At 60.9% G+C, this 106,058-nt stretch carries 72 protein-coding genes and 2 tRNA genes (1 of these 74 only partly in view); 39 read left to right on the top strand and 35 right to left on the bottom strand.

Annotated features, from left to right (window positions below; translation table 11 throughout):
* Positions 1 to 128 precede the first annotated feature (128 nt).
* Positions 129 to 998: a DMT family transporter gene (locus tag ACOYNB_RS04395; protein WP_422837905.1), complete on the bottom strand. Its 870-nt coding sequence runs from the start codon at positions 996 to 998 to the stop codon at positions 129 to 131.
* Between the two features lie 213 nt (positions 999 to 1,211).
* Between ACOYNB_RS04395 and ACOYNB_RS04390 the strand changes: the two genes are divergently transcribed.
* On the top strand, positions 1,212 to 2,603 hold the full coding sequence (locus ACOYNB_RS04390; RefSeq protein ID WP_422837904.1) for a phosphomannomutase/phosphoglucomutase: 1,392 nt from the start codon (positions 1,212 to 1,214) through the stop codon (positions 2,601 to 2,603).
* A 12-nt stretch (positions 2,604 to 2,615) separates the two neighbouring features.
* The gene (locus tag ACOYNB_RS04385; RefSeq protein WP_422837903.1) at positions 2,616 to 3,953 is read left to right on the top strand and encodes a 3-deoxy-D-manno-octulosonic acid transferase; all 1,338 of its coding nucleotides are present in this window, start codon (positions 2,616 to 2,618) and stop codon (positions 3,951 to 3,953) included.
* Positions 3,954 to 3,964: 11 nt separating this feature from the next.
* Here ACOYNB_RS04385 and ACOYNB_RS04380 read toward each other — a convergent pair whose 3' ends face one another.
* Genes ACOYNB_RS04380 through ACOYNB_RS04360 form a run of 5 tightly spaced genes read right to left on the bottom strand, consistent with a single transcriptional unit; the run spans position 3,965 to position 9,553 of the window.
* Complete coding sequence (locus ACOYNB_RS04380) at positions 3,965 to 4,249, bottom strand: GNAT family N-acetyltransferase (RefSeq protein WP_422837901.1); 285 nt, start codon at positions 4,247 to 4,249, stop codon at positions 3,965 to 3,967.
* A gap of 25 nt (positions 4,250 to 4,274) precedes the next feature.
* Positions 4,275 to 4,829: a chromate transporter gene (locus ACOYNB_RS04375; protein WP_422837900.1), complete on the bottom strand. Its 555-nt coding sequence runs from the start codon at positions 4,827 to 4,829 to the stop codon at positions 4,275 to 4,277.
* A complete protein-coding gene (locus ACOYNB_RS04370; RefSeq protein ID WP_422837899.1) occupies positions 4,826 to 5,434 on the bottom strand; it encodes a chromate transporter in 609 nt (202 codons plus the stop codon). The genes ACOYNB_RS04375 and ACOYNB_RS04370 overlap by 4 nt, the downstream gene beginning before the upstream one ends.
* Positions 5,427 to 6,260: an acyl-CoA thioesterase gene (locus ACOYNB_RS04365; RefSeq protein WP_422837898.1), complete on the bottom strand. Its 834-nt coding sequence runs from the start codon at positions 6,258 to 6,260 to the stop codon at positions 5,427 to 5,429. The genes ACOYNB_RS04370 and ACOYNB_RS04365 overlap by 8 nt, the downstream gene beginning before the upstream one ends.
* Before the next feature lie 32 nt (positions 6,261 to 6,292).
* Positions 6,293 to 9,553, bottom strand: a complete 3,261-nt coding sequence (locus ACOYNB_RS04360; protein ID WP_422837897.1) for an EAL domain-containing protein — start codon at positions 9,551 to 9,553, stop codon at positions 6,293 to 6,295.
* 157 nt (positions 9,554 to 9,710) lie between these two features.
* Between ACOYNB_RS04360 and ACOYNB_RS04355 the strand changes: the two genes are divergently transcribed.
* The 7 genes from ACOYNB_RS04355 to ACOYNB_RS04325 all read left to right on the top strand — a co-directional run bounded on the left by ACOYNB_RS04355 (position 9,711) and on the right by ACOYNB_RS04325 (position 18,633).
* Positions 9,711 to 10,655 carry an alpha/beta fold hydrolase gene (locus tag ACOYNB_RS04355; protein ID WP_422837896.1) on the top strand — a complete coding sequence of 315 codons (945 nt, stop codon included), beginning with the start codon at positions 9,711 to 9,713 and terminating at the stop codon, positions 10,653 to 10,655.
* Between the two features lie 116 nt (positions 10,656 to 10,771).
* A protein-coding gene (gene prfB, locus ACOYNB_RS04350; protein WP_374259063.1) for a peptide chain release factor 2 occupies positions 10,772 to 11,876 on the top strand; the annotation gives its coding sequence in 2 pieces (ribosomal slippage) (positions 10,772 to 10,852 and positions 10,854 to 11,876; 1,104 coding nt in all).
* Between the two features lie 39 nt (positions 11,877 to 11,915).
* On the top strand, positions 11,916 to 14,588 hold the full coding sequence (gene pepN, locus ACOYNB_RS04345) for an aminopeptidase N (protein ID WP_422837895.1): 2,673 nt from the start codon (positions 11,916 to 11,918) through the stop codon (positions 14,586 to 14,588).
* A gap of 45 nt (positions 14,589 to 14,633) precedes the next feature.
* Positions 14,634 to 15,638, top strand: a complete 1,005-nt coding sequence (locus ACOYNB_RS04340) for a class 1 fructose-bisphosphatase (protein ID WP_422837894.1) — start codon at positions 14,634 to 14,636, stop codon at positions 15,636 to 15,638.
* A 50-nt stretch (positions 15,639 to 15,688) separates the two neighbouring features.
* A tRNA-Thr gene (locus tag ACOYNB_RS04335) sits at positions 15,689 to 15,764 on the top strand.
* An 821-nt stretch (positions 15,765 to 16,585) separates the two neighbouring features.
* The gene (locus ACOYNB_RS04330; RefSeq protein WP_422837893.1) at positions 16,586 to 17,581 is read left to right on the top strand and encodes a hypothetical protein; all 996 of its coding nucleotides are present in this window, start codon (positions 16,586 to 16,588) and stop codon (positions 17,579 to 17,581) included.
* A 14-nt stretch (positions 17,582 to 17,595) separates the two neighbouring features.
* Positions 17,596 to 18,633, top strand: a complete 1,038-nt coding sequence (locus tag ACOYNB_RS04325) for a hypothetical protein (RefSeq protein ID WP_422837892.1) — start codon at positions 17,596 to 17,598, stop codon at positions 18,631 to 18,633.
* 289 nt (positions 18,634 to 18,922) lie between these two features.
* Here the strand turns inward: ACOYNB_RS04325 and ACOYNB_RS04320 are convergent, their stop codons facing one another.
* Complete coding sequence (locus tag ACOYNB_RS04320) at positions 18,923 to 19,423, bottom strand: flavodoxin family protein (protein ID WP_422837891.1); 501 nt, start codon at positions 19,421 to 19,423, stop codon at positions 18,923 to 18,925.
* Positions 19,424 to 19,662: 239 nt separating this feature from the next.
* Here ACOYNB_RS04320 and ACOYNB_RS04315 point away from each other — a divergent pair, with 239 nt between their 5' ends.
* Genes ACOYNB_RS04315 through ACOYNB_RS04295 form a run of 5 tightly spaced genes read left to right on the top strand, consistent with a single transcriptional unit; the run spans position 19,663 to position 28,029 of the window.
* Positions 19,663 to 20,604 carry a DHH family phosphoesterase gene (locus tag ACOYNB_RS04315; RefSeq protein WP_422837889.1) on the top strand — a complete coding sequence of 314 codons (942 nt, stop codon included), beginning with the start codon at positions 19,663 to 19,665 and terminating at the stop codon, positions 20,602 to 20,604.
* Between the two features lie 2 nt (positions 20,605 to 20,606).
* Positions 20,607 to 21,833: a response regulator gene (locus ACOYNB_RS04310; protein ID WP_422837888.1), complete on the top strand. Its 1,227-nt coding sequence runs from the start codon at positions 20,607 to 20,609 to the stop codon at positions 21,831 to 21,833.
* A gap of 1 nt (position 21,834) precedes the next feature.
* Positions 21,835 to 25,818 carry a response regulator gene (locus ACOYNB_RS04305; RefSeq protein ID WP_422837886.1) on the top strand — a complete coding sequence of 1,328 codons (3,984 nt, stop codon included), beginning with the start codon at positions 21,835 to 21,837 and terminating at the stop codon, positions 25,816 to 25,818.
* A 13-nt stretch (positions 25,819 to 25,831) separates the two neighbouring features.
* Positions 25,832 to 27,241, top strand: a complete 1,410-nt coding sequence (locus tag ACOYNB_RS04300) for an exonuclease domain-containing protein (protein WP_422837885.1) — start codon at positions 25,832 to 25,834, stop codon at positions 27,239 to 27,241.
* 11 nt (positions 27,242 to 27,252) lie between these two features.
* Positions 27,253 to 28,029, top strand: coding sequence for an alpha/beta hydrolase (locus ACOYNB_RS04295; RefSeq protein ID WP_422837884.1), 777 nt, complete (start codon positions 27,253 to 27,255; stop codon positions 28,027 to 28,029).
* Between the two features lie 27 nt (positions 28,030 to 28,056).
* On the opposite strand, the gene ACOYNB_RS04290 is transcribed toward ACOYNB_RS04295, so the two are convergent.
* From ACOYNB_RS04290 to ACOYNB_RS04250, 9 genes are read right to left on the bottom strand one after another with little or no spacing between them, the layout of a single operon-like run.
* A complete protein-coding gene (locus ACOYNB_RS04290) occupies positions 28,057 to 28,935 on the bottom strand; it encodes an alpha/beta fold hydrolase (protein WP_422837883.1) in 879 nt (292 codons plus the stop codon).
* A gap of 53 nt (positions 28,936 to 28,988) precedes the next feature.
* The gene (locus ACOYNB_RS04285; RefSeq protein ID WP_422837882.1) at positions 28,989 to 29,414 is read right to left on the bottom strand and encodes a nuclear transport factor 2 family protein; all 426 of its coding nucleotides are present in this window, start codon (positions 29,412 to 29,414) and stop codon (positions 28,989 to 28,991) included.
* Positions 29,415 to 29,433: 19 nt separating this feature from the next.
* A complete protein-coding gene (locus ACOYNB_RS04280; RefSeq protein ID WP_422837881.1) occupies positions 29,434 to 30,207 on the bottom strand; it encodes an SDR family NAD(P)-dependent oxidoreductase in 774 nt (257 codons plus the stop codon).
* Between the two features lie 16 nt (positions 30,208 to 30,223).
* Entirely contained in the window at positions 30,224 to 30,730 is a 507-nt protein-coding gene (locus tag ACOYNB_RS04275; RefSeq protein ID WP_422837910.1) for a DUF3833 domain-containing protein, read from the bottom strand.
* A 44-nt stretch (positions 30,731 to 30,774) separates the two neighbouring features.
* Positions 30,775 to 32,031 (bottom strand): MFS transporter, encoded by a 1,257-nt coding sequence (locus ACOYNB_RS04270; protein WP_422837880.1) that lies wholly within the window; start codon positions 32,029 to 32,031, stop codon positions 30,775 to 30,777.
* Positions 32,032 to 32,035: 4 nt separating this feature from the next.
* Positions 32,036 to 32,608 carry a chalcone isomerase family protein gene (locus ACOYNB_RS04265; RefSeq protein ID WP_422837879.1) on the bottom strand — a complete coding sequence of 191 codons (573 nt, stop codon included), beginning with the start codon at positions 32,606 to 32,608 and terminating at the stop codon, positions 32,036 to 32,038.
* An 18-nt stretch (positions 32,609 to 32,626) separates the two neighbouring features.
* Positions 32,627 to 33,898 carry a class I SAM-dependent methyltransferase gene (locus tag ACOYNB_RS04260; RefSeq protein WP_422837878.1) on the bottom strand — a complete coding sequence of 424 codons (1,272 nt, stop codon included), beginning with the start codon at positions 33,896 to 33,898 and terminating at the stop codon, positions 32,627 to 32,629.
* Positions 33,895 to 34,671 (bottom strand): DUF1365 domain-containing protein, encoded by a 777-nt coding sequence (locus tag ACOYNB_RS04255; protein WP_422837877.1) that lies wholly within the window; start codon positions 34,669 to 34,671, stop codon positions 33,895 to 33,897. The genes ACOYNB_RS04260 and ACOYNB_RS04255 overlap by 4 nt, the downstream gene beginning before the upstream one ends.
* 20 nt (positions 34,672 to 34,691) lie before the next feature.
* Positions 34,692 to 36,002 (bottom strand): NAD(P)/FAD-dependent oxidoreductase, encoded by a 1,311-nt coding sequence (locus tag ACOYNB_RS04250; protein ID WP_422837876.1) that lies wholly within the window; start codon positions 36,000 to 36,002, stop codon positions 34,692 to 34,694.
* A gap of 112 nt (positions 36,003 to 36,114) precedes the next feature.
* On the opposite strand from ACOYNB_RS04250, the gene ACOYNB_RS04245 reads away from it, so the two are divergent.
* The 5 genes from ACOYNB_RS04245 (at position 36,115) to ACOYNB_RS04225 (ending at position 40,424) form a co-directional block, all read left to right on the top strand.
* Complete coding sequence (locus ACOYNB_RS04245) at positions 36,115 to 36,735, top strand: TetR/AcrR family transcriptional regulator (protein ID WP_422837875.1); 621 nt, start codon at positions 36,115 to 36,117, stop codon at positions 36,733 to 36,735.
* Between the two features lie 45 nt (positions 36,736 to 36,780).
* Positions 36,781 to 37,161 carry a hypothetical protein gene (locus ACOYNB_RS04240; protein WP_422837874.1) on the top strand — a complete coding sequence of 127 codons (381 nt, stop codon included), beginning with the start codon at positions 36,781 to 36,783 and terminating at the stop codon, positions 37,159 to 37,161.
* Positions 37,162 to 37,261: 100 nt separating this feature from the next.
* On the top strand, positions 37,262 to 38,680 hold the full coding sequence (locus ACOYNB_RS04235; protein ID WP_422837873.1) for a TolC family protein: 1,419 nt from the start codon (positions 37,262 to 37,264) through the stop codon (positions 38,678 to 38,680).
* Positions 38,681 to 38,690: 10 nt separating this feature from the next.
* Positions 38,691 to 40,067 carry a multicopper oxidase family protein gene (locus ACOYNB_RS04230; protein ID WP_422837872.1) on the top strand — a complete coding sequence of 459 codons (1,377 nt, stop codon included), beginning with the start codon at positions 38,691 to 38,693 and terminating at the stop codon, positions 40,065 to 40,067.
* Positions 40,068 to 40,082: 15 nt separating this feature from the next.
* Positions 40,083 to 40,424 carry a copper-binding protein gene (locus tag ACOYNB_RS04225; protein WP_422837871.1) on the top strand — a complete coding sequence of 114 codons (342 nt, stop codon included), beginning with the start codon at positions 40,083 to 40,085 and terminating at the stop codon, positions 40,422 to 40,424.
* A gap of 75 nt (positions 40,425 to 40,499) precedes the next feature.
* On the opposite strand, the gene ACOYNB_RS04220 is transcribed toward ACOYNB_RS04225, so the two are convergent.
* The 3 genes from ACOYNB_RS04220 to edd form a co-directional block, all read right to left on the bottom strand.
* The gene (locus ACOYNB_RS04220) at positions 40,500 to 41,684 is read right to left on the bottom strand and encodes an acetyl-CoA C-acyltransferase family protein (RefSeq protein WP_422837870.1); all 1,185 of its coding nucleotides are present in this window, start codon (positions 41,682 to 41,684) and stop codon (positions 40,500 to 40,502) included.
* Between the two features lie 102 nt (positions 41,685 to 41,786).
* Positions 41,787 to 42,440 (bottom strand): bifunctional 4-hydroxy-2-oxoglutarate aldolase/2-dehydro-3-deoxy-phosphogluconate aldolase, encoded by a 654-nt coding sequence (locus ACOYNB_RS04215; RefSeq protein ID WP_422837869.1) that lies wholly within the window; start codon positions 42,438 to 42,440, stop codon positions 41,787 to 41,789.
* 2 nt (positions 42,441 to 42,442) lie between these two features.
* Positions 42,443 to 44,296, bottom strand: coding sequence for a phosphogluconate dehydratase (edd, locus tag ACOYNB_RS04210; RefSeq protein ID WP_422837868.1), 1,854 nt, complete (start codon positions 44,294 to 44,296; stop codon positions 42,443 to 42,445).
* Positions 44,297 to 44,315: 19 nt separating this feature from the next.
* Here edd and pgl point away from each other — a divergent pair, with 19 nt between their 5' ends.
* Complete coding sequence (gene pgl / locus ACOYNB_RS04205) at positions 44,316 to 45,059, top strand: 6-phosphogluconolactonase (RefSeq protein ID WP_422837867.1); 744 nt, start codon at positions 44,316 to 44,318, stop codon at positions 45,057 to 45,059.
* A 51-nt stretch (positions 45,060 to 45,110) separates the two neighbouring features.
* On the opposite strand, the gene ACOYNB_RS04200 is transcribed toward pgl, so the two are convergent.
* Positions 45,111 to 46,226, bottom strand: a complete 1,116-nt coding sequence (locus ACOYNB_RS04200) for a fatty acid desaturase family protein (protein ID WP_422837866.1) — start codon at positions 46,224 to 46,226, stop codon at positions 45,111 to 45,113.
* Positions 46,227 to 46,239: 13 nt separating this feature from the next.
* A complete protein-coding gene (locus ACOYNB_RS04195; protein WP_422837865.1) occupies positions 46,240 to 47,346 on the bottom strand; it encodes a ferredoxin reductase in 1,107 nt (368 codons plus the stop codon).
* Between the two features lie 125 nt (positions 47,347 to 47,471).
* Here ACOYNB_RS04195 and fabR point away from each other — a divergent pair, with 125 nt between their 5' ends.
* Both fabR and ACOYNB_RS04185 read left to right on the top strand, forming a co-directional pair.
* Entirely contained in the window at positions 47,472 to 48,152 is a 681-nt protein-coding gene (fabR, locus tag ACOYNB_RS04190; protein WP_374258857.1) for an HTH-type transcriptional repressor FabR, read from the top strand.
* Positions 48,153 to 48,236: 84 nt separating this feature from the next.
* Positions 48,237 to 48,770: a hypothetical protein gene (locus ACOYNB_RS04185; protein WP_422837864.1), complete on the top strand. Its 534-nt coding sequence runs from the start codon at positions 48,237 to 48,239 to the stop codon at positions 48,768 to 48,770.
* A 9-nt stretch (positions 48,771 to 48,779) separates the two neighbouring features.
* On the opposite strand, the gene ACOYNB_RS04180 is transcribed toward ACOYNB_RS04185, so the two are convergent.
* Genes ACOYNB_RS04180 through leuA form a run of 5 tightly spaced genes read right to left on the bottom strand, consistent with a single transcriptional unit; the run spans position 48,780 to position 52,516 of the window.
* Positions 48,780 to 49,211, bottom strand: coding sequence for a hypothetical protein (locus ACOYNB_RS04180; protein WP_422837863.1), 432 nt, complete (start codon positions 49,209 to 49,211; stop codon positions 48,780 to 48,782).
* Positions 49,212 to 49,245: 34 nt separating this feature from the next.
* A complete protein-coding gene (locus ACOYNB_RS04175) occupies positions 49,246 to 49,896 on the bottom strand; it encodes a DsbA family oxidoreductase (RefSeq protein WP_422837862.1) in 651 nt (216 codons plus the stop codon).
* A 33-nt stretch (positions 49,897 to 49,929) separates the two neighbouring features.
* Positions 49,930 to 50,523, bottom strand: coding sequence for an IMPACT family protein (locus ACOYNB_RS04170; RefSeq protein WP_422837861.1), 594 nt, complete (start codon positions 50,521 to 50,523; stop codon positions 49,930 to 49,932).
* Positions 50,524 to 50,531: 8 nt separating this feature from the next.
* Positions 50,532 to 50,810: a hypothetical protein gene (locus ACOYNB_RS04165; RefSeq protein ID WP_422837860.1), complete on the bottom strand. Its 279-nt coding sequence runs from the start codon at positions 50,808 to 50,810 to the stop codon at positions 50,532 to 50,534.
* 8 nt (positions 50,811 to 50,818) lie between these two features.
* Positions 50,819 to 52,516 (bottom strand): 2-isopropylmalate synthase, encoded by a 1,698-nt coding sequence (gene leuA, locus ACOYNB_RS04160; protein ID WP_422837859.1) that lies wholly within the window; start codon positions 52,514 to 52,516, stop codon positions 50,819 to 50,821.
* 164 nt (positions 52,517 to 52,680) lie between these two features.
* Here leuA and ACOYNB_RS04155 point away from each other — a divergent pair, with 164 nt between their 5' ends.
* The 6 genes from ACOYNB_RS04155 (at position 52,681) to ACOYNB_RS04130 (ending at position 59,209) form a co-directional block, all read left to right on the top strand.
* Entirely contained in the window at positions 52,681 to 53,142 is a 462-nt protein-coding gene (locus ACOYNB_RS04155; protein ID WP_422837858.1) for an Lrp/AsnC family transcriptional regulator, read from the top strand.
* A gap of 103 nt (positions 53,143 to 53,245) precedes the next feature.
* The gene (locus ACOYNB_RS04150) at positions 53,246 to 53,704 is read left to right on the top strand and encodes a BLUF domain-containing protein (RefSeq protein ID WP_422837857.1); all 459 of its coding nucleotides are present in this window, start codon (positions 53,246 to 53,248) and stop codon (positions 53,702 to 53,704) included.
* A 132-nt stretch (positions 53,705 to 53,836) separates the two neighbouring features.
* Positions 53,837 to 54,523: a hypothetical protein gene (locus ACOYNB_RS04145; protein ID WP_422837856.1), complete on the top strand. Its 687-nt coding sequence runs from the start codon at positions 53,837 to 53,839 to the stop codon at positions 54,521 to 54,523.
* Positions 54,520 to 54,879: a CidA/LrgA family protein gene (locus ACOYNB_RS04140; protein WP_422837855.1), complete on the top strand. Its 360-nt coding sequence runs from the start codon at positions 54,520 to 54,522 to the stop codon at positions 54,877 to 54,879. Before ACOYNB_RS04145 ends, ACOYNB_RS04140 begins: the two co-directional genes overlap by 4 nt.
* Positions 54,872 to 55,594 (top strand): LrgB family protein, encoded by a 723-nt coding sequence (locus ACOYNB_RS04135; RefSeq protein ID WP_422837853.1) that lies wholly within the window; start codon positions 54,872 to 54,874, stop codon positions 55,592 to 55,594. Before ACOYNB_RS04140 ends, ACOYNB_RS04135 begins: the two co-directional genes overlap by 8 nt.
* Before the next feature lie 99 nt (positions 55,595 to 55,693).
* The gene (locus ACOYNB_RS04130) at positions 55,694 to 59,209 is read left to right on the top strand and encodes a DUF2126 domain-containing protein (protein WP_422837852.1); all 3,516 of its coding nucleotides are present in this window, start codon (positions 55,694 to 55,696) and stop codon (positions 59,207 to 59,209) included.
* A 70-nt stretch (positions 59,210 to 59,279) separates the two neighbouring features.
* Here ACOYNB_RS04130 and ACOYNB_RS04125 read toward each other — a convergent pair whose 3' ends face one another.
* Positions 59,280 to 60,842 carry a methyl-accepting chemotaxis protein gene (locus ACOYNB_RS04125; RefSeq protein WP_422837851.1) on the bottom strand — a complete coding sequence of 521 codons (1,563 nt, stop codon included), beginning with the start codon at positions 60,840 to 60,842 and terminating at the stop codon, positions 59,280 to 59,282.
* Between the two features lie 174 nt (positions 60,843 to 61,016).
* On the opposite strand from ACOYNB_RS04125, the gene ACOYNB_RS04120 reads away from it, so the two are divergent.
* The 4 genes from ACOYNB_RS04120 (at position 61,017) to ACOYNB_RS04105 (ending at position 67,151) form a co-directional block, all read left to right on the top strand.
* Positions 61,017 to 63,602, top strand: coding sequence for a circularly permuted type 2 ATP-grasp protein (locus ACOYNB_RS04120; RefSeq protein ID WP_422837850.1), 2,586 nt, complete (start codon positions 61,017 to 61,019; stop codon positions 63,600 to 63,602).
* Positions 63,599 to 64,558: a transglutaminase family protein gene (locus ACOYNB_RS04115; protein WP_422837849.1), complete on the top strand. Its 960-nt coding sequence runs from the start codon at positions 63,599 to 63,601 to the stop codon at positions 64,556 to 64,558. Before ACOYNB_RS04120 ends, ACOYNB_RS04115 begins: the two co-directional genes overlap by 4 nt.
* Positions 64,559 to 64,656: 98 nt before the next feature.
* Positions 64,657 to 66,090, top strand: coding sequence for a circularly permuted type 2 ATP-grasp protein (locus tag ACOYNB_RS04110; RefSeq protein WP_374257772.1), 1,434 nt, complete (start codon positions 64,657 to 64,659; stop codon positions 66,088 to 66,090).
* A gap of 104 nt (positions 66,091 to 66,194) precedes the next feature.
* Positions 66,195 to 67,151, top strand: coding sequence for an alpha-E domain-containing protein (locus ACOYNB_RS04105; protein WP_374257782.1), 957 nt, complete (start codon positions 66,195 to 66,197; stop codon positions 67,149 to 67,151).
* 66 nt (positions 67,152 to 67,217) lie between these two features.
* Here the strand turns inward: ACOYNB_RS04105 and ACOYNB_RS04100 are convergent, their stop codons facing one another.
* The 4 genes from ACOYNB_RS04100 to ACOYNB_RS04085 form a co-directional block, all read right to left on the bottom strand.
* On the bottom strand, positions 67,218 to 67,490 hold the full coding sequence (locus ACOYNB_RS04100; protein WP_374257770.1) for an oxidative damage protection protein: 273 nt from the start codon (positions 67,488 to 67,490) through the stop codon (positions 67,218 to 67,220).
* Positions 67,491 to 67,524: 34 nt separating this feature from the next.
* On the bottom strand, positions 67,525 to 68,910 hold the full coding sequence (gene argA, locus ACOYNB_RS04095) for an amino-acid N-acetyltransferase (RefSeq protein ID WP_422837848.1): 1,386 nt from the start codon (positions 68,908 to 68,910) through the stop codon (positions 67,525 to 67,527).
* A 27-nt stretch (positions 68,911 to 68,937) separates the two neighbouring features.
* A complete protein-coding gene (locus tag ACOYNB_RS04090) occupies positions 68,938 to 70,056 on the bottom strand; it encodes a diguanylate cyclase (RefSeq protein WP_422837847.1) in 1,119 nt (372 codons plus the stop codon).
* 111 nt (positions 70,057 to 70,167) lie between these two features.
* Complete coding sequence (locus tag ACOYNB_RS04085; RefSeq protein WP_422837846.1) at positions 70,168 to 71,655, bottom strand: amidase; 1,488 nt, start codon at positions 71,653 to 71,655, stop codon at positions 70,168 to 70,170.
* 49 nt (positions 71,656 to 71,704) lie between these two features.
* Here ACOYNB_RS04085 and hrpA point away from each other — a divergent pair, with 49 nt between their 5' ends.
* Positions 71,705 to 75,589, top strand: a complete 3,885-nt coding sequence (hrpA, locus tag ACOYNB_RS04080) for an ATP-dependent RNA helicase HrpA (protein WP_422837845.1) — start codon at positions 71,705 to 71,707, stop codon at positions 75,587 to 75,589.
* A 16-nt stretch (positions 75,590 to 75,605) separates the two neighbouring features.
* Here the strand turns inward: hrpA and ACOYNB_RS04075 are convergent, their stop codons facing one another.
* From ACOYNB_RS04075 to ACOYNB_RS04060, 4 genes are read right to left on the bottom strand one after another with little or no spacing between them, the layout of a single operon-like run.
* Complete coding sequence (locus tag ACOYNB_RS04075; protein ID WP_422837844.1) at positions 75,606 to 76,208, bottom strand: PqiC family protein; 603 nt, start codon at positions 76,206 to 76,208, stop codon at positions 75,606 to 75,608.
* Positions 76,205 to 77,179, bottom strand: coding sequence for an MlaD family protein (locus ACOYNB_RS04070; RefSeq protein ID WP_422837843.1), 975 nt, complete (start codon positions 77,177 to 77,179; stop codon positions 76,205 to 76,207). Before ACOYNB_RS04070 ends, ACOYNB_RS04075 begins: the two co-directional genes overlap by 4 nt.
* A complete protein-coding gene (locus ACOYNB_RS04065; protein WP_422837842.1) occupies positions 77,176 to 77,928 on the bottom strand; it encodes an ABC transporter ATP-binding protein in 753 nt (250 codons plus the stop codon). Before ACOYNB_RS04065 ends, ACOYNB_RS04070 begins: the two co-directional genes overlap by 4 nt.
* Before the next feature lies 1 nt (position 77,929).
* Positions 77,930 to 78,679 carry an MlaE family ABC transporter permease gene (locus ACOYNB_RS04060; RefSeq protein ID WP_422837841.1) on the bottom strand — a complete coding sequence of 250 codons (750 nt, stop codon included), beginning with the start codon at positions 78,677 to 78,679 and terminating at the stop codon, positions 77,930 to 77,932.
* A gap of 112 nt (positions 78,680 to 78,791) precedes the next feature.
* Here ACOYNB_RS04060 and ACOYNB_RS04055 point away from each other — a divergent pair.
* The 6 genes from ACOYNB_RS04055 to ACOYNB_RS04030 all read left to right on the top strand — a co-directional run.
* Positions 78,792 to 78,868 (top strand) — tRNA-Pro (locus tag ACOYNB_RS04055).
* Positions 78,869 to 79,081: 213 nt separating this feature from the next.
* Positions 79,082 to 79,822: a SapC family protein gene (locus tag ACOYNB_RS04050; protein WP_422837840.1), complete on the top strand. Its 741-nt coding sequence runs from the start codon at positions 79,082 to 79,084 to the stop codon at positions 79,820 to 79,822.
* A gap of 280 nt (positions 79,823 to 80,102) precedes the next feature.
* Positions 80,103 to 82,355 (top strand): TolC family outer membrane protein, encoded by a 2,253-nt coding sequence (locus ACOYNB_RS04045; protein WP_422837839.1) that lies wholly within the window; start codon positions 80,103 to 80,105, stop codon positions 82,353 to 82,355.
* Positions 82,356 to 82,447: 92 nt separating this feature from the next.
* Positions 82,448 to 105,553: a VCBS domain-containing protein gene (locus ACOYNB_RS04040; RefSeq protein WP_422837837.1), complete on the top strand. Its 23,106-nt coding sequence runs from the start codon at positions 82,448 to 82,450 to the stop codon at positions 105,551 to 105,553.
* A gap of 23 nt (positions 105,554 to 105,576) precedes the next feature.
* A complete protein-coding gene (locus tag ACOYNB_RS04035; protein WP_422837836.1) occupies positions 105,577 to 105,867 on the top strand; it encodes a DUF3467 domain-containing protein in 291 nt (96 codons plus the stop codon).
* A 15-nt stretch (positions 105,868 to 105,882) separates the two neighbouring features.
* Positions 105,883 to 106,058, top strand: partial view of an efflux RND transporter periplasmic adaptor subunit gene (locus ACOYNB_RS04030; protein ID WP_422837835.1) — the 5' end (the start) only. Its footprint extends 1,678 nt past the window's final position; 176 of the gene's 1,854 nt are visible here — the first part of the coding sequence; it begins with the start codon at positions 105,883 to 105,885; its stop codon lies beyond the right edge, outside the window.

The following is a 106,058-nucleotide window of genomic DNA, read 5'->3' as shown; positions in this document are numbered from 1 at the left end:
TACCGGCCTGTCACGCCGGGGGTCGCGGGTTCGAGTCCCGTCCACTCCGCCAAATATGCAAAGCCTTGTGATCTGATGATCACAAGGCTTTTTGCTTTGCTGGTTGTTTGTCTTGGGCGGGGCGATGCTTAAGCTGGGCGATTGGCCAGCCATGTGCCTGCGGCAATCACGGTCGCACAGGCAACCATGCGAGCCGTGACCTGCTCGCCAAGCAGCAGGGCGCCCCACAGCATGCCGAAAACGGGGATCAAAAAGGTGACGGTCAGTGCGCGTGTTGGCCCGATTTTGTCCAGCAGGCGATAGAACACCATGTAAGCCAGGCCTGTGCAGACGAAACTGAGTGCGCTGAGTGCCAGCCAAGTGACGTGGGGCACCTCGCTCCAGTGGCTCACCTGAACACTGTGTGTCGTGCCCTGCGGCCCCCAATACAGTGCGGGCAGCAGCATGACCAGTCCTGACAAGCCGAGCGTGCCGACGGTGTTGCTGATGGGGCTCAGTGCTTGAAGGTAGGTGCGGGCGTAATGTGCAAAGAATGCGTAGGACATGGTCGAGGCCAGCATGAGTGCCCACGCGCCCAGCGGAAAGCTGTCGCTGGAAGCTGTGCTCGCACCACTGGCCAGTAGCACGACACCGGCAAGGCCCACGCCCAGTCCTGCCATGCGGGCAAGATGTAGTCGTTCACCATGCCATGCCCAGCCAATCAAGGCGCCCCACATGGGGGTGGTTGCGTTGAGGATGGACATGAGACCGGCGGGCAACTGCTTGGCAGCCAAGCTCAAGCCGATGAACGGTAAGCCGGACGACAACATCCCTCCGAGCAGCAGGGCGCCACGGTGACGAAGAATGCTGGCCAAGTCACCCCGGTAGATGACAAGGGGCAACAGCAGTAGTGCAGCGCCACACAGACGTGATGCTGCGACGACCAAGGGGCCGACCACGGGGGCTGCCATCCTCAAAAACAGGAAGGACCCACCCCAGATCGCGGCCAAGCTGATCATCGTCAGCGCATTTCTTATATCCATTCCGGGATGGTAGCGGTAAGCCCAAATTGAATCGGATCTGCTCGCAGAGCCCTTGATTTACGGGGGCAAGCCGGAAACATCGCCAAATGGGGTGCTTCGGGGAACGATTCACGTCCCTACAATCACGGCTATTCGCTGCAGCCCACAAGGCCTGCAGCCTCTTCCCGTGTTCATCAGAAAAGGATTCTCATGCAAGTCGCTGCGTCCATCTTCAAGGCCTATGACATCCGAGGCATCGTCGGACAAACCTTGAACGAAGCGGTGGCCGAGCATCTTGGGCGTGCATTTGGCACCGAAGCGCTCAAGTTGGGTGAGAAGGCAGTCGCCATTGGTCGTGATGGCCGTTTGTCTGGCCCTTCATTGGTGGCTGCGCTGATCAAAGGCTTGCGTTCAACCGGCATCGATGTGATCGATTTAGGTGCGGTCACAACGCCCATGCTGTACTACGTTGCGGCGACACGTGGTGACGTGGGTTGCCACAGTGGCATTCAGGTCACTGGGAGTCACAACCCCAAGGACTACAACGGTTTCAAGATGGTGTTGGCTGGCCGCGCCATTTATGGCGACGACATTCAAGGCCTGCGTCAGCGGATTGAGAGCCAAGACTACGCGACGGGGCAAGGTGGTCTGACCGAGCTGAACATTTTGAGTGAATACACGCAGCGCATTGTGGGCGACTGCAAGTTGGCGCGCCCCATGAAGATCGTGGTGGATTCGGGCAATGGCATCCCGGGTGCGTCGGCCCCGGGCATCCTGCGCGCACTGGGTTGCGAGGTCCTCGAGTTGTACTCGGAGGTGGACGGCGATTTTCCGAATCACCACCCCGATCCCTCCAAGCCTGAGAACTTGAAGGATCTGATTGAAGCCGTGCAGCAGCATGGCGCGGACTTGGGGTTGGCGTTTGATGGCGACGGTGACCGCCTGGGTGTGGTGACCAAAGAAGGCAACAACATTTTCCCGGACCGTCAGATCATGCTGTTCGCTCGCGACATCCTGTCGCGTGTACCGGGCGGCCAGATTATTTTTGACGTGAAGTGCAGCCAGCGTCTGGCCGATGCCATTCGCGACGCAGGTGGTGTGCCGGTCATGTACAAGACCGGGCACTCCTTGGTGAAGGCCAAGCTCAAGGAAACCGGCGCCCCGTTTGCCGGTGAAATGAGCGGACACATTTTCTTTGCCGAGCGCTGGTACGGTTTTGATGACGCCACCTACACCGCCGGGCGTTTGCTGGAGATTTTGAGCAAAGCGGCTGACCCGAGTGCGGTGCTGAATGCGCTCCCGACCAGCCACAGTACGCCTGAACTGAATGTGCCTTGTGCGGAAGGTGAGCACCACGAGGTGGTCGAGAAGCTGCGCCAGACGGCGACCTTTGGAGGTGCGCGTGAAGTCACCACCATTGACGGTCTGCGTGCTGATTACGCGGATGGCTTTGGTTTGGTGCGCGCATCGAACACGACACCCGTGTTGGTGCTGCGGTTTGAAGGTCAGACGCCGGAGGCCCTGGAGCGTATCCGTGCCCACTTCATGAAGGTGATTTTGGCTGTGAAGCCCGATGCGCATGTTGGCGCTTCGGCACACTGAGCGGATTCGGTTTTGAGCAGTACCCCTTTGAAGTCCTGGCTGGCACGGCAGGCATACAGCCTGGTGTTGCGGTTGGGGACGCCGGCATACCTGTGGCGGGTGTGGGCGCGAGGCAAGGAGGAGCCCGATTACCGCGCGAATTGGCCGCAGCGATTGGGGTTCTACGGCCCAGCGTATCGCGCCTTGTTGGCAAAGCATGATGCACGACCCGTTTGGTGGGTGCATGCCGTGTCTTTGGGCGAGGCGCGGGCTGCCACGCCGCTGATTCAGGCCATGCGCGCGCAATGCCCGCAAATGCGTCTGCTGTTGACGCACACGACCGCAACCGGGCGTGAAGCAGGCAAGGCGCTACTGCGAGAGGGGGATCTTCAAACTTGGTTGCCCTACGACACGCCGGGTGCGGTGCGGCGTTTTCTGCGTTTGCATCGGCCACAAGTGGGCGTCCTGATGGAGACCGAGGTCTGGCCCAATGTGCAACATGAAGCGGCCAGACTGGGCGTGCCAATGGTGTTGGCCAATGCGCGCTTGAGCGAAAAGAGTCTCAAGCAAGGGATGCGTTTGGCTGCTTTGATGCAGCCAGCAGCCCGTTTGCTCACCCTGGCTTTGGCGCAGACTGAAGACGATGCGCGTCGTGTGCGCACGATGGGTGCCAATGAAGTGGAGGTGTGCGGCAACGTCAAGTTCGACATGACGCCCTCACCGCAGTCGTTGGCTCTGGGGCAGCGTTGGCGTGAGGCGTCCATGCGCCCTGTGGTGCTCGCGGCCAGTACGCGCGAGGGGGAAGAAGTCGGGTTGCTGGATGCGTGGCAGTCGATGCGGGCTTCTACATTGGCGGGTACGCCGTCACCCCGTCTGATGCTGGTACCACGTCACCCGCAGCGCTTTGATGAAGTGGCTGCGCTCGTTGCGGCGCGGGGCTTCACGTTGTCTCGCCGTAGCACTTGGGCGGACGGGCAGCCTGATCAAGCAGCTCTGGGAGCCGAGGTGTGGCTGGGCGATTCGATGGGGGAAATGCCGGCCTACTACGCGGCTGCACGTGTGGCGTTGTTGGGCGGGAGTTTTGCGCCCCTAGGGGGGCAGAACCTGATCGAGGCAGCCGCTTGTGGCTGCCCGATCGTCATGGGGCCTTCCACGTTCAACTTTGCCGAGGCGGCTGAATTGAGTGAGCACGCCGGCGCCGCCGTGCGCGTGTCAGATTGGACGCAGGGCGTCCGTGTGGCGTGCGATTTGTTGTCCTCAGGCCAGCATGCGGGCATGAGCGAACGCGCTTTGACCTTTGCGGCTTCTCATCGGGGGGCTGCCGCGCGCATGGCGCAGTGGATCAGCCAATGCGCACAAGGCTCGCGCTGAACGGGTCCTGATCAGGCTACCAGGTCTTGCCACTCTGGGTGGCGACGGATGTAAACAGCCACGTAGCTGCAAACCGGTTGCACTTTCAGCCCTTGTTCGCGTGCCCAGGTGAGGGCCGTTTGCACCAGTTGCGCGGCAATGCCTCGGCCTTCGAGCGCGCGAGGCACGCCGGTGTGCGTCATGTGCATGACGCCGTTGAGCAGGCGATAGTCGGCTTCGCACGTGAGTCCATCAACCTCGCAGGCAAAGCGACCCATGTCGGGGTGGTGGGTGATGTGCAGTGTGGGGTTGTTCATGTCCATGCCTTGTTAATCTTGGGATTCAAACCCATCCGAGTGCCCCCAGAATGGCGCCGGTCATCACGAGCCAGATGAGGCGGACTTTGGTCCGCCAGACCAGTCCGGCCACCACGATGCTCAGGAGCAGGGCCCTCGGTTGCGTGCTCACCGGCGGGGTCAGCAACCACCCTGTGGCCAGCAGCAGTCCCACCGTCACGGGCATCATGCCTGCCTGAAAAGCGCGAACACTGAGCCAATCTTTGCGAGATTCGATCCAGCGCGATGCCGCCAAGGTCAGTGTGGACGATGGCAGCATGATGCCCAGCGTGCTGGCCAATGCGCCGCCCAAACCGGCGCTGTACCAGCCCAGCAGAGAGACAAACAGCACGTTGGGGCCAGGGGCTGCCTGGGCCAACGCGATGGCCGCAGTGAAGTCGGTGTCGCTCAGCAGACCATCGTCGGTGACCAGTCGCCGGTGCATGTCTGGCACCAGTGTGATGGCGCCGCCAATGGCCAGCAGGGACAAGGTGAGGAAGTGCTGAAACAGGGTCCACCATTGCTCTGGTGACCAAGAGAAGGGCATCATGGCGGTGGTCATGCGCTGTGTTCGGCGGTCGATTGCCGCTTCAGAACGAGGTAGGTCCACAGGCATGTCAGCCCGCCCAGTCCCATCAGCACCCAAAGCAGTGGCCATTGAAGCCATGCCATCATGCCGAAGGCCAGTGCGCACAATACAAGGCAGACGGGCCAGCCGAGTTCATGCTCTTTGAGTGAGGCAGACAGCTTGAGCACCGTGCCCACAATCTGCCCGGCAGCCACGGCTGCAATGCCAGTGAGCGCGCCTTTGATCAGGCCTTGTGCGTGGGGCAGTTGACTGGCTTCACCCAGCAGCCAGGCAAGCGTCAGCATCACGGTCAGCGGCAGTGTGACCATGCCGCCTAGTGCGGCCACAGCACCTCGCCAACCGAAAAACCGGTCACCAATCATCAGGGACAGGTTGCAAACATTGGGGCCGGGTAGCACTTGCGCGCTGGACAGCAATTCGACGAAGTCACGGTTGCTGAGCCATTGGCGCCGATCGACCAATTCCCGTTGAGCCACGGCGATCACGCCCCCGAATCCTTGCATGGCCAAGCTGGTAAAGGCCCAGAAGACTTCAGCGGCGGATTGCGGGCGTGACGCGCCGTGAAGGGTGTCAGGCATACACGGCCACGACTTGGTAGCCCAGTGCGGCGAGCTGTCCGCAGGGGGTCCACAGCGTGGTCTTCTCGTTGACGTAGCCTTCGCCGGTAGCGAGTGCCTGCTTGTCCATGAGCCAGAAGCCGTCGGTCAGACCGATCGTGACGGGGCGCAACTCCAGCGCCCAGGACACCGATGAGGCCGGGGCAAAACCCTTCAGCTGAGCCAGGGCCGGTGTAGGGCCCGAGTCGGCCAGGAGCACGGCTTGCAGTTCGGCGTCGACGCCAGCGCTTTCGTTGAGTCGGACGAAGGTGTGGTTGTGCCAGTCGTGCGTCCCCATGAAGGGAACGCCGCCCGAGGCTTGCCGAAAGTCCAGATGCTGCGTGAATGCCGGTGTCATGCCGGGCACATAAGGCCACTTGAACGCCGTCTCGGGGGTCTTGCTGACGGCAACCTTTTCGGGGCGCAGTTCAGGCAGGGCAGATTCGCGGTTGGTGCCAAACACACCCAGCAACACGCCGCCAACTTGCTCGACACCCTGTGCGTCGGCCTGCATGACCTGCGCTTTGACCTGACGGATGTTCTTGCCCTGACGCAGCAGGGTCACGTCCACGTGGGCCAAACCAGGGGCCACGGGGCCGACGAAGTTGGTTTGAAGTGCACGCAAAGGCCAGTCTGCGCCACAGACATCCCGCATGGCCTGAACGACCAAGGCCGACAGCAGTCCGCCAAAGGTGGTGCGCCCTTGCTGCCAGTCTTCGGTCAGGCGAAAGGTGATGCGTTGACCATTGCGCGCGCGGTGAGCGAGCAACTGAGCCAGCGGCGTGGATGCTGAAACGTCTTGAGACATGGCAGGTCAGGGGGGTGGATGGCCTGCCATTATCAAATGGGTGCCCAAGATGTGCCGGTGTGGGTATTTCCGAGCAATGGCGTGATTTGTTGCGCCGGCATGGGGCGGCTGTAGAGGTAGCCCTGAACGCGGTCGCAGCCACGGCTGGCGAGGAAGGCCTCTTGGTCGCTCATTTCGACGCCTTCTGCTACCACCTTCATGTGGAGACCGTGTGCCATCGTGATCATGGTGCCGACCAGCTGACAGTCGCTGTCGTTGCCGGGAAGGTCTTGCACAAAGCTGCGGTCAATCTTGAGTTGATGAACCGGGAAGCGTTTGAGGTACGCCAGCGATGAATAGCCGGTGCCGAAGTCGTCGATCGACAGGTAGACGCCCAGTTCGTGAAGCGCTTGCAGGAATCGCTCTGCGCCGACACCGGATTCCATGAGCCCGCTTTCGGTGATTTCGATTTCCAGCCGGTCTGGCGCCAGCCCCGTGTCTTGAAGCACGCGTGCCAGTCGGGCCACCACGCCGCCACGGCGGATTTCGGCGGGTGACAGGTTGATGGCGATGCGACCAAAGTCCAAACCTTCGTCCAGCCAAGCCTTGCCTTGCTGGCAGGCCGCACGCACCACCCATTCACCCAAAGCTGTGATCATGCCGGTTTCTTCCATGACCGGGATGAATTGTGCGGGGCTCATGGGTGGCAGGGCATGTCCGTCTTCGTCGAGTGCGGGCAGCAGGCGGACCAAGGCCTCGATGGCGACGATGTGTCGGCTGTGCAGATCCAGGATGGGCTGGTAATGCAGCTCGAAGCCCCCCTTGGCAATGGCCTGGCGCAAACGGGTTTCAAGTTTCAGGCGGTTGGTGGCCAGCGCCGTGAAGGCTTCTGTGTAGAAGTGGAAACTGTTGCGACCATTGCGCTTGGATTCGTACATCGCGGCATCGGCGTTGCGGATCAGTTCCGATGCCGTTTCCCCATCGTTGGGGAACATGCTGATGCCGATGCTGGCGCGCACATAGACTTGCTGCCCGCCATCCAGCGTGAAGGGTTGATTCAGTGTTTCCAGAATGGCAGAAGCGACTTGTGCAGCTTGCTGTGGTTGATGCAGTTGCTCCAGCACCAACAGGAACTCGTCACCGCTCAAGCGCCCCAGGGTGTCTTCTTGTCGAACGCGTTGACGCAGACGCTTGGCGACCTGTCGCAGCAGGCTGTCGCCGGCGGCGTGCCCCAGGCCGTCGTTGACCGTCTTGAAGTTGTCGAGGTCGATGAAGACGATGCCCAACTGAGTCTGGTGGCGCTGCGCCAGATCGATGGCGTGTTGCAGGCGCTCATGCAGCATGACCCGGTTTGGCAATTCGGTCAGTTGATCGAAGTGGGCCATGCGGGCCAGTCGGGCCTCGGTTTCCTTGAGCGTGGTGATGTCGGTGAACATGCCCACGAAGTGGGTGGCATGGCCATCTGAAGAACGCACCGCACTGATGGACAGCTTGATCATCAGTGTTTGGCCATCTTTGCATTGAAAGCTGACTTCGTCTTCCCACTCACCATATCGGCGCAATTGCGCCACCACACGCGTGATGGTCTCTTGCGAGTGCTGGGAGAGCAAAAACTCGGGGCGTCGGCCCAGTACGTCGGCTTCGGTGTACCCCGTGAGCTTGGTGAAGGCGCGGTTGATGGACACCAGATGCTGGTTGAGGTCCAGCACGATCATGCCCTCGTGCGCGCTCTCCAGCGCAGCGGCGTGCAGGCGCATGCGTTCCTGATCACGGGCGTGAATGGCCTTGTGGTGCAGGTTGCTGAGCGCAAACGACAGGTCCAGCGACAGGGCTTCGAACAGAGACAGTTCTTCGGGGTCATCGTCTCGGACGCGTCGTCCCAGCAGGAAGAGGTGGCCCACCAGCGCATTGTCGCGGCGCAGAGGGATCACCACACAGCCTTTGGTTCCGGCCGCGACGGCCGCTTGAATCCACTGCGGCGATTGCGCCGTGCATGGCAGGCTGCGTGTGCGGAAAATGTCGCCCTGAAACAGACCTGCTGTGAGCTCGTCAGCGCTGGCTGACATTTCCGGCAGCGAAAAGTCCAGTGGGGTGGACAGCGGGGCGCCTTTGCTCGCCGACGCTTGACCGCGCCATTGCGGCTTGCGTCCTTCTTGGGGGCCAGTGTCGATCAGAGCGACCCACGCATGGTCAAAGCGACCGTGATTGACGGCGACATCGCAGATGTGTCGGAACAGGTGTTCGGGTGACGCCGAGCGTGCCACCACCTGACTGGCCTGACTGACGAAGTCGTACATGCGCGTCTTGTGACGCAGGCGGCGCTCGATCTCGCGCCGAGAGCTGTCATCCCAGGCCATCCACACGACTTCGTTGGTGCCTGGGACGGCGGCGCAACGCGTTTCAAAGAAGCGCATCTGGCCATGAACCGGGATGGCCAGCGACAAGGTTTGAGGCTCGTGGGTTTGCAAGGTGGTGGACAAGGTGTCCATCAGCTGCTTGGCCATGGCCTCAGGGAAGACATCTGTCAGAACGCGCCCAATCAATTCCTCTGGTGGGCGACCCAGCAACTGGAGGTTGTTGCCGTAGATGTCGAGGTAGCGACCTTGCGCATCGAAGTGGAAGGCCAGATCGGGCAATGCGTCGGCAAAGGCTCTCAACTGGGCTTCGCGTGCGCGCAGCGCTGCCACCGTGAGCTTGTGCTTGCGGCGCGTGCGCGTGATGATGAACATGAGCAGGGCAGTGAGCGAGCCCACAGCCAGCATGCCCGCCTGATCCCAGTGGCGCTGGGTGCGCACCTGTGCATCGAAGGCCGCAGACCACTGCTGCTGCAACTGGGTTGCAGCGTATTCAAAGTTGGCCAAGGCCATGTGCAGGTCTTCAACGTGCCCTCGCGCCGGGGTGTCCAGCAAGGCGGCTTGAGTCAGGCGCGTGACGGTGGCTTTGTCTTCCAGCGTCTTGATGCTGTCTTGCATGGACGCGGGGACCAGCATGCGCAACTCACGGATGGCTTCGGCCACCTTGAGGCATTGCTGCTCGATGACCTGTGGGCTGATGTCGGCCTCACCGCTGAGGCGCCGTTCGGCGCTGACCTGATTCTGGCGGGCTTGAATCTGAACGCTCGACAGCAATTGGTCGACACGCTGGCCGCGCGTTTGCAGTGCTTCCCAACCCAAGTGGGACCACGTCATCAAGCCCAGACTGGATGCCGCCAGAATCAGAACGCCCGTTGCCGCGAAGCCGGGCCACCCTTTGCCGGATGCAGCAAAGGGTGAAGAGGGGCGTGGCTTCAATGCGCTCAACTTGGACTCGGACACTTCGGGGGTGAATGACGCGATTGGTAAAAAAGCGTAATCATTGAGCTTACGGTTAAATAAAAGCCCTTCGTAGGCGGGACAACCCGGCAGGGTGCGACTCGTCAAACTTCTCCCGTTTTTTGTATCAGCGTCAGCATATTGACGCTCGGTTTGACTTATGTCCGAAATCCTTGTGTATCAGCCAGCTCATGCTTCCCAGTCCACCTACGTGGAGGCCCGTGGCCTGCGCCAGCATGTGCTGGTTTGGGGGGATTTGTCTGCGGTCAGTGCCCACAATCCCCTGGTGGTGATGGTGCATGGCTGGATGGATGTGGGTGCGTCTTTCCAGTTTGTGGTGGATGAGTTGCTGGCCCGTCCTGACTGGGCGGGTCGCACCGTTGTAGCGCTGGACTGGCGAGGTTTTGGCCATACCCAGCCCCCCGCTGCCACCGATTGCTATTTCACGCCCAACTACCTGGCCGACCTGGATGCGCTGTTGGCGGTACTGTCACCCGCACACCCGATCGACCTGGTGGGGCACAGCATGGGCGGCAACATCGTGATGCTGTACGCCGGCTTGCGGCCTCAGAAAATTCGTCGCCTGGTCAATCTGGATGGGCTGGGCATGCCCGCCACCGAGCCGTCACAGGCGCCCGAGCAATACGTCAAATGGCTGGACGAGTTGCAACAGCCTGTGGCCCTAAAGGCGTATGACAACGTGCAAGGTGTGGCCGACCGCTTGCGAGCCAACAACCCTCGCTTGCGAGAAGACCGGGCCCGCTGGCTGGCCGGGCACTGGGCTCGGGAAGAGGGCGGCCGCTGGGTCATCAATGCCGATCCGGCACACAAGCGCCCGCAACCCTTCTTGTATCGCGTGGAAGAGGTGAAAGCCATCTGGGCCCACATCGCGTGCCCGACCTTGCTCGTGGAAGGCGCTGACACCAACTATTTCGCCTTCTGGACCGGGCGTTATGGACGCGAAGAGTACCTGTCACGCACCGAGGTCATCAGGGATTTCCGGGTGGTCACGGTGGCGGATGCCGGGCATATGCTTCACCACGACCAACCCGAAGCGGTTGCAGAGCATTTGGCGGTGCATCTTGCACTGCCGAAATGTCCATAACTTGGCGCCCGCAGCCCTCTGCTGCATGAGAAAATAGCGCCAACGCGCAAGGCTCCAGCCCATGGCTGAGGGAGCCTTTTTGCCTTGAAAAATACACGGACACCCGCAGGATTCACATGGATATCGAACACATCAACGCCCTGGGCGCCCAGATTGCCGACCTGACTCAGCGTACCGCTGAGCTTCGGAGGTATCTTTGACTGGGATGAGAAGTCCCGCCGCCTCGCTGAAGTCAACGCTGAACTGGAAGACCCCTCCGTCTGGAACGACCCCAAGCGCGCGCAAGCCCTGGGCAAAGAGAAAAAGTCTCTGGAAGATGTGGTCGTTGTCATCGACAACCTGACCCGCAACCTGGCCGATAACGGCGAACTCTTCGAAATGTCCAAGGAAGAGGGCGACGAGGCCGGCCTGCAAGCCATTCACGACGATGTCCAGGTCCTGCTGCGGGACGTGGAAGGGCTGGAATTCCGCCGGATGTTCAACAACCCGGCCGACCCCAGCAACTGCTTCATCGACATCCAGGCGGGTGCCGGTGGGACCGAGGCCTGCGACTGGGCCAGCATGCTGCTGCGCCAGTACGTTCGTTACTGCGAGCGCAAGGGCTTCAAGCCCGAGCTGGAAGACGAAACCCCTGGCGACACCGCCGGCATCAAGAGCGCCACCATCAAGGTGGAAGGCGAGTATGCCTACGGCTTCCTGCGGACCGAAACTGGCGTGCACCGTCTGGTGCGCAAGTCGCCGTTCGACTCCTCCGGTGGTCGTCACACCTCGTTTGCGTCCGTGTTCGTGTACCCGGAAGTCGATGACTCGATCGAGATCGATATCAACCCGGCCGACGTGCGCACCGACACCTACCGTGCTTCTGGCGCGGGTGGTCAGCACATCAACAAGACCGACTCGGCCGTGCGTCTGACGCACATCCCGACCGGCATCGTGGTGCAGTGCCAGGACGGCCGTTCGCAGCACAGCAACCGCGATGTGGCCTGGAAACGCCTGCGCTCGCGTCTGTATGACCACGAGATGCGCAAGCGTCAGGAAGCTCAGCAAAAGCTGGAAGACACCAAGACCGATGTGGGCTGGGGCCACCAGATCCGTTCGTACGTGCTGGACAACAGCCGCATCAAGGATCTGCGCACCAACGTTGAAATCTCCGCCACCCAGAAAGTGCTGGACGGCGACCTCGACGCTTTCATCGAAGCCAGCCTGAAGCAAGGCGTCTGAGACGCCGGCTGACTGCATTGCATACGAAAAGGGATATCTATGCGTGAAGGTACTGCTCCGCTGATTCGCCGCGAAGACTACGCGCCGCCAGCGTTCTGGATCAAGACGGTTGACCTGACGTTCGACCTGGATCCGGCCAAGACGCTGGTCATCAACAAGATGACGCTCGAGCCCAATCCTGCGCAGGCCGGTGCCGCGCTGCGACTGGACGGCGAAGACATCACGCTCACCCGCGTCCTGGTGGACGGTGAGCCCGTGACCTTCCGCATCGAGGCTGACCAACTGGTGCTGGAGAACCTGCCTCAGCAGCCTTTCACGCTGGAAATCCGCACCACCTGTGCGCCCGAGAAGAACACGCAACTCTCGGGTCTGTATACCAGCGGTGGTGGCTTCTTCACGCAGTGCGAGGCCCTGGGCTTCCGCCGCATCACCTACTTCCTGGACCGTCCGGATGTCATGGCCACCTACCGGGTCATGCTCAAGGCCGACAAGGCCAAGTACCCGGTCTTGCTGTCCAACGGCAACCTGATCCAGGAAGGCAACATGGAAGGCGGTCGCCACTACGCCGTGTGGCAAGACCCCCATCCCAAGCCCAGCTACCTGTTTGCGCTGGTGGCCGCCGACCTGGTGCGCCGCGAACAGCGCATCGTGACCCGCGAAGGCAAGGAACACCTGCTGCAGATTTATGTGCGTGCCGGTGACCTGGACAAGACCGAACACGCGATGAACTCGCTGATCGCGTCGATCGCGTGGGACGAGCACAAGTACGGTCTGAGCCTGGACTTGGAGCGCTTCATGATCGTCGCCGTGAGCGACTTCAACATGGGCGCGATGGAGAACAAGGGCCTCAACATCTTCAACACGAAGTTTGTGCTGGCCAACCCCGCCACCGCCACCGACGTGGACTTTGCCAACGTCGAAAGCGTGGTCGCGCACGAGTACTTCCACAACTGGACCGGCAACCGCGTCACCTGCCGTGACTGGTTCCAGCTGTCGCTCAAGGAAGGCCTGACCGTTTTCCGCGACCAACAGTTCAGCATGGACATGGCCGGCAGCCGCAGCGCCCGTGCCGTCAAGCGCATTGAAGACGTGCGCAACCTGCGCCAATTGCAGTTCCCTGAAGACGCGGGCCCGATGGCCCACCCAGTGCGTCCGGACAGCTACATGGCCATCGACAACTTCTACACCGCGACCGTTTACGAAAAGGGTGCAGAAGTGGTGCGCATGATGCACACCCTGGTGGGCGATGAAGGTTTTGCCAAGGGCATGACGCTGTACTTCTCGCGCCATGATGGCCACGCCGTGACCTGCGACGACTTCGCGCAAGCCATTGCCGACGCCAACCCTGACAGCGAACTGGCTCGCCGCCTGCCTCAGTTCAAGAACTGGTACAGCCAGGCCGGTACGCCGCGCGTGCTGGCGGAAGGCGCGTATGACGCCGACAACCACATCTACACCCTCACGCTGAGTCAGTCGTGCGTGCCCACCGCGGGCCAGCCCGACAAGCAGGCTTACGTGATCCCCGTGGCCATGGGCCTGGTGGGTGTCGATGGTCGTCAGATCAACCTGCACCTCGAAGGGCATCTGGACCCAATCGGTCACGACACCGTGCTGGTCCTGTCCGAGCCCAAACAGACCTTCACCTTCGTGCATGTGCCGGTGGAGCCAGTGCTATCGCTGTTGCGCGGATTCTCGGCCCCTGTGGTGCTGGATTCCGAGCTGAGTGACGACGCGCTCTTCACTCTGCTGGAGCACGATCACGACCCGTTCAACCGCTGGGAAGCCGGCCAGAAGCTGGCGCTGCGCCGCATTCTGTCTGCCGTGGCAGGCAACGGCCACATCGAGCTGGATCACCGCTTTGTGGAAGCGATGCGCAGCGTGCTGCGCCATGGCGAGCTGGATGCCGCCTTCAAGGATCTGGTGCTGACCTTGCCGAGCGAAGCCTATGTGGCCGAGCAACTTGACGTGGTCGACCCACAGCGCATCCACGAAGCGCGTGAGTCCATCAAGCAGCAACTGGCCCATGCCCTGCATGAAGACTGGGTGCATGCCTACGAGCAAAACCAGGACAACGGTGGCTATTCACCCGACCCGGTGAGCAGTGGCCGCCGTGCCCTGGCCAACCTGGCCCTGAGCATGCTGACCCTGGCCTCGGTGCAGAACAGCAACCCCATCTGGGCGGGCAAAGCGTTGCAGCGTTTCAAAGACGCGACCAACATGACCGACCGCCTGGGTGCGCTGGCCGCGCTGGTCAACGCCCACAGCGAACTGGCCAACGGTGCGCTGGAGCGCTTCCACGCTCAGTTCAAGAACGAAGCGCTGGTCATCGACAAGTGGTTCACCCTGCAGGTCATGGCACCCGAGCACGACGGCAAGGTCTTTGCCCGCGCCAAGACCCTGATGCAACACCCCGACTTCACGCTGCGCACGCCCAACCGGGCCCGCAGCCTGTTGATGGCGCTGTGCCAGAGCAATCCGGCCGCCTTCCATCGTGCCGACGCCGCGGGCTATGTGTTCTGGGCCGATCGCGTCATCGAAATCGACGCCATCAACCCGCAACTGGCCGCCCGCCTGGCGCGTGCGATGGACCACTGGCGCCGTCTGGCCGAGCCTTACCGCACGGCGGCACAAGAAGCCCTCAAGCGCGTGGCCGCCCGCAGCGAGTTGTCTGACGACGTTCGCGAAATCATCACCCGTGCCCTGCAGGACTGATCCGGTCCGCAGCGCACGCCCATTTTTCAGCCATTCATCAACATCATGTCCAATCGAATCAGTCTGACCCGGTATCTGATCGAGCAGCAACGTGGCGAGGCCCAGATCCCGGCCCAACTGCGCTTGCTGATCGAAGTTGTGGCCCGCGCATGCAAGAGCATCGCCATCAGCGTGAACAAGGGCGCGCTGGGCGACATCCTGGGTAGCGCCGGCAGCGAAAACGTGCAGGGCGAAGTCCAGAAGAAGCTCGACGTCATCGCCAACGAAGTGCTGATCGAAGCCAACGAATGGGGTGGTCACCTGGCCGGTATGGCGTCCGAAGAAATGGACGACATGCACGCGGTGCCCAACCGCTACCCGCAAGGCGAATACCTGCTGCTGTTTGATCCCCTGGACGGCTCGAGCAACATCGACGTGAACGTGAGCATTGGCACCATCTTCTCGGTGCTGAAGCACAAGGGCGGCGATGTCAGCAACGACAGCTTCCTGCAACCCGGTACCGAGCAAGTGTGCGCTGGCTACTGCGTGTACGGCCCCCAAACCACCCTGGTGCTGACCGTGGGGCAGGGCGTGGCCATGTTCACGCTGGACCGCGAGCAAGGCTCGTTCGTGCAGATTGCCGACCAGGTCCAGATCCCTGAAGACACCAAGGAATTCGCCATCAACATGTCGAACATGCGCCACTGGGATGCCCCGGTCAAGCGCTACATCGACGAGTGCCTGGCTGGCAAGGAAGGCCCGCGCGGCAAGGACTTCAACATGCGCTGGATTGCCTCGATGGTGGCCGACGTGCATCGCATCCTGACCCGTGGTGGCATCTTCATGTACCCCTGGGACAAGCGCGAGCCGAACAAGCCCGGCAAGCTGCGCCTGATGTACGAAGCCAATCCCATGAGCTTCCTGATCGAGCAGGCCGGTGGTGCATCGACCAACGGCCGCCAACGCATCATGGAATTGCAGCCGACACAACTGCACGAGCGCGTGGCCGTGGTGTTGGGTTCGAAGAACGAAGTGGAACGCGTGACCGCGTATCACCTCGAAGCCAAGTGATTCAGTGTTGAACAGGCCCAAAACCTCATGCTAGAATTTTGGGCTTGGAAGCCGGTGTAGCTCAGTCGGTAGAGCAGCTCATTCGTAATGAGAAGGTCGAGGGTTCGATTCCTTTCTCCGGCACCATCTGATCAAAAAAGGCCACCTCTGTGAGGTGGCCTTTTTCTTTGCCTAACGCCCCAAGCCCAAGCGTTGTCGCAGCTTTTGATACTTCTCGTGCTTGCGATAGAGCGATCTTGATGTGGTTATCAGGGTCATGGGTTCTTGCTTGCCTGTTTCGCGGCAAGTCACCATGAACTCCAGTCTGAAGCCGCAGCACGTACCCTGCGGCTCATCTTGCTTTCTGCGGGTGTATCTGGGCTTTTTCATGCTCGCTTATCTCCCGGGTTGGTGACGTTTTCAGCGGCAACTTTAGTCTCAGTAGTGCTTTAGAAAATGACGATCGCGTGTGGGACGGCTTCGGGCTGAGAGTTGCCGGCCTGCCCCACTCCCTCGGACGACTGCTTTCGGCCGGAAAGAGTCATTTGATTGGTATCCCGGGGGGGGGCCTTCAACGTATCAGATTGGTGAGTGCCAAGACTTTGACTAAATGAACGAATGATCTCGCTAGGCTTTTACAACATCGACTAGTTCAACCGCACCATATGGATTCAGATACCTCGAATTTTCACGGCCAACTAGAACTGATATGCTAAGCTACTTTCTCAGATAATTAGCTGTAGTCTTTTTTGCGTGGCTTTGCGCTACTTCGCCTTGCACTTTCCTTGGGGGCTTTGCTGACAATGGATTTTCTACACGACAACCGAACGGACTGTCTGTCTGTGCTTCTAAAGATGACTACCGGTGCATATTTGTCTTTGGCAAAGACTGCTCATGCACAGCGTGGTGGCATTTCAGGGCAGCGAGATGTACTTAAGACGACTACTGCGAAGCGGATACGTGACAGAATGATTTCGGATATTCGTGCCGGCGCAGTTTTGCCGCCGGTCGTAATTGGTGTGGTTGTCAGCCAAGAAATATTTGGCCAAGGAAAATCCGGCCAACTATGCACAAATGATGGATTTTTGGAAGCTTTGTCTGGGCATGAGTTGACGATTATCGACGGAATGCAGCGAACAGCAGCTCTGATCGACGCTAGTGAGATTGATGCGGATGTTCTCACAAATGAAATGCGTGTTGAATTTTGGGTTGCTCGATCGGTTAGGTCACTTGTGTATCGGATGTTGGTGCTCAACACTGGTCAGGTGCCCTGGACTCTCACTAGACAACTGTCAGTGGTTTACTCGCCACTTCTGGATGAAATTAAGGAACGTGTCAGAAACATTGAACGTATCTTTTATCCTGATAAGCCGGGCAGGCGAGTCAACAGCGGTCAGTTTAGTTCGGATGCCTTGGTAGAACTCTATCTCGCATTTTCATTGAGAAAAACGAACGTCGATGCTAAAGAAACACTTTCCGAAGAGTTCTCAAGGCTGGATTTCGTCGACAACCTAGCTGATTCTGGTTTCCAAGATCATTTTTACAGTTCACTCTCGGCTTTAACTGCTCTCGATCGTGCATTTGATCGATACGAGGATGCTAGCGGAGGTCGCTTTTCACGCGGAAAGGATGTTTTTGGTAGCCAGCCGGCGCGGATTGGATTCACTGTTGCAGTTGCACAGCACGTACTCGGCCGTCCGGGCCTAGACAGAGAGGCTGAAGACAGATTGCACCGAATGAAGATAATTAGTGAACAAGCGAATTCTCTTGTGGAAAGGCTTACTCAAATTAATCGGGAAGAACTTGGAGAATTCCTCCGGCTTGACGTCTTGAGTGAAATTCTAGATAGAAAAGTTGGTCAAGTTGGTCGCTACGAGCGGAACGTATTTTTTGAGGCCTTCAAGGTGCTCATTGATGAGCGTTTCGACGTCCCGAACATGGAGCCTTGCTGGCGAGCGAGCTAATGAGTTCTCGGAACATGATTGATGCACATAGACGTGTCTTCTCGTCTATGGACATATTTTGCGCGGAGCGAAATGACCCCGTCAAAAACGCTGGAGCCGACCGCTGGACCGCTACCTCCAAGGGGCTGGATAAAGAACGATTGCTTTTCGCAAAATTGCAGTCTAGCTTATCTTTCGCGGATACCTTGAAGATTGCTCGCTTCGATCACGACGAGAAATCCTTGTTTTTCACTGTAGGCCTGGAGCTTCCTGATGAGATTGATTTTTTGCAAGAAGAGGATTTGAGTGGTGGTGCATTGACGCTAATTCTTAGCGAGCTTTCTCCGCGGCCGGTCAAGTCAACGTCGGAAATTCGTAATATCGTTGAGGCTGAAGATAAAAATTCAACGACTGGGTACAAAGGACACTCTTACGCATCAATTGCAAGTTTGTTTCCGGAGATCAGATGCTTTTCCACTAAGAAGTTGGCTGAAGACGAGACGAATCGTGTTTTCTTTTTGTTGTGTCTTTCCGCGACAGCTCGTGGAATGCTGTGGATGAACTCTCGACTTCGTGAAACACTGACTTTGATTGCGGAACTGAGCCCTGTCGCAATACCGTATCGAACTTTGTGTCGCTCGGTCTTCGATACCGATCCTAGTGCGTTGTTTATGGCGTTGTATCGGTGCTTAGAGGCACTTTATGCATACTCTCACACTACCAGTCTCATAAATAGACTAGGCATTGATGAACCTTGGAGTAATGTTGCGCAGATTTTGGAGGAAACTCTAAGTTGGCGTCCGCGTGAGGAGCAAAGTTTGGGGACCTTGCTGCGTCATGCAGTGCCGAATGACCTGCGGGCAATATTGTCTGCGATGGGTGAAGGTGACCTCGAGGACGGGGATATTGTAAATCGGGCGACAAAGCGAATTTATAATCTTAGAAACTCCTTGGTTCATTATCGTCCATTTCACCAGAGTTTCCATCCGGAGTCAGTGGATTGGAATGTATTGTGCGAGGCTACCGCCTTGCTGGTATTGCATGTATATCACTCTACTATTACAAGCAAATGAAGCAAATAGGTTGAGGATAGTCGGGGTTATGGAAACTGCAAGGTGCTCCGCAGTTGGATATAACCCCGCGTACTCAATCGCGTCAACACCCATCCCCTAAGGAGTCTCAACGATCAAGTCTCCAGCAGTCCAATTTTTATTGACGGCTTTAGACGACCGGTATTTGCCGAGAACTGATCTACGTGAGGCCCAGCTCAACGAGAGCAACCGCTGCAAAGCGGTCGCCTAGCCCGCTGATCCCCCGGGATCGAGTCTATTGAGCATTGCATCACTCGCGCCGCTCAACCCATCAAAACACCCCCATCCCCACCCCACACGCCAGCGCTTTACCCAACTCCGCGCAGCGCTGTAAATCCCCTGTATCAATCACCTTGGGCGCGGCAATGGCCTCAGGCGTTTGCGCCCGCGTGCACACGATCACCGGTTCGGCCACGCACTTGAGGCGCCAGCCGGTGGCAATGCGGTCCAGTTGCCGCACGGCGTTGTGGCCGTCGCTGCCGGCGCACACCATCACGGCATAAGGGCGGCCGTTGATGCGGTCCAGGGCGGGGTAGTAACAGCGGTCAAAAAAGTCTTTCATCTGGCCACTGATGGCGGCCAGGTTCTCGGGCGTGGCAAAGAGGTAGCCGTCGGCCCCCAGCACGTCGGCAGGCTGGGCTTGGGCTGCGTGCAGCACGCGCACCGTGAGGCCGGGTTCTGACTGCGAGCCCTGATGGGCGGCATCCACCATCTGGCGTGTGCCGCCAGTCATGGAGTGGTAGACGATGAGAAGCGTCTTGTTGGAGGTCATGGTGCAAGCATAGGGCCACGGCTGCCCACAGTTGTCCACGTTTTCTGTGGATAAGTTTGTTGGCAAGCATGGGGCAACGGTCCGCGCCCTAGGGGCGGGGCTTAGCTTGCTTAGAAATGAGGCAATTTTTGCCGGACTGGATGGATCATTCCGCGAGGGAGGAATCTCGATGCGGGCATCTACCCTTTACCATCAAGGGTTTTGATACCCATCAGGCGGCGCTGGCCGCCCGGAACGCTGTGAGCACTGGCCTCTTTACCTCTTTGCCCGGACTGGCGGTGACCCCGTCGAAGGATGATCCCAACCCGCTGGTGCTGTATCACGGCAAGTGCCCCGATGGCTTTGGGGCCGCCCTGGCTGCCTGGCTGTACTTTGAAGGGCAGGGCGAATATGTGGGTGTCAGCCACGGCAAGGTGACGAGCCTGGAAGACCTGCCGCCGGTGGACGGCCGCGCGGTCTACATCCTCGACTTTTCGTTTGACGCAGCCCTGATGCAAGGGCTGGACGACAAGGCGGCCAAGTTGGTCATGCTGGACCACCACAAGAGTGCGGCGGACCGCCTGGGCCAGTTCAAGTGCCGCTGCGGTGCGGTGCACTTTGACATGAGCCAGTCGGGTGCCATGCTGGCGTGGAAGTTCTTCCACCCCGAGAAGGCCGTGCCGGACCTGATCCGCTACATCCAGGACCGTGACCTGTGGAACTGGGCGTACCCGGAAAGCGCCGCTTTCCTGGCCGCGCTGGATCTGGAGCCGAACGAGTTTCCCCGCTGGGCCGAGATCGCGGCGTTCACGCCCGAGCAGTCGGCAGCGTTTTACCAGCGTGGCACGGCCATGAACGAGAAGTTCCTGGCCCTGTGCCGCGACATCTCGGAAGGTGCGGCACCGCTCACGTTTGACGGCCACCAGGGCGTGATGGTCAACTGCCCCGGCGCGTTCACCAGCGAGGTGGGCAACATGTTGTCGGCGCAGGTGGGCACGTTTGCGCTGCTGTGGAGCGTGTCGAAAGACGGCACCGTGAAGGTGGGCCTGCGGGCGCAGCCTTCGTTCAACGCCATTCCGCTGGCCGAGGCCATGGGCGGTGGCGGGCATCCACAGGCATGTGGCTTCCGCATGGGCCCCGAGCGCTTGACGGAGTTGCTGACGGGCGTATTCTGGTCAACGACACCACCTGCGGGTGAGTAAGCATGACAGACCTGATCCAGGATGACGGGGCGGATGGCACGCGGATGACGGTGCTCGTGGTGGATGACACCCGCGAGAACCTCACCGTGATTGGGCATTTGCTGCGCCCCTGGTTTCAGGTTCGGGTGGCCAATTCAGGCCTGCATGCTTTGCAGGCCATTGAAAAGGGGCCCCGGCCCGACCTCATCTTGCTGGACGTGATGATGCCCGGCATGGATGGCTATGAGGTGATTGAGCGCCTGCGCGAGCAGCCTGAAGGGCGAGACATTCCGGTCATCTTTGTGACCGCACTCGACACCGATCAGGATGAAGAGCGTGGCCTGATGCTGGGTGCGGTGGACTATGTGACCAAGCCGATCAAGCCGGCCTTGCTGCTGGCGCGTGTCCGCGCACATTTGGACCTCAAGCGAGCGCGCGACCAGTTGGCCCGACAAAACGCCAGCCTGGATGCCGAAGTGCATCGCCGCATGGCCGAAAACGAGTTGATCAAGGACGTCAGCCTGCACGCGTTGGCGCTGCTGGCTGAAAAGCGCGACAACGAAACGGGCAACCACCTGTATCGAACGCAGGGCTACGTTCAGATTCTCATCAAGCATTTGCGGGATCACCCGCGCTTCAGCGTGGCGCTGCAAGACCCGCTCACGCGCGAGCAGATCATCAAGGCGGCCCCTTTGCATGACATTGGCAAGGTGGGTGTGCCGGATGCCATCTTGCTCAAGCCCAGCAAGCTGGATGTAGATGAGTTTGAGGTGATGAAGCGCCACACCCTCATCGGCGCCGAAGCCGTGGGTGAGGCCATTGAACGGGTGAGCGCACAGCACGCACGATTGCGTGGTGCAGGGGGCCTTGAAGCGCACCCTTCGGCCTTGAAGTTTTTGATGGTGGCCAAGCAGATTGCGGGCAGTCACCACGAGCGCTGGGATGGCTCGGGCTACCCGGAGGGTTTGAAAGGCGAAGACATTCCTTTGCCGGCCCGTTTGATGGCGGTGGCCGATGTGTTTGATGCTTTGTTGTCCAGGCGTCATTACAAGGGGGCGCTGCCGCTGGAACAGACCCTGGACATCATGCGAGAAGGCCGCGGGACACATTTCGATCCGGATGTGCTGGATGCCTTCCTGTCCCACCTGGATGAGTTTGTGCGCGTGGCACAGCTCTACGCGGACGAGTCCGACGCGGCCAGGGACACTTTGCCAGATGCTTCAGACAGTGTGACTGGTTCGGAAAATTGACATGACCTCAGCAGTAGAGAGGCAATCTTCACGGTCGAAGCTGGTTCGATTCGTGGTGCTGTTTTTCGTGCCCGTGGCGGTGGCCTTGATGGCGGGTGCCGGGCTGAATCAGGCTTTCCTGATGCAGGTGCGCGATGCACGCCAATCCTCGGAGGTGCAGCGCGCCAAAGCAGCGCAGGTGGCCGCAGAAGCGGCTGCCGTGAGCCATGAGCTGTTGCTGGTGCATCAGCAGACCATGCAGGCTGTGGAGGACGCGTCCGGCGGCACCATGGATGCCGCGCAGGCGCGGCATCTTCACAGGCATGCGGTCGAGCAACTCGGCAGCATCGATCAGAAGATGCTGCGCTTGTCTCAAACGCCTGAGAGCCAATTGGCGATGGACAAGCTGAACGAGGCGCGCCAGTCGCTGGTGGTGTTCAAGCAGGCCATTCTGACGACGACGGAGTTGTTGCCGGCGCGTGTGGCGCAGGCCGAGTCTTATCTGGAGCGCGCAGAAAATGCCTACGTGGCCTACGCCGTGCTGACAGATGAGGCCGAAGACATTTTGTCCAGCCGTGTGCGCTTGCTGGCGCAGCAGCAGGAGCAACTGCTCAACGACTACACCCGCAAGCTCAGCTGGCTGAATGGCGCTGTGATGCTGGTGATGTTGCTGGGCTGGCTGCTGGTGGCGCTGGCCTGGGCGCGCAAGTTGTCGAGCTTGAGCATCATCTTGCGTCGTGCCCTGGAGGGTAAGCAGGCTGACCCCGATGCCTTGGCGCATGTTCAACGTCTGGCCAAGTCCCCCCATACCTTGATGGGTGAGATGGCCCAGACGATGGAAACCTTGCGCCATGAGCGCGAGGGCCGTCGAGCCGCTGAAGAGGCGCTGGTGGAGCAGGGGGACCTGCTGACCAGCATCGTGAATCTGTCGCCCATTCCCATCGTGGTGCTGGACATCGAGTCGCGGCGGTTCTTGAGCTTCAACGAGGCGGCCAGTTCCTCGTTGGGCTACTCGGTGGACGAGTTCCAGCATTGCGGCTTGTCTGATGTGGCGGGTGGGCGTTCGCCCGATGATCTGAATGTTTTGCTCGATGAGTTGCTGTCGTCGGGCGGCGGTTCGTTTGATGCGGTGGGGTTGACCAAATCTGGTCAGCGGCGCGATTTTTCGATTTCGGTGCGTGTGCTGACTGTGCAGGGCAAGTCGGTGCTCAGCGCGGTGTGGACAGACATCACCGAGCGCAAGCAAAACGAGCGCAACCTGGACCAACTGCGGCGCGATCTGGAAGCCAGCGTGTCCGAGCGCACGGCCCGACTGGAAGAAGCCAAGAGTGAGCTGGAGGTACGTACCGATGCGTTGCGCCGTGCGCACGACGAGCTCAATGCCATTTTTGAGGCCGCGACGGTGGGCATCGTGGTGGTGCACGAGCACAAGATTTTGCGGTGCAACCGAATGCTGGAAATGATTTTCGGTGCGCCGGTGGATGGTTTTGTGGGGCAGACCACGCGCGTGCTGATGCACACCGATCGGGATTATCAGGAAACGGTCCAGATGATCGACACCACGATCAGCCGGGGCGACGTTTATCGCAACGAGCAGTTGATGCAGCGTCGCGATGGCTCTACCTTCTGGGCGCGGATCAAGGCATCGCGGTTTGCATTGGGCGATGCCGACAATGCCATCATCTGCATCATCGAAGATGTGAGTGCAGAGCGCCGTGTGGCGCACGAGTTGCAACAGGCCAAGGATCAGGCCGAGAGCGCCAACCGGGCCAAGAGTGCCTTCTTGGCGAACATGAGTCACGAGATCCGCACGCCCATGAACGCCATCATCGGGTTCACGCACTTGATGCAACGAGACGAGCTCAATGCAAGGCAGTCGCAGCAGGTTGAAAAGGTGCAGGCGGCGGCCACGCATTTGCTGTCGGTGATCAATGACATCCTTGATTTCTCGAAAATCGAGGCCGGCAAGATGGTGCTGGAGGAGACCGACTTCGAGCTGGAGGCGGTGGTGTCGCATCTCTTTGCCATGACCACCGACAAGGCCGAGGCCAAGGGGCTGGAAATGGTGGCCCGCATTGATCACTTGCCTGCCGTGCTGCATGGCGATGGCGTGCGGCTGGGGCAGGTGCTGCTCAACTACGTGAGCAATGCGGTGAAGTTCACAGCCAAGGGCAGTGTGGTGCTGACGGGTGAGGTGGTGAAGCGGGATGGCGCCCAGGCGCGCATTCGCTTTGAAGTGACAGACACAGGTATTGGTTTGAGCGAGGCGCAGCAGCGCGGTTTGTTCTCAGCCTTTCAGCAGGCGGATGCGTCGACCACGCGCAACTTTGGTGGCACGGGGCTGGGGCTGGCCATTTCTCGCAAATTGGCCGAGTTGATGGGCGGTCAGGTCGGCGTGCGCAGCCAGCCTGGCGTGGGCAGCACCTTCTGGATCGAAGTGCCCTTGACGGTGGTGACACCTGCCGTGCATCCCACAGCCATTCATCTCTTGGCCGACAGCCGTGTGCTGGTGGTGGACGATGCCGCTGTCTCGCGTCAATTGCTGGCAGGCATGGTGGAGCACCTGGGCGCAAAGGTGGATCAGTCAGCCAGTGGGTTCCAGGCGCTGGAGGCAATTTATCACGCGGATGCCGAAGGCCAGCCCTATCGGCTGGTGTTGACCGACTGGCTCATGGCCGGGATGACAGGGGCAGAGTTGCTGACCAACATCCGTCGATCCAAGCTGTCGCATCAGCCTCCGTGTTTGCTGGTGTCGGGGTCGTCTGGTAACCCGGCGGAGAGCCACGAGGATTTGAGTCAGTTTGCCGGGTTCTTGCACAAGCCGGTGATGCCGACTTTGCTGGCGTCGACGGTGGCGCAAGCCTTGAACCTCCGGTTGGCGGGTGCAACGACGGGTGCGCAGGCCGAGCATGCACAGGCCTTGCCGAGGTTTGCGCCGGGGCATCGTGTGCTGCTGGCCGAAGACAATGTGCTCAACCAGGAAGTGGCCATGGCGCTGTTGTCCAGCATGGGTCTGGATGTGACCGTGGCAGAGGACGGCGAGGACGCCCTGAAGGCGTTTGAAGAGGGCAGTTTCGACCTGGTGCTGATGGACATTCAGATGCCGCGCATGGACGGCCTGGAGGCAACCCGTCGCTTGCGTGCCATGCCGCAGGGCAAGGTGGTGCCGGTGCTTGCCATGACGGCCAACGTCTTTGCCGAGGACCGGGCGCAAGCGTTGGCCGCCGGCATGAATGACATGATCATCAAACCCGTTGAGCCCCATTTGATGGCGCGTGCCCTGATGACCTGGATGCCGGTACACAACCCCAATGCGCCGGCCCGCACCGGTGCGGCGGCGCGGCCGCAGGAGTTTTCTCGTGCGGGACAGGTGCTGGATGCTTTGACGCACCAGGTGGCGCTGGACCAGGCGCGTGGCCTCAGCGCGTGTTTGGGCGATCGGGACAAGCTGTGGCACTTCCTGCAGATGTTTGCCGACGACCATGCCGAAGACGTGCTGCTGGCACGTCGTGAATGGCAGGGGGGGGACATGGCCTCTGCACAGCGGCGGATTCACACGCTGAAAGGGTTGGCGGGCACGCTGGGCTGGATCGATCTGCAAGGCGAATCGCTGTCGCTGGAGCAAATGCTCAAATCGGGCGCGACACCACAAGCCATTGAGGCGGGACTGAACGAGTTGGCGCAGCGCTTGGATCGCATCGTCAGCGCGACACGTCATGCACGCAAGCTGTTCGTGCATCAAGACGTGCCTGCAGCCCCGGTCATTCAAGGGGATCTGGCTGAGCCGCTGCGCACGTTGCGACGCTTGCTTCTGGCAGACGATCTGGATTCGGTAGACGCGTATCGGCGTATCCAGCCCACCTTGATGTCGGTGCCCGGATTGGATACATCGTTGGTGCGTCAGCTCAGCACGGCCATTGAAGATTTTGCTTTTCCGGATGCCATCAGCGCCTTGGATCAGTTGATGTCGAGCGAGCCCTTGCTGGGCTTGCTGCGCGTGCATTGAGGAACAGCACAGCATGGCACGTGCGAATCAACCCATGGTGTTCGTGGATCTGGAGACCACCGGGGCCACGGCCACGGTGGATCGGATCACCGAGATCGGCATGGTGGAGGTGGACGAGGATGGCGAGGTGCATCAGTGGTCAACCCTGCTGAATCCTCAGACGCCGATCCCGTCTTTCATCCAGGGGCTGACGGGTATCACCGACAGCATGGTGGCCGACGCGCCGCTGTTTGAATCCGTGGCCGAAGAGGTCATGGCCCGCTTGCATGGGCGCCTGTTTGTGGCACACAACGCGCGCTTTGATTACGGCTTTCTGAAAAACGAATTCAAGCGCTTGGGGCTGACCTTCAAGGCGCCTGTGTTGTGCACGGTGAAGCTGTCGCGCAAGCTGTATCCCCAGCATGCCAAGCACAGCCTGGATGCCTTGATCGAGCGGCACGATTTGCACATGCCGGCCCGGCATCGCGCCTTGGCTGATGCCGATGTGTTGCGGCAGTTCTGGCAAATGCTGGAGCGTGACGTTGCTGCCGATGTGCTGGATCAGGCTGTGTCCGAGCTGACCGGGCGCAGCAGTTGGCCCACACATCTGGACCCTGCGCTGCTCGACGACTTGCCAGAGAAGCATGGCGTGTACCTGTTTTACGGCGACAACGATTTGCCGCTGTACATCGGCAAGGCCAATAACTTGCGGCAGCGCATCTTGTCTCACTTCAGTGCCGACCATCGCCTGGCCAAGGAGATGAGCTTGTCTCAGCAGGTGCGTCGCATTGACTGGATTGAAACGCCGGGTGAAATGGGGGCGTTGCTGACCGAGGCCAAGTTGATCAAGCGCTGGCAGCCCATTCACAACCGGCGTTTGCGCCGCAGTGATGAACTGTGTACATGGCGCTTGCTGCCCTTCCGTCATCACGATGAAGAGGGGCTGCGCCCCGAGTTGGCATGGGCCCGAGATCTGGATTGGGGGCGGCAAGACGCGGTGTATGGCCTGTTTGGCAGCCAGCGCGATGCGCTCAAAACCTTGCGTGAATTGGCTGAGGATGCCCAACTGTGCCTGGCCACCATGGGCTTGGAGAAGGTGCAAACCGGACGCCCGTGTTTTGGCTACCAGCTCAAGCGATGCAGTGGTGCATGTGTGGGCGAGGAGTCGCTGAGCGCACACACAGAGCGTCTGCAGCGTGTGCTGGCCGACTGGCAGGTGCAGGTGTGGCCATATGGCGGACCTGTTGCGGTGAAAGAAGGCGCAGCCTGGCATATTCTGGATGCGTGGTGCTATCTGGGCACGGCCCGTTGCGAGGCGGATGTGGCCCACTTGCTGGCGCAGGGACGCCCAACGTTTGACAAGGATACGTACAAGATCCTCGTCAGTTGGTTGCCAAAAATGGTGGTCGAACCGCTGGAGACCCAGCGTGAGGCATTGAGCTGAGGAGACTCGTTATGCGGCGTGGGTGGCTAGGCTTGTTGTGGGCGTTGATGCCCGTGCTCGTGATGGCGCAAGGCAGCATGTCCCGCATCCCTACGCGCACTGGTGTCACCACGGCTGTTTTCTGGGCGACTGCGCAGGCGGCCACTCAAACGGTGGTGCTGTTTCCGGGTGGGGGCGGTGGCTTTGGTCAAGTCGTGGACGGCTGGCCCAGCAGCAACAATTTTTTGGTGCGAAGCGGACGTGGCTTTCTGGCCCAAGGCATGAATGTGGCGATCTTTGGGCGTGCCAGTGATTTGCCGGCAGAGGGCTATCAGAGTGGCGACCGCATCACCGCGTCTCACATGGAAGATGTGTCGGCCGTGCTCGCGTGGGTCCGCGCCCGAAGCAATGCCCCGATTTGGCTGATCGGTACCAGCATGGGCACGATTTCGGCCACGGCAGCGGCCATCAGCTTTCCGGATCAGGTGGCGGGGATGGTGTTGACCTCAAGCATCGTGAATGTGCGACGCCCGGGCGCGGTGCCCGCACAGGATTTGGCCAAAGTGCGTGTGCCGACCTTGGTGGTGCACCACCGCCATGATGCGTGCGCCATCTGCTACCCCACCGATGTGCCTTTGATCATGAACGGTTTGACCCAGGCGCCGGTGCGGCAGCTGAAGTGGGTGGAGGGCGGCAGTGAACCGTCAGGCAACCCTTGCGAGGCTTTGCACTATCACGGCTTCATCGGGGTGGAAGCATCGACCGTGGACCTGATGGCCAAGTGGATTCGACAGCCGACCGGCGATTGACGTCACCACCAGCGGGTGGCACAGCCCTTAGGCTGACAGCAAAAATTGCCGCACACGTTGTGCGGTATCTGCCGGGGTTTCTTGCATGAAGCAGTGCGTCCCCACGACCTCTTCGGTGCTGACGTGGCGATTGACTTTGCGCAGACGGGCTGCGCCTTCCAGCACAAAGGGGAAGGTGTCGTTGCCGTGAATCAGGTGCGTGGGCGTGCTGATGCGGCCCAGGTGTCCCCAAAGCTGCTCTGGCGCCGAGCTGAAGATTTCTGCTTCACGAGATGGGCGGCATTTGAGCTCCACCCCGCCATCGTCTGCAGGCTTGAGCGCATGTTGCACAAAGGCGTGCAGGGCCTCGGTCGTCCAGGTTTTGTAGACGCCCCGGTGGCGGAGTTGCTCAAAGGCCTCTTCGCGGCTGGTCCAGTGGTGTCGACGTGCGCGCGCACTGCGTGCCAGCGGCGACAAGCGGGCGGTGTTGGTCAGGGTTGCAAGGGTCACGCCCAGGATCATGGCCGGCGAAAACAGCACGGGGTCCAGCAGCACGGCACGTTTGAACTGACGAGCGTGCTGCCCCAGGACCAGACTGGTCAACACGCCACCAAAACTGTGTCCCAGCGCGTAGTGGTCGACCTTGGCAAAGGCCTTGCCTTGCTGATGCAGGGCTTCCATGGCCAGCTCGGCATTGCGGTTCCAGCCGACAAACGGCCCGCCATGATCGCTGTCGCCATGACCTTGGGCATCAAACAGCCACAGGTCAAATTCGTGGCTCAGGTGCTGCAGCATGGGCGTGTAGGTGCGACCGCAAAAGCCATTACCGTGCATGAAGTGCAGCAAGGGCTTGCCGCTTGGCGGGGTGTGCCAGCCGCGCAAAGTAAAGCCTTCGCGCGCGGTGTGGGTCCACTGAATCAACTGCATGGTCAACAAGGCCTGTCAAACGGAGCCCAGATTGTGCCAATAAGTGAGACGCCTTACCGGGTGGCAGACAGTCTCCGAGTCAGCCAGCGGACGAAGGCGCCCAACACGGGCACTTTGCTGTAGAGCTCTTCTGCGGGATCCCAGTAGTCGCGGTGCAAGGACACGCGGCCTTGTGCGTCAAACAGGATGCGGGTGGCGCCGTGGATCACGAGCGGTGCATTGGCGCGCTGGAGACGGAAGTTCCAGGTCAGCCAGGCTTCGTCGCCTTGGGTGTGTGTGCTCAGCACTTCAAAGCGGGGCTCGGCGACGGTGTCGAACATGTGCGCGAACACGCGGGTGATGTCGCGGTGCCCTTGCACATCGTTGAACGGGTCTTTGAAACGAGCCTCGGTCGCGTAGATGTCAGGGATCTGCGCCAGGCTGGCCGGGGTGATCGATGTGTAGAACTGCGCGATGCGAGCGGTGCGGGGATCGGTCATCTGTATGGGGCCTTGAGGCTCAAAGCCCCGTGAATTGGCGAACAAGCGGGAAGTACAGCCGGTCGGGCAGCAGGCGCATCAGTTTGAGCCACCAGGTGAAGCGTTTGGGGAAGTGGATCTCCAGATCGCCAGACGCCCAACCCTTCAAGATGGCTTGTGCCGCATCCGCTGGGCGGATCAAGGCGGGCATCTTGAACTGATTCTGCGCGGTGAGCGGTGTGGCCACAAAGCCTGGGTTGACGATGGAGACGCCAATGCCCTTGTCGTGCAAGTCGAGGTACAGGGTGTCGGCCAGATGTTGCAGGGCGGCCTTGGTGGGGCCGTAGGCCATGGACTGGGGCAGGCCTCGGTATCCGGCCACGCTGGCGACCAGGCTGATGTGACCGTGGCCCTGGCGCTGCAAGATGGGCAGGACCACCGAGAGCATGTTCAAGGCGCCGGTGACGTTGACCTCCTGATGGCGCAGGGCTTCGGTCAGGTCAAAGTTGGTGGCGCGCATGGCCTTGTAATGGCCTGCGCAGTACATGACCAGATCCATGCGTCCCGCGGCCTGCACGATGGCTTGAGCAGCTTGTGCCATGGCGGCTGCATCGGTCACGTCCAGCGGCAGGGCCGTGCTGCCAGGGTGCTGTGCAGCAAAGGCGTGCAGTGCGGTCGCGGACCTGGCCGAGACAAAGACGGTGGCGCCTTGCGCGTGCAGCGCGGCCGCCGTGGCTTCACCAATGCCACTGGATGCACCGATAAGCCAGACGACCTGACCCGGCCACTGATGGATGCGAGGGTTCATGGACATGATGGGGCTCCAGACCTCAGAGCTTGGTGAACGACAGCGTGACCTCACCGAGCTGGATGCCGAACTTGCTCATGATGGCCTTGTTCAGCATCGTGCGTTCGTCGATGAGGTACATCCAGTCCTCGAAGTTGACGTGCCAGACGCGATCGTCAACCGGGAGTGCCAGGGTGTAAGACCACTGCAAGGCGTTGCCCGCACTCTGCCCCTGCGCCGTCCCCACCACGTCGTCGGCTCGGCCCTCGTAGCGGCCACCGCCGAGGTCGGTCAGTCGCCAGATGCGGCGTTGTGTACTGCCATCGCTGTAGGTGAATCGCTCGTCCAGCGTGCCTTGCGTGCCGTTCCATTGGCACTGGATGTCCACCACAAAGCGCTTGACCACCTTGCCTTGGCGATCGGTGAAGATGCCTTGCGCGCGGACGGGGCCGTTGAAGTAAGTGCGCAGGTCGAGGGTGGGCGTCTCGCTGGCGTAGTCCTGCACCTTGGGGCCCGCGCAGCCAGTGAGCCCGAGCAAGGCGAACACCATCAGCCAAGCATGCAGGTAGGGCTTCAGGGCAATTGGCAGTCGAATCATGACAGTCCTTTCAGTACAGGGTGACGTCGCGCCCCGGCCCACAGCAAGGCCAGCGCCACGAGTTTGAACAGGCAGGGCAAGAGCCCATAGCTCAAGGCCAGCGCGAGTTGGTCGGTGTCGGATCGACGCGCCGTGACGTAGCCGCTCCACTCGAGCAGTGGCAATGCAAGACCGGATGCCAGTGCCAGATTCAGCTTGTTGGCACTGGTCCACCAGCCAAAGAAGCTGCCTTCAGCCTGTTGACCCAGGCCAGAGCGGTGAATGAGGTGGGTCAGCAACGCGCCCGGCACGGCCAGATCAGCACCCAGCGCCAACCCGGTGAGTGCGCACACGATGGCAAATGCGGTGGTGTCACCGGTGCGCAGCCAAGGCACCGCGCAGAAGGCCAGCACGCTGGTCGCCATGCCGAGCATCCAGACACGGGCCAGGCCCCAGCGCCCAATCAGTCGCAGCCAAAGGGGCATCCCCAAGCCCGCCGCCACAAAGTAGATCAGCAGGAAGGCTGGCTCCCAGGTGGGGGCGTTCAGGGTGTCACGCACGAAGAAGGGCAGCAGCGTGGCCGGGATGGCACTGGCCGTGCCGTTGAACAGAAAGACCACGAGCAGGGCATTGAATGCAGGCAGTTGCCATGGCTTGGGCAATGGCGGGCCGGCGGGTAGGCTGTGATTGACGATGGGCGCTGCTGCTGCCACGTGCGCGGTGCGTTTCAGGCACAACAAGCCGATGCACAGCAGAACGATCAGGGTGATGCTGAGTACGGTGTAGCCCAGCCACAGTGGAAGCAGGCTGGCTGCAATCACGCCCAGCAATGCCGAACCTTCACGGGCAGAGACCCATGCTGCTTGCGCTTGAGGGCTGCCACCCCAGCGTGCAGCCCAGGTCATGTGAACCATGGACACGACGCTGAAGCCGATGTACGTGCACACCAGCATGCCTGCCAGCCAGAGCCACAACGCCGTGGGGCCCATCTGCCACGGCATCCACAGCGCGGCAAATCCGATCCCCACGGTGATGGCGCCGACCACGGCGACGTGCCAGGCCCGTAGTGTGGAGTGGGCAAACAGGCGATCAACCCAGCGGCCGATGAAGGGGTCGAGTGAAGCATCCAGCAGCCGGGTGAGCAGCAAGAGCAAGCCCAGTGAACTTAGAGCCAGTGCGTAATGCTCTGCGTAATAGCGTGGCAGGGCCACATAAAGCGGCAAGGACAGAAAGGCCAGTGGGGCCCCCAGCAGTCCGTAGTGCCACGTACGCATGATGTCAGTCCTGCAAGCCGAGCAGGCTCAAGCGCAAACCAGGGGCAGACGTCTTGGGTGACAACCAGATGCCAAAGAACAGGCGTGCATAGTCCTTGTCTTGAATGGCTGCCGTCTCTTTGCCATTGAAATAAAAGCGCACGCCGCCTTTGCCGTCATGGACGCCGGTGAGTCGGTCGTTGGCTACCACGCTGGGGAAGGCCTGGTTCATCAGGGCTTGCCATTGACGGGCTTGTGCATCGCTGAAATCGCCCACCCGGCGCATTTCCGCAATGGAGCGCTCAGCGATGGCGGGCCCATCCAGCTTGCGTGCGTACGCCAGTTCCAGCGCGAAGGGCGACTGCTCGTAGCGATTGGGGTCGAAACTGCTGGCCGTCCAGAGTCTGGCTTCATACACCTGAAGTCCAAAGAAGCGCAGCGTGGCGCGGCCCAGCAGTTGACTCTTGGGGAGCACGGTGCTGGTTTCTGGCGGTGCGCTGGTGGTGGTCACAGTCATGGCATGGGTGTTGGTGAGTGTGATGGCCGCCAATGTGCCGATGGCTTGGCGGCGAGAAAGGGGCGGGCGCGAGTGATGCATGGTGTGTGCACTCCCTGTTCAGTCAGATCGGCGCAGTGTGAACTGCATGACATCGGTGTTGCCGTGTTCGAAGGCTGCTTCGCAGTAAGCGAGATAGAAGGTCCAGATGCGAACAAAGCGTGTGTCGAAGCCCAGTCGGGCGACATCGTTTTCACGCTGCAGGAACGCATCGCGCCAGCGACGCAGGGTCTCTGCATAGTCGTGGCCAAAGGCCAGTCGCCGCTCGACGATCAGACCGGCTTGATTCGCCATGGCCTCAAAGCGGCTGGGGCTGGGCAGCATGCCGCCTGGAAAGATGTACTGCTGAATGAAGTCGGTCGACCGGCTGTAGCGGTCAAACAGATCATCCCGAATGGTGATGGTCTGGACACAGGCTTTGCCGCCAGGCTTCAAGCAGCGTTTGAGGGTGTCGAAGTAGCTGGGCCAGTAGGCTTGCCCCACGGCTTCGAACATTTCGATGGAGACGATGGCGTCAAACGGTTCGTGCTCGTGTGCCGTTGCCAGGTCCCGATAGTCCTGGTAGCGCAAGTCGGCCAGCTCGGCGCGGCCGGACTCCGCCATGCGCGTGCGTGCCCAAGCCAGTTGTTCACGCGACAGCGTCACTCCTGTGACATGGGCGTGAAACTGCTTGGCAGCTGTTTCGGCAATCGCACCCCAGCCGCAGCCAATCTCCAGCACGCGGGAGCCTTGCTGTACGCCGGCCTCGGTCAGTGCGCGCATCATCTTGGCGACTTGTGCGGCCTGCAGGTCGGCGCTGGCCCGTTCGGCGCGGGGGCGCTCTTCAAACCATGCGCTCGAATAGTTCATCGAGGGGTCCAGCCACAGGCGGTAGAAATCGTTGCCCAGGTCGTAGTGCGCGTGGATGTTCTTGGCGCTGCCTTTGCGCGAGTTGCGATTCAGGGCGTGCTTGATGCGGTAGAGGAGGGCACCCCACCACGAGCCATAGACGACTTGCTCCAGATGCTCACGGTTCATGATGAACAACGACAGCAAGTCGGTCAGATGGGGGGTGCTCCAGTCTCCATCGATGTAGCTTTCGGCAAAGCCGATGTCGCCGGACTTGAGGGTGCGTTCAAACACCCGCCAGTTGTGCAGACGAATCGTGCCCCGAGGCTCGGCGTCTTCAGCGTGCGAGGTCGTTGGGAAGTGGCTGACTTGTCCGTCTGGCCACTGAATGGTCAGACGTCCATGGGCGAGCTGATCGAGCAGTCGAAACACAGTGCGAGCCGCAGCAGGCGCATCGGCAGGCAAGCTGGGCTTGACGGTGGCGGTGTGGATGGCAGTGGTCATCGTGTGATGAAGCGCTCGGGCGCATCTGGTTTGTGAAAGAAGGGGACCCGCTTGAGCAACAGTTGCAGGGCGTGCCAGTGAATGCGCACCACCACGCCCAGGGTCATGAAGGGATGTGTCAGTGACGTGCGCCACGCTGCGGCGCGTGTGTAGGGCTGCAGCGCACCGCCGATGCTGGTTTGCACCAGCGGGCCGCCGGCATCGTGCAAATCAATGCGGGCATGAATGCGCTGAGGTGTTCGGGTGAAGCAAAAGGTGTAGTGGCCTTCGACCGAGTTGAACGGCGAGACGTGAAACACCTTGTTGGCTTGAATGGGACGACCCCATGCGAGGTCCGGGCCGGTCAGAAGATAGCAATGCCGCTCACCGAAGGTGTTGTTGACTTCGGCCACCACGGCGGCCAGGCTGCCATCGCGGCGCTCAGCGATCCAGAAGCTCACTGGCTTGAAGGTGTGGCCCAGCACGCGTGGATAGGTCAGCAGCCAGATTTCGCCATCGGCATCGTCGATGCCTTCGTGATGCAGCAACTGTTCGATCCAGCGCAAGGCGTCAGATTCCCGGTGGCCATGGTCCTGGTCCCAAAAGGACATCAACCCCCACTTTTTGCGAGGGATCGGCCAACCGTGGTCGCGACCCGCCCTCATGGGCAGAAGCACGAAATAGCTGCTGTGGCGAAACGCGTGCCGAGCCGGACGCAGGCGCTGATGCCAGACATGCCCCACGCCCAGCAGGGCTTGAGCTTGGTCTGGAGGGGGGATGGCGGTGTCGTCCATGGTTGGCATCCAGAGCGGACTCAGGCGGCTTGGCGAACCGCTGCCTGCAGGGTGGCGTTCAGGTCTTGTGCTGCGCGCAGGCCGGCCTGGAAGCCGTCTTCGTGGAAGCCGTAACCACACCAGGCGCCGGCATACCAGGTGCGCTGCAGCCCTTGAATGGTGTGCAGCGTGCGCTGCGCATCGATGGCGGCCTGATCGAAGACAGGGTGGTCGTACTCGATGGTCTGAATGACCTGATCGGTGCGGGGTTCACGCAGGGGGTTGAGCGACACGATCACCGAGCGCTGCCAAGGCAGGGGCTGCAGGCGATTGATGAGGTAGTGCAGGCAAACGGGGGCATCGTGGCTGCCTGAATTCACCGCCCGCTCGTAGTTCCAGGCCGCCCAGGCCATGCGACGCTTGGGCAGCAGTGTTTCGTCGGTGTGCAGGACGGCACGGTTCGGCTGGTAACGAATCGCGCCCAGAAGGCGGGACTCTTGCGGGCTGGCCTGATGACCCAACAAGCGCAGGGCTTGGTCGCTGTGGCAAGCCAGCACCACCCCATCGAAGCGTTCGTTGCCGTTGGGTGTGTGCACGATGACCTCGTCAGACAGGCGCGTCAGCGACGTCACGGGGGTGTTCAGTCGTGTGTCGGGCAAGTGCTGAAGCACCTTGCGGACGTATTCCCGCGAGCCACCTTTCACGGTGAACCACTGGGGGCGGTTGGCCACTTGCAGCAGGCCATGGTTGTGGCAGAACCGAATCATGGTGGCCATGGGGAAGCGCAGCATTTGCTCGGTCGGGCACGACCAGATGCAGGCCACCATGGGCAGGAAGTAGTCTTCTTTGAAGGCTTCGCTGAACTGATGCTGGTCCAGAAATTCGCCGATGGGCTGCCGCAGCGCCACGTCTTCACCGCGTTGTGCCAGCGATGTGGTCAAGCTGTTGAAGCGGACGATGTCCTTCAACATCGACCAGAAGCGAGGGCTCAGCAGGTTGCGGCGCTGCGCAAAAACGGTGTTGAGGGAGCTGCCGCTCCACTCGAGGTGATCTTGCGCACGGCCTTTGCGGGGGCTTTGCACCGAGAACGACATGTCCGACGGGGCGCAGGCCACATTCAGTGTCTCGAACAACTGAATCAGGCCCGGGTAGGTTCGCTCGTTGTAGACCAGAAAGCCGGTGTCGACACCGTGCGTGACACCGTCCAGTGTCACGTCCACCGTGTTGGCATGCCCCCCGAAATGCGAGCCGGCTTCGAACACGGTGATTTGGTGAGCGTGGTCTGCCTGAGTGAGGTGCCAGGCGGCACTCAGCCCGCTGATGCCTGATCCGATGACAGCAATACGCGACATGGTGGGTCCTTTGAACTTTTTGGTTCTTTGTTTGAACTCGTTAGTTCAAATAATAACCAATTGGTATCCACTGTGCACGAATGGGTATTTTTTGTGGGCGAGGCCGCCTACAATGCCGTGCATGGCGCGTCCTTCTTACAAAGAACAAATGCAGCGCTTCCGCGAGGAGGCCATCGTTGAGGCTGTCAATCGCTTGTTGGCCACCAAGGGCTACGACGCCATGACGGTCGATGAAGTCGCCGCCGAGGCGGGCATGGCAAAGGCCAGCGTATACAAGCACTTCGCGTCGAAAGAAGACCTGGCGGCAGCAGCCATGGTGCGGGCACTGGATCGGGCGCTGGCTTTTGTGGATGACCTGCGTGCGCAAGTCAACGTGCCGGCGCTGGATCAACTCAAGGCGATCGCCCGGTGGGCCATGCAGGCACAACTGGCGGGTGAGATGCCGGCCTTGCCGTCACAGAATTCGTCGCTGACGGCCACGCTGCAGGCCAATGACGACTACATGGACCGTCTGATCGACCTCAGCAACAAGATCAGCATCTGGATTACGCAGGGGCAGACCAGCGGGCAACTCAACCCTGATTTGCCGCTGGAGATGATCATGTACATCCTCTTTGCACGGGCGTGCGATCCAGTGGTGGCCATGCTCAAGGCGTCAGGGCAATACACCGACGACCAGATCCTGGACTGGGCCACCACCACGACCTTTGGTGGCCTGGCGCCCCAACGCTGAGCGTCGCGCGCTACACTGATGGCTCACTTGCCTGCCATGTGTGCCATGACGGTTGTCCGCTTTGTTCTGACTTTGCTGTTGGCGATGTTGCTGCCGGTCGGTAGCGCATGGGCCAAGCATTGCCATGAGACAGGGGCGGTTGCGACACATGTGGTGGCGCACACTGTTGCATCCAGCACGGCGTTGGCCATGCATGAGTCCGCAGCGGTGCCCAGCATGGTTTCCTCGTCACGGTACGCGTGCCAGCATGCCGGGCACGGTGGTTGCCATGCCATGTCCGGGGCGTGCTGCGTGGCCTGTCCTGCATCGGTGGCCACACAGGTGCCGACCTTGAGTGTGCGGTCACAGACGGTGTTTCCGCCCTTGTCGACGCCACCGCTGGCTTTTCTGACCGACGGACCGGATCGCCCCCCCAGAACTTGTTGATGCCACCTCCCTCCGCCAACCGAGGGACTTGGGCCCTGCGCCGCGCGCAGGATCTGGCCGTGCGTGCACCTGCACATGGGCCATTGAACAAGTTTTCATCATGCAAACATCTTTGTGGATGTCCGCAAGGCCGCTCTTTCTGAGCTTGGCTGTGCTGACCCTTGCAGGCTGTGCCAGCCTGTCTGACGATGGCGGGACTGGGCCCGTCCGTCAATTGACCCAGGCGAGACTGGGCACCGCCGCGACACCGCCGCGTACAGAGGTTGACCGAAAAGTCAGTCAGGCGCGCGTCGCCGAGTTGCTGCAGCAACCCCTGTCGCCGGACAGTGCTGTTGAAATCGCCTTGTTGAACAGTCGGCAACTGCAGGCCCGTTATGCCGCATTGGGCGTGGCCGAGGCGGATCGGGTTCGAGCCGGGCGCTTGGCCAATCCCACCTTCAGTTTTGGTCAGCGCAGGGGGGATGGCGAAACCGAGATCGACCGCGGCCTGATGTTCAATGTGCTGGGCTTGCTGACCGTGCCATTGAATGAGCAGGCTGCCGCGCGCACGCTCGAAAGAGGCCAGTTGCAGTTGGCCGCCGACACGGTTGATATGGCGCACGAGGCACGACGTGCCTACATGGATGCGGTCGCCGCGCAGCAACTGTGGGCGTATGCCCTGCAAGTGCAGGACGCGGCCGATGCTGCAGCCGAACTGGCGCAGCGCATGCTGGCTGCGGGGCACTTCAACAAGCTCGACCAGATGCGTGAACAGGCGTTTGCTGCGGATGCGCGGTTGCAAGTGACACGGGCTCAGCATGAGGTGACGGCGTCGCGCGAGCAACTCATTCGGGTGCTGGCGCTGGATGCCGCGCAAACCGCATTTCAGCTGCCGGCTCGCTTGCCGGATTTGCCCGCGCACGTCGCGCCGGCTCAGCACGCCGAGCAACAGGCGCTGGATCAACGCCTGGATGTATTGATGGCCAAACGCGCCGCCGAGGCCACGGCCGCTGATCTGGGGCTGACACGCCGTACGCGCCTGATCAATGTGCTGCATGCGGGCTACCAGAACGCCAGCACCACGGGCGCCAGCCTGAGCCAAGGCTACGAAGTGGAGTTGGAGTTGCCGCTGTTCGACTTTGGCGAGGCCCGAGTGGCCCGTGCCGAAGCACTGTACATGCAGTCTGTGCATCAGGCCGCGCAGGTGGCCATTCAGGCGCAGTCTGAAGTCCGCGAGGCGCACTCGGCCTACCGGGCCGCTTACGCGCAAGCCCGGCATTACCAGGACGAGGTGGTGCCCTTGCGGCAGCGCATCTCGGACGAAATGCTCCTTCGCTACAACGGCATGTTCAACAGCGTCTTCGAGTTGCTGGCCGATGCCCGCGAGCAGGTGCGCAGCGTCACGGGGGCGGTGCAGGCCTTGCGCCAGTTCTGGCTGGCCGAGTCACAACTGCAAACCGCGGTCTATGGCCGAGGGGGCACCCTGACCGGACTGGGTGAGGCCTCCACCACGGCCACCCCATCCACCGCCACGCACTGAGGAGATCACCATGAGCAACCGTCGAGGTTTTTTCAAGACTGCGGGTGCCTCCCTGCTGGGCGCAGCCACGGTCAGCCGCGTCAGTGCGGTATCCCTACCTGAACTGGTATCGCAACCCTCACCCCTGACCGAGGAGCCACCCCCGCCGCCCAACGGGCGACCGTTTCAACCCATGGTCACCCTCAACGGCTGGTCGCTGCCCTGGCGCATGAAGGATGGCGTCAAGGAGTTCCATCTGGTGGCCGAGCCCGTGGTGCGTGAGATCGCACCGGGCATGACGGCCCGGCTATGGGGCTACAACGGACAAAGCCCCGGCCCCACCATCCAGGCGGTAGAAGGCGACCGTGTGCGCATTTACGTCACCAACCGCTTGCCCGAACCCACCACCGTGCACTGGCACGGCGTGCTGTTGCCCTCGGGCATGGATGGTGTGGCCGGCCTGACCCAGCCCCCCATCGGGCCCGGCAAGACCTGGGTCTACGAGTTCGTGCTGCAGCGCTCGGGCACCTTCATGTACCACCCACATGCCGACGAGATGGTGCAGATGGCGATGGGGCTGATGGGCATGTTCATCGTGCACCCCAAGAACCCGGCACAGCACAAAGTCGATCGGGACTTCGGCTTTTTGCTCAATGCCTACGACATTGACCCCGGTGCCATGACCCCGCGCGTCAATACCATGCTCGACTTCAATCTGTGGACCTGGAACAGCCGAGCCTTTCCCGGCATCGATCCCCTGGTGGCCCGCACCGGAGACCGGGTGCGCATCCGTGTGGGCAACCTCACCATGACCAACCACCCCATTCACATGCATGGCCCGCACTTTGAAGTGACCGGCACCGATGGTGGCTGGGTCCCCCCCACTGCACGCTGGCCCGAAGTCACCACCGACATTGGTGTGGGCCAAATGCGTGCCATCGAGTTTGATGCAGTGGCGGGCGACTGGTCGCTGCACTGCCACAAGTCGCACCACACCATGAATGCCATGGGACATGGCGTGCCCAGCATGATCGGGGTGGACCAGCGTGATGTGGCCCGCAAGATCACCCGTCTCATCCCCGACTACATGGCCATGGGGCAGCACGGCATGCACGAGATGGCCGAGATGGAGATGCCCTTGCCTGACAACACCCTGCCGATGATGACGGGGCAGGGGCCGTTCGGTGCCATTGGCATGGGCGGCATGTTCAGCGTGATCAAGGTGCGAGACCACCTTCGCAAGGGTGACTACCGCGACCCCGGCGACTACGCCCATCCGCCCGGCACGCTGGCGCGTGAGGTGCACGTCGACACTCCAGCGCCTGTGCGTGCCCCTTCCGTCCCCGCATCGTCGGACACGCTGAACGTTCGCAAACCCCAAGGTCACGCCGACCATGCCGGCCACTGACATCGGGAGCCCATCATGATTCAACACCTGTTGTGGACCTTCGTGCTGGCAACCTGCGCCACACTGGCGCACGCCCAAACGGCCGAGGCCCCTCACGACCACGGCGGCGAGGCGACGCACGACCATGCGGCACACGAACTGGCCGATGGCGAAGTCCGCAAGATCGACCTGGCGCAAGGCAAGCTCACGCTGCGTCATGGGCCCATTGCCAGCATCGACATGCCACCGATGACCATGGTCTACAAGGTGGCACAGCCCGCCTGGCTCAAGGGGCTGAAAGTGGGTGATCACATTCGCTTCCAGGCGGCGCAGATCAAGGGGGCGTATGTGGTGACCCAGATCGAGCCGGCGCATTGAGGCCGCATGTTCTGATCCCCAATGAAAAGAGGCTCCCGAAGGAGCCTCTTTGTCAGGGAGCGATCAGACCGGAGATCAGACGCGCTCGATCACCAGGGCGATGCCTTGGCCGCCACCGATACACATCGTGATCAGGGCGTAACGGCCGCCGGTGCGCTGCAGTTCGTAGATGGCCTTGGTCACCAGGATGGCGCCCGTGCCACCCACGGGGTGACCCAGCGAAATGCCCGAACCGTTGGGGTTGACCTTCTCGTTGTCCAGGCCCAGTTCCTTGGCCACGGCGCAGGCTTGTGCGGCGAAGGCTTCGTTGGCTTCGATCACGTCCATGTCGGCGACGGTCAGGCCAGCCTTGGCCAGCGCGTTGCGCGAAGCAGGCACCGGGCCAATGCCCATGTACTCAGGCTCGACGCCAGCGTGGCCGTAGGACACCAGGCGAGCCAGTGGCTTCAGACCCAGTTCCTTGGCCTTTTCGGCCGACGCCATCACCACGGCACCAGCGCCGTCGTTCAGGGTCGAGGCGTTGCCGGCGGTCACGGTGCCTTCTTCCTTCTTGAAAGCGGGCTTCATCTTGGCCAGGGCTTCGACATTGGTGTCGGCCTTCACGCCTTCATCGGTGTCGAACAGCACCACGCCCTTGCGGGTCTTGATCTCGACTGGAACGATCTGTTCTTTGAAGTAGCCAGCGGCAATCGCCTTTGCGGCGCGCTGTTGCGACTGCACGGCGTAAGCGTCTTGCTGTTCACGGGTGATGTCGTAGCGTGCAGCAACGTTTTCGGCGGTGATGCCCATGTGGATGTGCATGCGTGGGTCATGCAGGGCGCCCAGCATGTAGTCCAGCATCTTCACGTCGCCCATGCGAGCGCCCCAGCGGTTGCTGGTGACCAGATAAGCGCCACGGCTCATCGACTCGGTACCGGCACCGACGGCCACTTCGCAGTCACCCAGTTGAATGGATTGAGCGGCCGACACGATGGCTTGCAAGCCCGAACCGCACAGACGGTTCACGTTGAAAGCGGGCGCCTCTTGAGGCACGCCGGCGTTCAGGGCGGCCACGCGGCTGATGTAAGCGTCTTGTGGGACGGAGGGGATCACATGACCCACCACGACGTGACCCACGTCCTTGGGCTGCACGCCAGCGCGTTCCAGCGCGGTCTTGATCACCAGCGCACCCAGGTCAGCGGGTGGCACGTCCTTGAGCGCGCCACCGAATGCGCCGATGGCGGTACGGGCTGCGCCCACGAAGACGACTTCACGAGTCATGTTGTTTCCTTCAAGGAGAGTGAAAAAACCCGTCAGGATCTGGCGGGTGCAATTGTCAGATTATCGCCCGAATGAGGGGTATTTTGGTGCGGTGCAGCAGTCTCAGCATTGCACGGGCTGCATCAAGGTGGACGCCGCCCGCGCCAGCGCCGTGATGTGGTCCCATCGCCCCGCTTTGATCGCGGCAGAGGGGGCCAGCCACGAACCGCCGACACAGGCCACATTCGGCAGGTCGAGGTAGGTGCGGGCGTTGTCGGGCGAGATGCCGCCGGTGGGGCAAAACAGCGCGTCAGGGAAGGGGCTGTGGAAGGCCTTGAGCATGCCCACACCGCCGGCTTGCTGCGCAGGGAAAAACTTGAAGCAGCGCAAGTCGGCATCCATGGCCGTCATCAATTCCGATGCGGTGGCCACGCCCGGCAACAAGGGCATGGGGCCTCCGCTGCGCAGTGCGCTCAGCAGCCGTGGCGTGAGCCCTGGGGATACGCCGAAATGTGCCCCGGCGTGACGGGCGGCTTCCCATTGCTCGGGCGTGGTGATCGTGCCGGCAAGGATCACCGCCTGCGGCACTTCGGCGGCCAGCACGCGGATCACGTCTATGGCCACGGGGGTCCGTAGGGTGACTTCCAGTGTGTTCACCCCCCCCGCCAGCAGCGCGCGTGCCAGTGGCACGGCGTCGTCCACCCGGTCAATCACGAGCACCGGGATCACCGGGCCCAAGGTCATGGCCTGTTCCAGGCTCAGTAAAGGACGCGTCATCGTCACTCCAGCGGTGTCCATCCAAAACTCACGGCGCCTTGCTCAGCACCACTCACCATGTGCCGCAGGCCACCGAATAACTCACGGCCCATGCCCACGGTGTTGGTGCTCAGATCTGCGGTATCCACCTGGCGTGCGTCCCATTCGGCGGCAGGCACCAGGGCTTGCAAGGTGCCCTGTTGCGCATCCAGCCGGATCAGGTCTCCTTCACGTACCTTACCCAGTGGCCCACCGGCACACACTTCCGGGGTGATGTGGATGGCTGAAGGCACTTTGCCTGATGCGCCGGACATGCGGCCATCGGTCACCAGCGCCACCTTGAAGCCTTGGTCTTGCAGATTGGTCAGGGCCGGGGTGAGGGCATGCAGCTCTGGCATGCCATTGGCTTGGGGACCTTGAAAGCGCACCACGGCCACAAAGTCACGCTGCAACTCGCCCCGTTGATATGCGGCTTGTAGTTCGTGCTGATCGTTGAAGATCAGGGCAGGCGCTTCGACCACGCGGTGTGCGGGTTTGACCGCCGACACCTTGATCACGGCGCGCCCGAGATTGCCATGCAGGACCTTCAGTCCGCCGTCTGGCGAAAACGGCGAGGCCGTGGTGGTCAGCACGGCCGGGTCGCCACTGCGTTCGGGTGGGTCTTCCCAGACCAGGGTGCCATCACGCAAGACCGGGCGCTGGGTGTAGTGCCACAAGCCCTGAGGGCCCGCCACAGTCTGCACGTCGCCGTGCACCAGTCCGGCTTGCAGCAACTCGCGAATGAGGAAGCCCATGCCCCCCGCGGCGTGAAACGCGTTCACATCGGCACTGCCGTTGGGATAGACCTTGGCCAGCAAGGGCACCACGGTCGACAAGGCATCAAAGTCATCCCAGTTGATGATGATGCCCGCGGCGCGTGCCATGGCCACAAGGTGCAGGGTGTGGTTGGTGGAGCCGCCAGTGGCCAGCAAGCCCACGATGCCGTTGACGATGGCTCGCTCGTCGATCACATGCCCGACGGGGGTGTAGTGCGCTTGGCCGTGAGTGAGTGCGAGCACGCGGCGGGCGGCCTCGCGGGTCAAGGCCTCACGCAAGGGCGTGTTCGGTGGCACAAAGGCGCTGCCCGGCAAATGCAGCCCCATGATTTCCATGAGCATCTGGTTGCTATTGGCCGTGCCGTAGAAGGTGCAGGTGCCTGCGCCGTGATAGGCCTGTTCTTCGGCTTCCAGCAAGGCACCAGCGCCGATCTCGCCTGCCGCGTAGCGCTGTCGGACACGTGCTTTATCGTCGTTGCTCAGGCCTGACCCCATGGGGCCCGCAGGCACAAAGATGGTGGGCAGGTGCCCGAAGGACAAGGCCCCGATCAACAGTCCCGGCACGATCTTGTCGCACACACCCAGACACAGTGCGGCGTCAAACACGTTGTGTGACAGCGCGACAGCTGTGCTCATGGCGATCACGTCGCGCGAGAACAGCGACAGCTCCATGCCCGGCTGCCCCTGCGTCACCCCGTCGCACATGGCGGGCACGCCCCCGGCGAATTGCGCAGTGCCACCGGCGGTGCGCGCACTGGCCTTGATCCATTCAGGGTAGGCATGCAAGGGCTGGTGGGCCGACAGCATGTCGTTGTAAGCCGAGACGATGCCAATGTGCGGCGCGCGCTGTTCGCGCAACCAGATCTTGTCGCCAGACGGTGCGGCGGCATAGGCGTGCGCCAGGTTCGTGCAGCCCAGAACCGCACGCTGCACCGTTTGGCTTGTCGCAGCGTGGATGCGCTGCAAATAGGCCTGACGGGTGTTCGCACTGCGCGCGCGAATGCGGTCCGTGACCTTGCGCACCGTGTCATGAAGCGAGGGAGGCTGTGCAGTCAAAGGCATGGCTCATTATGATGGGACGATGCGCGCACTGTCTTCCCCCACCGTGATGCCAGATGGCTTGTTGCAAGGGCTGCACACCGCGCCCGATGCGACCACGTTGGCGCAGCAACTGGCGCAGGCCGTGGCAGACCAGTTGCGTCAAGCTGTGGCGCGGCGCGGCCACGCCCTGCTGGTGGTGTCGGGCGGCAGTACGCCAGTGCCGTTTTTCGAGGCACTGTCGGTCTGTGCGCTGCCGTGGTCTCAGGTGGTGGTCACCCTGGCGGATGATCGCTGGCTGCCCGACACCCATCCTGACAGCAACGCCCGCCTGGTGCGTGCCCATTTGCTGCAGGGCGCGGCGGCCGAGGCACGGTTCGTTCCTTTGTTCAACGGGGCGTCGCATCCGGCACAGGGACTGCCTGCCTTGGAGGCAGAGCTGGCGCGCTTGCCGTGGCCTGCTGATGTGGTGATCCTGGGCATGGGGGCAGACGGCCACACGGCCTCCCTGTTTCCGCATGCGTCAGAACTGGATGAGGCCTTGGCGCCCGAGGTGTCGGGGCGGTGTGTGGCGGTGTCGGCGCCGCAGACCCCCAATGTGCCTGTGCCCCGCGTGAGCCTCAACGCACGCACCTTGCTGGACACGCGACAGCTGATGCTTCACCTCACCGGTGAGGCCAAGCTGACGTTTTTGCGGCAAGTTGCCGTTGCGTGCGACGTGCATGCCTGGCCGATTGCCTTGGCCGTTTGTCAGACTGCCGTACCCTGCGCAGTGTTTCACGCATAAAAAAACCGCACCCAGCTTGTGACCGGGTGCGGTTGAAAAGCAGGACCAGTGTTACTTGGCCATGCGAGCCTTCATGGGGCGGGCCGGTGAACTCGGGAACGAGTGACGCACGATGCGCCAGATCACCTGACCAAATTGTTTGAACATGGAACCCGTGTTGTAGTGCTGGCCATAGCGTTGACAGATGTCGCGCACCTCTGGCGCCATCTCGACGTAGCGGTTGGCGGGAATGTCGGGGAAGAGGTGGTGCTCAATCTGGTGACTGAGGTTGCCCGTCATGAAATGCGTCAGGAAGCCGCCGGTCAAGTTGGACGAGCCACGCACCTGGCGCACATACCAGGCCGCGCGGTTGTCGTTCTTCAACACGCTCTTGGGGAAGGTTTCCACGTCGGTGGTGAAGTGACCGCAGAAGATCACGGTGTAAGTCCACAGACTGCGCATCACGTTGGCGAAGGCGTTGCCCGCCAGCACCACAAAGAAACCGGGGCCCGCCAACAGCGGCCAGATCAGGTAGTCGCGGATCATCAGGCCGCGCACCTTGACCAGGGTGGGGTGGGCCAGCTTGTACATCTGCTTGTTGCTGACACGACCTTGGAACCAGCGACCCAGGCGCAGGTCCTGAATGGCCACGCCCCACTGGAACAGCAGCGCAAAGATGATGGCGTAGATGGGTTGACCCAAGCGGGCAGGGTGCCACTTTTGTTCAGGGAACAGTCGCAGCACGCCGTAGCCCAAATCCTCGTCCATGCCGTGGATGTTGGTGTACGTGTGGTGGCGGAAGTTGTGAGTCTTGCGCCAGTTGTCCGACGTGCCGGCAATGTCCCACTCAAAGCGTTTGCCGTTGAGGTAGGGGTCGCCCATCCAGTCGAACTGACCATGGATCACGTTGTGGCCCAGTTCCATGTTGTCGATGATCTTCGACAGACCCAGGGTGAAGGCCCCGATCGCGGCGACCGGGAACACCCAGCCTTCCGGCAGAAACCACGCGACCATCAGCATCAGTCGGCCGATCGCTTCGGTGTAGCGCACAGCCTTGTAGACGTTGCGGATGTAGCGTGCATCGCGTTCGCCCAGATCGGCGACCACACGGGCACGCAGGGCGTCGATCTCGGCGCCGAAGCTTTCGACTTCTTCGGGGCTCAGATTGCGGCTCAGAGATTGGCTCATGGTGGTTCCAGAATCAGAGGTCAAGGGTGAGGTCGGTGCGGGCTGTGCACATGCACAGGCGCACATCAATGCCAGGCTCGCCACTTTGCTGGCCAGACTGCATGTCCAGGGTGGTGCCGGCCGTGCGGGTGCACGAGCAGGTGTGACACACGCCCATGCGGCAACCAGAGCGGGGTTTGAAGCCTTGTGCTTCCAGCGCGTCCAGCAGCGACAGCGTGGTAGGCACTTCCAGGTCCTTGCCACTGCGTGCCAGGTGCACACGGACCGTGGCGGTCGCGGCGGCTTCCACCTTGGCCAGCGTGGGCGGGGTGAAGCCTTCGGACTTGAAGCTGCGCATGTGGCCCGTACTCAGGTCACGAGCGGCTTCGACAAAACCGGCGGGGCCGCAGGCGTAGACATCGCGGGCACGCAAGTCAGGCACGATGTGCTGCAGTTGCGACAGACTGATGAAACCTTGCGCTTCACCCGCTTGCAGTGTCGCTTCATGTGTCAGCACCGGCTGAAACTGGAAGTGCGCGAATTGCTGAGCCAAACCGCGCAGTTCATCCACAAAGCACAACTCGGCACGGGTCTTGACCCAGTAGATCAGGGTGATGGGGGCGGTGAATCCGGCGTCGCGCTGGGCGCGGATCAGGCTCATCATGGGGGTGATGCCGCTGCCGGCAGCGAGCAGCAGCCAGGACCCCTGAGGTTGTGCGGGCAGGGTCATGTCCCCAAAGGCCTCACCCAACTCCAGCACGTCACCTACTTGAAGGTGTTGACACAGGTGCGTGCTCATCACGCCACCTTCGGTCAGCTTGACGGTGATCGACAGGCGACCATCGGCACGGGGCGCATCGCTCAGGCTGTAGCTGCGGGTGGTGCGGCGGCCATTGATTTCGGCTGTCACGTTGATGTGCTGGCCGGCTTGAAAGCCTCCGCAATTGGCATTGGGCGCCAGGACCAACGTCACCGTGTCGGCCGCCTCTTGCTTGCGAGCGACCACACGCGCCAGCGAACGCTCCCACGACCAGGCAGGATTGATTTTGCTAACCCAGAAGTCAAACACGGCAGGGTTGATCAGCGGCGTCAGCAGACGACGCAGGGCACTGGGCTCAACTGCTGTGCGGGAAAGAGACATGGATGCGGACAAGGACAAGGCTCCATTGGCAGGATGTGCACAGTATACGGTTCCGTGAACATTTGTCTATACACTTGTGCATTAATTGCGCAGCGATATGATGTCGGCAACACGGATATCCGAACATGAGCAGCATCCTGACGACGCCATCTGACAGCAGCGTGACCAAACCCACGGTTCCGGGCACGCCTGGTCGCAAAGCAGTCATCTCCCGAGAAGACATCATCGCGGCCGCGCTCAAACTGGTGGGGCCCAATCGGAGCGTGTCGACACTGAGTCTGCGTGAGGTGGCGCGTGCGGCAGGCATCGCGCCCAACAGCTTCTACCGGCAGTTCCGCGACATGGACGAATTGGCGGTGGCGCTCATTGAGCGCGCGGGGGAATCCTTGCGGCAAATCATTGGTGCCGCCCGTCAGCGTGCCAGTGCGGACCGCAGCGTGGTGCGCAGTTCGGTGGAGGCGTTCATGGACCAGTTGCGCAGCGACGACAAGCTGCTGCACATCCTTTTGCGTGAAGGAACGGTGGGCTCGGATGCCTTCAAGCGTGCGGTCGATCGCCAGTTGAACTTTTTTGAAGAAGAGTTGCGCCTGGATCTGATCCGTTTGGGTGAAGCCAACAAGACCGGCTTGTGTGAGCCGGGTCTGACCGCCAAGGCCATCACGCGTCTGGTGTTTGCCATGGGCTCGACGGCCATGGATCTGCCCGAAGAGCAACTACCTGAATTCACGGAGCAGCTGGCGTTCATGGTCCGAATGATCGTGACAGGCACCCAAACCTTGGCCGAAAAAGGCAAACCTGCTCGCTGATGTGGTGGAATGTGGGCTGAGTGTAAAAAACTGCAAAGAACAGCCATGCATCGCGCGATTGTTTGTTGCCTATTCGGGATTGGGATGGCATCTGTGGTGTCTGCGGCGTCTTATCGCTGCACATCGAACGGGCAGGTGTATTACTCAGATCGCCCCTGTGGCGGTCAGACGCAGTTGCAGGCGTACGGACCTGTCCGCACCTATCCTCAGATGACGCCTTATCGGCCAGAGTTGCCTAAGGCACCCGAGCATTTGCAGTACCTCAGCACCGCCTGTGCGTCCATCAATGAAGCGATTCGAACCGGGCCCTCCCGAGGGGTTCGCCGGGATGTGATTCAAGGCTTGTACGAAGAGTACCGTCAGAAGTGCTCGGTAGAAGACAGGGAGGCGCGTTCCCGTGTTCGGCAAGACCAGATGCGCGCGGAAGAGCAGCAGCAAGCGGAGCGTTCGCAAAGCCGCATGGCGCAACAGCAAGCGCAGGTGCGCTCCGACCGTTGCGACGGCATGCGTGACGTGATCGCCCTCAAACGCAAACGCGAAACGGAGTTGAACGCCAAGGAAATCGAGGCCTTGCGTTCACTTGAGCGCACTTACAACGACGTTTGCATCAGCCGCTGAATCCCAAAGTCATCGGTTGATGACGCGGTCCATGGCCTGATCGCGCAGCGAGGCACTTCCGTCGTCCTTGGGGGCGAGCAGATCTCGTGCGTGTGGGAGCTTGTTGCCGCTGGCGGTCGCTGCAGGTGTCGCTTGCCCGGGCACGACTGTGACCGAGCCGCCCGAGACCGCTTGCTCGCGACTGCCTTTGGGGCATTCGCCATCGGTGTAGACCACGCTGTCGCCCTGTTTGCATTTGCGCACCCCGGCCGGCGCCTTGGGCGACACCTCGGTCGCCTCTGCCGAGGGGCGTGCGGCCGACTTGGGGTCGTTGTCAAACTGAATGGTGGGTGGGGTATGACGCTGTGGGTGCAAGAAGTCTTGAACCACCTGCGCGTCTTTGGCCTTCCAGGCCACGCTGGCCAGTAAAACGGCCAACACGCCGCCCGCGATTTTTTTCATGTGCTTTCCTCCTGATGTTGTGTTTGGGTGCTGCTCAGGCCTGTGCCAGTTCGCGCAGTGCGCGCTCGTACACCTCCACGGCCTGTCCGCCCGAGATCAATTGTCGGTCGTTGAGGATGACAGCGGGTACCGAGTGGATCCCACGTGAGGTGTAGTAGCCCTCGGCCTCCCGCACTTCATCGACAAATTCGTCACCCGCCAGAATGGTCCGGGCATGTTCCACATCCAGTCCCGCCAGGTGAACGGCCTGCAGCAGCGTGTCGGTTTGATCCATGGCTTGCTGGTCGCGGTGACAGGCCACCAGCAGCGCCATCTTCAGGGCAATTTGCTGGGCGGGGTATTCCACGCCGGCCCAGTGCAGCAGGCGGTGTGCGTTGAAGGTGTTGTAGATCCGGCCGCGTCCATCCGGGTTGAACACAAAGCCCACGGCTTCACCACGCTGGCGGATCATGTCGCGGATCTGGGCTTGCTGTTCGGGTGTGCTGCCGTACTTTTCCGTCAGGTGTTCGGTGATGTCCTGTCCACCCGGCGCCATGCGCGGATTGAGTTCAAAGGGCTGGCAGCGCAGGTACACCGTGACCTCGTCTTTCACGCGGTCAATGGCCTGCAGCAAGGCCGTCAAACCAATGGCGCACCAAGGGCAGGAAACGTCCGAGACAAAATCAATTTTGAGGGTGGCGGGCATGGCGGTTCAGCAAAGAGTCAGCCGCCATCCTAATCAAGCTTGCATGTCCTGCCAGACGATGCGGCCATGGCCGGCCTCGTTCAGTCGAGCCTGAAGGGCCGCGGCATGAGCTTCCGCTGCCTGGAACACAAAGGTCACGTTGGTGTCGTGGGTGGCCTCGATCAGGGTGGCGCCCGCCAGGTCCAGTTCGCGGCGGATCAAGCCTTCTTGTGCGTAGGGGGCGTTGCAGATCAGGGTGACGTGCCGCACGATGGGCACCTTGGTGGCCGACAGAAGGGCTTGCGCCACGCTGTCGGTGTAGGCGCGAACCAGCCCGCCAGCGCCCAGCTTGATGCCGCCGTAGTAACGCACCACCGTGGCCAGCACGCCTTCGAGATCCTGGTGGCGCAGCACATCGAGCATGGGGCGCCCGGCGGTGCCGCTGGGCTCCCCATCGTCGACCGCCGCCGATTGGCCTCCGGCCAGCAGAGCCCAGCACACGTGGGCGGCGCCGGGGTGTGCGGCGCGCAGTTCGGCCACGATGTGTTGTGCGCGTTCGCGGTCGGCAACGGGCTGAACGCAGCCGATGAAGCGGCTTTTCTTGATCAGCAACTCACTGTGCGTGGCGCTGGCAACCGTTTGAGGCATGCGTGCAATCAGGCCAGCGTACGGGGCGGACTGCCCGATTCGGGTGGCCCGCCGCGGTGGGACTTGGTCCAGCTGTAGTCGGGCGGCAGCTCGTCACTGACGCCGGGCTTGCTGACGCAGTCCCCCAACTCTGTGTTGATGACCACGTGCTGGTGGGCGGCTTGGCCGTGGGCGTCTTTGGCCTTGCGTTGGGCTTCGGCAAAGGCCATGGCGGCCAGCAATTCGCTGTCGTTGAACTGCCGGACGGATGGCTGGCCTTGCGTCAGCCAGTAAACCACGATGCTCATGGGCGGGGTCAGGCGGCTTGGGCCTGATCGGTTTGCCCCGCTTTCACGCCCAAGCGGTTGAGGGCACTCACGGTGGCCTTGAGGGCAGCCGTCACGATGTTGCCGTCCAAGCCTACCCCGAAACGCTCGGTGTGGCGGTGGGTGTCGGCCACTTCCACGAAGGCGCAGGCCTGGGCATGGCTGCCGGCAGCGCCTTCGCCCACCGAACGTTCTTCGTAGCTGCGCACCTGCACGTCGATGCCCAAGCGGCGCACGGCGTTGACGGCGGCGTCGATCGGGCCATTGCCTTCACCGTGGAGGCGGTGGCGCACACCATGCACATCGAGGTCGAGTTCAATGGCCTGTTGGGTGCCATGTTCGGACAAGCGATGGTTGACGTAGGTGATGGGCGATTGGGCCTCGATGTAAGTCTGAGAGAACAAGTCCCAGATGGTCTTGGCATCGATTTCGGTGCCCACCGCGTCGGCATGACGCTGGACCACGCCCGAGAACTCGACCTGCATGCGGCGGGGCATGACGATCTGGTGTTCGGATTCGAGCAAATACGCCACGCCACCCTTGCCGGACTGGCTGTTGATGCGAATGATCGAATCGTAGGTGCGGCCCACGTCGGCGGGGTCGATGGGGAGGTAAGGCACTGTCCAGGTCTCTTCCACCTTTTGAGTGGCAAACCCCTTCTTGATGGCGTCCTGGTGGGAGCCGGAGAAGGCCGTGAACACGAGGTCCCCCACGTAAGGGTGGCGTGGATGAACCGGGAGCTGGGTGCAGTATTCGTAAGTGCGGGCGATGTCGTTGATCGACGAGAAGTCGAGCTCGGGATCCACCCCTTGTGTGTAGAGGTTCAAGGCCACGGTCACGAGATCGACGTTGCCGGTGCGTTCGCCATTGCCAAAGAGACAGCCTTCCACGCGGTCAGCGCCAGCGAGAAGACCCAATTCCGCTGCGGCCACGGCGGTGCCGCGGTCGTTGTGGGGGTGCAGGCTCAAGATGACGCTGTCACGGCGGGCGAGGTGGCGGTGCATCCACTCGATCTGGTCGGCGTACACATTGGGGGTTGCCACTTCCACGGTGGCGGGGAGGTTGAGGATGACCTTGCGCTCGGGCGTGGCGCCCCAGGCGGCCGTCACCGCATCACAGATGTCGCGGGCGAAATCGAGATCGGTGGACGAGAAGTGCTCGGGGCTGTACTCGAGCATGATCTGCGTCTCGGGCATCTCGGCGGCGAGCTGCTTGATCAATGCAACGGCATCCACGGCCATTTGGGTGACTTCTTCGCGGTTCATGCCGAACACGACTTCGCGGAAGTGGTCGTTGGTGGCGGTGTAGAAGTGAACGATGGCTGAGCGTGCGCCCTTGAGAGATTCAAAGGTGCGGCGGATCAAATGCTCCCGAGCCTGAACGAGCACCTCGATGTGCACACCTTCGGGAATGTGGTTTTCGTCGATGAGCTTGCGCACGAAATCGAACTCGGTCTGCGAGGCCGACGGGAAGCCCACCTCGATTTCCTTGAATCCGATGTCGCACAAGGTCTTGAACATGCGCATCTTCTTGTCGACGCTCATGGGTTCGAACAGCGCCTGGTTGCCATCGCGCAGGTCCGTGCTCATCCAGATGGGGGCCTTGTCAATGATCTTGTTGGGCCACTGGCGGTCCTGGATGCGAACGGGCTGGAAAGCTTGGTACTTGGGGGTGGGCTGTTTCAACATGATCAACTCGCGCAGACAAGGTGTCTCGATGGGTGAAATCTTATGCTGAATGGCGAGGCATTTGATTGCGTTCTGTGCTTGATATTGGTGTATGCAAGCAATTATGTTGCTTGATGTTGCTCTGATTTGGCAAAATATGCTCAATTGAATGAGTGGGGTGCGTCATGCAGCTTGATCGGTACGACAAAGAGATCCTGAACTGCCTGCAGCAGGATGGGCGACTGACCAACCAAGAGCTGGCCGATCGCATTGGCTTGTCCCCGTCGCCGTGTCTGCGCCGTGTGCGCGCACTTGAAGAGACGGGGCTGATCATCGGCTACCGCGCCTTGGTGGATGCGCGCAAGCTGGGCCTGACCTTGATGGCTTTGCTGCACATCTCCATGGACAAGCACACCCCTGAGCGGTTTGAAAACTTTGAGCGCGAGGTGGCGGCGATTCCTGAGGTGATGGAGTGTTTGCTGATCACCGGGCAATCGGCGGACTACCAGTTGAAGGTGGTGGTCAAGGACATGGACGGGTATCAGGACCTGCTGCTCAATCGGGTGACACGCATTGAGGGTGTGACAGGAGTCCATTCCAGCTTTGTTTTGCGCAGGGTGGTGAACAACACGGCAGTCCCCGTTTAAGGGGGGCAGGAGCTTTGAGGCGCATCAAATCCGGGCGGACAATAACCCTTTTCCATTCCTGTACTTGAAACTAGAATGGAAATTGAGTCAACCGTTTAAAAAAATGCCGGTTCCCCTTCACGCAATTGCCTACGTGAGTTCCGCAACCCATCTGCTCGATAGCGGTGAGTTGGAGGAATTGCTGACGGATTCGCGTGAGTTCAATGTGACGCAGGGCGTGACCGGGGTGCTCCTCTATGTCGATGGCTGTTTCATGCAGTGCATTGAGGGGCCGATGGAGGGCGTCGCCAAGGTCTATCAACGGATCAAAGAGGCGAGCCGCCATCGCGGTCTGATCGAGTTGCTGAATCAGCCGGTCAAGCGTCGTGCTTTTCCGGATTGGCACATGGGATGCGGCAGCAACGCTCAGTCTGAGATGCTCAACGACGCCACAGAGTTATGGGAGCGGATGTTGTCATCCACTCGTGATGTGGACGATGCCGTGCCCGGCCTGTTGTTGTTGCGCGCCTTCTGGAAAGAGAGCCGGGCTGCCCGCGCCAAGCGTGCGGTGGCGAGGGCTTAGTCACCCCATTCGGGTAATCGCCATCCCTTCCTTGAAGGTTGTGTCGCGGTTTCGACCCCGCCGCACGCTACAGTGCTGCACAAATTCGAATATCTGCCGGGTGAGGTTTCCCGGTTGTCGTGGAGCGTGGGCATGCATATCACCCGTAGAACCGTTTTGTCGCTGGCCGCAACGCAGGTTGCTCTGCTGAATGTGGGTTGTGCGACGGGCCCCGCCCCGGTTACGCGCAACTACACCGAGAAGGTGTCCATGCTGCTGATTTCGCAGGATCACAAACAACTGGTGATCCTGGGCGAAAACCACCACTATGTGTTTGATTGCCCGCCCGATGTGGCCATGTTGCCCAAGTCACCCTTGCGCGCCAAGGTCAGTGCGGCGTTTTCGCCGTTCAAGGTGGACATCGAAGGTGTGATCACGGGCATGTACATGCTGCACCTGCCCGACAACCTCACACAGGTGGAAGTGAAACAGGCTCACGAGTTAGGGTTCACGCAGGACGAGCAGGGGCACTGGTTCTTGGGTAACAAGCTCACCGGCAAGCGCTACGTGCAGGGCAACACCCTGCGTGCCTGGCGCGAGCATGAAAAGCTCAACCGCACCTATGAGGTGTCGGTCGAGGCGGTCGAGACACCCATCCAGCATGCGGCCGAGGAAATGTCCACACCCGTCTATCTGACATCGCATGGGGTGCTGCTGATCTATCTGGCACCTCTGGCACCATTGCTGATTCCCATGATGTTCATGTCTTATGAAAAGCGTCCTCAGTTGCCGAGCGCGGCCTCTGCAGCGTCGGCGCCTGCGAGTGCGGTGACCCCATGATCCAAGGTATGGCCATGCTGGTGGCCGGTCAGTTGCTGGGCGAGGCGGTGGTCAGTGTGACCGGTCTGCCCATACCGGGATCGGTGGCGGGCATGGTGCTGGTGTTGCTGGCACTGTTGTACAAAAAAGGCCATTTGCCTGAACTGCGCCGGGCGGGTTCAACCATGTTGTTGCTGGTGCCCTTGCTGCTGGTGCCGGTCAGCGTGGGCATCATGGAGCAGACGGATCTGCTGGCTGCCAATTGGTGGCCCCTGACGGCAGCCTTGCTGGTCAGCATCGTGGCCGGGATGGTCGCCACGGGATTGACGATTCGTGTCCTGCGGCGACTGGATGGCCAGGTGGGCGACGATGTCTGAGGTGCTGGCGCAGGCGGCGCAGGTGGTCACGCATCACCATCTGTTTCCGCTGTTTCTGACCCTGTCGGCCTATGCCGTCGCGACCTGGTTGTTCAAAAAGGCAGGGCAGTCGCCGTTTGTGCACCCGTTGGTGTTGTCGGTGGCCATGGTGATCGTGGCGCTGAAAGCCTTGGGTCTCTCGTACCAGCATTACTTTCAGTCCACGCAGTTTTTGCACTGGATGCTGGGGCTGGCGATCGTCGCCCTGGCGATCCCGCTGTATGCCGAGTTGCAGCATGTGGGCGCCCGTTGGAAAAGCACTCTGGCCGCCATTGTGGTGGGCAGCGTGGTGGGAGTGGGGACGGCCATGCTCACCGCGTGGGGACTGGGTGGCAGCCATGAACTGGTGCTGGCGCTGGCCACCAAGTCGGTGACCACGGCACTGGCCACGGTGCTGGCTCAGGAGGTGGGGGCCAATGTGGCCTTGGCCGCGACCATCGTGCTGGTGACGGGACTGCTGGGCGCGGTGATCGGGCCCTGGCTGTTTGCACGCATCCTGCCCAAGGACGATGCCGCGCTTGGCACAGCGCTGGGCACCTGTGCCCACGCCATCGGCACGTCGCGCGCCCTGCAATTGGGGGAGCGCTGCGGCGCCTTTTCGGCCTTGGCCATGGGGCTCAATGGCTTGTTGACGGCAGCTTTGTTGCCCATCTTGCTGAAATGGTGGGGCGCTTGAGCGTTTGAGGTGCTCATGCACCACGATGGTGGCCCGTAACTTGCTGGTGTCACACACAGTCCGCACACTGTTTGCGGAGATGTCTTGCTGGAGATCTGTGTGTCCATCCACGTTGCCCTCAATCACGTCACGCATTACACGTACGACCGTCCGGTCAACCTGTCGCCTCAGGTGATTCGCCTGCGGCCCGCGCCGCATTGCCGCACGCGGATTTTGTCGTACGCCCTCAAGGTCGAGCCTGCGCAGCACTTCATCAACTGGCAGCAGGATCCGTTCTCGAATCACCTGGCGCGCCTGGTGTTTCCGGAGAAAACGACCGAGTTCAAGATCACGGTCGATGTGGTCGCCGAGATGGCGGTCTACAACCCCTTCGACTTCTTTCTGGAGCCGCATGCCGAGACCTTCCCGTTTTCCTACGACGAAGCCTCGCTGCATGACCTGCAACCCTACTTGGCCAAGGTCGATCCGACGCCAGCCTTCCAGGCTTTTCTGAACACGATTGACCGCAGCGAAGTCCGCACGATCGACTTCCTCGTGCAGCTCAATCAGCGCCTGCAGAACGACATTTCGTACACCATCCGCATGGAGCCGGGCGTGCAGACGCCCGAGGAGACGCTGACGCTGAAGTCGGGTTCGTGCCGCGACACGGGCTGGCTGCTGGTGCAGACCTTGCGGCACATGGGGTTGGCGGCCCGCTTTGTGTCTGGCTACCTGATTCAGTTGAAGGCCGATGTGGCCGCGCTGGATGGCCCGTCGGGTACCGAGGTCGATTTCACCGATCTGCACGCCTGGTGCGAAGTCTTCCTGCCCGGGGCGGGCTGGATTGGCCTGGATCCCACCTCGGGTTTGCTGGCAGGTGAAGGGCACATTCCCGTGGCCTGTACGCCGGAACCCACCGGTGCCGCCCCCGTAACCGGTGCCGTGGACGAATGTGAGTGCGAGTTTGCGCACCACATGGCTGTGACCCGCATTTACGAATCCCCACGGGTGACCAAGCCCTACACCGACGATCAGTGGCAGGCCATTGATGCACTGGGTGTGACGGTGGACCAGCACCTGTCCGAATCGGATGTGCGCCTGACCATGGGCGGCGAACCCACCTTTGTGTCGGTGGATGATCGCGATGGCGCGGAGTGGAACACCGACGCCCTGGGCCCCACCAAGCGCGGGCTTGCCACCAAATTGGTGCATAAATTGCGCGCACGTTACGGTGACGGCGGTTTCCTGCACTTTGGCCAAGGCAAGTGGTATCCCGGCGAGCAACTGCCTCGTTGGGCGCTGTCGATTTTCTGGCGTGAAGACGGCCAGCCTTGCTGGCACGACCCCAGCCTGTTTGCTGACGAGCAAACCTGTGAGCGCTACACCAGCGAAGACGCCAAGCGTTTCATCGACACGCTGGCCACCAAGCTGGGCCTGGCGACGCAGTTCATCACCCCAGGCTACGAGGACACCTGGTACTACCTGTGGCGCGAGCGCCGTTTGCCCGTGAACGTGGACCCGTTGGATGCGCGTCTGGATGACGAGCTGGAGCGTGTCCGGCTGCGTCGTGTGTTTGACCAAGGGCTGGACCACACTGTGGGCTATGTGCTGCCCATCAAACCCAATGAGCAGGTGCCGCTGGGTGGACCACGCTGGTCGACCGGCCCCTGGTTCTTCCGGGATGAGCGCATGTACCTGATTCCGGGCGATTCGCCCATGGGTTATCGCTTGCCGCTGGACTCTCTGCCCTGGGTGTCCAAGGGCGATTACCCCTATTTGCACGAGCACGATCCGTTTGCGCCCAAGTCGGCCTTGCCCGATGCCTCTGCGTTGCGCGCGCAGTACGGGCAGCATCAGGTGGGTGGCGGTTTTGCGCAGGGTGGCGCTGTGTCCATCCAGGGGCAAGGTGTGACGGGCCTGGGCGGCGTCGAACTCAACGGTGAGTGGGGGGCGCTGGGGGCCAATCCGGCGTTGACGGGGCCAGGTTCCTCGGCGGCTGCGATGGTGGACCCGATGCGGGCTCCGTCTCGCTTTGAATCGGCGCACTGGATCACCCGCACCGCGCTGTGCGTGGAGGTGCGCAACCCGGATCGTGCCAGTGGGCCCAAGGTCGAGACCGAAGGGCAGGGCGGGGGCGTGCTGTACGTGTTCATGCCGCCCCTGGCCAGCCTGGATCACTATCTGGAGTTGCTGGCTGCGGTCGAGGCCACGGCCGTTGAAACCGGCTTGAAACTGGTGCTGGAAGGCTACCCACCGCCACGCGACGCACGCCTGAAGGTGCTTCAGGTGACGCCCGACCCCGGGGTCATCGAGGTCAACATCCATCCGGCGTCCAGCTGGGCGCAGTTGGTGGATCACACCGAGTTCCTGTACCAGGCGGCACACGAAACACGCTTGTCGACCGAGAAGTTCATGGTCGATGGGCGCCACACGGGCACCGGCGGCGGCAACCACTTCGTGCTGGGTGGGGCCACACCGTCGGACAGCCCCTTCCTGCGTCGTCCGGATCTCATTCCCAGCCTGCTGACCTTCTGGCACAACCACCCATCGCTGTCGTACCTGTTCTCGGGTCTGTTCATTGGCCCGACCAGTCAGGCGCCGCGCATCGACGAGGCGCGTCAGGATCAGGTGTACGAGACCGAGATCGGCTTGAGCGAAATCGAGCGGCAGTTGGCCATCTGGGGGCAGTGCCCGCCCTGGCTGATCGACCGCACGCTGCGCAACCTGTTGATTGACGCCACGGGCAACACCCACCGCAGCGAGTTCTGCATCGACAAGCTGTATTCACCAGACGGTCCGACCGGACGTTTGGGTTTGCTGGAACTGCGTGCCTTTGAAATGCCGCCCCACGCTCAGATGAGCCTGGTGCAGCAACTGTTGCTGCGTGCGCTGGTGGCCTGGTTCTGGAACGAGCCGTACAAGGGGCATGGCGCGCAGCGCCTGACAAGATGGGGTACGGGCTTGCATGACCGCTTCATGCTGCCCAGCTTTGTGCATCAGGACTTTGAGGACGTGTTGGCCGAGTTGGGCATGGCGGGCTATCACTTCGAGTCGAGCTGGTTTGCCCCGCACTTCGAGTTCCGCTTCCCTTACATCGGTGAAATCGCGTCGTCAGGCGTACGTCTCACCCTGCGCAGCGCCCTGGAGCCCTGGCACGTGATGGGCGAAGAGGGGGGGGCTGGCGGCACGGTGCGCTATGTGGACTCGTCGCTGGAACGTCTGGAAGTCAAGGCCACAGGCTTGAATGGCAACCGACACGTCATCACGGTCAACGGGCAGATTTTGCCCATGCACCCTACGGGTCGTGTGGGCGAGTTTGTGGCCGGCGTGCGCTACCGCGCATGGCAACCGCCATCCTGTCTGCATCCCACCATTGGCGTGGACGCCCCACTGACCTTTGACGTGGTGGACAGCTGGCTCAAGCGCTCAGTGGGTGGGTGCCAGTACCATGTGGCGCACCCCGGTGGCCGTAACTACGACACCTTCCCCATCAACTCGTACGAGGCCGAAAGCCGCCGTCTGGCGCGTTTCTTCCGCATGGGCCACACACCGGGCACCATGCAGATCAAGCCCTTGCCTGCGGGCATCGAGCATCCGCTGACGCTGGATTTGCGGGCCACGCGCCGGGCGTCGTGATCACGCCCAAGCAAAAAGGGGAGCGGATGCTCCCCTTTTTTGTCGTGGTCTGGCTCCGCTTGTCTGCGGGTCAATGCGTGCGGAACACGGAGACCAGTTCGTTCAAGGTTTGGGCTTGGTGCTTCAGGCTCTCTGACGCAGCCGCGGACTCTTCCACCAGCGCGGCGTTCTGTTGCGTGACCTGATCCAGTTGCATCACAGCGTCGCTGACCTGGTCGATGCCGGTGGATTGTTCGTTGGACGCGGAGGCAATCTCGTTGATCAACCCGGTGACGCGCTGAACCTGCTGCACGATGCCCTGCATGTGCTGGCCGGCTTCGCTGACGAGGGATTCGCCTGCGGCCACCTTCTCAACGCTCTCATTGATCAACGTCTTGATCTCACGTGCGGCGTTGGCGCTGCGCTGAGCCAGAGCGCGGACTTCGCCGGCCACGACCGCGAAGCCACGACCCTGTTCGCCAGCACGCGCCGCTTCGACGGCGGCGTTGAGCGCCAGGATGTTGGTCTGGAAGGCGATGCCATCAATCACGCTGATGATGTCTGCAATCCGGCGGCTGGAATGGGTGATGTCACCCATGGTCTGCACCACACGGTTCACCACGTCGCCACCGACGGCCGCCGCAGAAGACGCTTCGGCCGCAATGCGTGCTGCCTGATGTGCAGTGTCGGCGTTGTTGCGCACGGTGGAGTTCAGTTCCTCCATGGCTGCAGCGGTTTCCTCCAGATTGGAGGCTTGCTCTTCGGTGCGCTGAGACAAATCGGAGTTGCCCATGGCAATCTCGGTTGCGCCTGTCGAAATCGATTCGCTGCTCTGACGAACCCGCGTGACCATGTTGACCAGGCTGTCGTTCATGTGGCGCAGGGCCGTCAGGACTTGTGCAGTTTCGTCGCGGCCTTGATCGTGGATGACCGATGTCAGGTCGCCAGAGGCCACAGTCTCGGCAACCTGAACGGCCTCATTGAGCGGACGAACAATGGACCGCGTGATGACCACGCCGATGAGCACCGTCAAGGCCACGGTGATGGCTCCGGCCACGATCATGGCCACCGACACTTGCGTGTAAGACGCTTTGCTGGAGTCACTCAACTGACCGGCCAGGACCTCGTTGTACTTCCAGAGGGCTTCGACCGCTTCACTGGCCGTCTGGAATGCGGGGCCACCGCGCTTGATCACGACATCACGGTATTGTTCAAACAAGACGGGATCGGTGTCCGACTTTTGGGCCAGTGCCAAGGCCTCCGAGGAAATCGCAGCATAGGCTTGCGTGGCTTTATCGACCGCCTCCAGGAGTTGCCGGTCGGTTTCGTCAACGATCAATGGCTTGTAGCGCTCCACGGCGGCACGCATGTCTGACTCGTGTTGTTGCACGATGGCGTAGTCCTTGATGCGGTCATCATGATTAGCTTGCAGCAGGGCGCGCAGTTCATAGCGGCGACTGTCTCCCAAGTGCGCGCGGAATTTGTAGATTTCTGTGAGGGACGGAACAATGTTGTCTGAAAAGGCAACCGTGTTGTCGTTCAGGACACCAGCCTGGTGCTTGCCGAAGATCTGGCTGCCCAAGAACAAACAGAGAATGACGCCGAAGCCCAGCGCCAGTCGTTGACCGATTTTGAGGTTGCCCAAAAATTGCATGGTTTCACCCTGAACAGTGGCTTCGTTGAACGAGTCTGGAAATCGTCTGTGCGCCACAATCGGCGCTGACGGCTTCAACTTCGTGTAGTTTTGTGAAGCGGCCCGCCTGTTATCGGTTCAAAGTCTGAAAAACTTGAACACTTGTCCTGCAATTACCCTCGATTTGTCCACACCATGTCCGCCAATCAGCTTCCGCTCAACGACGCGCCCGCCGCTGCACTGGCCTGCGTCGAGAGCATGTTGTCGCAGGCGCACTTGATCGACGGGGAGCATTACGACGAACTGCGTGAGCCGGACGGCTCCGTGCGGCCCACCTGGACGGACTTCTGGTCGCACCTGGGGGCACCTCTGCAAGACCTGTCGCGTCGGCAGCATCTGTTGACCCAACAGATCCAGGAAGACGGTGTCACTTACAACGTCTACAACGCCACGGGCGGACCCAGTCGCCCCTGGTCGCTGGAAGTGTTGCCGATGATCGTGTCGGCGTCTGACTGGCAGGCGCTGGAGCGCGGCGTGATGCAGCGTGCCACCTTGCTGGAGCGCGTCCTGCGCGATGTGTATGGTGAGCAGCGGGTGCTGCATGAGGCCTTGTTGCCGGCGGCGCTCGTGCAAGGGCACCCTGGCTACATTCGCGGTTTGCAAGGGGTACGTCCGATAGGGGGCGTGTACCTGCACATGCTCGCGTTTGATCTGGTACGTGGGCCGGATGGCGCTTGGTGGGTGGCGGCACAGCGCACCCAGGCTCCCTCCGGTTTGGGATACGTCATGCAGAATCGGCTGATCGTGTCTCGCTTGTTCCCCGATGCCTACCGGGCCATGAATGTCCAGCACTTGGCCAGCAGCTATCGGCAGTTGGTCGACACCATGGCTGCCTTGGCGGCACAGTGCGCGGGTGGGGAGCCCCCCCGGCTGGCGCTCTGGACGCCAGGTCCCTACAACGAGACCTACTTCGAGCAAGCCTACCTGGCGAGGTATCTCGGGTTGCCGCTGGTGGAAGGGGGCGATCTCATCGTTCGTGACGAGCACCTTTTCCTCAAAACCGTTCAGGGACTGGAGCCCATTCACGGCTTGTTGCGACGCCTGGATGACGACTACTGTGACCCGTTGGAGCTGCGCGTGGATTCGACCCTGGGTGTCCCGGGGCTGATGCAGGTGGTGCGGGCCGGCAATGTGGTGCTGGCGAATGCGCTGGGCACGGGCTTTCTGGAGTCGCCAGCGGTGCACGGCTTCTTGCCCGCACTGTCCGAGGCATTGCTGGGTGAGTCCTTGCAGTTGCCTTCTGCGCCGACCTGGTGGTGTGGCGAGGCAGCGGCCTGGGAGGCCGTCAAGCCGACCTTGGCACAGCAATTGGTTCGTCCCACGTATCCATGTCGCCCGGGGCCGGAGTGCGAGACCTTGTACGGTCCCACGCTCCCTGCGTCCAGTCTCAAGACGCTGGAGGCGCGCATCAGCCAGAACCCTTCTGCTTTCACGGCACAGAACTATGTGCCTTACGCGCAGACGCCCGTTTGGACCGAGGATCAGTTGCAGATGCGTGGTGCATCGCTGCGTGTGTATGCCTTGTCGGACGGCCACGGGGGATGGCGTGTGGTGCCGGGTGGCATGACCCGCATCGCGACCCGAGATGACGGTCCGGTGTCCATGCAGCTCGGTGGCAGTTCGCTGGACACGTGGGTCTTGACCGAGGGAGCAGTGGACGCCTTCTCGATGTTGCCTCAGTCGGTTCGGCTGGAAGAGCTGGCGCAGCGGCAGCGACCGGTGTCCAGCCGTACGGCCGAGAATCTTTTCTGGATGGGTCGCTATACCGAGCGATGCGAGCAGCAACTGCGTCTCGCACAGGCCTTGATCAACCTGCGCGCCATCGATGACGAGCCGGACGAGGCCGTCTTGCGTGCCTTGTCTGCATTGGGCATCACCAACGGCTTGGTGCCGCCAGGTACGCCGGGGCTGGATCGATCTGGTCGGGTGTTCGAGCGTGTGGCGCTGGAGGCGTTGATCGATGCAGACGCCAAGCAAGGGGCATTCAGTCTGGCGTTCAATCTCTCGGCTTTGTCCCGTTCGGCCGAGGCGCTACGCGAAAGACTGCTGCCCTCTCAAACACGGCTGATGCGCACCATGGTGAGCGATTTCCAGTCGATGGCGTCGGCGGGGGGGCACGATGAGGCCGTTCCGATCAGTGCCCGATCAGGTGAGGTCATGGCGGCGCTTGATCACCTGGCCATCCAGTTGTCGGCCGTTACAGGGGCTCAGACCGACCGCATGACCCGTGACGCGGGCTGGCGCCTGATGTCGGTGGGGCGCATGGTGGAGCGCCTGGTGGGGTACGCCAGCTTCTTGCGTGCCTTTTGGCGGGAGGGCGCATTCCAGCATCCCCAGGGTTTTGATGTGGTGCTGGACCTGTTTGACAGCACGATCACCTTCCGTGCGCGCTTTCAGCGGCGGCTGGAAGTGCCTGCGATGCTGGCGTTGCTGGTGCTCGACGAGACCAACCCCCGTTCGTTGGCCTGTGTGGTCAGACGCATGCGAACCGAACTTGGCAAACTGCCGGCGAGAACCGGTGCGCAGGATGATCTGCTGGCGTGGCTGCCATACGAGGGTCTTGGCGTCACGCTCGAAGAACTCTGTGATCCGCAAGCCGGACACAAGGCGGTTCAGTCCTTGCTTGATCGGTTGGTGGAAGCAGGGTGGAAGCTGTCTGACGAGATCGGACGTCAATACTTTGCTCATGCTGAACCCAACGACTCGATGGTGAGCACATGAGTGAGCGAGAAGTGGCTTGGGCCCGACTCTCGGTCGAGCACGAAACACATTACAGCTACAGCTGGGCGGTGGAGCAGGCGCAACACATTGCCTGCCTGCGTCCTTTGTCCGATGAGGGGCAGGCACTCCTGAGGTTTGACATGTCGGTGCAGCCGCCGCCGGCACAGCACAACACCCGGCGCGACACCCATGGCAACAGCAGCGCCTATTTTTCGATCCATGCCGCGCATGCCGATTTGAACGTGCGCGCGCGCAGCGAAGTCAAGGTCTTGCACCGCTACACCGACCTGGATCCGTCACGCGGGGCGACGTGTGCAGAGGTCCGTGATCGCCTGGCTTACCGTGCGCACGCGCCATACGAGGCCGCCAGCGAGTATCTGTACCCTTCGCCGTTTGTGCCCAGGCACGCCGAACTGGCCGCCTATGCCGCGGAGTCTTTGCAAGATGACCGTCCCTTGGCGGAGGCAGCCATCGAGTTGATGCAACGCATTCACCGGGACTTCAAGTACGCCCCGGCCTCCACAGACATTTCGACCCCCATCTCTGAGGTGTTTGCCAAGCGCAAAGGGGTGTGCCAGGACTTCGCGCATCTGATGTTGGGATGTTTGCGTGCGTGGGGCGTGGCTGCGCGCTACGTCAGTGGCTACTTGTTGACGCAACCGCCACCTGGCCAGGCGCCTTTGGTGGGCGCCGATGCTTCGCATGCCTGGTTGAGTGTCTGGATCCCCGGACTGGGGCTGCCCCATGCACAAGATTGGCTCGATCTGGATCCCACCAACGATTGCGTGCCGGCTCTGCACCATGTCAGGGTGGCGCACGGTCGCGATTTTGGTGACGTCACGCCCCTGCGTGGTGTGATCCGAGGGGGCGGGCAGCACACGCTATTGGTGCGCGTGACCACTCGCCTGTTGGAAGAGCACGAAACGCGAGCGGCTAAATGCACCACAATGGTGTGAGTGCATGTCGTAGGTCAAGAAGCCGACACATCGCCTTGGCACACTCTGTGCATTGAATAGAGCACAGAGGGTTAAGAGAGCCCCGATGGGACCAAGCGATGCGATTCTTTGACGAAATGCATGTGAGCAGCGCCCAAGTGCGCGACCACTACAAGGTGTACGACAAGTGGCTGGGCCGTCAGCCCCGGGAGCTCATGAGTTCCCGTCGGGAAGAGGCTGAGATGATCTTCCGTCGCGTGGGGATCACCTTTGCGGTGTACGGCGACAAGGACGAGGATGGTTCGGGCACCGAGCGCCTCATTCCCTTCGACCTGATCCCCCGCATCATTCCCGCAGCCGAGTGGAAGGAAATGGAGAAGGGGCTCAAGCAGCGCGTCACAGCCCTCAACCGCTTCCTCGACGACATCTACCACGATCAGGAAATCCTGAAGGCAGGTGTCATTCCGGCCGAGCCCGTGCTCAACAATGCCCAGTTCCGCAAGGAGATGATGGGTTTGAACGTGCCGGGCGGCATCTACTCCATCATCTCGGGCATCGACATCGTTCGCGCCTGCAACCCGGACGGCAGCGGCACCTACTACGTGCTGGAAGACAACCTGCGTGTGCCATCGGGCGTGAGCTACATGCTCGAGAACCGCAAGATGATGATGCGGCTCTTCCCCGAGTTGTTTGCCGAGCACCGCGTGGCCCCCGTGGCGCACTACCCCGACTTGCTGCTTGACACCTTGCGCAGCATGGCGCCGGGTGGCGTGAACGAGCCTACCGCCGTGGTGCTCACGCCGGGCATGTACAACTCGGCCTACTTCGAACACGCTTTCCTGGCCCAGCAAATGGGCGTGGAACTGGTGGAAGGCAAGGACCTGTTCGTCAAGGACGATTTTGTCTACATGCGCACCACCCGTGGCCCGCAGCGTGTGGACGTCATCTACCGCCGCGTGGACGACGACTTCATGGACCCCGAAGTCTTCCGCAAGGATTCGACGCTGGGCGTGGCCGGCTTGCTGCGCGCCTACCGTGCCGGCAACGTCACGCTGGCGAACGCCTTCGGCACCGGGATCGCCGACGACAAGTCGATCTACCCCTACGTGCCCAAGATGATCGAGTTCTACCTGGGCGAAAAGCCCATCCTGCAGAACGTCCCCACGCACATCTGCCGCGAACCCGACGCACTGAAGTACACCCTCGACAACCTGGCCGATCTGGTGGTCAAGGAAGTGCACGGGGCAGGGGGCTATGGCATGTTGGTCGGCCCAGCGGCCACCAAGGCCGAGATCGAGGAATTCCGCAAGGTCCTGATCGCCAACCCGACCAACTACATCGCGCAGCCCACGCTGTCGCTGTCGACCTGCCCGACGTTTGTGGAATCCGGCATTGCCCCACGCCACATTGATTTGCGGCCGTTTGTGCTGTCGGGCAAAGAGGTTCAGATGGTGCCGGGTGGCTTGACCCGCGTGGCACTCAAGGAAGGCTCCCTCGTGGTCAACAGTTCGCAAGGGGGCGGGACCAAGGACACCTGGGTTCTGGAGGACTGATCATGCTGAACGAACGCATTGAAGAGCACCTGCCATCCCACCTCATCGAGACTGAATCTGGGGCATTGCGTGTGAGCAATGCTTCGTATCTGGAGACCAAGCCCATGCTGTCGCGTACCGCCGACCACCTGTTTTGGATGGCCCGCTACATGGAGCGTGCCGAGAACACGGCCCGCCTGATCGATGTGAACTATCAGACGTCCCTGCTGCCGCAGTCCAGTGAGACGGCCACGCAAGGGTGGAAGGGCCTGTTGAGCATCAGCGAACTGATGCCCGACTACACACAGCGGTTCGAGACGGTCAACGCGCGTGACGTGATGGCCTTCATGGTGACGGATGCCAACAATCCATCCAGCATCTATTGCTGCTTGCGTGCCGCACGTGAGAACGCACGTGCCGTGCGTGGCGCGTTGACCACCGAGGTGTGGGAAACCATGAACCAGACCTGGCTGGAGTTCAACCGTCTGGTGAAGTCCGGCTTGCTGGCGAAGGACCCTGGTGAATTGTTCGAGTGGGTGAAATTCCGTTCGCACCTGTCTCGCGGGGTGACTTTGGGCACCATGCTGCAGGACGAAGCCTTTCACTTCCAGCGCATTGGCACCTTCCTGGAACGCGCCGACAACACCGCGCGTTTGCTGGACGTGAAGTTCCATGCCCGCAACACCGAGTTCTTCGGGTCAGGCATTGGCAACGAAGGCAAGGAAGTGGACTTCTACCACTGGTCGGCGGTGCTGCGCAGCGTGTCGGCGTTTGAGGTGTACCGCAAGGTGTACCGCGATGTGATTCGCCCTGAGAAAGTGGCCGAGTTGCTGATGCTGCGTGCGGAAATGCCTCGTTCGCTCGTGCACTGCATGGACGAAGTGGTGCGCAATCTGCGTGCCGTGGGCAACGATCACAGCCAGGAGACCATTCGCCGTGCAGGTCGCCTGCGCGCCGATTTGCAGTTTGGTCGCATTGATGAAATTCTGGCTACCGGCCTGCACGCCTACCTGACCCAGTTCCTGGATCGTGTGGGGGACCTGGGCTACGGCATCAGTCGCGACTTCCTGATGCCATCTTGAGCATCCGGCGCCCATGAAAAAAGCCGACCTGATGAGGTCGGCTTTTTGTTTGGCTGAACGCCAGACTCAGGCGGAAGGCGGGACGTAGCCTGCGACCTGTTCGGCGCCACCGCCGAAGAAGAACTGTTCCATCTGGCGGGCCAGATACTGGCGCGCACGTGCGTCGGCCAGGTTCAAACGGTTTTCATTGACCAGCATGGTCTGGTGCTTGAGCCACATCTGCCAAGCTTCCTTGCTGATCTCGTTGTAAATGCGCTTGCCCAGTTCACCAGGATAGGGAGCGAAATCCAAGCCATCACCTTCCTTGTTGAGGTGCTTGCAGAAAATGGTACGTGCCATGGTGTCGATCAGTGCAATGAATGCAGTGGAAAGATTATTTGAGGTGCTTGACCAGCACTTGTGAGCGCCGGTCCCATTTGTAGTTGCGCTTGCGCGCTTCTGGCAGCCAGTTCGGGTCAACCGGTGCAAAACCACGCTTGATAAACCAATGCATGGTACGCGTTGTCAATACAAACAGTGTGGATAGGCCCATTGCCCGTGCACGCTGCTCGATGCGCTTCAGAATGCGTTCGCCGTCTCCTTGTCCCTGCACGCTGGGCGAGATGGTCAGCGCGGCCATCTCGGCTGTGCTGGCTTCAGGGAAGGGATACAGCGCGGCACATCCGAAGATCACGCCATCGTGCTCAATGACGGTGTACTGCGCCACATCGCGCTCGATTTCCGTTCGACTCCGTTTGACCAGCGTGCCATCTTGCTCGAAAGGCTCGATCAGTTGCAGGATGCCCCCAACGTCATCAGGGGTGGCCTCCCGCAGGCTTTCTAGCTTTTCGTCGACGATCATGGTGCCCACGCCATCATGGGTGAACACTTCCATCAACAGGGCGCCATCGACCGAAAACGGCAGGATGTGAACGCGCTCAACACCCCCTTCACAGGCTTTGACGGCGTGTTGCAGGTAAAACGCGGTGTCAGTGGGCTGTTGCGGGCTGGGCAGGGCGGCCAGCAGCTTGCGGGCGTCGGCCAAGGCCAGTTCCTGGTCAATTTCGGCATCGGTGTCGTGCTGAGCGGCGCCGGCCAGTTCCTGCGCGCGAGACGGGTCTTGCACGATGGCCTGCAGCACACCGCGCACTTCGGTGACGAAAATCAGCTTGTCAGCCTGCAAGGCGATGGCCGCACTGGTGGCCACATCTTCCATGGTCAGGTTGAAGGCTTCGCCGGTGTGCGAAAAACCGAAGGGCGAGAGCATGACGAGCGCGCCGGTATCAATGGCCCGGCGAATGGCCACCGCGTCAATCTTGCGGACGAGGCCGGTGTGCATGAAGTCCACGCCGTCCACGATGCCGACCGGGCGGGCCGTGACGAAGTTTCCAGAGATCACGCTGATGGATGCCCCTGCCATCGGCGTGTTGGGCAAACCAAGTGAGAACGCAGCTTCGATTTCGTAGCGCAGTTGACCTGCAGCCTCCTGGGCGCAGTCCAGTGCGATCGGGTCCGTGATTCGCATGCCATGGCTGAAGCGCGAGGCTTGCCCCTTCAGGCGAAGTTGCTCTTCCAGCTGAGGGCGGAAACCGTGCGCCAGCACGATCTTGATGCCCATGGCCTGCATCAGCGCCAAGTCCTGAACAAAGTTTTCCAGCTTGCCGGCTGCGATCAACTCCCCAGACAGACCCACGACAAAGGTCTTGCCCCGGTGGGCGTGGATGTGGGGTGCCACGGAGCGAAACCAGGGCACGAATGTATGAGGAAAGACCAAGTCCATGGATGCACAAACGGTGAATTCAGCCGCTTATGTTACGGGGTTTGGAAGGCAGGGCGACGTCATCACTTCAATACGGTCTCTGCCAGAGGTCTTCGCTCGATAAAGAGCTTGGTCAGCACGCTCGATGGCCTGCTCGTAAGGCTCGCCTGGCAAAGCTGACGATACCCCTGCCGAGCAGGTGATGCGCACCTCCGGATAGGTTGGCAGCAAAGAGGCTACCCGCAGACGTTGATACATGCGCTCCAGGGCGATCAGCGCCTGTTCGGGCTTTGTGCCGGGATACATCAGCAAAAACTCTTCGCCGCCCCAACGGGCCAGCACATCAAACTGCCGCAAGGTTTGCGATGCCAGTTCAGCAAAGTTGCGCAGCACCTCGTCACCAGCATGGTGTCCGTACTCGTCGTTGACTCGTTTGAAATGGTCAAGGTCCAGCATGACCAATGTGGTGGTCTGACGAAGGCGGTCTTTGCGGATCCATTCGTTGCGCAGCAATTCCTGCATCCGGCGCCGGTTGATGAGGCCTGTGAGTGGGTCGTGCGCGGCAATCACTTGCACTTCATCCAGGACGGAACTGAGCGATTCACGATCGCTGGTCAGCTTGAGTCGCAGCTCGCTGACCCGCTGGGCCACCCACGATGACGCCAGAATGATCACGCAGGCAAAGGTCCATTGCGCCATGTCGGCGACGACATCCATTTGCTGGGGATGGATCAGCCAGTCCAGCGTGACCGCCAAAGCCAGCGCGGACACGCTCACATGACTGACCAAGCGCAAAGCACGAGGCGTCAGGGTGAATTGACCGGGGAGCAGGACGACGGGCAGCACGGCGAGCACGACACCGCGTAGCCGGATGTCGACCGTCAGGTACGCAATGCACGCTGCAAAAATGCAATACAGCAACTGAGCCAGAAACATGTCCGGATCACGGAAATGTTTGGACAGGCCACTGCGGAGCATCCCGTAAAAGAAAACGGCGCCGAACAGCAGGCAGGCTTCCAGCCAGTGCCCCAGGCCTGGCCAGGCGTGATCCGAGTGGACGGCCACGATCGTCAGGCAGGTATGAAACAAATAGAGCAGGCTGACCACGAAGGTCAGCCCAATTGCTTTGTGGCGGCTGGTGTCGGGCCCCAGTAAAAGGGCGGACAACCTATGCTTGAGCGATGCTCTGTTCAAGCTGGAATCTCACTCACTGCGCTTGGCGGCGTGTACTGCTGTTTTAGGACATCGTACACCTTACGCTGTGACAAGAGAATGTGCTTAAGTCGCTGTTGGCAGCCTTCTGTGCGCCCAGGGGCGAGCTTGCTCTAAATGGCTGGCCAGTTGTAGCAAAGTTGCCTCACCGTTTAGCCCTGCGACAAACTGCACACCCAGCGGCATACCGTCCGGCGTCCAGTACAGCGGCACCGACATGGCCGGGCGACCTGTCAGGTTGGCCAGCTGGGTGTAGGGCGTCCAGCCCAGGTTTTGCAGGATGGTTTGTTTGAACGATGCGCTTTGACTCAAGGGGCCGGCAAGTCCCAGTTTGGCCACCACGTCTCCTGCAATTTCCAGTGCTTTGGGGGTTTGCATGCTACCGATTGGCACAGCCGGGCCGTTCAGGGTGGGGGACAGCCAGAGGTCATATTGGCCATGAAACGTTGCCAGGCGTTTGATGTGATCGTTCCAGCGCGCTTCGCAAGCCATCAGATCCACGCCTGATACGCTGCGACCCACGGCAGCCATCAGTCGCGTGTCGGGCTCGAAGTCAGCCAGGGTCGCCCCGGTGGCTTTGCAAATGGCATCGACAAAGTACGCTTGAGAGCAGAACCAGGCTTTCAGGAAATCTTCGGCGAGTTGCACGCCATCGAAAGGTGTGTCCACGGGCGTCACGATGTGCCCCATGTCGGTCAGCAGTTTGACTGCATCTTCCACCGCCGCGACCGCCTGAGGGTCAACCGGGTTGCCTAATGGGGATTGCGTGGTGAAGCCAATGCGCAGACGCTTGGGCGCTTGCTTGATCAACTGGGTGTAGGGCACATCGGGGGCCGCCATGTAGTACGGTGCATGGGGTTCGGGCCCTTGCAGCACGTCCAGCATCGCGGCGGTGTCTCGCACGGTTCTGGAGACGATGCCTTGCTGTGCCGCACCGTTCAGGCCCTCTGCCATCAAGGGGCCAATCGAGATGCGGCCCCGGCCGACCTTCAGCCCAAACAGGCCACAGGCTGCAGCGGGGATGCGAATGGATCCCCCGCCATCGTTGGCGCCAGCCATGGGAACAATGCCTGCGGCCACCGCAGCAGCCGAGCCGCCTGAGGAGCCTCCGGGTGTTCGTTGTGGATTCCAGGGGTTGCGGGCCGGTCCGAAAGCCATCGGTTCGGTCACATTTTTGGCGCCAAACTCAGGCGTGTTGGTCTTGCCGAAAATCACCAAACCGGCATGCTTCCAGCGGCGCACCACGTCGCTGTCTTCCTGGACCACGACTTTGGCCATGACCCGGTTGCCCATGGACGAGGGCAGCCCCGCCATGTCCTGGAACAGGTCCTTGACCAGAAATGGAACCCCGGCGAATGGCGCATCGGGCGAAAAAATGGCCCGAGCCTGACGACGCGCTTGTTCGTCCAGGCGCATGACAATGGCGTTGAGCTTGCGGGTGTCGTCGGCTCGCTTGATGGCCGCTTCCAGCAGTTCGCTGGGGTGCACTTCGCCTCGGCGGACCAAGTCCGCCAGGCCGGTTGCGTCGTAGCGTGCGTATTCGTCGAAGTTCATAGCGGGATAATGCGCACTTTCGCCCTTTTTAGCCCTCCTGTCTAACCCCGTGTCTGCACCTGTCATCACCTTTCCGGAATCTCTACCCGTCAGTGGCAAGCGTCACGAGATTGAGGCGGCCTTGCGTGAGCATCAGGTCATCATTGTGTGCGGTGAAACGGGCTCGGGCAAGACCACGCAGTTGCCCAAGATTGCGCTGGCCATGGGGCGGGGTGGCTGGGGGCAGCCGCGAGATCCGAAGGCGCCGCGCCATTTGCGTCCCAAGCTGATCGGGCACACGCAGCCTCGACGGATTGCGGCGTCCAGCGTTGCCAAGCGCATTGCCGAAGAGCTGAACTCGCCGCTGGGCGAGGTGGTGGGCTACAAGGTGCGCTTCCAGGATCGGCTGCAGCCGGGTGCCAGCGTCAAGCTGATGACGGACGGTATCTTGCTGGCCGAAACTCAGGGCGATCCAGACCTGCTGGCCTACGACACCCTCATCATTGATGAGGCGCACGAGCGTAGTCTGAACATCGACTTCCTGCTTGGCTACCTGCGCCAGTTGCTGCCTCGTCGACCCGATCTGAAGATCATCGTCACCTCGGCCACGATTGATGCTGATCGGTTTGCCAAGCATTTCGAGTCGGCCAAGGGGCCGGCACCCGTCATCATGGTGTCGGGGCGCTTGTTCCCGGTCGAACAGCGTTACCGCCCCTTTGAAGAAAGCCGCGAATATGGCTTGAACGAGGCCATCACCGACGGGGTGGACGAGCTCTGGCGTGAGGGCAATGGCGACATCCTCGTCTTCTTGCCCGGCGAGCGCGAAATCCGCGAAGCGTCTGACCACCTTCGCAAGCACCTGGCCGAGCACCGCACCGTGGCCGAGGTGCTGCCCTTGTTTGCCCGCTTGAGCCAGCAGGAGCAAGACCGTGTCTTTCAGACCGGTGGCCCCAAGCGCATCGTGCTGGCCACCAACGTGGCCGAAACCTCGCTGACCGTGCCGGGCATCCGCTATGTGATCGACGCAGGTCAGGCGCGGGTCAAGCGCTACAGCTTCCGCAACAAGGTCGAGCAGCTTCAGGTCGAGCCCATCAGTCAGGCTGCGGCCAACCAGCGTGCCGGTCGATGCGGCCGGGTCGCCAACGGCATCTGCATCCGTCTTTACGACGAGAAGGACTTCAACGCGCGTCCGCGCTTCACCGACCCCGAAATCCTGCGCTCGTCGCTGGCGGGGGTGATCTTGCGGATGAAGTCCCTGCACCTGGGGCATGTGGAAGATTTCCCCTTCATCGAGCCACCGCTGCGCAAAGCCATTGCCGATGGCTACCAGTTGCTCAACGAACTGGGGGCGGTCGATGACAACAACGAGATCACCAAGCTCGGGACCGATCTGGCGCGTCTGCCGCTCGATCCACGTGTGGGTCGCATGATTCTGGAGGCCAAAGACCGCGAGGCCCTGTCTGAAGTGCTGGTGATTGCGGCGAGCTTGAGCGTGCAGGATGCACGTGACCGGCCGATTGATCAGCAACAGCAGGCCGATCAGAAGCACAAACAGTTTGACGACGAAAAGTCCGAGTTCATGGGCACGCTCAAGCTGTGGAAGTGGCTGGATGAGTCGCGCGGGGGGCATGGTCACCATGAGCCTGGGCAACCTGAAAAGCACAAGCTCAGCCACCGCAAATACGAAGCCTTGCTGCGCGACAACTTTATCAACCCGCGCCGGGTGCGCGAGTGGAAAGACGTCTACACCCAACTCCACACGGTGGTGGCCGAGCACAGCTGGCGTCTGAACACGGCGCCTGCCACGTACGAGCAAGTGCATCTGTCCTTGCTGTCAGGCTTGCTGGGCAACGTCGGCTGCAAGAGCGACGACGATGAGTGGTACCTCGGAGCCCGCGGCATCAAGTTCTGGAAGCACCCCGGCGCCAACCTCAGCAAGAAGCCCGGGCGCTGGATTCTGGCGGCCGAACTCGTCGAAACCAGCAAGCTCTACGGCCGTGGCATTGCCAACATCGACCAGCCTTGGTTGGTGCAGATGGGCGGGCATTTGCTGAAAAAGCAGTTGCTTGAGCCGCACTGGGAAAAGAAGGCCGGCGAGGTCGTGGCGCTGGAGCGGGCCACGCTGTACGGCCTGGTGGTCTACAACAACAAGCGCGTCAACTTTGGCCTGGTCAATGTGCGCGAGGCGCGCGAGATCTTCATCCGCGAAGCCTTGGTTGCGCAGGAATGGGAAACACGTTTGCCCTTCCTGGCGCACAACCGCAAGCTCATCAGCCAAGTCGAGCAACTCGAACACAAATCACGCCGGCAAGACGTGCTGGTGGACGAGCACCTGATCTACGCCTTCTACGACGCGCAGATTCCGCCCGATGTCATGAGCGGCCACAGCTTCGAGCACTGGTACAAACAAGCCAGCCGAGAGAACCCCAAGCTGCTCTACCTCAGCCGTGAAGAGCTGATGCGACACGAGGCCGCCGGTATCACCAGCGCAGCCTTTCCGAAATATGTGCGCATGGGCGGTGTCGACTGTGCGGCCACCTACCTGCACGAGCCGGGCGATGCCCGCGATGGCGTGACGGTGACCGTGCCCATCTACGCGCTCAACCAGGTCAACGAAGAGCGTGGTGAGTGGCTGGTGCCCGGCATGCTGAAAGACAAGGTGCTGGCGCTGGTCAAGAGCTTGCATCAAAAACCGCGTGCTCGCCTGGTGCCCTTGCCGGACTACGCCGAGGCTTTTGTGCAAGCGGTGGAGTTTGGCCAAGGCAGCTTGATGGACGCCTTGCTCAAGGCCGTGCGTGACAAGACCCAGTTGGATGTGAAGCGCAACGACTTCAAGCTCGACATGCTCTCGCCCCACCTGTTCATGAACTACCGGGTGGTGGACGAGCACGGTCGCCAGCTGGGCATGGGGCGCAACCTGGCGGCGTTGAAGGCGGATTTGGGCTCCCTGGCACGTGGGGCGTTCCAGGCTTTGGCGGCGATCAAGACCAAAGCGGTGGCACAACCTGTCGCCGCGACGGAGCGCGAGGCCGCGACAGCGCGTGCGACCCCTGCGGCCTCTCGGCCCCAGCGTGTTCCGAACCCGCAGAGCAAGGCTCCTGCTGCCTCGCAAACCTTCACCGACTGGACATTTGGTGAGTTGCCTGAGCTGATGGAAATTCAGCGCGCTGGCCATACCCTCATTGGCTTTCCTGCCCTGATCGACAAAGGTCAGCACGTCGAAATCGACATCTTCGACGAGCCGGATGTGGCTGCAGCCAAGCACCGTGCCGGTTTGCGCCGGTTGGTCGCTTTGCAAATCAAAGAGCCGCTGAAGTATCTGGAAAAGAACATTCCGGATCTGCAGAAGATGGCCATGGCTTACATGAGCCTGGGCACCGCCGACGAACTGCGTGACCAGATCATTGCCGTGGCCATGGACCGTGCCTACCTGGCTGATCCCTTGCCCACCGATGCCGCCAGTTTCAAGGCGCGGGTGGAAGAGGGGCGTACGCGCCTCAACCTGATCGCTCAGGAAGTGGCGCGTTTGGCGGGCACCATCCTGGTTGAATACGCTGCCGCCACCCGCAAGCTCAAAGACGCCAAGCCGCCCAAGGACGTGGCCGACGACATCGCCGGGCAACTGCAACGCCTGATGTCCAAACGCTTTGTGGTGCAGACACCTTACGTGCAACTGCAACACTTCCCTCGGTACCTGAAGGCCATCACCTTGCGCTTGGACAAGCTCAAGGGCGATCCCGCGCGTGATGCCCAGCGCATGACCGAACTGCGTCCGCTGGATCAGCGTTACACACGTCGCCTGGCTGAACTCAAAGGCGTGCTGGATGCCCGCACCGATGAATTCCGTTGGTTGCTGGAAGAGCTGCGTGTGAGCCTCTTCGCGCAAGAGTTGCGTACGCCCCAGCCCGTCAGCATCAAACGACTGGAAAAAGCCTGGGCTCAGATTTCTGCCTGAGGCCGGTCGCGCGCCGTCATGGGCGCTGTGCTGCGCTGATCTGCTCTGCCAGACGGACTGTCAGCCTGGATAAGGCGGCGGCGTAGGCCTCGGCACTGAGCGCCGGCAAGGGTTCGTTCAGCGTCAGGCGCGTGAGTGCAGGTGTGCGAGCGAGGTCGATCTCACTGACCCACCACACGACCGAGGCGCGAACCGAGTGGGTCTCTTGCTGCGCATCCAATTCGTCAAAGCGGATGTGAAGGGTTCGGGTGGGAGCGGCGGGGCTCTGGCTGCAGGGCGCTTCACACACGGCCAGTTGATGGGACAGTGCACGAGTCAACTGGCGAGTCAAGCCCACTTCGATGCGCTCGGCCCACCGCACCTGGGGCCACTCGCTCAGCGTGGCCGGCCCCTCGCGGAAGCGTACGCGGTTGGTCTGCAAATACTCCGGAACTTCGATGCGCGCGACCGCCCAGTCAGGGTGGAGGGTGCGCATGGTGCGATGGTTGGCGGCATCAGCAGGCAAGGGCAGGGACAGCAACGTGATGCCCGGTGCACTTTGGCGAGCGCAGCCGCTCAGCGCGATCAGGCCGCTGACGAGTGTGATGACGCTCCAGCGTGTCAGGGTCTGGCACATCATGGCTGGCTCCTTCCAAAAAGCAGGCTGCTGGGGTCGGCATCCAGTTGGTCTGCAAACGAACGCATGGTGCGGGCGGCTTGAGACAGGTCCTGGGCAGCACTGCTCAAATCGGTGCGCAAGGTGGAGCCTGGTGCGCTGAAATCGGCCAGTTGACGCATGGCACGTTGCGCTTCCTCAGCTGCTTGTTTCGATGCGGTCAGCGTCTGGCGCAACCCTGGCTGGGCATCTTGCAAGGTTTGCCTGGACGTGTCGCTCAATTGCTGAATCGAGGTCAAGGTCAGATTCGCCTGAGTCTGCACCTGAGTCAAGGCAGCTTCGGCCGCTTGCATCGTCTGACGAGCTTGTTCACCCGTGAGGCGCAGTTGCTTGCTGCTGTTCTGGATCGCCGTCTGACTGACCTTCAGGGTCTGATCCAAGGTGGCCATCGTTTGACGCAATTCGGCAACCAGATCCCCCAATGGCAAGCTTTGAACCTGGTTCAACAGAGCGTCGAGCTTGTCTTGCACGGTGGGAATTTCAGGCAGCGGAGCCTTGTTACCTGCGACCAGGACCCCTGGGGTCTCCGGCTTGAAATCCAACTCCACGGCAGTTTGCCCGGTGACGATGCTCTGCAAAATCAATCGAGCCCGCAGGCCTCTGGATACCAACTCCGGGAGGTCAACGGCTTGGGCAGGCTCTCCTGCACGTCCGAGTTGCAGGGTGTCTGTGCTCAAGGTCAGGCGCACGGGGATGCGAGTGATCAACGTACGTGGATCGACCTCAACCCCGATGTGCGTGACTTCGCCCATCTTGACGCCCCGGAACGTGACGGGGGCACCGATGTACAAGCCCTTGACGCTACCGCCAAAGTAAACCATCGCCTGGTGTCGCTGAGTAAACAGGCTCGACTTGTTCAGGGTGAGGATGCCCACCACGATCAGCACCACCGTCAGCAACAAGAAGGTGCCAACCCAAAAAGCGTGACGTTTCATGGCGTCTTGATCTCCTCGCGGTGCATGAATGCGCGAACGGTCGGATGCGTGTTGTCGTCTCGCATCTGTTTGGGCGATCCGTATGCGATGGGCTGTTTGCTGTCTGCATCCAGAAAGATCCCGCTGTCGGCCAAAGCATAAATGCTTGCCAACTCATGGGTGACGATGACGATGCCTGCGCCCGTTCGATCTCGGATGTCCAGGATCAGTCGGTCCAGCTTGATGGAGCTGATGGGGTCCAGTCCAGCCGAAGGCTCGTCCAGAAAAAGCATGTGTGGGCGCGCCACGATGGCCCGGGCGAGTCCCACGCGTTTTTTCATGCCACCGCTGAGATCTGCGGGCATGCGATCACGTGCTTCAGCCATGCCAACCCACGTCAAAACTTCGAGTGCGCGAGCCTGCTGCTCCTCGGCGGTCAGGCGGTTTTGGACCTGCAGAGGCAACAGAACGTTGTCCAGCACCGACATGGAGGACCAGAGCGCAGCACTTTGAAAGAGCACGCCGATGTCTGCGCGCAGTTGGGCGCGCACCGAGTCCGAACTTTGCCAGTAGTCCTGGTCGCCGTAGAAGACGTGCCCATCTGTGGGTTCAAGCAGTCCGATCAGCGACTTCAACAGGGTGCTCTTGCCACAGCCACTGCCTCCCATGACAGCCAGAATCTGCCCGGGGACCAATTCGAGGTTGATGTGCTCTTGCACCAATGCAGAGCCATATTGAAGACGCAGGTCGTGCACGCGAAGCAAAGGCATGTCAGATCCTTAGCGCATCGGCGCACACGGCAAACACAGCATCCACCGCAATCACACCCACGATGCCTGCCACGACGGCTCGTGTCGTGGCTCGCCCGACGCCCTCGGCATTGCGCGCGGATGTCAGGCCGTAGTGACAGGCCGCGAGCGAGACCAGTGCGCCAAACGCCATGCTCTTGAAAAAGCCCAAGCCAAGATGCGCTGCAGTCAGTGCAGTCATGCTGCGATCAAAGTAGGCAGCAGGGGCCAAGTCAAGCAAAGAGGCACTGACCGCATAGCCGCCAAGCAATCCGCCCACACATGCAAACAGATACAGCAGGGGCAGCAAAGTCAGAAGGGCCACCACGCGAGGCAGCACCAGAAAGTCCACCGCGTCCAATCCCAGCACTTCCAGCGCATCGATTTCTTCGTTGGCTTGCATGGAAGCCAGTTCTGCAGCAAAGGCTGCGCCTGTTCGACCACACATGACCACAGCCGTGATGACCGCAGCCATTTCTCGTGAAACGGCAATGGCGACCAGATCGGCGACAAAGATGCCCGCGCCAAATCGAGTGAGTTGTACGGCGCCCACAAACGCAATGATGGCGCCGACCAGCACATTGACCACGATCACGATTGGCAATGCCCGCGCACTGGCATCAGCCAGAATCCTCGCCAAGTCCTGCGTTCGGAAGCGCCAGCCGTGGCGCATGCCTCGTCCTACAGCGAGCGAGGTGTCGCCGAGCAGCGCAACAGAACGTTGAAATGCCATGACCATGTGCACGTTATAGCGTGCCCCATGAGTGCGAAAAGAACACACAAACAGATTTGTAGGCTGCGCTGTATATCAATGATCAAATTCAGGCTACAATAGATTTCTCAGTCGGGGCGTAGCGCAGCCTGGTAGCGCATCTGCTTTGGGAGCAGAGGGTCGTGAGTTCGAATCCCACCGCCCCGACCACCTTTTTAACGGGCCAACATCGTGAGATGTTGGCCCGTTTCTATTTTTCGGTCCGAGTTGGGTTTTTGTGACGTTGTGAGGCGGGAGGGTTAACCCTATTCGTCCTTTTTGCAACGACATGTTTTTGACCTGTGTCGTGCGGTAGTGTCTGGGGTGATCGTGGGTACTTCTACCCAACGTTGCTCAATGCTTTCACCCTCTGCGGGATACCTCATGACCAAGTCAGCTTTTTTCTACGCCCAACCCACGTTGCTCGACCGTGAAGTGCATCGGAACCTGAAGGTTCAGCCCTTGAATGACGTGCGATTTGCCGCTGAGGCGACGGCTGTCCCTGTGCTGGCGGTGGAGTGGGCAGAAAGCTGCCTTGAATATCCGATCGTGTTTTCCAAGGGCAAGGACGATCAGTGGATGTCGCTGGCCGTGACGGGCTTGCGCGACGGGCAAAACCTGTTCGTGGATGCCGACGGTCGCTGGTCAGGTCGTTATGTGCCTGCTTGCCTGCGTCGCTATCCGTTTGTGCTCGTTCAGGACGGCGCCTCGGCAGACAAACTGGGTGTGGCGATTGACTTGGGCTCCCCAGCGGTAGGTGAAGACGTTGAGGGCGGTGTCGCGCTGTTTGAGGATTCGGGTGAGCCCGCGCCGGCGCTGCAATCCGTGTTGCAACTGCTCGGTGAGTTCCAGACTCAAGCTGGGGTCACGCATCAATTCATTCAACGATTGATGGATGCCGGCCTGTTGGTCGAGACCAATATGGAGGTCAAGGGCCGCCATGGGCAAGTCGCCAACCTGCTGGGTTCTTGGGTGATCAATGAAGCCAAATTGCGTGAACTTGACCAAGCCCAGGTGTTCGAGTTGTTCCAGTCGGGGGAGTTGGCACTGATTTATGCCCACCTGCTGTCGTTGCGCAACCTGATTGGCATGTTGGAGCGCCAAACCAAACTCGCAGCGCATTGATCTGAAATTCAGTGCATTTCGCATGGCGGGGTGGTGTCACTGAACTTGGTGCGCTGTGTTTACACAATTCGCCAACTATTTACACCCTCCGCCTGCGGTGCCGGACCGATTTTTGCTGGTTTTTCCGAGCGAACCGGGCGTCGTGCTAACTAGAATGCAATGTTAAGTGTTGCAAACCTCGTTACACGTCTGTAACGAGTCCGATTACCAACCGATTGACCTTGTCAACCAAATAATGGCTGCAGAGACAACATCAAATCAGCGGACAGCGCTGCCGGGCTTGAAGAAACTGGTGGCCGTGATGGCGTTGGCCGGGTTGAGTACGTCCGTGCTCGCAGGCGCGTTGCAGGGCGTGGCGATTCGCGCAGATGGAAACGTGCTTCGCTTGCAGGTTGAAAGCGAACAGGGCACCTTGCGAGAGTCTGGTGTGACGCCAGAGGGGCGCCAGTTGGTGGTGAGCCTCAAGGGCGTGTCTGCCGAGCAGGCCCGCAAGCTGATTTCTGACAAGTTGGGTCAGTCGGTCAAGGCCGTCAAGCAAGTCAAAGTGGTGGCTGATGGACGAGATGATTCCCGTCTGTTGATTGACCTGACGGAATCCTTCGACCTGTTGGACGAAACCATTGCAGCGGTGGGTGGCAAGGTCAGCCAATGGGAACTGGTTTTGGCGCGTCGTGCCGTCAAGGATGAGTTGGCCAGCGTCGACTTGAACATCAAGGATGGCGAGATTGCGGTGTTGCTGCGCGGCGGCAAAGAGCTGCAGGCGCAACCTCAGTTGCTGAGCAAGCCTCAGCGTTTGGTGATTGACTTCCCCAAACTGAGCAAAGCGCACCTCCAGGAGGCTTTCAAGGGAGTCACGGTCGATCCGCAGGTGTTCAGCTCTCTGGAATTCCTGCCATTGACCAAGGCAGGTGGCACGCGAGTGAGTCTGGCGTTCAAGGAGCGACGTAACCTGGTTCTGGCTGAGCCGGGCGTCAACCGCTCTGAAACGGGCACAGCGGTGTTGCTGGCGGTTGCACCGCCGCCGCCTCCTGCAGCGCCGCCTGCGCCAGTCGTGGTGCCGGAGCCGGTGCCTGAGCGAGTGGCCCAGCTGGAGCCGCCCAAGCCTGAGCCTGTTCCCGAAAAGCCAGTGGTTGCCACAGACAAGGGCCGCGAGCCCATGGGCACACTGCGTGAAGTGAGTCCGATTGCTTTGGCTGGCGCCGTGGAGGCAACGCAACGATCAGGTGCTGAGCCTCAGACCATCGGCATGATGGACTTGTTCACCAAGGGTCTGGAAAGCGATCCGAAGTATCGCGCTGCCAAGGCCGACTATCTGGCCAATGCCGAAGCCAAGGCTCAGGCGCTGGCCGGCTATTTGCCCACAGCCGCTTACGACTTCCAGCGCACACAGCAGAACCAGACGATCAACAGCTCCAACATCGCTGCGTATCAGTCTTTGCAAGGGCAGACTCAGCGCTACCCGGTGACCAGCCACACGCTGACCATCAATCAGCCCATCATCAAGGCGGCGTCCTGGGTCCAGATGGAGCAGGCCAAGGTCTCTGTGGAGCAATCTCGCCTGTTGCTGGTGGCTGCCGAGCAAGACCTGATCTTGCGCTCCGCAACAGCCTATCTGAACATGATGGCGGCGCAAGATGGCGTCGAATTGGCCCGCTCCGAGCGTGAAGCCAGTGAGAAGCAAGCCCAACAAGCCAAGGTTCGTTATGACTCCGGCCTGGGGACGGTGACACAGTTCCATGAAACGCAAGGTCGTCTGGCGGTGAACCAGGCCCGTGAACTGGACGCCACGAACAAGCTGGACGATGCGCGTGGCGCGCTTCGTGAAATCGTGGGCTTTGATGTCACGAGCTTGCAGCCGTTTGCCGGTGACATCGAGCCATCCGTGCCGCAACCCATGCAGGTCGATCCCTGGGTCGCTGCCGCTTTGGAACAGAACCTGGCTTTGCAAGCGCGCTTGATGGCCAAGAACATCGCGTCCCTGGAAGTGCGTCGTCAACAGGCGGGTTACCTGCCCACCGTGAACTTCACGGCAAGCTACTCCAAGGAAGATTCCGGTGGCTCCTTGTTCCGCGACACCACGGGCAAGGACATGGGTAAGAGCAACATCAGCAACATGCAGTTTGGCGTGCGTTTGAACATGCCTCTGTTTGAAGGCGGCATGACGAACTCACTGGTGCGGGAAGCCGCGGCCAAGATGAGCAAGTCCGAGGAAGAGTACGAACAGGAACTGCGCAAGACCGAGCGTCAAGCCAGCGCTGCGGTGCGAGGTTTGCTCACCAGCGCGCAGACGATGACGGCTTTGCGTAAGTCACTGGTTGCTCAGGAAAGTGCGCTGGAGGCCAAGGAAGAGGGCATGCGCACAGGCCTGTATTCGATTGTTCAGGTGGTGGATGCACAGCGTCTGTACTACACCGCCAAGCGTGACTACCTGCAAGCGCGCTATGACTACCTGTTGAATCGTCTGAAGTTGAAGCAGGCCGTTGGCTCTTTGAGCCGTACGGATCTGGAAGATTTGGCTGCCTTGCTGAAGTAAAGCAACGCGCTCGCGCCCTGTGCACTTAACGCCGACAAAGCGATGGCTGATCCACCCAAGGTTCATCGCTGAGGTCGGCAAGAAAGAAGTTTATGGACAAGACCACTGACAAAGCATCCCTCGCAGCCGTTAACACGGCGCAGCGACTCCGGAAGTTCCTCGGGGTGCCCAACGTCAAGCGTCCGCGCAAAGCGCCGAAGCTCGTGCGAGAGCAAATGGTGTTTGAAGCCATGGAGCCTCGCGTGCTCTTGTCCGGCGAAAGTCTGGTGATCCCGCCAGCGCCGCCTCAGCAGCAGGTCTTGTCGATCAATCTGAACGACCAACTCGGTTTGGGCGTGGTGGGCGCGGGTGGGGCGCCAACCATTGATCTGACGGCACAGGCATCGGTCAATCTGGGACAAGTTGCCCGTTCGCAAGCCAACGAGGTGGTCTTCGTTGATTCGCGTGTGGCGGATTACCAGGCCTTGCTGGACCAAGCGCTGGCTGCTCGCGGTCTGGCTGATCCGGCTCGAGTCGATGTGGTGGTTCTGGACGCCGAAACCGATGGCGTTGCGCAAATCGCCAACTGGCTGGCGCAGTATCAGGATCAGCCATTGCGTGCCGTGCACTTGTTGACTCACGGTGCCGATGGTGAGATTCAACTGGGCGACACACTGCTCAACAACGAAAGTCTGGGTGCTTATGCAGAGACGTTGGCACGCTGGGCCAATGGCCTGACCGATGCTGCGGACGTACTGATTTACGGTTGTGACGTTGCTGCGGGGGCGACGGGTGAATCGTTTGTCGCGCGTCTGTCTGAATTGACGGGCGCTGACGTTGCCGCATCGTCGGACCGCACGGGCGCGTCGGATCTGGGTGGTGACTGGTTGCTGGAGCGCAGCACAGGTGTGATCGATGCGGTGGCGCTGCAAAGTGCTGCTTGGCACTCGGTTCTGTCGCTGGATGCGACCACGTTGAACCTCAATGCCACGCTGCGGACACAACTGCTGTCCGTGCTGGAAAAAGTGGACGCCGTGGGCGCAGCAGCCCTGGATCAGAGCATCCTCAATGCTGACCTGCCTGGCTTGGGCCTGAGTGTCAACGAGTTGATCGGCCTGGACAGCAACACCGCTGCGACGAAGACCATTGGTCTGTTTGGCTCGACCAGCCTGAAGAGCATTGCCAATACGTATTTTTCGGCGCAGGGTAACAGCTCGACGCTCAGCGGTTTGTCGTCTGCTTTGACAACTGCGCTGCAGGCGGCGATGCCGACGAACAATGGGCAGTCTTGGTCCGTCTTGCTCACGCCCAGCTTCAACCCCGCAGCCAGCGAAGTGGTCGCTGGCCTGCAGATCAAGCTGGATTTGAGCAACTGGACGCGTACGGGGCAAACCTTCCAGGACATCGCCAGCTTCACCGAAAGTGGGACGCTGACCAGCGTCGCCAATGTTCACATTGACGTGAATGTGGGGCTGACCGTGGCTGGCGTGGGATCGTCCACCGATGCGGCGACAGCATTGACCAACGCCACGTCCACCAACCTGACCAGCTGGTTCAGCGTCAATCAGTTTGATGTTGAGGCCAAGGTCACTGGTGGGGCGGCCTTTGTTGAGCAGGCCGGTTTGTCGGTGACCCTGGTGGACACCAACAACTCGGATCGCCTTGATCGCATCACGCTGGCAGACTTTGCCGATTTGTCCGGCTCCACAACGGCTGACAAGGCAGCCAGTGCACTGAGTATCACGACCATTGCCAGCTTGTCCGGCAACGACGGTACGCGTGTGCTGACGGGTTCTGTGGTGGCTGGTGTTCTGACTGCCAGTACGTTTGCCGACGTGTCGCTGAGCAGCACTGACCTGACGAACTTGCGTAGCGCGTTCTCGATCGGCGCGGGTGTTCTGAGCAAGGTCGATGCGCTGACTGATTTTGGCGTGACGTTGCCCATGGCCGATGTGTCTTTGAGCAGCCTCTTGTCGACCAGTGATGGCCGCTCATTCAGCGACGTGCTGTCGTTCCGCACGCCAAAGAACACGACGGTGCTGGACGACTACTTGGCCAGCACATCCACGCCCAAGGCATCCGGTCTGATCCAGTATCTGACGCAATACCTCACGGGTACGGGCGTGTACGACGGCCTGGAAGCCATGATGTCGGCGTCAGCGGTGGCGGCGTTCATGAACGTTGGCTTGACGGGGGCGTCAGGTAACTTTGCCCTGGATCTGAAGTTGCGATTTGCGCGTCAGTTCATGAGCCGGTTCACGTTTGATGACAAGCTGGCCGGACTGGGGATTGACTGGCTGCCCGGTGAAGGCGTTAAGCTGGAAGCAGACGTCGGTTTTGATTCCATCTGGACTGCGTCTTCCAATGCGAGCGTCGAGGTCAATACCCTGACCACGCAAGTGCACACCACCAGCAGCGAGCTGGATGCCGGCTTGGTCTTGGGCGTGCTGGAAGCGCGCGCAGTCGGAACGCTCACTTTCTCCACGGACGCCATCACCGTGAATGTGGCCAGCGGCAATGCGGTCACTGCGGGTGGGGTGACGGGCGCCGCCGTCTCATTGGGTGCAACCCCGACGATTTCGGCTGCGGCAGACTTTGATGTCACTGGTTCGATCGGCAGCACCAGTTTCACTGCGCTGGTCAATCGGACGACGACCGATGCCACCAGCAACGAGTTGGTGATCACGACGCATCCGACGGTGGATGCACTGACCACCACGGATACCACGCCCACCATCACCGGTACCGCAACCTTGTCGGCCGGTCAAAAGTTGGTTGTCAGCGTGGACGGCACCGAGTACACGGTGGTGAGCTATGACGGCACCACGTACACGACCGGCACCAATGCAACCTACGACCTGACCAAGCGTGCATGGTCGTTGACCATTGCAACGCCGATGCTCAAAAAGAGCTACACGGTAACCGCGCAGTTGCTGGTCCCGTACACGTCGACCACCAATGCGGTGGCCATTGATGTGTCGGCAGGTACGCAGACCCTGACAGGGACGGTGGCGAGTGCGCGAGACTTGACCATCAGTTTGTCGGGGCCATCCTCCAAGACTTACACCGAGTCGGACGCAGCCCTGACCTATGACGGGACAACCTGGACCTTGGTCATTCCGAAGAGTGCGGTGTCTGCGGGTTCTTATACCCAGACGGTGACGGCGCAAACGCCCACGGGGACAGCAGGGACGGCCACCTTGACGGTGGTGAACAAACTGCCCGCCAAGACCTATGACACCTCGCTGCCGACGGTCAATGCGCTGACCACGAACTTCTCGACCCCCATCCTGACGGGTAAGGCGACCTTGTCTCAAGGGCAGACCCTGACGGTCAAGGTCATGTCGGGTTCCTCGCAGGTGGGACAGACCTATCGCTTGGGTGATGGCTACCTGAACTACAACAGCGACACACACGAATGGACGCTCGCGTTGCCCACCACGTTGGCAGCCGGGACCTACTCGGTGGTGACCAGTCTGGTGATGGTGCCGCACGTGGCCATGTCTTACGGCGCGACCAACACCTCGTTGGATGTCGTGGATCCTGTGTCGTTCAGCGATGTGGAAGCGACGACCTTGGCGGTCTCGGTGTCGAGTGATTTCGATGTCCTGCGCAAGTTTGCGAACCTCGATTCGGCCAGTCTGTCGAACATGCTGACGGACTTGGGCACATATTTGCAGATGCTGCGTGACTCAGGTCAGTTTGATGCTGTCTTGCCCTATACAAACCTGACCCTGGGCAAGGCGCTGGATTTCAGTGCGGTGTTCAACCAGATCACAGATGCCCAGATGGTCAATGTGCTGGCGTCGGGCATCACGGCAAGCGACGTCATTTCGCCGGTGCTCACACAGAACGTCTCGTTTGATCTGCAGTTCACCCGCCCGGGCGATGCACGCACCTCCTTGGTGACTGTGACGATCCTGGCAAGCGAAACGACGTCGTTCACGCACATCTCGCAACTGGCCGAGTTGATCGACAAGAAGCTTGCCGCTGCGTATGGCGGCATGTTGGCTTACACCACGGGTGATGGCACGGTGCCGACCAGCGCCTCAGCCACCATCAACCAGACTGTGGAGGGGGGTGTCGCGCTCGGCGCCATCGGCAAGAGCGACGAAATCCAGACTGTGGTGCTGAACGCCAGCAGCGGCACGTTCACACTGACCCTCGACGGGCACACCAGCGGCCCGTTGTCTGTGACCGCCAGCACGGTGGAAGTTCAGCATGCACTGGAAAGCATGCTGGGTGTGGGCGTTGGCAATGTGGTGGTGACGGGAACCCCCAAGCACTACAGCATTGAATTCATCGGTGATTTGGCCGGGCAGGATATGTCGGCCCTGACAGTCGCGTTCCAGAACGCGACTGCTGGCGGCGCACTGGATGTGCTGGCCAGCGATCTGGAGTTGGCAGACGGCGTCGTCAAGGGTCGCTTGAACATCCTGGAGCACATCGCCGGGACGTTCTCCGCGTTGAAGGTGGCGCCATCCGCAGGGGTGTCGCTGCAGAGCATCGTCGCAGGCAGCACCAAGGGCACAGGTACCGACGCGGTCAAGACGGCCGCCGTGCAGCGCATCACTGTGGCATATGGCGTGGGCGGTACGTTCACGATCAGTGGCAAGAAAGCGGACGGGACGACCTCGTTCAAGACGGCCGCCATCAGCATGGATCTGACAGGTGCGTGGAGCACGCGCATTCAGAGTGCCATCAACACGGCATTGGGTCTCGATGCGACCACAGGCGTGACCGTGGCCGTGGTCAGCCCCTCTGTGTTGACCACCAACCAAGGCGTGCAGGCCTTTGACATCACGTTTGGTGGCACCAGCGTGAACGGTATTGCGTTTGACACGTTCAGCGCTTCGGTGACGACCACATCCACCGATGCCATCCTGAGCCGTCCTGGCGTGCAGGCCGGAACCTTTGTCTTGCGTGAGGCTGCGCCAGCTGTGGGCAGTCAGTTGACTGGCACCGCCGAAATTCAGCGTCTGGTTCTGAGCAATGTGACCTGGGGGACCGGCGGCTTCTCGTTTGGTTTCTCATCCAACGGCCAGAGCTACGAGAGTGATGCCATCTACCTGTACAGCGGTAGCGACCCGGCCACGAAGTCGGCCGTGGCATCGGACATCCGCAGTGCCCTGTTCAATTTGCTGCATCAGATGGATGCCAGCATCAACAACATCAATGACATCACGGTATCCGTGGCGGTCAATGATGCGACGTCGGCCACGTACGCCTTCGACATCGCCTTTGGTGGTTCGCTGGCCGGCCGCAACATGGCGCAGATCATCGTCAACCCGGTCGCACTGACGCCAGCGGGCAGCACCAGCGTGTCGTATGGCAACCTGACACTGGCTGGCTTCTCCAAGTCGGGACAGGACACGCAGCGCACCGCCGTTACAACATTCACCACGTTGAATGATTTGATGGCGCTGTTCCAGCAAGCGGTCAATGACAACTTGGCCGATGGCGTTTCGTTCTCGGTGGATCCGCGGTTTGACGCGGCCACCAGCAGTTTCCTGTTCGATCTGAAGTTCTCGCCCGATGCGACCGTGTCCTCGGTGGACTTGGTTGTGCCCGAGTCCGTAGGCGACATGTCCGGCTTGACCGCCGACGCGACGCTGGACCTGTCCACATCGGCTTACTTCGAGGCCACCGTCGGCATCGACTTCCGGCAACTGAATACGTTTGCGCTGCAAGCTGCTGGGATGGCTGAGGCTGTCATCACGGGAACGTTGGAAGTCACTGCGTCGCAAGTGAATGACATCAGCGACAACGCTCAGACCGCGACCACGCTGAGTCTGGTGATGGGGAATGAGTGGGACAGCGATAACCAGTACACCGTCACGATCCCGAAGACGGATTACTTGAATTTCTTTTTGGGAACCACTGGTACTCCCTACACCTACGACTCCCTTCTGACTGCGATTCAAGGCGCGCTGAACGGCACTGCTGCGAAGGGCGATTTGGCGGATCGTGGGTTTTCAACTGTTGGGCAAGCTGTCACGGCGTCTTGGAAGGTCACCAACAGCAAGCACTACCTTCAGTTCACCGTCCATGCATCGCTGAGCAGTGTCAGCATTGATGACACGGATGCTGATACCGGGACCAACGACGCGCGTGACAACCGCTTGGGCTTTGCTGCCCCCATGGTGTCCGCGCCAGCGCCCAAGCTGACGCTGCCGACCAATGGCCAGCTGTCGGCTGATGCGACGTTTGCCCTGCTGATCGACGACACCACGCCGATCGCTGTGATCGTGAGGCAGAGCGACACCACGAGCAACACCAGCGTGGCGGACTTGATTGCTGACATCAATGCAGCCTTCCAGTCCATTTCGGTTGCCGGGGATGCTTATCTGGGGAGCGCTGGTTTGGGGTTCTCCACCCTGGATCAGATCGTCAAGGTCTACCCTTCCAGCAACGGGCAACTGCAACTGTTGACGCTCACGCCCAAAGTGGGTGCGCTGGAAGTCCGTATTCCCAATGAATTGAACACGTCGTTCACGGAGCTGGGCTTCCAGAACGGGCAGAAGACCCGCACCAGTGGTGCGGAAGTGTTCCTGCAGAACGTGACCTTGGGTGGCGATTGGTCTGCCACGGTCCATGACCAGACTGCCGCTGCCGGTACGACCTTGTTGAATCCCGGCACCGTGGGTACCGGGATGCTGGACCTGACGTTCGACAAGTTGGGCACGGACTACCAAGGCAGCTACCGCTTTGAGTTGCGTAACGACCTTGCTGACACGACGTCGAGCAATGACGACAAGCGACTGAGCCTCAACAGCGATCTGTTCGACGCAGTGACATCACAGATGTCGCAGTTGGGCATGGGCGGCGCGGTGTCGACCAAGAGCGACCAGGTGGTTTCCGGAACGATCGTTCAGGACAACGGCCGACTGTTGCGCGACGTGGGCCTGACTGTGACCTTGGCTGGCTTGGGCGCTGGTGGTGCTGACTTGGTGTTGGACATCACCATCACCGCGGCGGCCACGGCGGATAACAACAGCATTCAGGATCTGGCTGACGACATCGACGCAGCGATCGCCAATGCCGTCAAGGATGCGGGTGTCACTGCCGTGCCGTACGCCGGTGCAACCGGCCACACCGCAACCAGCACAACGATTGCTGCCGGGGCGAGTGGGACCAACTATCAGGCCAAGTACGGCTACGTTGGCGTTTACACCTTCTTCGACGACAACAACACGGCAGAGGTGTCGTCGGACGACAGCACCTCATTGCTGTTGCAGTTCTTTGCCCCCACATCGTCTGCCACAACATCTGCCGTGCAGATCGATGTGACCGAGCGCCTTTTGGTGGCGAACACCATGACGCCGATCGTGTTCGCGCAGAACACCGGGACCGATTACGCAACGAAGACGGGCCCCACCGCCAGCCTGAGTTTCAGCAACCTGAGCCTGAATGTGCCATCCAGCCTGGCATCTCAGGCAGTGGTGACCAATGGCACGGTGGTGACGATCAGCGTCAACAACCTGGCCGCTGTGTTGGCCGGTGATGCTGCCACGACCGATCTGGCCATCGTGCCGACGGACGGCTTGGGCACCCTGACTCCCTTGGCCAAGATCAACTGGAACGATCTGGCCAGCCAGTTTGCAGGTTTGCCTGAGCTGTTCGGTAGCTTGGCCGGTCTGGGTCAATACGGTGAACTGGGCCGACTGCTGCCCCTGTTGGGCTCGTCTGTCTCGGATGTCTTTGGTCTGGCGGATCGCCTCGACGCCATCCAGGCAGCGTTGGCTGCCCTCGATGGTTCTGTGGTGGCGATCATCGGGTCAGCGGGCAATGCAACACAAGTGCAGGACTATGACCTGGCCAACGATGCGACGTTCTCGCTGTCGTTTGATGACGAAGCGGCTTACGACTTCACCTTGCCGAAGGGCAGCTCTTCGCGAGAAGGGTTGCTGGATGATCTCCAGCAAGTCCTGGACACGACCGATGTGCAGTCGGACAGTGCGTTGTCCAAGCTGGGCTACCGCAAGGTCGGCCAAGCCGTCACGGTGCAGATTAACCGCACGACTCAGCAGATTGAGTTCGTCACCCGTGCCGATGTGCAGACGATGAAGCTGTCGGCAGCGTCGACCAGCACATTTGTGACCGAGCTGGGCTTCTTGCCCAGTGTGACCGCCACACCTGAGTCAAGTCGCGTGAGCTTGGCCTCCCTGCAATCCGTGTTGTCGAACACCTTTGGCAGCAATGGTGTGTCCCTGAGCTACGACAGCACAGCGAATGCAGAAGCCCTGCGGTTCAAGGTTCCGTACTCGGTCACGATTGACCAGGATGTCGCCCTGAAGATTCTCTTCAACGACGAATTCAGCAAGCTGCTGAGTGCGGCCGATCAGGCCAAACTGTCTGAGTTGGTCGGGACGGTGACCGCCATCACCGACGGTGACATGAATGCGCCGTTGCGCTTGAGTGCGACGGTCACCTTCAACTTTGATTTCGGTCTCGATCTGGCTGAAAAGTTGAGTGACGGGACAACGGCTAACCCAGCGTTCGGCAAGATCTTCTTGTACGACCATCAAGCGGCTGGTGCTGCTGGCTTGGCGGATGACACGGGTACCTTCGCCACGATCTCGCTGACAGCCAGCGCGACGGGCATGAACTTCGATAACAACATCGGGGTCATGACCTTGCGTGTGCAGGATGGCTCGGCCAGCCTGGCGCTGTCCAACACCAGCCTGGTGCTGGACAAGGACTCGGATGGTGCGGTGGACCGCACTTATCTGAATACCTATGATGCCTTGTACGACACCGCGAATGCGACCGGGGCAACCCGTGAACAGATCAGCGCGTTGGAAGACTTCCGTCGCGACAACATCGACGTGGTCTTTGCGGGCACTGCCGTGGCAGATTTGCCCATGACCCTGGTCCTGTCGGACGACCTGGGTCAGTTGGCGATGGAGAACCTCAGCGGGTTCATCAATCCCATGCCGATTGGCACGATGGAGTTGGACTTCACGGATCTTGGCGGCAGTTTGCGCACCGCGACCGATCAAACCTTGCACGTCGAGGTGGCGACGCCAACCTACGACGCCAATACGCTGACGCTGACCTATGACGGCAACAGCATCAATCTGACGGTTGCAGCGAGAAACAGCACGGTGAGCACCGACATCGTGTCGGATGCGGAGATCAAGTCGGCTCTGTCCGAGGCCGTGGCCGTGTTGATCAAGGGGGCGACGAGTACATGGGGGACGACCGATTACGCCAGTATGGTCGGCGTCACGGGCAACCGTGCCTCTGGCTTTGATCTGACCTTGACAGGTGAGTTGGCCACGACCTACGCCAGTGCCGCCAAAACCTTGAGCATCGTCGTGACGGATGGGGCTGGTGTGCTGCGTGGCTCCTACTCGACGCCCACGAAGCCCAGTCCCACCTCGAACACCTTCACCAGCAGCGGTCCGTCGCTGTCCAATGGCGTCAACAAAACACAGTCGATCCAGTTGTCGACCGTCAATGGCGCGACGGTGGTGTCGTCCGCGTCCATCACCGTCGCCCAAAGCGACGCATCCAGTGGTTTGGTGAGTGATTCCCAAATCCAGCGTGCCTTGGCTGATTCGGCTTTGCAGTTGATCACAGGCTCTGCGCCCATCACGCAGACCATCAGCGGGATCAAGGTTTCTGCAACCGGTGAAACGGTTTATCTCAGCTACCGTGACGCCAAGCAGAACATCACTTTCACGGCCAGTACGGGCAATGACACGACGGCCCTGAAGGAGGCGTTCTCGCGGTTGCTGACCGGTGGTACCAGCGCAACCAGCCTGATCACGGTGACGGGGACCCGCGCCGATGGCTTCACGGTGACCCTCAGTGGTTCGCTGGCCAGCCAGTGCGCCGGAGAGATCCGTGTCAAGACCAACGATGGCATCGTGGTTCGCTACGCGCTGGTGACGGTCACGGGCAGCCGCGCCAATGGTTTTGACGTGGTCTTGTCCAACAGCGTTGCAGCCGCTTTGGGTTCGAACACCTTGCGCGCGACGGTCAAAGAGACCACGGCCAGCCTCACGGATACGGCTACGGGCACAAGCAGCGTGTCGGGTATCAACCTGACGACTGCCGCTCAGACATTGGTGTTCAGTTACGCAGGCAAAGACAGTCAGCGCATTGCGATCGGTGCCAGCGCCGATGCCGCTGGTGTGGTGTCGGATGCCGCGATCAAGTCGGCCATCCAGTCTGCCGTGTCCACCTTGCTGACGGGCAGTGCCAGCTACGCGTCCCTGGTGACTGTGACGGGTGACCGCGCGAGCGGGTTTGCCATCGCGCTGACAGGCGCCTTGCAGACGGGCTATACCGGTACGCTGACCGCACAGGTCGTCACTCAGACGGTTGGTGCGACGCAAGGCACCTACAACCGTGGTGCGCCTGCGGCGTTGTCGACGCAGGTCAAAGAAGCGTATCAGCCCGCGATCGCTGGGTCGGTGAACACCGGCACAGGTGACGGCACACCTGAAGGTGTGCCGCAAGACGTGGACAACGAGGGTGACCTCAGTACGGTCAATACCGATCCGTACAGCACCTCGACAGGTGGCAGCGGAGCGACCTCTGCCTCGAATGGCTCGTCCACGCCTGTGAACGCCACCAGCAGCACTGCGCCCGCTTCTCAGCCATCGGCTGCAGGTCAGGTGATCAGCTACATCCTGCCGAACCTCGGTCACTGGCAGGACACCATGCTGGATGTCTTGCAAAAGGCAGGGGGCCTCAGTGCAGATCCTAACGATCTGGAGTCCTTCCCTCTGATCTTCCTGCTGCGTGATCCAACGGTCCTGCTTGATTCTCTCGACTCGATTTTTGCGGGTCTGCAAACCGCCCTCGAAAATGTCGTCAAGGGCATCGGCAAGCTGCCCATCATCGGCGATCAGTTGGTCGATATGACCGGCGCCGGCGGTGCGCTGGATTTCGTCATTGATCTGCGTAGCAATGTGCTGGGCTCGCTCAAGTCGGCCCTGGAGTCCACCATCGACGTGTATGGCGGGCTCGATAACGCCATGCGCATGTGGTTGTTCGACGTGCTGACCACGGACACGAACGGCGACTGGATCATCGATGATGCCGACAAGGCCAACGCGGGCTACAACCAGTGGTTGAACTTCGTGCAGGACTACAACGGTGATGGCATCGCTTCGGCAGACGACATCGTTGTGGAGTACCTGATTGGTGAAAACCAAGACATGAGTCAGGTGCAACTGCCACCGGGTCTGAATTTGACGGCCTTTGAAGCAGGGCAGCGTGCGTTCTGGGTGACTTCGGGCACCAACGTGCAAATCGGTTCGCTGTCTGCCGTGACCGGCGCCAATACCGACGCCACGCACACGGCGACCCTGACCGTACAGCCTGTGGATTTCGGTGGTTACAGCCTAGGCTTCACACTGGGCTCAGGTGACGATGCACAGGTCTTCCAGACGGCACAAATCAGCCCGGATGCCACGGCGGAAGACATCCAAGACGCACTGCAAACGGTTTTGGATGCCATCAATGTGGCTTATCGTCAGGTCTATCCGACAGATTCCGTCGTGCTGGCAACGACCGTTTCTGTCACAGACGGAGACGATGCAGGCACCTTCAACATCGAGATTACCGGTGGTGAATTGGCCGGCAGTCTGTCGCTGACAGCGTCGCATTACACGACGGATGCCGGACAGTTGGTGCTGGACGCCAGCATGGAGTCGATCATTGACTCCACTCAGGCGCAAGTGGGTGATCCGATCGCGACGCTCAGCGGTTCGACCTTGACCATCGATCAGGCTGCCGAAGCTGGTGAGTACCAGTTGGGCTTCTCGTACACGGTGGATGGCAAGGACACTTTGTTCGAGACGGTGAGCATTTCTCATACCGCTTCGGCATGGGGAATCCAGAAGGCGCTGCAGTCGGCCTTGGATGAGGCCCGCGAGGCATTTGCGGATGACCGAGGCGTGGCGCTGAGCACTGTTGCGGACACCGTGACCGTCACAGGCGGTGCTGGAGGCGTTTTCTCGATCAGCTTCAGTGGCGGTACGCAACCAGGCTCCTTGACGCTGACACATACCGACTACACAGAGTTTGACCGTCAGGCATTCCTGGAAAGCGTTCTGGAGCAGACCACGGGGGTGCAGTTCCGGATGAGCCTGGGACTGAGCTACAGCGTCGATATCCCGACGATGAACTTTGACGTGGGTGTTGATGGACTGCCCTTGTATTTCACCGCTTCGGGCGGCTTGGGCATCGACATCAACTGGTCGACCTATCTGGGCTTTGGTGTTGATCTTCAGGACGGCTTCTTCCTGAACGTCAACATGCCTGATCACGCCGGTCTGGGTGCCGTGACGGTGCTGGATGAGCACGGGCATGCCGTGGGCGTGCAGGACAACGAAGAAGACGATGTCTTTTCCTACATGTTTGCCGTCGGCAAGAAGGACGTTGACCTCTTGCTGCAGGGGATGACCGGTGCTTTCTTTGAGCATCCAGACAAGATCAATTACTACGACGGTGTGATGACCGACGAGGTGGTCTTCTCGGTCGACGTTTACCTGAAGGGCTTCGACCGGGACGGCGACGGGGAAGAGGACACGCCCTTCTCGGCAGAAGGTCAGTTGCTGTTCCTGAACGCCAACCTCCACGACGATTGGAGTGGCTATGTTCAGGACAACACCGGCGCGTATTGGGGTGACATCAGCAAGAGTGCCGAGTCTCTTTGGGTCAAGGCCGAGCGTGTGCTGCGGACTTCTGCCGAATACGCCTCTGCGACGCTGAAGACCGAAGATCCTACCGAGGATGACAACGGCGATGCGCTGTATGGCTTCATCCTGCCGGATGACGCCATCACGCAGAACGGTCATGTCATCGATGATCCGCTCTACGATCTGGATTACAAGGCGCTGAACGATAGCTACAAGAGCGATCACAGCGGAAACGACCTCTTCTACATCGACTCGAGTGGCTATCTCCGTTATGCCAAGCCCTACACGGTTGGCAACGAGGCAAGTTCCGACAATCAGAAGTTCGCTGTGGGTGACCACGTCCAGCAACGCAAGCCCAACGGGCGTCCGCTGCCAAACAGCGTGATTCCATTGGGCGAAGACATGTTTGGTGGCGAGACCGGGATCACCGGTTCCCGCACCCATCTGTCCTTCGAAGCTGCGTTGGACATCGCGGACCCAGGCGCTGCCGGCGAAATGTTTGGTTTCAGCGGTGGCTCGGCCTCGATGGTCGAGGGCACCGTTGCGAACGGCCGACTGACATTTGCCAAGTTGGCGGGTGCCAGCCTGGCAGACATGATTGAGGTCAAGGCTCAGGTTCGCGCCCAAATCAACTTGGTGGCCGAGTTGGGCATTGGTCTGGACGGTAGCGGTTATTTGCCGTCCATCCATGGTGGCTTCCATCTGTACTGGGGCTGGGAAACCAGCAGCAAGGAGGGAGAAGATCCTCCTGACCAGTTCGAGATGTTCGATCCGCAATACGACAAGCTCTTCCCGACGGAAGCAGGCGAGAACTCGTCTGTGGCCAAGCCCAGCATCTGGTTGACCGACATCTCGCTGGATCTGGGAACGTGGGCGTCGAACTTCATGGTGCCTGTCGCCAAGAAGATTCAGCAGGTGATTGCGCCTGTTCAGCCTGTGATCGATGCGTTGACCGCAACCATCCCGGGCCTCGACAAGATCATGGGTCGCCCCTATTCCTTGTTGGATTTGGCCAGCGATCTCTCCAAGACGTTCGGTGGCGATGCACGTGTCGAATTCGTGATCGCTGTGGTGCGTCTGGTTGAAACCATCAGCAAGATCCCGACCGATGCGGCGAACCTGATCATTCCTGTCACGGACGTGCTGGTGTTGTCTGGCGTCCAGAACCGACAGTTCAACCTGTCGCCTGTGAAGGGTGTGATCAGCAGCATCAACTCGTCGAGTGGCAGTGCTGGCATCCCAGGCCAAACCACGGTGACCCTGTCTCAGGGGATGCAGAACCTGGGGGCTACGCTCAAGAAGCCTGGCAATGCGCTGAACTTCCCGATCTTCTCGGATCCGTTCCAGACAACGTTGAACTTGTTGTTGGGTCAGCCCGCCGATCTGGTGACCTTCACCCCGCCAAATCTGCAGGTATCGGTGGGCTTCCGGATGAGCTTCCCGGTGTTCCCGCCTCTCTATGTGGGCTTGGGTGGCGAGATCAAGGTTCAGGCCAATCTGACCTTGGGCTTCGATACCTTTGGCATCACCGAGTCGCTCAAGACAGGCGACTGGACGAACGTGCTCAATGGCTTCTATGTCAGTGACAACATCGTCAATGGCGTGGACGTGCCTGAAATCATCCTGACCACCAAGATCTACGTGTTCGCCGAACTGAACGGCGGCATCATCCGCGGTGGCGTGGAAGGGGGCATCAAGTTCGTCGGGACCCTGGACCTGTGCGATCCGAACAAGGACGGCAAGGTCCGTGCCTTCGAAATCGCGGCGGCAGTTCAAGACAATCCGTTGGATCTGGTCTCGGCCAACCTGCGCTTCTCGGCGACGGTGTCGGCTTATCTGGATGTGTTCGCCATCTTCTCGTACGTGCGTGTGTTCGAGTACACATTCATGGACGTGACCTTGTTCGAGTGGTCGTTCAACCCCTGCGACAAGAAGCCAGTGCTGGCCACCATGGACGGTTCTACGCTGGTGCTGAACACGGGCTCGACGGTGGGCGCCATCGATGGCAACCCAGCCATCACCTATCAGGCCAGCGATCGTCTGCGCCGTGACACCACCGATGGTGACGAAAAGTACACGCTCACCGGTTCCAGCAGCTCCATCCACATCTCGGCGATCCTGCCGAACGGTCAGACCTATACGCAAGACTTCTCGTCGGTCACGACCGTCCGTGGGTATGCCGGCAATGGCAACGATGTGTTGGACGCCTCGGCCTTGGACATCCCGGTGTACTTCGTGGCCGGCTCTGGCACGGATACGCTGATTGGCGGCTCGGGCAACGACGTGTTGGTGGGTTCGACCACCGGTACGGCCACCTTGCGTGGTAACGGTGGCAATGACAAGTTGATCGCGCGTGGCGGTACAACGGTCATGGCCGGTGCGGGCGGTAACGACACCTACCGTTTCTTGGGGAACTGGGGTCAGGCCACCCTCATCGATGGTTCGAGTACAGACCAGTTGGGCGAGAACACGCTCGACTTCTCTGCGCAGACGCAGTCCGTGCGCATTGACGATGCGTACAGCACGGCGATTCAGGGCACCAACAAGGTTGTCTGGAGTGCATCGACCTCGACCGACCTCATCAAGGGCGGTTCGGGTAGCGATATCCTGGACTTCTCCGGCCGCGAGAACAACCTCACCATGAGCGTGACCGGTAGCGACGCGGGCTGGGTCACGGGCTCTTCAACGGGCGACAGCACCGTGTCGGGCTTCAGCAAGTCCGCGGCGCAGACCAGCATCGGTAGCCGTGGCTTCTCGTTCCTGGGGTTCGAGAATGCTGTGGGTAGCCAAGGCAGTGATGTCTTCTACATCCGTGATGGAGCCTCGCTGACGGGTAGCCTGTATGGCGATACGTCGGTTGGTCTGCATCACGATGACACGACAGGCAATGAAAACGCCAACGCGCGCAACACCATCGACTTCTCCGACTACACGAACAGCGTGACGGTGAACGAAGAGGGCGCCAGTGCGTTCGGGACGGCTGGTGCCAAGAACATCACGGTCCGCGGCATGCACAACATCTTCGGTGGTGCTGCCGGCGACACGTTGATTGGCGATGGGCGTAACAACCTCATCGTTGGTAACGGTGGTGCGGACACCCTGGAAGGTCGTGCCATGCATGACCTTCTGATTGCCGACACGTTTGTCACCTGGACAAACGAGAACGCTGCGCCGAGCAACCCCGGCGTGGTGGACAACTACGTCCGTCTGGAAGCGATCGGCATGGCCGCAGGATTTGGTGGCGATGGTCGCCGCTGGATCTGGATGGGACAGACGCTCGAAAACCGTAGCCTGAGCACCGGTAGCCAAGTCCTCAAGGGCGGCTCCGGCAACGACATCGAGATGGGCGCCTTGGGCAGTGACGTCTTTAACGTGGGCGGCGCAGGCGAAGGCAACGACACGATCATGGCCGATTTGGGCCGCATCGTCGTCGACTATCAGACCCGCAGTGCGCTGTATGCGTACACCAAGGGCGCGGCAGGCGGTAACGACACCATCTACCTGGGCAGTGGCAACAACTTGGTCCTGGCGGGTTCCGGCAACGATACCGTCAACGGCCTCGACAAGTCCGACAGCATGAACATCATCCTGGCCGACAACGGCGAGGTGAAGTTCCGCTACAGCGCTCAGACAATTGACGGTGCGGCTGGCAAGCGTGCTTTTGACACCAGCCCCGATCTCACTCCGGCCAACAATCACATGTTGGAGTACGTGCAGACCACGCTGAACGAGAACGGCGCCCAAGGTGGCAAGGACTCGATCAACCTGGTCAGCGGTTCGGCTGTGGTGATGGGTGGTGCTGGCGACGACCAGATCACCTTCAGCGCAGTGGCCTCGACGGGTTCGAATGTGCGCTGGGTGGCGGGTGACCATGCCCGCCTCGATACCGACGAAAACGGTAGCGTCATCAGTTTCAAGACCACCGATGTGGCAGCGTCCACGGGTGGTGCGGATACCATCCGCATTGGCCAGACCAATGACAGCAACCTCCGCTATCTGGGCACGAACTACGTGCTGGGCGGCATGGGTGCTGACACGATTCTGGTGTCCGCTGCGTATGACGCTGCGACCGCGACAGCCACCTTCGGTTCGGCGAACAGCACCGACATCATCTTGGGTGACAACGGCAGCATCACTCGTCCGGCAGGGTCGCAATACCTGTCACAGGTGACCTCGACTCAAATCGATGGCACCTTGGGTGGTGCAGACGTGATTGCCACGGCCAACGGTGACAAGACCATCATTGGTGGTCAGGGTGCAGACAGCATCACCGTCAACACGGCAGACAACTTCACCACGACAACGGGCAACTACACCCGTTTGATCGCAGGCGACAACGCGCAGATCGACTACGACGCGCGAGGCCAGTTCATCGTCTTCCAGACGCTGGATACGATGGCATCCACCGGCGGTGCCGATGTGATTCGTGTGGGCAACGACCTCAGCACGGCAGGTCTGGGCTTCAATGTCATCTTCGGTGGCATGGCAGCTGACCAGATCTATGTGGCGGCTTCACGCGATGAGTCGGCACAAATTGACCGCCTGGGTCAGTCCATCAGTGAAGACATCATCCTGGGCGACAACGGACGCATCGAGCGCTCGGCCAGCACGGCGACGACCCCCAATCAATTGCTGCAGATCGTGTCGACTCAGACCGACAAGGGCGGCAATGATCGCATCCTGACGGCCAATGGTGGCAAGGTGCTCGTGGGTGGCTTCGGTGCGGATGTGATCCGTGCGCTCGACGGTGACAATCTGGTCATGGGTGACAGTGCCCAGATCGATTACGACACTGTGGCAAGCAACGGGGTGATCCGCTCTGCTCAGTCCATCGACATCGTGATCGGTGGCGATGACGTCATCACCCTGGCCGAAGGCTTCAAGCTGGTGTCGGGTGGCTATGGTGTCGATGCCATCACCATCAATGCTGACAACGTGGCGAGCGCAGGTTCGACCGTGACCAGCAGTGACGCGGTGGGTGCAGCGGTGTGGGGTGCTGCGGCACTCACCCGCGTGACCAGCGTAGTGGGTGTGGCGGCGGCGACCGATGCGGCCGCAGCGGCCCAATCCGGCAAGCGTGGTCGCACAGGCCGATTCGTGGCCGGTGACAACGTGCGCTTCGTCTTCGACGATCAAAGCGGTCTCATCGAGATGAGCGACACCGACCCGATCGCTGCCACCGGTGGCGCCGATGCGATCTTGCTGGGGGCCGATTCGGTGACAACGGCCACCGACCTGGGCCTGCAAGTGGTCATGGGCGGCATTGCGGGCGACACCATCACGGTGCGCGACATCACCAAGTCGGAAGACATTCTGGTGGGTGACAACGCGACCTTCCTGCGCGAAGCTCGCAACTACGCGCCGATCTCTTTGACCAGCACGATCACCGAAACAGGTGGTGCCGACGTCATCAACACGGGTCGTGGTGACAAGATCATCGTGGGCGGTTTTGGCGCCGACATCATCAATGCCCGTACCGTGGCAGCAAGCGGCACTGTCAACCGCAGTGTGGTCTTGGGTGATTCCGGCAAGCTGAGCTGGACCTCGGGTGCCTTGCAGCGCGTGGAAAGCACCGCATGGGGCTTTGGCGGCGATGACCGTGTGACCGTTGCCGATGGTGATGTCACCTTCATTGGTGGTTATGGCCGCGATACGCTGTCGGTTGATTCCTCGCAGTCTGCCTTCCGCCTGGCTGCCGGTGACAACGCTCTGTTCCAGTACAACGGCACCACCGACGTGTCACTGCAGGCAGAAAGCCTGTCTTCCGCCCAGACGCTGGACCAGGTGTCCAGCACGGGTGACGGCGACGAGTTGCGCATTGGTGCAGCCGGTGGGCTCACAGGCTCCATGGGTCAAGCCATCGTGCTGGGTGGCGTTGGGGCCGATACCCTGACTGTCACCGGTCAACAGGCAGACAGTCTGCTGATCGGCGATAACGGTCAGATCGACGTTGCGCAAGGCTCGCCTGCGAGCGGTGCGCAGCTGGCGATGAGCTGGTCGAATGGTCAAGCCACCAACGGGACCTCCTTCATCGACTCCGTGGTGACGCTGCTGCCTGAACTGGGTGCGGGGGACATCATCAATACTGTGTCTGGACGCCACGTTCTGGTGGGTGGTCAAGGCGCGGATACCTTGTCTGCTGGCCGCGGCGATGGCGTGGTGTTCGGCGATGGTGCGCGGCTGTCGTATGCGGCAGGCGTGCTGCGTCAGGCCACCAGCGTTGGTTTGGGCCAAGGCGGCAACGACACGATCAACCTGGGCTCGGGTAGCACAGCGGACGACGGTCACCGCATCGTGGTGGGCGGCGTTGGCGCCGACCAGATCACCATTTCGTCGGTGCAGGGCACGGACACGAGCGCACCTCGTGAGCGCCTGGTGTCGGGCGACAACGCCACCGTGGCGTTGGACGCATCGGGCCGCATGACGGCGTTCCAGACCCTGGATGCCGACGCGGCAACCGGTGGTGCGGACACGGTGATCGTGTCGGTAGCCGGCAGCGGCTCGGTCAGCGGCAACAGCACTGTCACGGCGGGTCTGACCGACCTGAACGTCGTGGCGGGTGGTGTGAGCGATGACACCCTGACCGTGAGTTCTGCTGGACGCTACATTGGTGTGGCCAGCGGTGACAACCTCGACTACCGTCGCAACGCTGGCGTCGCCATGTATGCCGGTGTGTTGCAACCTTATGTGGGTGGTGACGACATCATCAAGCTGGGGTCTGGCGAGCTGACCGTGTTTGGTGGCGCAGGTGCGGATCGCATCGAAGCCACCTCCGTGGCAGGCGATCGCGTGATCGGCTTCGGTGACACAGGCACCGTGAACTATGAAGACAATGGTTCGGGCTTGCTCAGCCAGATCAACACGACGGCTGATGAGGCTGGCGGCGCTGACGTGCTCAATGTGGGCTCGGGACGCATCTACCTGATGGGTGGTGCAGGTCGTGACACGCTGATTGCTTCCGGTGTGGACAACGACACCCGCGTGGTCTTGGGCGACACGGGCCAGGTCAACTTCAGTGCAGGTGAACCTGGCTTGATCCAGACCAGCCTGGACAACGCCGATGCAGCCAACTCCGCTGATTCGATCATGGTGCCGTCCGGTACAGCCGGCCGTAACTTCGTGATCGGTGGCGCTGGCGTGGACACCCTCATCAGCACGGTGGGATCGCAGGACCGCGTGCTGCCGGGTAGCGGCATGCTGGATGCGGCGACCGGCAAGATCGTGAGCGTCACGGTGCTGGGTGCCACGGGCGAATTTGGCTATCGCATCGGCACGGATGGCGGTCCGGTTGACTCGGCGTTGTATCCCGGCGCCTTGTACGGCAAGGTCGATTTGATCGAGCTGGTGGCGCGCGAAGGCGTCATCGACACGGGCGATGGCACTTACACCCTGACCGGCGAAGGCAATGTGCGTGACGGTGTGACACAGTCCGCCTCCGGTCGCATTGCGTACCCATCGTTGACCATTGGTTTGGCTACCTTCCCTGAAGGGGTGATCAATGGAGCGTATGGCAGTCTGACCATGAGCCGTGACGGTAGCTGGGTTTACACCGTTGCAGGTGCCTCGCTTGCATCCGCTCTGGATGCACAGATTCAGCATCTGCAGGCTTTGGCAACCGGTGAGGTTCGTCAAGAGGTGTTCTATGTCACGACCGATGACGGCAGCACCACCACGGTGAGCATCACGGTGCAAGGCAACCCGCTCAAGGTCTACGCCCACAACGGCGCAGCGACCGAGGCTGGTGGTGTGGCCAACGCCGTGGCGGGCAGCAATGCACAAGGCAGCGCAGCTGCCGGTGGCATGCTGGACAACGCTGTGGGGTCCACCAACTCCGGGGCAGCCATCGCTCGCGTCAGTTTGGTCAGCAGCACCTCGGTGTCGAGCTCCGGCGCGGCAGGTGCCTCCGTCCTGGGCCGCTATGGCGCCTTGACGGTCAATGCGGATGGCAGCTACGTGTACGTTGTGGACAACAGCTTGGCGGGTGTTGAAAACCTCGCTGCGGGCGAAGTCGCAGACGATACCTTTGACATCCAAGTGGTTCGTGACGGTGGTCGCACGGTGGTCACACAGTTGACCGTGCGCATCACTGGTGCGAATGACACGCCAGTCGTGTCCGTGGTGGACGTTGTTGGTGCGGTCACTGAAGATGCCGCTGCAACCGGCACACTCACAGATTCCGGCACCATCGATTTCACAGACGTGGATCTCTCCGATGTGCACAGCATCGGTCCGGTCACGTCGTCGTCGGGCGCTTTGGGGACGTTGTCGGCCATCGTGTCGACTGACGCCAGTGATGTGGATGGCACAGGTGGCGTGGTCACCTGGACCTACACCGTCGACAACGCCAAGGTCAAATACCTGGCTGCAGGCGAAACGCGTGTAGAGACATTCACGTTCAATGTGCTCGACGGCCATGGTGGCTCGGTGGCACGAACCGTGACCGTCACGATCACCGGTACCAACGATGAGCCGGTGGTCGCCAGCACCGACGTGACGGGTGGCGTCACCGAATTGGTGACACCTGCCGGGAATCTGTCCGACAGTGGCAGCATCGCCTTTGAAGATGTGGATCTGCGCGATACGCACAGCGTTGTCGTGACGCCTGAGGCTGGCGTGATTGGCACGCTGGTGGCGAGCGTCTCTGCGCAAGCCAGCGATGTCGATGGCAAGGGTGGGGTGATTTCCTGGACCTACACGGTTGCGGCCGATCAGGTGGAATACCTGGCAGCGGGTGAAACGCGCATCGAAACCTTCACTGTGACACTGAGCGATGGCCAGGGCGGCAGCATCGACCGGACGGTCACCGTGACCATCACCGGCACGGCTGATGCACCGGTGGTGGCCGTCAGTGACGTGACGGGTGGTGTGCTCGAAATGACGGCACCGTCTGGTCAACTCACAGACAGTGGCACGATCGCCTTCACTGATGTCGATCTGACCAATGGTCACAGCGTGACCGTGACATCGACGTCCACGTCACCTCTGGGGACGTTGACGCCGGTGGTGACGACCGACACAACCGGCTCGGGCACGGGCGGCTTGCTGACCTGGACGTACGCGGTGGACGCCGACAAGCTGGAATATCTGGCCAAGGACGAGACACGCACAGAGACCTTCACGGTGACGCTGACCGACAGCGACGGGACGACCGTGTATCGCACGATCACCGTGACGCTGACCGGCACGAACGACGAGCCTGTGGCCGTTGCTCAAACCGGCAACGCAGTGGAAGATGAGACCCTGACCGTGACAACGGGCGGTCTGCTGACAGGTGCCCAGGACGTGGACGTCGCAGACGTGCTGCACGTTGTGGGTGTGGCGTCGGGAACCTCTACGGCGCCGGTTGCTGGAACGCTGACGGCTACGGGTGTGTACGGCACGCTGGTCGTCAACGGCGATGGCAGCTACACCTACGACGTCAATACCGAAGCGGGTCAAGGCTTGGCTCAAGGTGAGACCGGTACCGAAGTCTTCTCTTACTTGGTGAGCGATGGCCAAGGCGGCTTCACCACCCAAACACTGACATTGACGGTCGAAGGCCGTAATGACGCCAGCACGGTGGTGGGGTCCACCACTGCTGCGGTCCAGGGTGATGTGGTGACTCCGGTCAGCGGCAAATTGACGGTGGTCGATCCGGACGGCAACGAGTCCTTGTTCAATGCAGGTACGGTCAACGGTCTGTATGGCAGCTTGACCGTGGACACGGCAGGTAACTGGACTTATGTCTTCAACCCTGCGTTGATCCCGGCGGGTCAGACTGCGGACGATGTCCTGCGTCTGAGTACAGTGGATGGCACGGTGCTGGTGATGACCGTCACCGTGACGGGCGCACACCCCATCGTGGTGGGCGGTGTGACGGGTGAGTTGCTGATCCTCGCGGACAACGGCGTGAGCCAGAGCGGTGGCACAACGGGCGGCAGCGCTGGTGCTGCGCCTGTGATGCCGCAGGGTACTGCGGGTGAAGAGGCCTCAGGCATGGCTGATCAGATCGGGGCGCTGGGCGCCTTCGGTGGAAGCACCCTGATTGAGAGCTCGGGCAACGCCATCACGGCACTGAACCCCAGCGGCTTTGGTGGCGCAGGCGTCAGCCTCATCACGGCATTCCGTATCGAGGTTGAAGGACAAGGGGAACGTCTGGGCTTGACCATGCCTCAAGAGATGTTCTTGAGTGAGACAGCCCAAGGTGCTCACCGTACGGAAGGCGATCTGCGCTTCATGCCGCAGATCCGCTCGGTGATCCTGTCCTTCCAGATCAACGGCAATGTTCAACCTGGCCGTTCGTCCATTGCGCTGGTCCCGGAATTTGCCTCGCAGTTTGATGCGAACGTGCCTGAGTCCCGGCCTGCCCAGACTCAGCCGATCGACTCCACCGGTCCTTCTTCATCCAACGAGGGGCAACCCGCAGCACCTCAGGCCAGAGCCGAAGACAAAGACTTCGATTTGGCGTGGATCGGTGCCCTGGGCGTTGGTGTCAGCACACAGCGTATCCAGTGGGATGCACCCATCGCTGACAATGGTTCTTCCAAGCGCCGCCGTGGTCGTACGACGTGCGTGCTGTGATCTCTTTTTAGGAGCAATTTCTCATGACAGACAAGACCCCTGCGCAAGCCACTGGCACCGCTCAACCTCAGCTGATCTGGGATGACAGCAACATCCAGACTCACTACGCCAATGTCTGCAATGTGATGGGGACACGTGAAGAAGTGGCCCTGCTGTTTGGTGCTCATCAAGCCTGGCAGCAAGACCCCAAGGAAGTGCGCGTGGCCCTGTCCAACCGCATCGTCATGAACCCTTATGCCGCCAAGCGCTTGTTCACGCTGCTTGAAATCGCCATCAAGGAATATGAAACCCGTTACGGCGAACTGAAGCTGTAATTCACAGACGTACGCATGAACGCTGGCGAAGCTCTTTTGGTCTCGGATCCGTGGGGTGATGTCACCCGACTGGATGACACTGCTACCTACACAACGGCCTGGTTGAATCTCGCGATTCAGGGCCTTGGTGGCTCTGCCGCAGTGAGGGAATCCGTTCTGGTATTGGGGGCCGCCAATGTGGGCCCCTTCCA

The organism is Aquabacterium sp. (assembly GCF_049317225.1).
In the GTDB taxonomy this organism is placed as follows: Bacteria; Pseudomonadota; Gammaproteobacteria; order Burkholderiales; family Burkholderiaceae_C; genus Aquabacterium.
The sequence above is the reverse complement of the archived record's forward strand: the minus strand, read 5'-3'. Positions and strand labels throughout refer to the sequence as shown.

Coding starts and splice junctions, on each gene's coding strand:
- ACOYNB_RS04305 (WP_422837886.1), top strand. CDS start 21,835: ATGACCTCAGCAGTAGAGAGGCAATCTTCACGGTCGAAGCTGGTTCGA.
- ACOYNB_RS04395 (WP_422837905.1), bottom strand. CDS start 998: ATGATCAGCTTGGCCGCGATCTGGGGTGGGTCCTTCCTGTTTTTGAGG.
- pepN (WP_422837895.1), top strand. CDS start 11,916: ATGCGTGAAGGTACTGCTCCGCTGATTCGCCGCGAAGACTACGCGCCG.
- ACOYNB_RS04310 (WP_422837888.1), top strand. CDS start 20,607: ATGACAGACCTGATCCAGGATGACGGGGCGGATGGCACGCGGATGACG.
- ACOYNB_RS04155 (WP_422837858.1), top strand. CDS start 52,681: ATGCAGCTTGATCGGTACGACAAAGAGATCCTGAACTGCCTGCAGCAG.
- ACOYNB_RS04230 (WP_422837872.1), top strand. CDS start 38,691: ATGAGCAACCGTCGAGGTTTTTTCAAGACTGCGGGTGCCTCCCTGCTG.
- ACOYNB_RS04105 (WP_374257782.1), top strand. CDS start 66,195: ATGCTGTCGCGTACCGCCGACCACCTGTTTTGGATGGCCCGCTACATG.
- ACOYNB_RS04060 (WP_422837841.1), bottom strand. CDS start 78,679: ATGGCATTTCAACGTTCTGTTGCGCTGCTCGGCGACACCTCGCTCGCT.
- ACOYNB_RS04195 (WP_422837865.1), bottom strand. CDS start 47,346: ATGTCTCTTTCCCGCACAGCAGTTGAGCCCAGTGCCCTGCGTCGTCTG.
- ACOYNB_RS04265 (WP_422837879.1), bottom strand. CDS start 32,608: ATGCATCACTCGCGCCCGCCCCTTTCTCGCCGCCAAGCCATCGGCACA.
- ACOYNB_RS04285 (WP_422837882.1), bottom strand. CDS start 29,414: ATGACCGATCCCCGCACCGCTCGCATCGCGCAGTTCTACACATCGATC.
- ACOYNB_RS04085 (WP_422837846.1), bottom strand. CDS start 71,655: ATGAACTTCGACGAATACGCACGCTACGACGCAACCGGCCTGGCGGAC.
- ACOYNB_RS04125 (WP_422837851.1), bottom strand. CDS start 60,842: ATGCAATTTTTGGGCAACCTCAAAATCGGTCAACGACTGGCGCTGGGC.
- ACOYNB_RS04235 (WP_422837873.1), top strand. CDS start 37,262: ATGCAAACATCTTTGTGGATGTCCGCAAGGCCGCTCTTTCTGAGCTTG.
- ACOYNB_RS04115 (WP_422837849.1), top strand. CDS start 63,599: ATGAGTGAGCGAGAAGTGGCTTGGGCCCGACTCTCGGTCGAGCACGAA.
- ACOYNB_RS04170 (WP_422837861.1), bottom strand. CDS start 50,523: ATGCCTCAAACGGTTGCCAGCGCCACGCACAGTGAGTTGCTGATCAAG.
- ACOYNB_RS04225 (WP_422837871.1), top strand. CDS start 40,083: ATGATTCAACACCTGTTGTGGACCTTCGTGCTGGCAACCTGCGCCACA.
- ACOYNB_RS04040 (WP_422837837.1), top strand. CDS start 82,448: ATGGACAAGACCACTGACAAAGCATCCCTCGCAGCCGTTAACACGGCG.
- ACOYNB_RS04255 (WP_422837877.1), bottom strand. CDS start 34,671: ATGGACGACACCGCCATCCCCCCTCCAGACCAAGCTCAAGCCCTGCTG.
- ACOYNB_RS04110 (WP_374257772.1), top strand. CDS start 64,657: ATGCGATTCTTTGACGAAATGCATGTGAGCAGCGCCCAAGTGCGCGAC.
- ACOYNB_RS04325 (WP_422837892.1), top strand. CDS start 17,596: ATGATTGATGCACATAGACGTGTCTTCTCGTCTATGGACATATTTTGC.
- ACOYNB_RS04375 (WP_422837900.1), bottom strand. CDS start 4,829: ATGACCACCGCCATGATGCCCTTCTCTTGGTCACCAGAGCAATGGTGG.
- ACOYNB_RS04250 (WP_422837876.1), bottom strand. CDS start 36,002: ATGTCGCGTATTGCTGTCATCGGATCAGGCATCAGCGGGCTGAGTGCC.
- ACOYNB_RS04180 (WP_422837863.1), bottom strand. CDS start 49,211: ATGAAAAAAATCGCGGGCGGCGTGTTGGCCGTTTTACTGGCCAGCGTG.
- ACOYNB_RS04075 (WP_422837844.1), bottom strand. CDS start 76,208: ATGATGTGCCAGACCCTGACACGCTGGAGCGTCATCACACTCGTCAGC.
- ACOYNB_RS04330 (WP_422837893.1), top strand. CDS start 16,586: ATGATTTCGGATATTCGTGCCGGCGCAGTTTTGCCGCCGGTCGTAATT.
- ACOYNB_RS04145 (WP_422837856.1), top strand. CDS start 53,837: ATGCATATCACCCGTAGAACCGTTTTGTCGCTGGCCGCAACGCAGGTT.
- ACOYNB_RS04150 (WP_422837857.1), top strand. CDS start 53,246: ATGCCGGTTCCCCTTCACGCAATTGCCTACGTGAGTTCCGCAACCCAT.
- ACOYNB_RS04365 (WP_422837898.1), bottom strand. CDS start 6,260: ATGTCTCAAGACGTTTCAGCATCCACGCCGCTGGCTCAGTTGCTCGCT.
- ACOYNB_RS04240 (WP_422837874.1), top strand. CDS start 36,781: ATGACGGTTGTCCGCTTTGTTCTGACTTTGCTGTTGGCGATGTTGCTG.
- ACOYNB_RS04275 (WP_422837910.1), bottom strand. CDS start 30,730: ATGGTGTTCGCCTTGCTCGGGCTCACTGGCTGCGCGGGCCCCAAGGTG.
- ACOYNB_RS04355 (WP_422837896.1), top strand. CDS start 9,711: ATGTCCGAAATCCTTGTGTATCAGCCAGCTCATGCTTCCCAGTCCACC.
- fabR (WP_374258857.1), top strand. CDS start 47,472: ATGAGCAGCATCCTGACGACGCCATCTGACAGCAGCGTGACCAAACCC.
- ACOYNB_RS04340 (WP_422837894.1), top strand. CDS start 14,634: ATGTCCAATCGAATCAGTCTGACCCGGTATCTGATCGAGCAGCAACGT.
- ACOYNB_RS04135 (WP_422837853.1), top strand. CDS start 54,872: ATGTCTGAGGTGCTGGCGCAGGCGGCGCAGGTGGTCACGCATCACCAT.
- ACOYNB_RS04295 (WP_422837884.1), top strand. CDS start 27,253: ATGCGGCGTGGGTGGCTAGGCTTGTTGTGGGCGTTGATGCCCGTGCTC.
- ACOYNB_RS04380 (WP_422837901.1), bottom strand. CDS start 4,249: ATGAACAACCCCACACTGCACATCACCCACCACCCCGACATGGGTCGC.
- ACOYNB_RS04290 (WP_422837883.1), bottom strand. CDS start 28,935: ATGCAGTTGATTCAGTGGACCCACACCGCGCGCGAAGGCTTTACTTTG.
- ACOYNB_RS04270 (WP_422837880.1), bottom strand. CDS start 32,031: ATGCGTACGTGGCACTACGGACTGCTGGGGGCCCCACTGGCCTTTCTG.
- ACOYNB_RS04200 (WP_422837866.1), bottom strand. CDS start 46,226: ATGAGCCAATCTCTGAGCCGCAATCTGAGCCCCGAAGAAGTCGAAAGC.
- ACOYNB_RS04300 (WP_422837885.1), top strand. CDS start 25,832: ATGGCACGTGCGAATCAACCCATGGTGTTCGTGGATCTGGAGACCACC.
- ACOYNB_RS04390 (WP_422837904.1), top strand. CDS start 1,212: ATGCAAGTCGCTGCGTCCATCTTCAAGGCCTATGACATCCGAGGCATC.
- ACOYNB_RS04220 (WP_422837870.1), bottom strand. CDS start 41,684: ATGACTCGTGAAGTCGTCTTCGTGGGCGCAGCCCGTACCGCCATCGGC.
- ACOYNB_RS04140 (WP_422837855.1), top strand. CDS start 54,520: ATGATCCAAGGTATGGCCATGCTGGTGGCCGGTCAGTTGCTGGGCGAG.
- ACOYNB_RS04370 (WP_422837899.1), bottom strand. CDS start 5,434: ATGCCTGACACCCTTCACGGCGCGTCACGCCCGCAATCCGCCGCTGAA.
- ACOYNB_RS04065 (WP_422837842.1), bottom strand. CDS start 77,928: ATGCCTTTGCTTCGCGTGCACGACCTGCGTCTTCAATATGGCTCTGCA.
- ACOYNB_RS04260 (WP_422837878.1), bottom strand. CDS start 33,898: ATGACCACTGCCATCCACACCGCCACCGTCAAGCCCAGCTTGCCTGCC.
- edd (WP_422837868.1), bottom strand. CDS start 44,296: ATGCCTTTGACTGCACAGCCTCCCTCGCTTCATGACACGGTGCGCAAG.
- leuA (WP_422837859.1), bottom strand. CDS start 52,516: ATGTTGAAACAGCCCACCCCCAAGTACCAAGCTTTCCAGCCCGTTCGC.
- ACOYNB_RS04215 (WP_422837869.1), bottom strand. CDS start 42,440: ATGACGCGTCCTTTACTGAGCCTGGAACAGGCCATGACCTTGGGCCCG.
- ACOYNB_RS04120 (WP_422837850.1), top strand. CDS start 61,017: ATGTCCGCCAATCAGCTTCCGCTCAACGACGCGCCCGCCGCTGCACTG.
- ACOYNB_RS04050 (WP_422837840.1), top strand. CDS start 79,082: ATGACCAAGTCAGCTTTTTTCTACGCCCAACCCACGTTGCTCGACCGT.
- ACOYNB_RS04320 (WP_422837891.1), bottom strand. CDS start 19,423: ATGACCTCCAACAAGACGCTTCTCATCGTCTACCACTCCATGACTGGC.
- ACOYNB_RS04245 (WP_422837875.1), top strand. CDS start 36,115: ATGCCGTGCATGGCGCGTCCTTCTTACAAAGAACAAATGCAGCGCTTC.
- ACOYNB_RS04035 (WP_422837836.1), top strand. CDS start 105,577: ATGACAGACAAGACCCCTGCGCAAGCCACTGGCACCGCTCAACCTCAG.
- ACOYNB_RS04165 (WP_422837860.1), bottom strand. CDS start 50,810: ATGAGCATCGTGGTTTACTGGCTGACGCAAGGCCAGCCATCCGTCCGG.
- ACOYNB_RS04185 (WP_422837864.1), top strand. CDS start 48,237: ATGGCATCTGTGGTGTCTGCGGCGTCTTATCGCTGCACATCGAACGGG.
- ACOYNB_RS04070 (WP_422837843.1), bottom strand. CDS start 77,179: ATGAAACGTCACGCTTTTTGGGTTGGCACCTTCTTGTTGCTGACGGTG.
- argA (WP_422837848.1), bottom strand. CDS start 68,910: ATGGACTTGGTCTTTCCTCATACATTCGTGCCCTGGTTTCGCTCCGTG.
- ACOYNB_RS04280 (WP_422837881.1), bottom strand. CDS start 30,207: ATGTCCATGAACCCTCGCATCCATCAGTGGCCGGGTCAGGTCGTCTGG.
- pgl (WP_422837867.1), top strand. CDS start 44,316: ATGCGCGCACTGTCTTCCCCCACCGTGATGCCAGATGGCTTGTTGCAA.
- ACOYNB_RS04100 (WP_374257770.1), bottom strand. CDS start 67,490: ATGGCACGTACCATTTTCTGCAAGCACCTCAACAAGGAAGGTGATGGC.
- ACOYNB_RS04175 (WP_422837862.1), bottom strand. CDS start 49,896: ATGCCCGCCACCCTCAAAATTGATTTTGTCTCGGACGTTTCCTGCCCT.